The sequence below is a fragment of the Bacteroides sp. 3_2_5 genome (assembly GCF_000159855.2).
GTDB lineage: Bacteria > Bacteroidota > Bacteroidia > Bacteroidales > Bacteroidaceae > Bacteroides > Bacteroides fragilis.
On the sequence record NZ_JH636044.1, the window covers coordinates 961,184 to 1,076,526 of the forward strand.

88 protein-coding genes and 4 pseudogenes (2 of these 92 running past the window's edge) are annotated in these 115,343 nt (G+C 43.2%); 60 read left to right on the top strand and 32 right to left on the bottom strand.

What is annotated here, in order from left to right; genetic code table 11:
- The 4 genes in view from BSHG_RS13910 to BSHG_RS13895 are tightly spaced (at most 21 nt apart) and all read right to left on the bottom strand, a layout consistent with a single transcriptional unit that may run on beyond the window.
- A protein-coding gene (locus BSHG_RS13910) for a hypothetical protein (RefSeq protein WP_005784874.1) crosses the window boundary here: on the bottom strand, positions 1 to 85 show its 5' portion. Its footprint begins 1,598 nt before the window's first position; the window shows 85 of its 1,683 coding nt (coding positions 1-85); it begins with the start codon at positions 83 to 85; its stop codon lies beyond the left edge, outside the window.
- Between the two features lie 21 nt (positions 86 to 106).
- Complete coding sequence (locus BSHG_RS13905; protein WP_008658567.1) at positions 107 to 1,258, bottom strand: DUF4249 domain-containing protein; 1,152 nt, start codon at positions 1,256 to 1,258, stop codon at positions 107 to 109.
- Between the two features lie 4 nt (positions 1,259 to 1,262).
- On the bottom strand, positions 1,263 to 4,013 hold the full coding sequence (locus BSHG_RS13900) for a TonB-dependent receptor domain-containing protein (RefSeq protein ID WP_008658573.1): 2,751 nt from the start codon (positions 4,011 to 4,013) through the stop codon (positions 1,263 to 1,265).
- Positions 4,010 to 4,750, bottom strand: coding sequence for a hypothetical protein (locus BSHG_RS13895; RefSeq protein ID WP_005801398.1), 741 nt, complete (start codon positions 4,748 to 4,750; stop codon positions 4,010 to 4,012). The genes BSHG_RS13900 and BSHG_RS13895 overlap by 4 nt, the downstream gene beginning before the upstream one ends.
- Positions 4,751 to 4,972: 222 nt before the next feature.
- On the opposite strand from BSHG_RS13895, the gene BSHG_RS13890 reads away from it, so the two are divergent.
- From BSHG_RS13890 to meaB, 3 genes are all read left to right on the top strand, one after another.
- Positions 4,973 to 10,753 carry an alpha-2-macroglobulin family protein gene (locus BSHG_RS13890; RefSeq protein WP_008658576.1) on the top strand — a complete coding sequence of 1,927 codons (5,781 nt, stop codon included), beginning with the start codon at positions 4,973 to 4,975 and terminating at the stop codon, positions 10,751 to 10,753.
- Between the two features lie 266 nt (positions 10,754 to 11,019).
- Positions 11,020 to 12,108 carry a DUF1573 domain-containing protein gene (locus BSHG_RS13885; protein ID WP_005796193.1) on the top strand — a complete coding sequence of 363 codons (1,089 nt, stop codon included), beginning with the start codon at positions 11,020 to 11,022 and terminating at the stop codon, positions 12,106 to 12,108.
- Between the two features lie 8 nt (positions 12,109 to 12,116).
- Complete coding sequence (gene meaB / locus BSHG_RS13880) at positions 12,117 to 13,208, top strand: methylmalonyl Co-A mutase-associated GTPase MeaB (protein ID WP_005784891.1); 1,092 nt, start codon at positions 12,117 to 12,119, stop codon at positions 13,206 to 13,208.
- 31 nt (positions 13,209 to 13,239) lie between these two features.
- Here meaB and BSHG_RS13875 read toward each other — a convergent pair whose 3' ends face one another.
- Positions 13,240 to 14,148, bottom strand: a complete 909-nt coding sequence (locus BSHG_RS13875; protein WP_005784893.1) for a DMT family transporter — start codon at positions 14,146 to 14,148, stop codon at positions 13,240 to 13,242.
- 93 nt (positions 14,149 to 14,241) lie between these two features.
- Between BSHG_RS13875 and BSHG_RS13870 the strand changes: the two genes are divergently transcribed.
- From BSHG_RS13870 to BSHG_RS13855, 4 genes are read left to right on the top strand one after another with little or no spacing between them, the layout of a single operon-like run.
- On the top strand, positions 14,242 to 15,069 hold the full coding sequence (locus BSHG_RS13870; protein ID WP_005784896.1) for an AAA family ATPase: 828 nt from the start codon (positions 14,242 to 14,244) through the stop codon (positions 15,067 to 15,069).
- Positions 15,070 to 15,090: 21 nt separating this feature from the next.
- Complete coding sequence (locus tag BSHG_RS13865; RefSeq protein ID WP_005801388.1) at positions 15,091 to 16,107, top strand: DUF4435 domain-containing protein; 1,017 nt, start codon at positions 15,091 to 15,093, stop codon at positions 16,105 to 16,107.
- Positions 16,079 to 17,326 carry a mechanosensitive ion channel family protein gene (locus BSHG_RS13860; RefSeq protein ID WP_005784900.1) on the top strand — a complete coding sequence of 416 codons (1,248 nt, stop codon included), beginning with the start codon at positions 16,079 to 16,081 and terminating at the stop codon, positions 17,324 to 17,326. The genes BSHG_RS13865 and BSHG_RS13860 overlap by 29 nt, the downstream gene beginning before the upstream one ends.
- A 41-nt stretch (positions 17,327 to 17,367) precedes the next feature.
- Entirely contained in the window at positions 17,368 to 18,261 is an 894-nt protein-coding gene (locus tag BSHG_RS13855) for an AraC family transcriptional regulator (protein ID WP_005775503.1), read from the top strand.
- 2 nt (positions 18,262 to 18,263) lie between these two features.
- Here BSHG_RS13855 and BSHG_RS0220200 read toward each other — a convergent pair.
- The 5 genes and pseudogenes from BSHG_RS0220200 to BSHG_RS13835 all read right to left on the bottom strand — a co-directional run bounded on the left by BSHG_RS0220200 (position 18,264) and on the right by BSHG_RS13835 (position 21,553).
- A pseudogene (locus tag BSHG_RS0220200) lies at positions 18,264 to 19,170 on the bottom strand (type II toxin-antitoxin system HipA family toxin).
- Positions 19,163 to 19,492: a HipA N-terminal domain-containing protein gene (locus BSHG_RS13850; protein ID WP_005784907.1), complete on the bottom strand. Its 330-nt coding sequence runs from the start codon at positions 19,490 to 19,492 to the stop codon at positions 19,163 to 19,165. Before BSHG_RS13850 ends, BSHG_RS0220200 begins: the two are co-directional and overlap by 8 nt.
- Positions 19,489 to 19,701 (bottom strand): helix-turn-helix transcriptional regulator, encoded by a 213-nt coding sequence (locus BSHG_RS13845; protein WP_005818358.1) that lies wholly within the window; start codon positions 19,699 to 19,701, stop codon positions 19,489 to 19,491. Before BSHG_RS13845 ends, BSHG_RS13850 begins: the two co-directional genes overlap by 4 nt.
- Positions 19,702 to 20,190: 489 nt before the next feature.
- Positions 20,191 to 21,063 carry a DUF4373 domain-containing protein gene (locus tag BSHG_RS13840; RefSeq protein ID WP_008658587.1) on the bottom strand — a complete coding sequence of 291 codons (873 nt, stop codon included), beginning with the start codon at positions 21,061 to 21,063 and terminating at the stop codon, positions 20,191 to 20,193.
- Positions 21,064 to 21,205: 142 nt separating this feature from the next.
- Positions 21,206 to 21,553: an SH3 beta-barrel fold-containing protein gene (locus BSHG_RS13835; RefSeq protein ID WP_008658588.1), complete on the bottom strand. Its 348-nt coding sequence runs from the start codon at positions 21,551 to 21,553 to the stop codon at positions 21,206 to 21,208.
- A 1,047-nt stretch (positions 21,554 to 22,600) separates the two neighbouring features.
- Here BSHG_RS13835 and upgY point away from each other — a divergent pair.
- The 31 genes and pseudogenes from upgY to BSHG_RS13710 all read left to right on the top strand — a co-directional run bounded on the left by upgY (position 22,601) and on the right by BSHG_RS13710 (position 51,814).
- A complete protein-coding gene (upgY, locus tag BSHG_RS13830; protein WP_005784914.1) occupies positions 22,601 to 23,137 on the top strand; it encodes a capsular polysaccharide transcription antiterminator UpgY in 537 nt (178 codons plus the stop codon).
- A 19-nt stretch (positions 23,138 to 23,156) separates the two neighbouring features.
- Positions 23,157 to 23,645 carry a UpxZ family transcription anti-terminator antagonist gene (locus BSHG_RS13825; protein WP_008658591.1) on the top strand — a complete coding sequence of 163 codons (489 nt, stop codon included), beginning with the start codon at positions 23,157 to 23,159 and terminating at the stop codon, positions 23,643 to 23,645.
- Between the two features lie 164 nt (positions 23,646 to 23,809).
- A complete protein-coding gene (gene rfbA, locus BSHG_RS13820) occupies positions 23,810 to 24,700 on the top strand; it encodes a glucose-1-phosphate thymidylyltransferase RfbA (protein ID WP_008658594.1) in 891 nt (296 codons plus the stop codon).
- Between the two features lie 317 nt (positions 24,701 to 25,017).
- Positions 25,018 to 25,260 (top strand): annotated as a pseudogene (locus tag BSHG_RS23425) (IS66 family transposase); the annotation flags it as partial.
- A gap of 133 nt (positions 25,261 to 25,393) precedes the next feature.
- On the top strand, positions 25,394 to 26,731 hold the full coding sequence (locus BSHG_RS13815) for a nucleotide sugar dehydrogenase (protein ID WP_008658596.1): 1,338 nt from the start codon (positions 25,394 to 25,396) through the stop codon (positions 26,729 to 26,731).
- A gap of 4 nt (positions 26,732 to 26,735) precedes the next feature.
- Entirely contained in the window at positions 26,736 to 27,794 is a 1,059-nt protein-coding gene (locus BSHG_RS13810; RefSeq protein WP_008658597.1) for an NAD-dependent epimerase/dehydratase family protein, read from the top strand.
- Positions 27,795 to 28,257: 463 nt separating this feature from the next.
- Positions 28,258 to 28,782, top strand: coding sequence for a GNAT family N-acetyltransferase (locus BSHG_RS13805; RefSeq protein ID WP_005795239.1), 525 nt, complete (start codon positions 28,258 to 28,260; stop codon positions 28,780 to 28,782).
- Positions 28,782 to 29,369: a dTDP-4-dehydrorhamnose 3,5-epimerase gene (gene rfbC, locus BSHG_RS13800; protein WP_008658604.1), complete on the top strand. Its 588-nt coding sequence runs from the start codon at positions 28,782 to 28,784 to the stop codon at positions 29,367 to 29,369. Before BSHG_RS13805 ends, rfbC begins: the two co-directional genes overlap by 1 nt.
- 6 nt (positions 29,370 to 29,375) lie before the next feature.
- Positions 29,376 to 30,803: a lipopolysaccharide biosynthesis protein gene (locus BSHG_RS13795; RefSeq protein ID WP_008658606.1), complete on the top strand. Its 1,428-nt coding sequence runs from the start codon at positions 29,376 to 29,378 to the stop codon at positions 30,801 to 30,803.
- A gap of 674 nt (positions 30,804 to 31,477) precedes the next feature.
- Positions 31,478 to 32,467, top strand: a pseudogene (locus tag BSHG_RS0220210) (DegT/DnrJ/EryC1/StrS family aminotransferase).
- A gap of 132 nt (positions 32,468 to 32,599) precedes the next feature.
- The gene (locus BSHG_RS13790) at positions 32,600 to 33,730 is read left to right on the top strand and encodes a DegT/DnrJ/EryC1/StrS family aminotransferase (RefSeq protein WP_008658608.1); all 1,131 of its coding nucleotides are present in this window, start codon (positions 32,600 to 32,602) and stop codon (positions 33,728 to 33,730) included.
- 83 nt (positions 33,731 to 33,813) lie between these two features.
- A complete protein-coding gene (locus BSHG_RS13785) occupies positions 33,814 to 34,824 on the top strand; it encodes a hypothetical protein (RefSeq protein ID WP_008658609.1) in 1,011 nt (336 codons plus the stop codon).
- A gap of 50 nt (positions 34,825 to 34,874) precedes the next feature.
- A complete protein-coding gene (locus BSHG_RS13780; RefSeq protein WP_230588413.1) occupies positions 34,875 to 35,198 on the top strand; it encodes an acyltransferase in 324 nt (107 codons plus the stop codon).
- A 169-nt stretch (positions 35,199 to 35,367) separates the two neighbouring features.
- Complete coding sequence (locus tag BSHG_RS20875; protein ID WP_148334030.1) at positions 35,368 to 36,261, top strand: hypothetical protein; 894 nt, start codon at positions 35,368 to 35,370, stop codon at positions 36,259 to 36,261.
- A 74-nt stretch (positions 36,262 to 36,335) separates the two neighbouring features.
- Positions 36,336 to 36,806, top strand: a complete 471-nt coding sequence (locus BSHG_RS23705; RefSeq protein ID WP_280202829.1) for an acyltransferase — start codon at positions 36,336 to 36,338, stop codon at positions 36,804 to 36,806.
- A gap of 1 nt (position 36,807) precedes the next feature.
- Complete coding sequence (locus BSHG_RS13770; RefSeq protein ID WP_008658614.1) at positions 36,808 to 37,860, top strand: EpsG family protein; 1,053 nt, start codon at positions 36,808 to 36,810, stop codon at positions 37,858 to 37,860.
- A gap of 96 nt (positions 37,861 to 37,956) precedes the next feature.
- Positions 37,957 to 38,328 (top strand): hypothetical protein, encoded by a 372-nt coding sequence (locus BSHG_RS22990; protein WP_008658615.1) that lies wholly within the window; start codon positions 37,957 to 37,959, stop codon positions 38,326 to 38,328.
- A gap of 6 nt (positions 38,329 to 38,334) precedes the next feature.
- Positions 38,335 to 39,651, top strand: coding sequence for a UDP-glucose dehydrogenase family protein (locus BSHG_RS13765; RefSeq protein WP_008658617.1), 1,317 nt, complete (start codon positions 38,335 to 38,337; stop codon positions 39,649 to 39,651).
- Between the two features lie 11 nt (positions 39,652 to 39,662).
- Positions 39,663 to 40,736, top strand: coding sequence for a glycosyltransferase family 4 protein (locus BSHG_RS13760; RefSeq protein WP_008658620.1), 1,074 nt, complete (start codon positions 39,663 to 39,665; stop codon positions 40,734 to 40,736).
- The gene (locus BSHG_RS13755) at positions 40,733 to 41,833 is read left to right on the top strand and encodes a glycosyltransferase family 4 protein (protein ID WP_008658621.1); all 1,101 of its coding nucleotides are present in this window, start codon (positions 40,733 to 40,735) and stop codon (positions 41,831 to 41,833) included. Before BSHG_RS13760 ends, BSHG_RS13755 begins: the two co-directional genes overlap by 4 nt.
- A gap of 31 nt (positions 41,834 to 41,864) precedes the next feature.
- Positions 41,865 to 42,884 (top strand): polysaccharide biosynthesis protein, encoded by a 1,020-nt coding sequence (locus BSHG_RS13750; protein WP_008658622.1) that lies wholly within the window; start codon positions 41,865 to 41,867, stop codon positions 42,882 to 42,884.
- 44 nt (positions 42,885 to 42,928) lie between these two features.
- The gene (locus BSHG_RS13745; protein ID WP_008658624.1) at positions 42,929 to 44,080 is read left to right on the top strand and encodes a capsular polysaccharide biosynthesis protein CapF; all 1,152 of its coding nucleotides are present in this window, start codon (positions 42,929 to 42,931) and stop codon (positions 44,078 to 44,080) included.
- Between the two features lie 7 nt (positions 44,081 to 44,087).
- Positions 44,088 to 45,272 (top strand): non-hydrolyzing UDP-N-acetylglucosamine 2-epimerase, encoded by a 1,185-nt coding sequence (gene wecB / locus BSHG_RS13740; protein ID WP_008658625.1) that lies wholly within the window; start codon positions 44,088 to 44,090, stop codon positions 45,270 to 45,272.
- Positions 45,273 to 45,282: 10 nt separating this feature from the next.
- Positions 45,283 to 46,491, top strand: a complete 1,209-nt coding sequence (locus BSHG_RS13735) for a glycosyltransferase family 4 protein (protein WP_008658627.1) — start codon at positions 45,283 to 45,285, stop codon at positions 46,489 to 46,491.
- Between the two features lie 2 nt (positions 46,492 to 46,493).
- Entirely contained in the window at positions 46,494 to 47,102 is a 609-nt protein-coding gene (locus BSHG_RS13730) for a sugar transferase (protein WP_008658629.1), read from the top strand.
- A 12-nt stretch (positions 47,103 to 47,114) separates the two neighbouring features.
- Entirely contained in the window at positions 47,115 to 47,699 is a 585-nt protein-coding gene (locus tag BSHG_RS13725; RefSeq protein ID WP_008658631.1) for an acetyltransferase, read from the top strand.
- 13 nt (positions 47,700 to 47,712) lie between these two features.
- Positions 47,713 to 48,843 carry a DegT/DnrJ/EryC1/StrS family aminotransferase gene (locus BSHG_RS13720; protein ID WP_008658635.1) on the top strand — a complete coding sequence of 377 codons (1,131 nt, stop codon included), beginning with the start codon at positions 47,713 to 47,715 and terminating at the stop codon, positions 48,841 to 48,843.
- A gap of 21 nt (positions 48,844 to 48,864) precedes the next feature.
- On the top strand, positions 48,865 to 49,452 hold the full coding sequence (locus BSHG_RS13715) for an N-acetylmuramidase family protein (RefSeq protein ID WP_005809353.1): 588 nt from the start codon (positions 48,865 to 48,867) through the stop codon (positions 49,450 to 49,452).
- Positions 49,453 to 49,882: 430 nt separating this feature from the next.
- Positions 49,883 to 50,005: pseudogene (locus tag BSHG_RS21525) on the top strand (DNA-binding protein); the annotation flags it as partial.
- 21 nt (positions 50,006 to 50,026) lie between these two features.
- A complete protein-coding gene (locus tag BSHG_RS22995) occupies positions 50,027 to 50,119 on the top strand; it encodes a smalltalk protein (protein WP_005784981.1) in 93 nt (30 codons plus the stop codon).
- Between the two features lie 147 nt (positions 50,120 to 50,266).
- A complete protein-coding gene (locus BSHG_RS13710; RefSeq protein ID WP_008658644.1) occupies positions 50,267 to 51,814 on the top strand; it encodes an ATP-binding protein in 1,548 nt (515 codons plus the stop codon).
- Between the two features lie 70 nt (positions 51,815 to 51,884).
- Here BSHG_RS13710 and BSHG_RS13705 read toward each other — a convergent pair whose 3' ends face one another.
- The gene (locus tag BSHG_RS13705; protein WP_005801353.1) at positions 51,885 to 52,886 is read right to left on the bottom strand and encodes an aldo/keto reductase; all 1,002 of its coding nucleotides are present in this window, start codon (positions 52,884 to 52,886) and stop codon (positions 51,885 to 51,887) included.
- A gap of 179 nt (positions 52,887 to 53,065) precedes the next feature.
- Between BSHG_RS13705 and BSHG_RS13700 the strand changes: the two genes are divergently transcribed.
- The 20 genes from BSHG_RS13700 (at position 53,066) to BSHG_RS13605 (ending at position 84,952) form a co-directional block, all read left to right on the top strand.
- Positions 53,066 to 55,234, top strand: a complete 2,169-nt coding sequence (locus tag BSHG_RS13700) for a glycoside hydrolase family 3 C-terminal domain-containing protein (RefSeq protein ID WP_008658650.1) — start codon at positions 53,066 to 53,068, stop codon at positions 55,232 to 55,234.
- A gap of 379 nt (positions 55,235 to 55,613) precedes the next feature.
- The gene (locus tag BSHG_RS13695; protein WP_008658652.1) at positions 55,614 to 58,751 is read left to right on the top strand and encodes a SusC/RagA family TonB-linked outer membrane protein; all 3,138 of its coding nucleotides are present in this window, start codon (positions 55,614 to 55,616) and stop codon (positions 58,749 to 58,751) included.
- Positions 58,752 to 58,776: 25 nt separating this feature from the next.
- Complete coding sequence (locus tag BSHG_RS13690) at positions 58,777 to 60,444, top strand: RagB/SusD family nutrient uptake outer membrane protein (protein ID WP_008658654.1); 1,668 nt, start codon at positions 58,777 to 58,779, stop codon at positions 60,442 to 60,444.
- Positions 60,444 to 61,586, top strand: coding sequence for a glycan-binding surface protein (locus tag BSHG_RS13685; RefSeq protein WP_005796119.1), 1,143 nt, complete (start codon positions 60,444 to 60,446; stop codon positions 61,584 to 61,586). Before BSHG_RS13690 ends, BSHG_RS13685 begins: the two co-directional genes overlap by 1 nt.
- Positions 61,587 to 61,713: 127 nt before the next feature.
- Complete coding sequence (locus BSHG_RS13680; protein WP_008658657.1) at positions 61,714 to 63,501, top strand: hypothetical protein; 1,788 nt, start codon at positions 61,714 to 61,716, stop codon at positions 63,499 to 63,501.
- Positions 63,498 to 66,713 carry a carbohydrate-binding protein gene (locus BSHG_RS13675; RefSeq protein ID WP_008658658.1) on the top strand — a complete coding sequence of 1,072 codons (3,216 nt, stop codon included), beginning with the start codon at positions 63,498 to 63,500 and terminating at the stop codon, positions 66,711 to 66,713. The genes BSHG_RS13680 and BSHG_RS13675 overlap by 4 nt, the downstream gene beginning before the upstream one ends.
- Positions 66,713 to 67,828 (top strand): glycoside hydrolase family 26 protein, encoded by a 1,116-nt coding sequence (locus BSHG_RS13670; protein ID WP_005796113.1) that lies wholly within the window; start codon positions 66,713 to 66,715, stop codon positions 67,826 to 67,828. Before BSHG_RS13675 ends, BSHG_RS13670 begins: the two co-directional genes overlap by 1 nt.
- 117 nt (positions 67,829 to 67,945) lie before the next feature.
- On the top strand, positions 67,946 to 69,253 hold the full coding sequence (locus BSHG_RS13665) for a glycoside hydrolase 5 family protein (RefSeq protein ID WP_005813231.1): 1,308 nt from the start codon (positions 67,946 to 67,948) through the stop codon (positions 69,251 to 69,253).
- 23 nt (positions 69,254 to 69,276) lie between these two features.
- The gene (locus BSHG_RS13660; RefSeq protein WP_008658662.1) at positions 69,277 to 71,694 is read left to right on the top strand and encodes a glycoside hydrolase family 3 N-terminal domain-containing protein; all 2,418 of its coding nucleotides are present in this window, start codon (positions 69,277 to 69,279) and stop codon (positions 71,692 to 71,694) included.
- A gap of 5 nt (positions 71,695 to 71,699) precedes the next feature.
- Positions 71,700 to 72,953: a uroporphyrinogen decarboxylase family protein gene (locus BSHG_RS13655; RefSeq protein WP_005801343.1), complete on the top strand. Its 1,254-nt coding sequence runs from the start codon at positions 71,700 to 71,702 to the stop codon at positions 72,951 to 72,953.
- A gap of 192 nt (positions 72,954 to 73,145) precedes the next feature.
- Positions 73,146 to 73,784 carry a B12-binding domain-containing protein gene (locus BSHG_RS13650; RefSeq protein ID WP_005785010.1) on the top strand — a complete coding sequence of 213 codons (639 nt, stop codon included), beginning with the start codon at positions 73,146 to 73,148 and terminating at the stop codon, positions 73,782 to 73,784.
- Positions 73,785 to 73,786: 2 nt separating this feature from the next.
- Positions 73,787 to 74,491 carry a vitamin B12 dependent-methionine synthase activation domain-containing protein gene (locus BSHG_RS13645; RefSeq protein ID WP_008658668.1) on the top strand — a complete coding sequence of 235 codons (705 nt, stop codon included), beginning with the start codon at positions 73,787 to 73,789 and terminating at the stop codon, positions 74,489 to 74,491.
- Between the two features lie 6 nt (positions 74,492 to 74,497).
- A complete protein-coding gene (locus BSHG_RS13640; protein WP_008658670.1) occupies positions 74,498 to 75,502 on the top strand; it encodes a methylcobamide--CoM methyltransferase in 1,005 nt (334 codons plus the stop codon).
- Between the two features lie 91 nt (positions 75,503 to 75,593).
- Positions 75,594 to 76,718: a glycoside hydrolase family 26 protein gene (locus BSHG_RS13635; RefSeq protein WP_005785016.1), complete on the top strand. Its 1,125-nt coding sequence runs from the start codon at positions 75,594 to 75,596 to the stop codon at positions 76,716 to 76,718.
- Between the two features lie 36 nt (positions 76,719 to 76,754).
- Positions 76,755 to 77,927: a 4-O-beta-D-mannosyl-D-glucose phosphorylase gene (locus BSHG_RS13630; RefSeq protein WP_005785018.1), complete on the top strand. Its 1,173-nt coding sequence runs from the start codon at positions 76,755 to 76,757 to the stop codon at positions 77,925 to 77,927.
- A 25-nt stretch (positions 77,928 to 77,952) separates the two neighbouring features.
- A complete protein-coding gene (locus tag BSHG_RS13625) occupies positions 77,953 to 79,332 on the top strand; it encodes an MFS transporter (RefSeq protein ID WP_032496674.1) in 1,380 nt (459 codons plus the stop codon).
- 12 nt (positions 79,333 to 79,344) lie between these two features.
- Positions 79,345 to 80,523 carry a cellobiose 2-epimerase gene (locus BSHG_RS13620; RefSeq protein ID WP_008658675.1) on the top strand — a complete coding sequence of 393 codons (1,179 nt, stop codon included), beginning with the start codon at positions 79,345 to 79,347 and terminating at the stop codon, positions 80,521 to 80,523.
- 69 nt (positions 80,524 to 80,592) lie between these two features.
- Positions 80,593 to 82,356, top strand: a complete 1,764-nt coding sequence (locus BSHG_RS13615) for a DUF6057 family protein (RefSeq protein WP_008658676.1) — start codon at positions 80,593 to 80,595, stop codon at positions 82,354 to 82,356.
- Between the two features lie 28 nt (positions 82,357 to 82,384).
- Positions 82,385 to 83,818, top strand: a complete 1,434-nt coding sequence (locus BSHG_RS13610) for a TolB family protein (protein WP_008658678.1) — start codon at positions 82,385 to 82,387, stop codon at positions 83,816 to 83,818.
- 3 nt (positions 83,819 to 83,821) lie between these two features.
- On the top strand, positions 83,822 to 84,952 hold the full coding sequence (locus BSHG_RS13605) for a Rid family hydrolase (RefSeq protein ID WP_008658680.1): 1,131 nt from the start codon (positions 83,822 to 83,824) through the stop codon (positions 84,950 to 84,952).
- Positions 84,953 to 85,556: 604 nt separating this feature from the next.
- On the opposite strand, the gene BSHG_RS13600 is transcribed toward BSHG_RS13605, so the two are convergent.
- The 3 genes from BSHG_RS13600 to BSHG_RS13590 form a co-directional block, all read right to left on the bottom strand.
- The gene (locus tag BSHG_RS13600) at positions 85,557 to 86,705 is read right to left on the bottom strand and encodes a hypothetical protein (protein WP_008769478.1); all 1,149 of its coding nucleotides are present in this window, start codon (positions 86,703 to 86,705) and stop codon (positions 85,557 to 85,559) included.
- A gap of 72 nt (positions 86,706 to 86,777) precedes the next feature.
- Positions 86,778 to 88,052: a hypothetical protein gene (locus BSHG_RS13595; protein WP_005796088.1), complete on the bottom strand. Its 1,275-nt coding sequence runs from the start codon at positions 88,050 to 88,052 to the stop codon at positions 86,778 to 86,780.
- A 68-nt stretch (positions 88,053 to 88,120) separates the two neighbouring features.
- Complete coding sequence (locus tag BSHG_RS13590) at positions 88,121 to 90,820, bottom strand: TonB-dependent receptor (RefSeq protein WP_008658684.1); 2,700 nt, start codon at positions 90,818 to 90,820, stop codon at positions 88,121 to 88,123.
- Between the two features lie 237 nt (positions 90,821 to 91,057).
- Here BSHG_RS13590 and BSHG_RS13585 point away from each other — a divergent pair, with 237 nt between their 5' ends.
- A complete protein-coding gene (locus tag BSHG_RS13585; RefSeq protein ID WP_008658686.1) occupies positions 91,058 to 93,847 on the top strand; it encodes an ATP-binding protein in 2,790 nt (929 codons plus the stop codon).
- Between the two features lie 96 nt (positions 93,848 to 93,943).
- Here BSHG_RS13585 and BSHG_RS13580 read toward each other — a convergent pair whose 3' ends face one another.
- The 16 genes from BSHG_RS13580 to BSHG_RS13505 all read right to left on the bottom strand — a co-directional run bounded on the left by BSHG_RS13580 (position 93,944) and on the right by BSHG_RS13505 (position 111,497).
- A complete protein-coding gene (locus tag BSHG_RS13580; protein ID WP_008658687.1) occupies positions 93,944 to 95,395 on the bottom strand; it encodes an NADH-quinone oxidoreductase subunit N in 1,452 nt (483 codons plus the stop codon).
- A gap of 6 nt (positions 95,396 to 95,401) precedes the next feature.
- On the bottom strand, positions 95,402 to 96,886 hold the full coding sequence (locus BSHG_RS13575) for a NuoM family protein (protein WP_005785038.1): 1,485 nt from the start codon (positions 96,884 to 96,886) through the stop codon (positions 95,402 to 95,404).
- A gap of 12 nt (positions 96,887 to 96,898) precedes the next feature.
- Positions 96,899 to 98,809: an NADH-quinone oxidoreductase subunit L gene (nuoL, locus tag BSHG_RS13570; protein ID WP_005785040.1), complete on the bottom strand. Its 1,911-nt coding sequence runs from the start codon at positions 98,807 to 98,809 to the stop codon at positions 96,899 to 96,901.
- A 36-nt stretch (positions 98,810 to 98,845) separates the two neighbouring features.
- Positions 98,846 to 99,154: an NADH-quinone oxidoreductase subunit NuoK gene (gene nuoK, locus BSHG_RS13565; protein WP_005775579.1), complete on the bottom strand. Its 309-nt coding sequence runs from the start codon at positions 99,152 to 99,154 to the stop codon at positions 98,846 to 98,848.
- 9 nt (positions 99,155 to 99,163) lie between these two features.
- A complete protein-coding gene (locus tag BSHG_RS13560; protein ID WP_005785044.1) occupies positions 99,164 to 99,676 on the bottom strand; it encodes an NADH-quinone oxidoreductase subunit J in 513 nt (170 codons plus the stop codon).
- 6 nt (positions 99,677 to 99,682) lie between these two features.
- Positions 99,683 to 100,162 (bottom strand): 4Fe-4S dicluster domain-containing protein, encoded by a 480-nt coding sequence (locus BSHG_RS13555; protein ID WP_005785046.1) that lies wholly within the window; start codon positions 100,160 to 100,162, stop codon positions 99,683 to 99,685.
- A 16-nt stretch (positions 100,163 to 100,178) separates the two neighbouring features.
- The gene (gene nuoH / locus BSHG_RS13550) at positions 100,179 to 101,255 is read right to left on the bottom strand and encodes an NADH-quinone oxidoreductase subunit NuoH (protein ID WP_005785048.1); all 1,077 of its coding nucleotides are present in this window, start codon (positions 101,253 to 101,255) and stop codon (positions 100,179 to 100,181) included.
- A gap of 79 nt (positions 101,256 to 101,334) precedes the next feature.
- Positions 101,335 to 102,927 carry an NADH-quinone oxidoreductase subunit D gene (locus BSHG_RS13545; RefSeq protein WP_005785050.1) on the bottom strand — a complete coding sequence of 531 codons (1,593 nt, stop codon included), beginning with the start codon at positions 102,925 to 102,927 and terminating at the stop codon, positions 101,335 to 101,337.
- A 21-nt stretch (positions 102,928 to 102,948) separates the two neighbouring features.
- The gene (locus BSHG_RS13540) at positions 102,949 to 103,539 is read right to left on the bottom strand and encodes an NADH-quinone oxidoreductase subunit B (RefSeq protein WP_008769486.1); all 591 of its coding nucleotides are present in this window, start codon (positions 103,537 to 103,539) and stop codon (positions 102,949 to 102,951) included.
- Positions 103,530 to 103,880, bottom strand: a complete 351-nt coding sequence (locus tag BSHG_RS13535; protein WP_005775585.1) for an NADH-quinone oxidoreductase subunit A — start codon at positions 103,878 to 103,880, stop codon at positions 103,530 to 103,532. Before BSHG_RS13535 ends, BSHG_RS13540 begins: the two co-directional genes overlap by 10 nt.
- 143 nt (positions 103,881 to 104,023) lie before the next feature.
- On the bottom strand, positions 104,024 to 104,401 hold the full coding sequence (locus BSHG_RS13530; protein WP_005785055.1) for a hypothetical protein: 378 nt from the start codon (positions 104,399 to 104,401) through the stop codon (positions 104,024 to 104,026).
- 186 nt (positions 104,402 to 104,587) lie between these two features.
- On the bottom strand, positions 104,588 to 106,039 hold the full coding sequence (locus tag BSHG_RS13525; RefSeq protein WP_008658690.1) for a TrkH family potassium uptake protein: 1,452 nt from the start codon (positions 106,037 to 106,039) through the stop codon (positions 104,588 to 104,590).
- A 4-nt stretch (positions 106,040 to 106,043) separates the two neighbouring features.
- A complete protein-coding gene (gene trkA / locus BSHG_RS13520) occupies positions 106,044 to 107,384 on the bottom strand; it encodes a Trk system potassium transporter TrkA (protein ID WP_005785058.1) in 1,341 nt (446 codons plus the stop codon).
- 38 nt (positions 107,385 to 107,422) lie between these two features.
- Positions 107,423 to 109,369 (bottom strand): 1-deoxy-D-xylulose-5-phosphate synthase, encoded by a 1,947-nt coding sequence (gene dxs / locus BSHG_RS13515; RefSeq protein ID WP_008658691.1) that lies wholly within the window; start codon positions 109,367 to 109,369, stop codon positions 107,423 to 107,425.
- Between the two features lie 491 nt (positions 109,370 to 109,860).
- Complete coding sequence (locus tag BSHG_RS13510) at positions 109,861 to 111,204, bottom strand: alpha/beta fold hydrolase (RefSeq protein ID WP_008658692.1); 1,344 nt, start codon at positions 111,202 to 111,204, stop codon at positions 109,861 to 109,863.
- A complete protein-coding gene (locus BSHG_RS13505) occupies positions 111,201 to 111,497 on the bottom strand; it encodes a hypothetical protein (protein WP_005785065.1) in 297 nt (98 codons plus the stop codon). Before BSHG_RS13505 ends, BSHG_RS13510 begins: the two co-directional genes overlap by 4 nt.
- A gap of 205 nt (positions 111,498 to 111,702) precedes the next feature.
- Here BSHG_RS13505 and BSHG_RS13500 point away from each other — a divergent pair, with 205 nt between their 5' ends.
- Entirely contained in the window at positions 111,703 to 112,350 is a 648-nt protein-coding gene (locus BSHG_RS13500) for an HAD family hydrolase (RefSeq protein ID WP_005801322.1), read from the top strand.
- 79 nt (positions 112,351 to 112,429) lie between these two features.
- Here the strand turns inward: BSHG_RS13500 and BSHG_RS13495 are convergent, their stop codons facing one another.
- Together BSHG_RS13495 and BSHG_RS13490 are read right to left on the bottom strand one after the other, a co-directional pair.
- Positions 112,430 to 113,986 carry a sulfatase gene (locus BSHG_RS13495; protein ID WP_005785070.1) on the bottom strand — a complete coding sequence of 519 codons (1,557 nt, stop codon included), beginning with the start codon at positions 113,984 to 113,986 and terminating at the stop codon, positions 112,430 to 112,432.
- 20 nt (positions 113,987 to 114,006) lie between these two features.
- Positions 114,007 to 115,343 carry the 3' portion of a Sip1-related alpha-galactosidase gene (locus BSHG_RS13490; RefSeq protein ID WP_008658693.1) on the bottom strand. Its footprint extends 739 nt past the window's final position, so the window shows 1,337 of its 2,076 coding nt (coding positions 740-2,076); the start codon falls outside the window, past its right edge; it ends in the stop codon at positions 114,007 to 114,009.

Genomic DNA, 115,343 nt, shown 5'->3' on the forward strand with positions numbered 1-115,343 from the left:
CGTATACCCGTTCATATAATTCTTCTTGTGCTTGCAAAATCAGACAGAATAAGATAAAGAGATATAGTGTGAAAATCCGTTTCATAATTGCCTCCTTTTGTTTAAGTTATTGATGATCGTTGGGCCAGAATGAAGGCTTGTTTTTACTTCCTCCGTTGGCTTCACATTCTGTACATCTCCGTAGGGCCCAGTAGTCAATGTGAGTGCCTGTACCGACTGGACGATAACCGACAAGGTATCTTATCAGATATGTGCTATAGCCCTGTTCATCCATTTCGCTATCCGACACTTCTTCACAGCCACTGTATAGAGGAGGACGTTTAATTTCGTTGGGATGAATGTATATTCTCTTTTCAGAGATGTTTTTATAGACGCCTACATAACCGATCGTCCTTCGTCCAGGCTGACTGATACAACTAATGTTTCCTTGGATTTCAGAGGGTTGTGGAGTAAAGATTCCTCCCATTTCTTCATTCTGTTGCTGTACATTCAAGTAATATTCATATCCCTCTTTACTCAATGCCCGTTGCTGTACCTGTATGCTGTATAGTACAGTGAATCTGTCTTCATTGACCGGCACATCGAGTAGCTTATTATTTATGATCAGATGTTCTTTCAACTTTTCCGTAGAGCCAATCAATATATTTCTTGATATTTCCTTTTTCCAACAATAGAAAGTTGGATAATTGCTGTCTTCATAGATGCGGTTCATATCCGGATCAAAGTAGCAAGTTGTAATGTAGCTGGCTCTTATCTCCCAGTCTTCCCGATAGTTCCACATGTAGTATTGAGTTTTTCCGGGATCACCATGGGTCGATACCCGTATAGAAAGTGCTTGTTCAGGTTCTGGTTGTATCCACGAAACACTGTCTATTTCAGAAGATACCATCGGTGTGGAAGGAGACGAGGTATAAATCTCTCCGTCGTATTCTATCTCTATTCCGTAGGATACATCATCCTGCAATTCACCGATACTGACCTGGTATTTACCATCACCAAGAGCCGTTCCGAAATCACTTCGATAGCCGTCGCTGCCTACTACAGCAATTCTGGCATAAATGTTTCGATAATCTTCCGGCATGTCTTCGGATAGTGGAATACTTTTGCTTAATGAGAATATGGCTTCTGTATTAGCGATAATGTCGCCGGTTACTACCAGCAATTCTTCATCGGAAGAAGGTAGTTGTGCGTTGTATTCTGAAACACAACCTGTCAGGCAGAGTAGTAACAGATAGATTTTATATTTTGATTTCAGCATGGCGTTAGAATTTTATGTTATACGTAATGAAAGGAATCGGAACTCCGAAAATAGATATCTGGTATCCTTTTATTTGTCCTTCTTCCGGCATATAATAAATAGAATACACATTCTTTCTTCCGGTGACATTGTATACCCCAATCGAAATAGAACTATGTGTCAACAGGGTCAGATGATGGCTGGGTTCTATATTAAAAGAGATGTCTGTACGAAAGTAATCCGGTATGCGGTATGAGTTTCTTTCCGTATAGTAAACTCGCATCGATTGCGTTGATTCATCATAATACTGTCCGGCAGGTATGGTAGTGGGGCGTCCTGTGCTATAATCCACGTTGATTGACATACTGTATCGATGCGTAAATTTGTAATTACCTACAAACTTAAAGTCGTGAGGCTTATCGTATTCTGTAGGATACCAGTCACCGTTATTCACCGGTTTCTCAATTCGTTTATCATTCTGTCTCAAGAAGGTACGTGAATACGTGTAACTCATCCATCCGTTGAGCTTACCGACTTGTTTTTTTACCTGCAATTCTACGCCATAAGCATGTCCCTGCGTGTTGATGACGTCAGTTTCAATATGGTGGTTCATAAGTAGCTTTGCTCCTCCACGATAATCCAGGTAATCGGACATTCGTTTGTAATATCCTTCCACAGAATATTCCCAGATGCCACTCGGAGAATTTAGATAAAGTCCGGCTGCGGCTTGCCAGCCTCTTTGGGGTTTGATGTTCACATCGCTCAACTTCCATGTATCCGTTGGCGACATAATGACAGTGTTCGACAACTTATGGATATATTGCCGCATCGAGTTAAATCCGGCTTTGACCGAGAAATTATCTGTGAAGGCATACCGGGCGGATAACCGGAATTCCGGCCCATGATAAGTCTTCATGAATTTTCCTGCTCCTGCAGTGATGGTGTCCGTTATGGTCGATTCGTGTGGGAGCATGCCTGATGCATATTGATAGTACGAACGTGGACCGAGTGCACTGAACAGTGAGTAACGGATACCTGCGTTGACCGATAGTTTGGGAGTGATTTCCCATTCATCACCTAAATAAAATGCCGTTTCCAAGGCTTTATCCTTTTGTAAAACGTCCTTTTTTACAAATGATTCACTTCCTTCAGGTTCATAAGTACCCGAATTGATATGATAGAGCATGGACTTGAAACCAAAGTTGAGCGTGTGCTTATCGGCCAGTATGTTTGTGAAGTCTGCTTTGACAAAATACTGATTAATATCAAATGAAAGTTTATAAGCAGCTGATGCATTGACGGTCTCGCGGTTATTGTAATCGTAATGATCGTATCCGGCGGAGAAGTATCCTATCAGTTTTTCGTTAAATACAGCTCTCCATCGTGCGGAAACATTGAGATTATTGTAGCCGTATTTTTCGTTTGAATTGAAAGCGAAACGGTCATGACTATAGTATCCGTAGACATTAAGACTATGTTTGTCATTGAATTTATGTGCCACAATAGCAGCCAAATCATAAAAGCCGGCGGTACCGTTTTTGTATCCGCTTTTCTCCGGAAGCTGCTTCATGATCCAGTCAGAATACGTAGTACGCCCACTTAGTAATACAGACGTTCTGTCTTTGATAATCGGAATCTCCAGATTCAGTTTACTCGTTACCAGACCGATACCGGCCGAACCGGTGAATTTTTCTTTATTGGCTTCTTTACCGGTGATATCTAGAATGGATGAAATACGTCCACCATATTGTGCCGGGATGCTGCTTTTATATATCTCGGCTTCTTTTACCATATCTGAATTGAAGGCTGCAAAAAAGCCGAATAAATGGTTCGGGTTATAGATGGTTCCGTCATTTAGCAGAATTAGATTCTGGTCGGTAGCTCCACCACGTACGTTGAAGCCGCTTGAAGCTTCACCTACTGTTTTTACACCGGGTAAAGCCTGTACCATCTTTAAAATGTCTACTTCTCCCAAGGCCATCGGGATATTCTTCAATTGGGTTGGACGCAGTGTTTCTGCACCTAATTGCGTACTTTTCACATTTTGTATACGTCCGGAAGTAATGGTTACTTCGTCCAGCATATGTGTAGTTTCTTCAAGTTCGATGTCCAGTGTACCATCACTGTAAAGCATAATTTGTCGACGGGTATCTTTAATGTTAAGTCCTTTGATATCAATTTGTTTGTGTCCGGTAGGAAGTTCAAGAGTAAAGTTTCCCTTAACATCTGTTGTCGTCGCAATCCATGGGTCCTTTAAAATCAGATTGATGCCTATCATGGGCTCACCGGTTTTAAAGTTAGTAACTTGCCCTTTGAGTACCGCTTTTCGTGGTGGTTGCTTGATTCGTACATCTCCCACATTATACACTTTGTTTTCTGAAGATGCTTTTTCAGGTTCTCCGCTTAGGTAAGTATATACGTCACCATAATAACTTTCGCCTTTTTCCGGTTCTCCGGTCAGTTTAGCAGGTAATAGCGTGATGAGTTCCTGCTCTTTCAGCACGAATAAATTGTTTCCGGATACTGACAATTTATAGGGAGTCGGCTCAAGTGCTTCTTTTAATTGTTGCAGGGGTGAAGCTTTTCCTTTCACCAAAACCTTGAAAGGAGCACTAATAGTGCTGAAAACCCTATAGGGTGTATTTTTTTCTACAGTCTCCAATAAGGAGTCAATAGTTATACTGTCGGCAGGAAGTGAGAGGGGGTGTTGAGCCGTCATTTGTTGCGGCCATGCAAATAGTAGGGGCAACATCCATAAGTATGTACTTTTTTTCATCGTGTTTGTTTTTGGTCTATCAATTCTTCACAAAAGTTAGTAAGAGCGATTAATGAGGCATCAGCGTCATGGCGAAAATTAAGTTTATGTTTTCGTGCGTAACGTTTTATCAGTTTATGTTGCTCCGGAAAGATCTTGGCAAACGACTTGTTGTTACTGACGGGATAATATATCCCATTGTATTCCAGATAATATTTTACTCCGTATATGAAATATTCAGTTTGATGTTTGCGGGTTTTGGCTATTTTTTCTACGTTGATCTGAGCAACGGAGTATGTTTTTCGTGCCAGCAGTCTCAGTCGCTTTCCGTCTTGTAGTAATTCGTAAAATCCCTTATTGAGATCTGTCTTCTTTGTCGGACGGAAATAGATAAATGTAGTATTGTGCAGGTTGACTTGTTCGATTCCTTCATTATTGATAATCATGCTGTAATGGCTGTCAGGAGTCAGTGCACAAAGTTGGTCTTTGTGTAAATCCAAATGAAGATCCAGTCCCGGGTATCGGTTTCCTTTGAAGATAATCTCTCCTGTGGTAAATTCATCACCTTGAAAATAGGGAAGATTGTCGTATTGGGCAAGACTGTATGTTAATTCGATTTCACCATTGTAAATAGTAACATAGTCTCCTGCTGCTTTTAAGTAGTTTTCTATTGGATAAGTTTGCGAGTAAATGGCTTCTCCATTGAATAATAACGCAGTAATGGCCAGTATGTGCCTTAAGTAATGTCGGTTTTTCATAAAATGTTGCGCCTTAGTTTGTGATTAGATAAATGGTTCTTGTTACAAAGATACCCGAAAAAGTTTTGCTATTTTGATTTTTGTGTTAAAAGAGATTAATTAGAACCATTAATAATCGTATCACGTTTGCCCTGTTCTCTTTTTTTAAGCTAAAAAGAACAAATCTTTAAACTTTAATTTGTTTCTTTGTTAATTATGTATTGATACTTAAACTTTTAATATATGAGAATTAAACTGATTTGTATTATCGTGTTACTTTCTATGGGGATGATGTCATGGACACATGCTCAATCATACGATAGATTATGGAAGCAAGTGGAGCAGGCCCAGCAGAAAAGTTTGCCCCAAACAGTTGTCCGATTAACCGGTGAAATTTATCAAAAAGCTAAAGCAGAGAAGAATTCTCCTCAAATGCTGAAAGCTTATATTTGGCAGATGAAATTTAGGGAAGAGATTACTCCGGATAGCTTTTACGTGTCGTTGAATGGCTTAGAGCAGTGGGCGGTGACTACGGACAAGCCATTGGACCGTGCAATCCTGCATTCGCTCATCGGTAGTATGTATGCAGATTATGCTTCCCAAAACCGTTGGAAACTGAATCAACGTACGGATTTGGAAGAAGAAGCTCCCTCTGTTGATATCCGGGAGTGGAGTAAGAATCAGTTTGTAACTAAAGTAATGACAGAAATAGCCGTAACATTTCAAGACTCTTTGCTACTGCTCGATACTTCCTCCCGAAGCTACATTCCTTTTGTGGAACTTGGAGTAACCAGTGATTACTATCATCATGATATGTATCATTTGTTGGCTTCCCGTGCCATTACTTCATTGGAGAATCTGTCCGGATTTGGTCGTGATTCTTTAATAAATGTACGCATTGAAGAAATTTATCAGCACATGATGAATTCATATCGTCGGACTGATAATCACGATGCTCTGTTGCTTACTACTTTGGATTATTTGCAGTGGAAGAGGCGTACTGATATCGATTTTCGGCCTTATCGTGCTCCGGAGGGGAAACTTGGCTTGACACAGGATCCTTATTTGGCTGCACTGGACAAACTGATTGCCGAAAATAAGTCACATGATGTCTGTGCAGAAGTTTATTTGCTCAAGGCACAGGCGGCAATGGATGCAGGAGTGCCCGCTTCTGCGTTACAATTGTGCGAAGAGGCTATCTCTCGCTATCCGGACTATCGCCGCATCAATGCTCTGAAAGAACTGAAGCAAGAAATTCTGCGTCCCGATCTGACAGTGCAATCCCCGTCAACAGTTTATCCGGGTGAGGAGTTTGATTTAAAAGTCAGCTTTAAAAATTTGAAAGACTTTACGGTAGAGTTGTATGCAATTAATTTACCGGCACGTCCGAATACGGTGGAAGCACCCAATGACGTATTTCTAAAAAAACATGGACGTTTACTTTCATCGGAACATTATGTTCTCTTCCCGTCGGATGACTATAAAGTGAAAGATTCCATCTACCACATAAAGGCACCTGAAACAGGACTGTACGCCCTCCGTGTTATTCCGGGTGTTAAGGTTCGTTCCAATGTTTCAAAATTTCTCTATTCTACTTGCTTTAAAGTTCTTACCCGATCTCTACCTTCTAATCTGAGTGAGGTAGCTATTCTCGATGCTATGAGTGGCAAGCCTTTGCAGGGTGTTGTTCTTTCATTCTTCGATCGACAGAACAAACAACTTCTGACAGCCACTACCAATACCGAAGGGAAAGTACAGTTTGCTTCGTCGGAAAAATACAGGTATCTGACTGCTGCCAAAGGGAATGATACAGCTATGCCGCAGATGTATTTATGGGGAGGAGATTATAATTTTGCAGACCATTCAAAACCTGTTTCTGTGGTAACTTTGCTTACCGACCGTTCTGTTTATCGTCCGGGGCAGACTGTCTATGTAAAAGGCATTGCCTATGAACAGTATCCTGACTCTGCCCATGTGATTGCGGGACAGGAATATACGCTGACTCTTTCGGATGCCAATGGGCAAGAAATCAGTGCAAAGAAGCTGCGTACCAATGATTTTGGATCTTTCACCGCAGAATTTGTTTTACCGTCTGTTTGTTTGAACGGTACTTTTAGTTTGAATACTCAAAACGGATTTCGTTCCATTCGTGTAGAGGATTACAAACGTCCTACATTTGATATTACTTTTGAGCCGGTGACTGAAAGTTATCGGTTGGGAGATCGTGTCGAGTTGAAAGGGAGTGTAAAAACTTTCAGTGGTGTGCCGTTACAGGATATTCCTGTTACTTATACCATTACCCGCTCATTGTATACTTGGCGGATGTGGGGGATGAATCCGGTTATTTTGGCCTCTGACACTGTCCGTTTGGGAGTAGATGGAAACTTCGAAATTCCTGTGGATCTGAAACCTGACACTTCGAATCCCGATTTGGGAGACGGTGACAATACCTCTTTATATTATGACTATAAAGTGCAGCTTTCAGTAACCAATGTCGCAGGTGAAACGCAAACTTCAGAAACAAGTCTGCGGGCAGGAAAGACCTCTTTGTTATTGTTTGCTGATATATCCGGACTGATTTGCAAGGATGATTCTGTGAAAGCGACTTTTCGGGTAAATAATCTGGATCGTAAACCGGTCAGTGTCGAAGGCAGTTACCGGTTGTTTTTGATTTCCGATTATCAGAAATCAAAACCCTTGAAAGAACAGGACGTTTCCGATCAACCGGCTCTTTCCGGTTCGTTTAGGTCCAATGAAGAGATCTTGTTGTCCGATTGGAAAAAACTTCCTTCAGGTGCTTACAAACTTGTAGCTTCGGTGAAAGATGATCAAGGCCGTAAGGTAGATGCGGAAAAGGTAGTGATTCTTTTTGCTTCCGATGATAAGCGTCCTCCGGTATCTATGCCTTTGTGGTGTTATGAAGTGAATACCCGGTTTGATGCAGCACATCCTGCCCTGTTCTATTTTGGTACTTCCGAAAAAGATACTTATGTCTTAATGGATGTGTTCTGTGGTAATAAGCATCTGGAGAGTAAGCTTCTTCATTTGTCCGATTCTCTTGTTCGTTTTGAATATCCGTATCGGGAAGCCTACGGGAATGGTTTGGGTATTACCTTTGTATTTGTTCGTAAAGGTGTTGTTTACGAACAGGAGGTAAGCCTGATAAAACGTTTGCCCGATCATAACTTGAATATGCGTTGGGATGTATTCCGTGATAAATTACGTCCCGGGCAGGAAGAGGAATGGAAACTGACTATCCGTAATCCACAGAAATCACCTGTTTTGGCCGAAATGCTGGCTACTATGTATGATGCCTCTTTGGATAAAATTTGGAAGACCAACCAGTCATTGCAATTACATTATCAACTTTCTGTCCCCATTGCTCGTTGGAGGAGAGATTATGTTGGCTCAAACTATTTTTATTTTGGTTTCCGCCGGACTGATTTTAAGGTGCCTCCGTTTAGCTATGATCATTTTGACTTGCCTCCGGTTTTATATGCGGTTGCCGAAATGTTGTCGGTCACCAATGATGCTGCCCCGACTACCCGATATGCACGTCTGCGCGGAATGGGTGCTGCAAAACCACAAATGAAGAGCGCTGCCGTAGCCGATGTCGTTTTCGAATCTGAAATGGTTCCTGTTACGGAAGAGAGCGGAATGGCAATGTCAATGGACAATGCCGATATGGGTAGGACAACAGATATAGAGTTACGTACCGACTTTGCGGAAACTGCCTTCTTTTATCCGCAGCTTCACACGAACGTTCAGGGTGAGGTCAGTTTCTCTTTCCGTATGCCTCAAAGTCTCACGACCTGGAATTTCCGAGGATATGCTCATACACAAGATATGATGACAGGGCAGATGGATGCTACTGCTGTTACCAGTAAAGAGTTTATGCTTACTCCGAATCTACCTCGGTTTGTCCGGGTAGGAGATCACACTTCCATGGCTGCTTCTGTTAGTAATCTGACCGGTAAAAATCTGTCTGGTACTGTGAAACTGGTACTTTTCGATCCAATGACAGATCAGGTAATATCGACCCAACAGAAGAAATTTAATGCCGGAGCCGGACAGAGTGTCGGTGTAAGTTTCTTGTTCACAGTAACCGATAAATATGAACTTTTGGGATGCCGGATGATTGCCGAAGGAGGAAATTTCAGTGATGGAGAGCAGCATTTGCTTCCGGTTCTCAGTGATAAGGAGAACTTGACAGAGACTTTGCCCATGCCTGTTCGTGGCGAGCAAACACGTACTTTTTCTTTGGCCGATCTGTTCAATCACCATAGTAAGACTGCGACCAACCGCCGTTTAACTGTAGAGTTTACTTCCAATCCGGCTTGGTATGCAGTGCAAGCATTACCGGCACTATCACAACCTCGGAATGATGATGCTATTTCGTGGGCTACTTCCTGGTATGCCAATACAATGGCTTCTTATATCATGAATGCTCAGCCACGTATTCAGGCAATATTTGATAGTTGGAAACTCCAGGGAGGCACTAAAGAAAGCTTCTTGAGTAATTTGCAAAAAAATCAGGAAGTGAAGAATATCCTTCTTTCTGAATCTCCTTGGGTGATGGAAGCGACTTCGGAAAGCGAACAAAAAGAGCGTATTGCCACTTTATTCGATTTGAATAATATCCGTAACAGTAATACAGCAGCTTTGTTGAAATTAAAGGAACTCCAGTTACCTGATGGTTCGTGGAGCTGGTATAAAGGAATGGACGGAAGTCTTTTTGTCACCGACTTCATTGTAGAACAGAATGCACGTATAGCCCTGCTTACAGGGAAGCCGCTGGAGGGAGGAGCGCTGGATATGCAACAAGCAGCTTTCGGTTATCTCCATAAAGAAGCCTTGCAGGAATATCGTTCTATCCGTGAGGCAGAAAAGGTTGGCAATAAATCAGAGGGAATTTCACGAAGTGCATTGAAGTATCTTTATTTGATTGCTGTCTCTGGCGAAAAAGTTCCGGCATCGGTGAAAGAAGGTTATGATTACTTCCTATCCAAAGTTGCTCCATCATTGTCTCAACAATCCGTCACCGAGAAGGCCTGGTCGGCTATTGTATTACAGAAGGCAGGTAAGGTAAAAGAAGCTCAGGAGTTTATGGCATCTCTCAAAGAATATCTTACTCAAACAGACGAGCAAGGCATGTTCTTTGATAGGACTGATAGTCCGTATGCTTGGAATAACTTAAAAGTGCCTGCCCATGTTGATGTAATGGAGGCTTTTGAGATGGTAGGCAGCAATGCCACGATTGTTGAAGAAATGAAAATGTGGCTTTTAAAACAGAAGCAAACTCAACAGTGGGACTCTCCGGTAGCTACAGCCAATGCTGTTTATGCTTTGCTTTACCGGGGTACTAATTTATTGGATAATCAGGGAGACGTGCGTATTGTCCTTGGCAATGAAGTTTTAGAAACGATAAGTCCTGCCAAGACGACTGTTCCGGGATTAGGCTATATCAAAAAGACTTTTACCGATAAGAAGACCGTGAATACCGATGAGATTATCGTTGAAAAGAGAGATCCGGGTATTGCCTGGGGAGCAGTTTATGCACAGTTCGAAGAGAATCTTGATAAAGTGGTCCGCCAGGGAAGTGGGTTGAATGTTGATAAGAAATTGTATGTAGAGACGATTGTTAATAATAATCGCCTGTTACAGCCGGTTATCGGTAAAACTCAATTAAAGGTTGGTGATAAAGTAGTTGTTCGTCTGACCGTTCGTCTCGATCGTACAATGGACTTTGTACAATTGAAAGATCAACGTGCTGCTTGTCTTGAACCGGTAGAGGTCCTGTCCGGATATCGTAATGTCGGTGATGTCGGTTGTTATGTTGCAGTAAAAGATGCTTCTACCGATTTCTTCTTCGATACTTTGAATAAGGGGACTTATGTTTTAGAATACAGTTATCGTGTAGATCGTGCGGGAAGTTATGAAGCAGGAATTGCTACTATTCAAAGTGCCTATGCACCCGAATATGCTGCCCATTCAGCTTCTGCCCGTTACGAAGTTTCTCAGTAAATAGAACTCTGTCTTTTGAAAGGGGAGGATCGTCAAAACCCACCACAGAGGACACAGAGTAACACAGAGGCAATTTTAAGTTGTTGATTCTTGATGAAAAGACTCTGTGATACTCCGTGTCACTCCGTGGTAAAAAGAGTTTCGATTAGGGTATATAAGCGAAAGCCGTTCTGCCTGTGCTTAAAAATATGTAATCAATGGCAGAATCTCACTGAAAACCCCTATTTTTGTACTCTAAACAACTAATAATTATAAAACAGAGACGAATGAAACGTAGTTTACTCTTCATATTTACTTTACTTACTATTACTTTATCGGCTGTAGCTCAACCTCGTATCTCTTCTAATAAGGAGACCCATCATTTCGGACAAATCGAATGGAAACGTCCGGTTTCTGTAGAATATACTATTACCAATACAGGTGATAAACCTTTGGTACTGACTAATGTTACCACTTCTTGTGCCTGTTCGGTTGCTAACTGGACGAAAACTCCGATTGCTCCCGGAGAAAAAGGAACAGTTAGTGCTACGTTTGATGCTAAAGCGCTAGGGCATTTCAATAAGTCAATCGGCATTTACAGCAATGCACAGCCCAGTTTGGTTTATCTGAATTTTGACGGGGAGGTGGTTCAGGAAATCAAGGACTTTACTAAAACACATCCTTATGCAATCGGGCAAATCCGGATTGATCGTACAGATATTGATTTTCCGGATGCACACAGTGGAGAGAAACCGGTAATCACATTAGGAGTAGTCAATCTTTCCGATCGTCCATACGAACCTGTATTGATGCACCTTCCGCCTTATCTGAAAATGGAAACTAATCCGACCGTCCTTTTAAAGGGTAAGAAAGGAACCATTACTCTCACACTCGACACCAAACAACTAATGGATTTGGGCTTGACCCAGTCTTCTGTTTATCTGGCTCGTTTTGCCGGTGATAAAGTGGGTGAAGAGAACGAAATACCTGTGTCAGCAGTCCTTCTTCCGGACTTTTCAGGAATGACCGAACAGGATAAGGCGGTCGCTCCTGTTATTCGCCTGTCCGAATCTAAGATTGATTTAAGTCAGGTGCTGGCCAAGAAAAACAAAGCCAGACGAGACATTGTTATCACTAATACAGGTAAATCTCCTCTGCAAATTAGCAAACTGCAAGTGTTTAATCCGGCAGTGGGGGTTGCTTTGAAAAAAACTGTACTGCAACCGGGTGAAAGTACTCGGTTGAGGGTGACTGTTCTGAAAAAGAACCTTGGAAAGAAAAAGAGGCATTTACGTATCCTGATGATCACCAATGATCCGGTGCAACCGAAAGTGGAGATCGATGTAAAAGCTACGAATAACGAATCACATAATTAATATCTGCCATGGAACATCCTGAGAATAACGAAGCGTATAAAGGTTTGGTTGTGAATGCAGGCATTGAACAACCGTCATCTGTAAATCCTTATCTGAAACGGAAGGTAAAGAAGCGTCAATTGTCGGTTAGTGAGTTTGTGGAGGGAATTGTCAAGGGAGATGTGACGATCTTGAGTCAGGCTGTGACTTTGGTAGAAAGTGTGCGTCCTGAACATCAAGCTACTGCCCAGGAAGTTATTGAAAAATGTCTGCCTTATTCCGGAAATTCAATCCGTGTAGGTATCAGTGGTGTACCGGGAGCCGGTAAAAGCACCTCGATTGATGTCTTTGGATTGCACGTTCTCGAAAAGGGAGGTAAGTTAGCGGTTTTAGCCATCGACCCGAGCAGTGAACGCAGCAAAGGAAGTATTTTGGGTGATAAAACCCGTATGGAGCAGCTTTCAGTGCATCCTAAATCATTTATACGTCCCAGCCCTTCCGCCGGTTCTTTGGGAGGAGTAGCCCGTAAAACCCGTGAAACAATCATTCTGTGTGAAGCGGCCGGCTTCGATAAGATATTTGTAGAGACGGTGGGAGTGGGACAGAGTGAAACGGCTGTTCACTCGATGGTCGATTTCTTTCTGTTGATTCAGTTGGCCGGTACGGGAGACGAACTTCAAGGTATTAAACGCGGTATCATGGAAATGGCAGATGGTATTGTGATTAATAAGGCTGATGGTAGCAATATCGATAAAGCCAAGTTGGCCGCTGCTCAGTTCCGTAATGCTTTGCATCTTTTTCCCGCTCCCGATTCCGGATGGACACCGCGTGTACTCACATATTCCGGATTCTACAATCTTGGGGTAAAGGAAATATGGGATATGGTGTATGAGTATATCGATTTTGTGAAAGGTAATGGCTATTTTGAATACCGCCGTAACGAACAAAGTAAATACTGGATGTATGAAAGCATCAATGAACAGTTACGTGACAGTTTCTATCATAATGCCAAGATCGAATCGATGTTACAAGAAAAGGAGCAACAAGTGCTCAGGGGAAATCTAACCTCTTTTGTTGCTGCCAAGAGCCTACTCGATACCTATTTTGAAGATCTGAAATAATGATAAAGGTGTGTCAAAATTCTGTGGTGAGTTATGACACACCTTCCAAATCTGCTTTCGATTTACTTTGAGTCACAAAGTAGACTCCAAGAAATACCAATGCGATCGCAACCCCTTTTTCCCAGCCGAAGCTTCCGATTCCCATTAAAATAGCAGCAATAGAAGCAACAATAGGCTGTACATAATTATACATGCTTACTACTGTAGGGCGCATTAGTTTTTGCGCGGTCATGATGCAGATGTAAGCAATGAAACTTCCACATAGTACCACATAAAGTACTTGATAGATGGCGGCTGTCGAAATGCTGTCCCATTTAATGCTTGCTATATCCTGGTATGAGAAAGGAATATAACAGATGGATGCATAGATAAACATCCACTTATTAATCGTGATGGCCGAATAGCGTTGGGATAACCCTTTGAATACGGTTAAATAGATGGAGAAGCTAAGTTGCGCAATCATGCAAAGTAAATCTCCCCAAATGCTTCCTCCTCCTGCACTTACTGCCTGACTGCTTAGAATTAAGATTAACGCTCCCATTGCTCCGATAAAGATGCCCAAAACCTTTTTGTTGGTAACCGGTTCTTTCAGATAGATAGCTGCCACAATCATGGTGATGATAGGTGAAGTTGTTGTTACGATAGATGCGTCTATCGGAGAAGTGAGAGACAATCCGAATATAAATATCCCCTGATTGAAAACAAGGGCAAACAGAGAAGCAAAAAAAATCTTCACCATGTCACGGTGTCCTACCTGCTCTTGTTTGCAGAAAGCGGAAAGTATCCAGAAAGCTGCTGCGGCACCTACCATGCGGAAGGTGGTTACCGAAAGCGCTGAGAACTCTGCCAATGCCGATTTACCGATGGGGGACATCAGCCCCCACATCACGTTGGCTGTAAATGCCAATGCGTGTCCTTTCAGATTCTTATCAATCTCCATACCGAAAATGTTACCTTTATTGAAAACTGATGCAAAAGTAACCAATTTATCGTTTGAATTTTCTATATTTGTTTAATTTAAATGCAACCATTTATGGAACTATCAGCCAATTATATCAAACGAATTGAAATAGACGGATTATGGGACCGTTTCAATATAGTCTGGGACCTTCGTCCGGATGTCAATATACTATCCGGAATCAATGGAGTTGGAAAAACCACTATCCTGAATCGATCGGTCGGGTATCTCGAGCAACTGTCGGGTGAAGTGAAGAGTGATGAAAAAAACGGAGTACATATCTTTTTCGACAATCCCGAAGCTACTTACATTCCTTATGATGTTATCCGTAGTTACGATCGTCCGCTTATTATGGGGGATTTCACAGCCCGTATGGCAGATAAGAATGTAAAGTCCGAACTCGACTGGCAACTCTATCTGTTGCAGCGCCGTTATCTGGATTATCAAGTCAATATAGGCAATAAGATGATCGAGCTGTTGAGCAGCAATAACGAGGAAGAACGTAGTAAAGCAGCCACGCTTTCCATTGCTAAACGTCGTTTTCAAGACATGGTTGACGAACTATTCAGCTATACCCGTAAAAAAATAGACCGTAGACGCAATGATATTGCTTTCTATCAGGATGGTGAACTTCTGTTTCCTTATAAACTTTCTTCCGGTGAAAAGCAGATGTTAGTTATTCTGCTTACTGTACTTGTACAGGATAATGCCCATTGCGTATTGTTCATGGACGAGCCCGAAGCTTCTTTGCATATCGAATGGCAGCAAAAGCTGATATCGATGATCCGTGAACTGAATCCGAATGTGCAGATTATACTAACGACACATTCTCCTGCAGTGATCATGGAAGGATGGCTCGATGCTGTGACCGAAGTAAGTGATATTGCAACCAGCTATAAGTAGCATTTAACTAAAACACGACCTATGGCAATCAGTCTCAAAGACAATCTGACTTCTTCCTATTTCAATGCTGCTCATAAGTTATACTCTAAAAAGGCGCGCCGCCGGATTGTAGCTTATGTTGAGAGTTATGACGATGTAGCTTTCTGGCGTACACTGCTTGAGGAGTTTGAGGACGAAGAACATTATTTTCAGGTGATGCTTCCTTCGGCTACATCTTTGGCTAAAGGCAAGAAAATGGTACTGATGAATACCCTTAATACGGCCGAGTTAGGCAAAAGTCTGATTGCCTGTGTGGATAGCGATTATGACTTTTTGTTGCAAGGAGCTACTGCTACTTCACGTAAAATTAATCGTAATAGATATATTTTTCAGACCTATGCTTATGCTATTGAAAACTATCATTGTTATGCCGATAGCTTGCATGAGGTCTGTGTGCAAGCCACTTTGAACGACAGACACCTGATTGACTTCAATGAGTTTATGAAACGATACTCTCAGATTGCTTATCCGCTTTTCCTGTGGTCTGTCTGGTTTTATCGTCGTCATGATACTTATACGTTTACTATGAGTGAATTTAATGCCTGTGTTCGTTTGCACGATGTTAGCTTGAGGCATCCGGAACGTTCTTTGGAGGCAGTGAGGCGTTCGGTAACGTCTAAACTTTCTGAGTTATCCACGCGTTTTCCACAAGGTATCGAAGAGGTCGATAAGTTATCGGTCGAATTAAAAGAACTTGGAGTGCTTCCTGATACAACATATCTGTTTATTCAGGGGCATCACATCATGGACAATGTCGTGATGAAAGTATTGACTCCCGTTTGTACAGCCCTGCGACGCGAACGGGAACAAGAAATCAAAAAATTGGCGGAACATGACGAACAATTTCATAATGAACTGACTTGTTATCAAAACAGTCAGGTCAATGTCGAGGTAATGCTTCGCAAAAATAGTGCTTACAAAGATTTATACCTTTATCAATGGTTGAAAGAAGACATAAAAGAGTTTTTATATGGAACAGATAACCGAAAAAATAAATGACTTATTCGTTTCCTGGGGATTTGACTCCAGTGAAGTAGGCCCCATTATGACACTGGTACTGATTATTGGCATTGCCTTTTTAGCCGATCTTATTTGTCGTAACATTCTTTTAAGAGTAGTTGCCAAACTAGTGAAAAAGACCAAAGCAACCTGGGATGATATTGTGTTCGACCGTAAAGTTTTGATTTACCTCAGTCATCTTGTCCCTCCCATCATTATTTATGTGTTGATTCCTTTGGCAATTCCGAATGTAAGTGCCCTCGATTTTATCCGTCGTATCTGCATGATTTATATCATTGCGGTTTTTCTGCGTTTTATCAGTGCATTTCTGTCGGCTGTTTATCATGTATACAGTGAGCGAGAACAGTTTCGTGATCGACCATTGAAAGGTTTGTTGCAAACGGCACAAGTGATACTATTTTTCATTGGAGGAATTGTTGTTATCAGTGTATTGATAGATAAATCTCCGATGGTATTGCTCACCGGGCTTGGTGCTTCGGCTGCCATCCTGATGTTGGTGTTTAAAGACAGTATTATGGGATTTGTGTCCGGCATTCAACTTTCTGCAAATAATATGCTGAAAGTAGGTGACTGGATTGCTATGCCCAAATACGGAGCCGACGGTACGGTGATTGAAGTGACGCTCAATACGGTGAAAGTGCGCAATTGGGACAATACCATCACTACCATCCCTCCCTATCTGCTGGTCAGCGATTCTTTTCAGAATTGGCGGGGTATGCAAGAGTCCGGTGGACGGCGTGTGAAGCGTTCTATCAATATCGATATGAACAGTGTAAGATTCTGTACCCCCGAAATGTTGGCTAAATATAAGAAAATCCAATTGTTGACCGATTATGTGGAGCAGACCGAGCAGGTGGTGAAAGAGTATAATAAAGAACATCACATAGACAACTCTATTTTGGTCAATGGGCGACGTCAGACCAATCTCGGAGTATTCCGTGCCTATCTGACCAACTACTTGAAAAGTCTTCCCGATGTCAATAAGAACCTCACTTGTATGGTACGGTATCTTCAGCCCACCGAACAAGGTATTCCGGTCGAACTTTACTTTTTTTCTGCTGTGAAAGAGTGGGTACCTTACGAAGGAATTCAGGCCGATGTATTCGATCATCTGCTTGCCATTGTTCCGGAATTTGGTTTGCGCGTATTCCAGAATCCTACGGGAGAAGATTTTCGGGAGTGGAATAGAAGAAATTAAAAAAGTGTGTTATATTTGTGGCTAATAATACTATATTAGCTATGAATGCACTACAAAGCAACATTATTCGGGAGATCACTCCGCTGTCCGATAAGGATTGTTTCTACATTGCCGAACGGTATAAAACGGAGTTTACTTATCCCATTCACAATCATGCCGAATTTGAGCTGAACTTTACGGAGAAAGCAGCCGGTGTGCGACGGATCGTCGGTGATTCGGCAGAAGTGATCAGTGATTATGATTTGGTTCTGATTACCGGAAAAGATCTGGAACATGTATGGGAACAACATGATTGTCATTCGAAAGAGATCCGTGAAATAACGATTCAGTTCTCTTCCGATCTTTTCTTCAAAAGTTTTATCAATAAGAATCAGTTCGATTCTATTCGTGATATGCTTGAGAAAGCTCAGAAAGGTCTTTGTTTTCCGATGTCCGCCATCCTGAAAATTTATCCCCTTCTCGATACGCTGGCATCCGAGAAACAGGGGTTTTATGCTGTCATCAAGTTCTTGACCATACTTTATGAACTGTCACTTTTCAATGAAGAGGCCCGTACGTTGTCAAGTTCTTCCTTCGCGAAAATCGGCATTCATTCGGATAGCCGCCGTGTGCAGAAAGTGCAGGAATATATTAATGCCCATTATCAAGAAGAGATCCGCCTGAATCAGCTGGCCGATATGGTAGGAATGACTCCGGTATCTTTCAGTCGCTTCTTTAAATTGCGTACCGGTAAGAATCTTTCGGACTATATCATTGACATTCGTTTGGGGTTTGCTGCCCGCCTGCTGGTTGATTCTACTATGTCTATTGCTGAAATCTGTTATGAATGCGGGTTTAATAATCTTTCTAATTTCAATCGGATCTTCAAGAAAAAGAAAGAATGTTCGCCCAAAGAGTTTCGTGAAAACTACAGGAAGAAAAAGAAACTGGTATAATTTTATGTAGGAATGCCTACCGAAAGATAGGAATCTTTTCTCATTTGGTAATGGAGTAAATATTGTTTCTTTAATTGATTCGGTAAAAATGATTTTTCGACTAAATCTTGTACTTGTTCTGCCTTTTGGCAAAAGCTTATTAGCTCTTTATGAACTCTTTTGGGGGGAATGCCGATGCGGATACCAAATTCTATGAATTCTTTTCCTGTAACCGCACCGTCATTTCCGTTTAACGTATTCTCTTTAAACAAGCCACGTTGTAAAGCAAATACATGATCATCAAAAATATGCAGTCTGGTATTTAGCAAATCATATGCCGGAGCAAGTATAAAATCTCCAGAAGGAGTTTCTAACAAAGAGAAATTTTTAGCATGAGCATCTCCATTTGAAAAAAGGAAGTTGAAAATAACTAATCGAAAGAATTTTAGAACCTCTACAGATGATGCTGAGACGTACTGTTTGATAATATCCGCCATCTCTTCATAACTTAATACATCATATTTGTAGTTGGGACCTTTATTCCCCTTTGATATTCCGGCTAAAGAAGCAAAATCTTCTTTTCTGAATTTTCTTCCATTGGGTGCAATGTCAAAACGTCGTGTGATATAGGCAGGTTCATCATTTTGAAAAAAACAGAGCCCATTGGCTGCTGTAGGAATATTGTAAACTTGCGAGGCTATTTGCATGGTTAAGTGTTCATTGGCTGGACTTATTTTGTTGAGCTCCGGATATAGACATGTGTTTGTTGTTATCCTGAAATTCTTTTTGTTCCGTTTCATTATTGTCCATGCCATTGTATGGCAGTATATGGTTTACCTTTTGGCTATTGAACAGCTCTTTCAATGCAACAGGCGAATAGGTTGAGAATCCCTTTTGTAAAGTAGAAGGACAGCAAGTTAATTCAATCATAGTCGAGAGGTTTTATGGTTACAGCCCCAGCCGTGTCGGTATGTGCTGTAGCTAATAAAATACCAAAATCATCTTTTTCATCAATCTGCAATAATCTTGCCTGAACGATGCGGTTGTGCCCTTCTGACAGCATGTTGGCAAAAAAAGGAAATAGATAATGGGAAGTATATTCCTGTTGTTGTTTTGTCAATGTCAGGCTTATGGAGGGCTTTGATGGATCATTGAAATATTCGTCATCATAGCGAAATTTATATTCGTTAGAAGATAATTCCGTAATAATGCCTACCCGTTCTTTATTCAAGTATACGACTCCTTGTCTCATAGATGTCCCTCCTTATTTTTAATTTTCAGAGAAAGTTCTAATCCTAATACCTCCAATATGGCATAGAGCTTTTGAAAATTAATATTTATTTCTCCATTTTCAATTTTTGTTATAGTATTGATACTGATTTGTGCTAAATCGGCAAGTGTTTGCTGATTTATACCCAACATTTTTCTTCGTTGGCGAATCTGTATTCCAATTTGTTTCATATTCCCAATATATTGTGAATTTGAAACAAAAATACTAAGTATTTGTTTGATAAGCAAGGAAATTCCCAATATATTGTGAATTTGAGCTTTTTGTGGCTTGAGTTATGTACCTTCATCATGAAATTCCCAATATATTGTGAATTTGATTACGGCTATTTGTACTTTTGATTTTAGAATGACAGAGATTTCTTTTTGTTTGTAGAGTGTTTCTCAATTAACATTGTTAACGCCATTTCTCCGTTATTTTATTCTTGTGTGCAAATAACAAGCCTTTTGCATTGAAAACACTTGCTATTTGCATTTAAAGAACAAGCTTTAACGTAGCGTTAAAACAAAGCTTTGGGCGAGAGAAATCTTGTGCTTTAAAAACACTGTGTTTTAGTTCGTTAAGCACACTTTTTACTTCTTTGTTTCGCTGAATCCCTTTCTGGTCAAAAGCCTGTATATTTGCTTTTTTGTCAACTACAAATAGGGGACTGACACTCTCTGCTACCTTCTTTTCGTCTTGTTTAGCGCCGCTATCAGGTATCTTCCTTTGGCTCCGATGTCGCTCCAGCAAGTGTTGGCAATCAGTTTCCATACCGTCGTTCCCTTCCTCCCATAGTCCGACAGCCTGAGTATGGAGTTTACTTCCCCGGTGTCGGTAATGCTCAATCTCTTTAGCGTGTCCATCAGTCCCGAGTAATTGTGCGTCATTGTATTGAAGGCGTATCCCGGTATCGGGAGATAAGCAGAATCCCCCTTCCGCTCTTCTTCCTCCCCTTTGGGGGGAGCTGAGGGGGGAAATTCTTTATTTTCCTCTGCTTTCTTTTCTTTTACTTTACTTTGTCCGGAATTGCATGCATTTTTTGCGTCAACGACTACATGATGTACTACATTTTTCGGGTTAACAGGTGTTTTTTCCTTTTTGAACAGCTCTGGTTGCTGAATTTCTTGTAGTGCCGGGGGAGTGTCGGCTTTTCCATTTTCTTTTTCCGGTTTCACCATCAGGTAAGGGAGCTCCGACAACTCTCTTTTCCTTCGCTTTGTCGCTTCCATCCATACTTTCTGTATACTTTCCGAAGTCAGTATTCCGTTTTCCTGATAACTGTTTCTGTCCAGTATTCCTTTGGTGAACAGAATCTCGATGATCCCCTGCACCTCTTCTGCCTGCACCTCTCTTCCTGCTTTGTTTGCGAAAATCAGGCATTGTTCTTCATCCCATCGTATGTAGTATCCCTCCTTGTAAATCTTACACATCAGTTTCAGCACAATTGCCGACCCTTTTATTCCATATTTTGCTTCTATCACTTCCATTGCGTTCTCTTCCATGAAGTTTACGCCCACCGGAAAATAATTGATCCCGTCGTATGCTATTGCCATATTTGTTTTTTTAGATTAGTTGTTTGTACTTTCAATAATACATTTACCACAAATTACTCCGGATTTCCAAAGACGTTTTCACTTGATTCCTCAAAGTATAAATAATTCATCCGTGAAAATCCGTGTAATCTGTGGTGGCACCCTATACGATCGGTCTCCACTCCATGAAGTTCTCCACCTGGAATGTCATCCATCGTTGTTCGTCCACATTCCAGTAGACTACTGCGCCTTCTATTTTTGTGGGATCATACTTCTTACGGAACTCCGCTTCGTAGTAAATCAATGTTGCTTTTACCAGTTGGAAACTCCCGTTTTGTTTTCGGTAAGCTACCGTCGCATGTCCATATTGCATATGGTCCAGGAGTGCTTCAAGTCGTTCTGCCATCCATTCGGCGCACGACTCGGTGTATCCTTTCTCGAAGACGATCCGTTTTTTCCATCTCAGTTTCATGGCTTCACTTTGTGACGCCGGGCTTTTCAACTTCTTCATATTATAATGATTTTAAAGTTTATAAATTGTTTGTCGGCCCGAAGGTAGAGTGTTTGCCGATTAGGTTGGAGTATAATAATTCATGGTGTGTTTTCTTGTCTATTTTATGCCAATGGATTTATCTCGTAGCATTTCGTTCCAGATGGTGTTTGTTTCCTTTAGAATAGTGCTGAACTTCAATGGAATGAATATTCCATTTCGAATATTCCCTAATAGTTTTTTGTCGTCTATATATCGTGCTAATGCAACTTGTGATGTCTCCTTTTTTATACCCATTGCCCCATCTTGATAGAGTGTGATTAGTAGCTTTAAGCATTCGTAGTGTTTCAAAACAATCCCTTGTATGGGTTTCTCCTTTTTTCGTCCTCTGTTTGACTTAAGGTCTCTATTGTCAGAGATTTGCTTGTTGCCCGTTTTGTTTTTTTTGAATTCTTTTTTTTTCTTCTTGTTGTTTGTTTTCGTAGTTCATAATCTTTTTAATTTTAGTGATTTTTATTTGTATAAAATGTTGCAAAGGTATGGACGAAAAATTTAGTAAACTTACAAATATAAGATAAATTGTGGAATTTAATTTCTTTTTAGAGGTAAGCTGTTGGCTTATAGTGAGATAATTTGTTTAAGGAGAGATGTTTCAAAAAACGTTCGTCTATTTGAACGCAAAGATAAGGGGTATTTTCATAATAGCAAAATGTTTAATTAAAAAAAAGATTTGCACTCTTGCCTTTCTACCTTAATATATTAATTTCTAGATAGATATCTATGGATAAAAATCTCTTTTTTATCTGTCTGCTTTTATGTTTCGATAATGAAAAAATGAATACAAAAATAGTGTTCAAATAGACGAACGTTTAAAAACACGTTTTTTTAGTATAATTCGTTTGTTTATAGTTTCTTACCAGATAGGTAATGAGTAACTACAAGAAACCGTGGCAAGAGAGTACAAAGCTTGCCGTATATTACATAAAGTACTCGCAAGTGATTGAATTTCAAGTGTATGTAAGAAGTTCAAAGCCCCGGGAGAATGTCCTTTTATGAAATAATCGTATAATGGAAGTGGAAAAAGAGACCGAAATATGGTTCGCTATGCGTGCCACTTATCGTCGAGAGACTGACGCTATGCGGTTGCTTGCGAAAGAGAACTTGGGCTGTTTTGTTCCTATGCAATATAAGATAAGTATAAAGAAAGGGAAAAAAGTCCGTGTTTTGGTTCCTATCATTCACAATCTGATTTTTATTCATGCTTGTCCTTCCGAAGTGAAGCGTGTCAAGTCTATGGTTGCTTATTTGCAATATATCACCGATACCCGTAGCGGCAAGAAGATCATTATCCCCGACAATGAAATGCAGCGTTTCATTGCTGTAGCCGGTACTTACAGTGACCATCTTTTATACTTTCAACCCGATGAACTCAACTTGTCCAAAGGAACCAAAGTCCGTATTACAGGTGGTGACTTCGAGGGCCAAGAAGGTGTTTTCCTGAAAGTGAAAGGTGCCCGGGATCGTCGCGTAGTCATTGCTATACAAGGTGTCATAGCCGTTGCCATGGCCACTATTCACCCTGATCTTATAGAAGTAATCAAATAATTCATAATTCAAATTTATTATGACTCTTTCCGAAGAAGTAGCTTCCCTTCAGCGTGCCGCGCACGACCTGATGTATTTGGGCATGGACGGGAGTCCCATTTACAGCGATGACTTGTCCCGCCGCAACAATGAAGTTTACCGCTTGACCACAACATTGTATAATTCCGGTGTCCAAGGTTCCACGGTTGAAGAACAGGCCTCTGTCTGTCTCGCTCTCCTAATGGGTTACAACGCATCGTTCATCGACCACGGAGAAAAGCGCGAACATGTCCAGAAGATATTAGATCGTTGCTGGGATATCCTCGATACTCTTCCCGCTTCACTATTGAAGCTTCGTCTGCTTACCGCCTGCTATGGTGAGGTATTCGACGAGCCTTTGGCTGACGAAGCCCGTGCAATCATCGCTTCTTGGGATTCGGTGTCACTTACTAGTGAACAGCAAGAGGCTATCAACGAGTTTCAGACTGTGGTGGATAATCCTTATCCGTGGGAGTATGTTGAAGAATAAATTTGGATGAACGAAAGATAATGATTTTTAAGTAAGATACTTATCTGTAAGCACTCAAATTAGGGCTCAAAAATGATATATATCTTTGCTGCCAATCGACAACCAACTGTTATGGCTGTATGCCAATAGTTAAAAATCAATCGAATTCCCTTTAAGTTTTAATTATGAAAGGTATTGTTTTGGCCGGTGGTTCCGGCACTCGCTTATATCCGATTACCAAAGGAGTCAGTAAGCAGTTACTTCCGATATTCGATAAACCGATGATCTATTATCCTATCTCTGTACTCATGTTGGCAGGGATTCGTGAGATTTTAATTATCTCCACTCCTTATGATTTACCCGGCTTTCAACGTTTGCTGGGTGACGGTTCTGATTATGGAGTGCGATTTGAATATGCGGAACAACCTTCTCCTGATGGTTTAGCACAAGCTTTTATTATTGGTGAGAAATTTATCGGTGATGATTCAGTATGTTTGGTTTTGGGTGATAATATTTTTCATGGTAATGGCTTTTCGGCTATGTTAAAAGAGGCAGTCCGTGTTGCTGATGAAAAGCAAAAAGCCACTGTGTTTGGTTATTGGGTGAATGATCCGGAACGTTATGGGGTTGCGGAGTTTGATAAAAGAGGTAATTGTCTTTCCATTGAAGAAAAGCCGAAAGTGCCTAAAAGCAATTATGCCGTTGTTGGACTTTATTTTTATCCTAATAAGGTTGTGGAAGTTGCTAAGAACATAAAACCTTCTGCCCGTGGTGAGTTGGAAATAACAACTGTCAATCAACATTTTCTCAATGATAAAGAGTTGAAGGTGCAGACTTTGGGACGTGGCTTTGCTTGGCTGGATACAGGTACGCACGACTCTTTGAGTGAAGCAAGTACCTTTATCGAAGTGATTGAGAAACGTCAAGGGTTGAAAATAGCATGTTTGGAAGGCATTGCACTTCGTCAAGGGTGGATTAATTCTGATAAAATGAAGAAATTGGCTCAGCCTATGTCGAAAAACCAATATGGGCAGTACCTTTTAAAAGTAATTGATGAATTAGCTGCTGACCAATAATGAATATAATAGAAGCCGTCATAAAGGGTGTTGTGATTATTGAACCTCACTTTTATTGATTCTTAACTCGTTTTGAGTGTCAAGTAACTACTCATCTATACGAATACGTAAGTAAGGGTACGATTTATCGATTGGCCTATCGGACCAATGCTAAAACGGCATCCTAACGTGAATATTGATTCTTTTTTGCCGTATAGGTGACTGAATGTATCGCCATAAAGTCCTTGGCGTCTTTGTCGCTACGGAAGCCACCGCTTCTTTTTTGTTTTACCTTTAAGATTCTGATTCCACATTCCACCAGATTATCAAGAAGTTTGGATAACGAAGTTGAGCGAACCATTCGAAAGCTGACTACTCAACGAAACAGTTCGCTTCATTACGATAGTGACGCAGGAGCTGAAATGGCTGCAACTTATCATAGTGTGATTGGAATAGTGAAGCTTCATGGTATTTCTATTTGTAATTTCATCGAAATTATTTTCAAAAATATCTTTAACGGGTGCAGGGATTATGTTTACATGGTCCTTGACAAAATCGCTTTGGCTACATGCCAATGTTAAATTTAAAACCAATTAATTAACAAAACTCTGTTTAGGGCACACTTGTGTGCCCTTTCAAAGGGGGATGCCCTAAATTGAATGCTTACAGTTGTTGTAACACCAACTAATTAATTGTGAAAAAAATCAATATGATATGCAAGAATACAAAGATTTGAAAATCGCCGTTGCCGGTACAGGCTATGTCGGTCTCAGTATGGCAGTACTATTGTCACAACATCATAATGTGGTGGCTGTGGATGTGATACCCGAAAAGGTAGAGAAGATAAACCGTCGTGTGTCACCGATACAGGATGAGTATATCGAAAAATACTTTGCGGAAAAGGATTTGAAATTGACCGCAACCCTTGACGGGAAAGCAGCCTATAAGGATGTGGATTTTGTTATCATAGCTGCCCCCACTAACTACGATCCTGTCAAGAATTTCTTCGATACTCATCATATTGAGGATGTAATAGACTTGGTGTTGGAGGTGAACCCTGATGCCATTATGGTTATCAAGAGCACTATTCCTGTTGGGTATACACGGTCGCTTTATAAGAAATATGCCCATCTGTTTCAGTTGGAACCAGAATTGAAAGGTAAGCATTTCAACCTGCTCTTCTCGCCTGAGTTCCTTCGCGAAAGCAAGGCACTCTACGACAACCTCTATCCCAGTCGTATCATCGTAGGCTATCCAAAGATCATCGATGGAAAAGAGTTCGATGAGGAGAATACAGCCATTAAATCTATCGGCAATTCCGATGCAGAGGAATATGCGAAGATATTTGCAAAACTTTTGCAAGAGGGAGCGATAAAGGAAGAAATTGATACCTTGTTCATGGGTATGAAGGAGGCAGAAGCTGTGAAGCTATTTGCCAACACCTACCTTGCCCTGCGTGTCAGCTACTTCAACGAATTGGACACTTACGCTGAAATGAAGGGCTTGGATTCACAAGCCATTATCAGCGGTGTGGGGCTTGATCCACGTATTGGTACGCACTACAATAATCCCAGCTTCGGCTATGGCGGCTACTGCCTACCAAAAGACACAAAGCAGTTGTTGGCCAACTATGCAGATGTTCCCCAGAACATGATGTCTGCCATTGTGGAATCAAATAGAACCCGTAAAGACTTCATTGCCAACCAAGTGCTGAACAAGGCCGGCTATTACCATGAAAGTGCGAATTGGGAAGCTGAAAAGGAGAAGGTGGTGGTTATTGGCGTGTATCGCTTGACGATGAAGTCCAACTCCGATAACTTCCGTCAGTCGGCCATTCAGGGCATCATGAAGCGCATCAAAGCCAAAGGGGCCACGACCATTATCTACGAGCCCACCCTGGTGGACGGGGAATCTTTCTTCGGTAGTAAGGTAGTCAACGACCTTGATGCCTTCAAGCGGCAGTCGCAAGCCATCATTGCCAACCGCTACGATGCGTGCCTGGACGATGTGAGGGAGAAAGTGTATACGCGTGACATTTTTAAAAGGGATTAGTTTCATGTTGGAATACAATATAGATTTGAAAGGCAAGACTATTCTTGTCACAGGTGCCGCAGGTTTCATCGGCAGCAATCTGGTGAAACGGTTACTAACAGACTTTGACAATATCAAAGTTATCGGCATCGACTCTATTACTGATTACTACGACGTCAATCTCAAATACGAACGTCTGACGGAAATAGACAGTCTGTCTAAGGATTGGACGTTCCTCAAAGGCAGCATCGCCGACAAAGCACTCATTGAGAACGTTTTCACCGAAAACAAAATAGATGTAGTAGTCAACCTCGCCGCACAGGCAGGTGTACGTTACAGCATTACTAACCCCGGCAGCTATATCGAGAGCAACCTCATCGGTTTCTACAACATATTGGAAGTCTGCCGTCACCATGAGGTAGCACATTTGGTCTATGCCAGCAGTTCCTCTGTCTATGGTAGCAACAAGAAGATACCCTATTCCACCGATGATAAGGTGGACAATCCTGTCAGCCTCTATGCCGCCACCAAGAAAAGTAACGAACTGATGGCGCACGCTTACAGCAAACTATATAATATCCCATCTACAGGTCTTCGTTTTTTCACTGTCTATGGTCCTGCCGGTCGTCCAGACATGGCATACTTCGGTTTCACGAACAAACTCGTGAAAGGCGAGACCATTAAAATATTCAACTACGGCAACTGCAAGCGTGACTTCACCTACGTTGATGATATAGTAGAAGGAGTAGTCAGAGTGATGCGACACGCTCCTGAAAGACGAACAGGTGAGGACGGTCTGCCCGTTCCTCCCTATATCATATATAATATAGGCAATAACCAACCCGAGAACCTGTTGGATTTTGTCACCATCCTGCAAGAAGAACTCGTTCGCGCTGGTGTGCTTCCAGCTGAATACGACTTTGAGGCACACAAAGAACTCGTCCCTATGCAGCCCGGTGATGTTCCTGTCACTTACGCAGACACAACACCCTTGGTGCAAGATTTCGACTTCAAACCATCGACCCCTTTGCGTGAAGGACTGTGTAAGTTTGCGGAGTGGTACAATGGGTATTATAACAAATGAATGTAAAGTTAAAATGTTCTTATTTTTTTAGTTCTTGACGGTTTGTTTCATAATAGTTTAGAGAAATTTTGAGGAGAAATGGACGCTTAGTGTGTCACGAGAATTATAATATAAATCTATATATGGATATAATTTGTAACTTTAAAAGAGATGAAGGTAGGTCTTCCACATTCGGTGTGCAGGCATTGATTGCAAACCACTTTGTGCTGCCTTTCAAGACTCATCAAAACCAAGATGTTAAGCAAATTTTGGGATAAGGACTGATAAATCAAGTGTCTATCTCTATGCCCCATGATAAAAACAAAACACGATGAATCAATCTATCAAATAACTCCAATGGTAATCGCAAATTTTGCGAGAAGACTTAAAAAAATGGAAGCATAGCATTTGTGCAGTTGATAAAGTACTCCTATTGAGGACAAGTGTCATCGTTCTTTTGAAGATGAAATATGATAATTGAAATATGAAAATAGTATTAAGACCAATCACATTGCAAGATGGAGTTCATCTTGTAAAGTGGCGTAATGATGAAAGAGTGATTAACCATTGTCTCAGTCGAGCAACAATTACTGAAGAATCAAATAAAGAGTTCTACGAGAATTTTGTGAAAACTGGCAAATATAAGCAGTTCATGGTGGAACGCTTGAATGAGGATTTCCCTATCGTAGCATACCCTATTGCAACTGTATATCTGAAGGATATGGACTACGCCAACAAGCGTTGTGAGCTGTGTATTTTCACCAGTACAGATACAGAGTGGACACCAGATAGCCAGAGTATGGCTATTCGTATGCTTGTTGATAAAGCTTTCACGGAATATGGTATGCATAAGGTGTATTCGTACGTATTCTATAAGTATCCCGACGAAGTAGAATTGCTTAAGAACGCAGGATTCTCTGCAGAAGCTATTCTTAAAGATGAGGCTCTCAATGCCGAAGGGAAGTATGAAGACATCGTTAGATTAAGTATTATTAATACTGAAAAGTAATGAACGTAATCAAAACTACCATTGAAGGCGTAGTTGTCATTGAACCCAAAGTGTTTAAGGATTCAAGAGGATATTTCGTCGAATCCTTCTCACAACGAGAGTTTGATGAAAAAGTTGCTATACCCCAATATGGTAAACCAATACTATTCGTACAGGACAACGAAAGTATGTCCAGCTATGGGGTAATGAGAGGCCTTCATTTTCAGTTACCTCCGTTCACTCAATCTAAATTAGTCCGTTGTGTCAGAGGTAAAGTTCTTGACGTAGCTGTTGACATCCGCAAAGGCTCACCCACCTACGGACATCACGTTGCTGTGGAGCTGACGGAAGATAATCATCGCCAGTTATTTGTACCAAGAGGCTTTGCGCATGGCTTTGCTGTTCTCAGTGAAACCGCTGTCTTCCAGTATAAATGCGATAACTTCTATGCACCACAGGCAGATGGAGGCATCTCCATTAAGGACGAGAGCCTTGGTATTGATTGGTGTATACCGATGGACAAAGTAATTCTATCCGAGAAAGACACACAACACGAATGTTTAAAAGACTTTACCCCCCCCTTTGATATTGAGGTTTCTTTGTATTAATGATATATGGCAAAGGCTAATGGAATAATAGGTTCATTATTGTGGAAATCAGGTGAACGGATAATGGTGCAAGGAATAGGTTTGTTGGTTCAGATAATCCTCGCCCGTCTCCTTATGCCTGAAGATTTTGCGAGCCTTGCGATTATTACCGCTATAGTTAACTATCTTGGTATCTTTGTGCAATGTGGTCTGTCAGCCGCAGTCGTCCAGAAGAAAGACCTATCAGAGATAGATGTATCCACATTGACTACGCTTAGTCTTTTGGTGGCATTAATTCTGTATGTAGGCTTGTTTCTTATGGCACCCGTGATTAATTCGTGGTACAATATGGAAGAACTTGTGTGGCCAATCAGAGTAATGGGTATAGCATTGTTCTTATACTCCTTCAATTCCATACAGAGCGGATTATTGCAGAGAAAAATGATGTTCCAAACTATGTTTGTCCGTAGTTTGCTTGCCACTCCTATATCAGCGGTCATAGGTATAACTATGGCCTATTTAGGGTGTGGAGTATGGGCACTTATTTGTTACGTCTTGTCGAATATTCTGGCAATAGTCATATTTATGAATATGCTTCCAGAAATACGTTTGAGGCTTGGATTCTCAAAACAAAGCGCAAAAGCATTGTACTCTTTCAGCCTTAAGATATTAGGAACTAATCTTGTAAGTGCAGGAGGCGACACTATCCGTACGATGACCATAGGAAAGGTTTACAAGCCTGCTACACTTGCGTATTATGACCGGGCATATACTTACTCTGGTCTTGTTACTCAAGTAGTAAATACTTCAATATCATCAGTCCTATTGCCTGTCTTTTCCAGATCACAAGACGATAAAAGTCACATTAAGGAGATGGCTCGCCGTTCCGTCAGTATGTCGGCATTTGTGATGATACCTGTTCTGCTTCTTGTGGCGCTTGTATCAAAGCCATTGATTTTAATTGTCCTAACAGATAAATGGCTACCGTGTGCCCCATTCTTAAGTCTGTTCTGTTTGCTTAGAATTCCAGGTATCATAACATCTGTAGATAAACAAGTGTATCTCTCTTTATGGAAAAGCCAGATAGGGTTGTATTATGAGATGATTCTTTTGGCAATCAACTTACTATCCCTCGTCTTGATGATTCCATACGGAGTGTTCGCTATTGCAATAGGCTATGTTGTAGTCGAGTTTGCTGGCAATTTTATGCTATGTGTTATCAGTGATAAAGTCTATAACTACTCTTTGATTGAGAGAACTAAAGATTTGATTAAACCCGTTTTCTCTTCCATAATAATGTTAGCTTGTGGCTATCTTCTGTCTCTCATAGAACTCCCTCTGTGGATGACTTTGATATGTCAAGTATTGGTATGTTCAGTTATATATCTGTTCATGCAATACATCCTAAGAGATAGCAGTTTAGCATTTATTATAAACAAGTTCAGAAAGAAATAAAATAGGACAACAAAGACAATCTGGAATAGAACTGTTGCGCTTGTTGGCAATGTTTGGAATGGTATTAAGTCACTGGGGAGGACACGGTTCGTGGAAACTAACACCAGACAATACGAATCTTATCAACAAAGTTTTCATTCAGCTACGCAATATTTTGGAGAGGTAGGCAATTGCATATTTGTGATGATTACGGGATTCTTTTTGGCCTCCATTTCATTGGAAGGTTTGCAATCCTGCCGATTATAGGCTCATTAGGCTTGTTCTTGTTCTTCAGCAAGATGAATATCACATCTACTATTATCAACTTACTTGCTCAAAGTGCGTTTGTAGTATATTTGATTTCAGAAAATCCAAATGTCTATCCATGGTTTTGGAAACGAGTGTTTGACAATATCGATTATTTCAACACTCCTTATATGATTGGAGTAGCACTCCTGCAATGTACCATTGTATTCGTTACCTGTATTACCATAGATGTGTTGTACAAGAGATTACAGAAATTGATTGAATTTCGACATCGATAAAGATTTTAAGATGTTCAAAGTCAATACATAGATATATGTAAATATTAAATTTTATTTATTATGATTGACGTTTTTTGCCTACTTTAGGGGGAGGCATTAGCCCGCATCAAAGAGGTTTTCGATTCTAATTGGATTGGAAAAGGTAAACTCATCAACGAGTTTGAGAAGAAATGGGCTGAACACGTCGGTTCGACTGCAAATAGAGTGCTGACAACAAACTGTTGTAGCGAAGGGTTATTCTCTTCTATGCACCTTTGCGACATCAAACCAGGTGATGAGGTCATCCTTCCTACCATCAGTTTTGTCGGAGCTGGCAATGCAGTTTGTGCCAACGGCTCAAAGATGGTTCTTTGTGATGTTGACCCACGCACACTTAATGCTCGTGCTGAAGACATCGAAAAGCGCATTACATCCAAAACAAAAGCAATACTTCTTCTTCACTTCGGAGGCATTGCCTGCGGGATGGACGAGATTATGGCATTGGCTGATGCCCACAATCTGAAGGTTATAGAGGATTGTGTAGCAGGAGTATGTTCTTCCTACAAAGGAAAGGTATTAGGAACATTCGGAGACATCGGCATGTGGTCATTTGATGCCATGAAAATTCTTGTTTGTGGCGATGGTGCAGCTTTATATTTCAGAGACCCTGAATTACGAGAGCGAGCTGAGAAGTGGCTCTATTTCGGACTTGAAGCCAAAAGCGGATATGAGAACAGTGTAGCTCAGAAGTGGTGGGAGTTGGCCATCAGTTCATTCGGTCATCGTGCCATCATGAATGATGTGACAGCAGCCATGGTTCTTGAGTAATTCAAGAGACTGCCGTCCTTTATGGAAGCACGTTCAAAAGTTCACGAGTTCTATAACGAAAACCTTAAAAATGTCAATTGGTTAGACCTTCCTCTACCTATAGCAGAAGGTTGCACTACGTTATATTATTTCTATCACATTCAGGTTAAGAACGGCAAGCGAGATGAGCTGGCAAAATATCTGCGCGACCGCGGAATTTACACTACTTATCGCTACTTCCCGCTTCACAGAGTCCCAGGCTATGGTGTTCATGTATTTTGTCCTAATGCAGATATGCGGTCGACAACACTCTTTGCATGCCGATGCATCAAAGCCTCTCGCTCGATGACTTAACCTTGATTGTCGATACAATCAAGGAGTTTGGCTCTAAGTATTGTTAATACTTGATGATTTAAAACTCCTTGGATAGTATGAAAAAGTTTATCAACATAAAATTCTTATTATTCAAATCTGGAGTTTTAAATTATGAGTATTCAAGTATTAAAACCAAAGTTCGAGATAGAAGAATGTCTCGAAGCAGTTCGTGAATGCCTTGAAAAAGGCTGGACAGGTATGGGGTTCAAGACCATACAATTTGAGGAAGCATGGAAAGAATATACAGGTCACAAACATGCTTACTATCTTAATTCAAACACTGTAGGTCTTCACCTTGCTGTCAAGATTCTCAAGATGCAGAATGGTTGGGCGGACGGAGATGAGATTATCACTACGCCTATCACCTTTATCTCCACCAATCATGCAATTATGTATGAGAACCTTCATCCCACATTTGCCGATGTAGATGACTATCTCTGTCTTGATCCTGTAAGCGTTGAGTCGCGAATCAACGACAAGACGCGAGCTGTCATTTTCGTAGGATATGGTGGTCGTGTCGGTCAGTTAGATAAGATTGTTGAAATTTGCAAGAAGTACAACCTCAAGCTCATCCTCGATGCAGCTCACATGTCAGGCACTCGTGTCAATGGCATCACCCCTGGTACTTGGGAAGGAATTGATGTAGCGGTATATTCTTTTCAAGCAGTCAAGAACCTGCCTACAGGCGATAGCGGTATGATTTGTTTCTTGAATGCAGAGTACGATAGACTTGCCCGTCAGCTGGCTTGGTTGGGTATTAATAAAGATACATACGCACGTTCTAACAAGGGAACATACGCTTGGAAGTATGATGTGGATTACGTCGGCTACAAGTATAACGGTAATGCCATTATGGCTGCCATTGCGCTTGTACAGTTGAAATATCTCGATCGTGACAATGCACGTCGTCGTGATATAGTCGAGATGTACGACAATGCATTCGCTAACAATCCAAAGATACAAATAGTTGGAGCTCCTTATCATGAAGAGTGCTCGTACCACATCTATGAAATTGTAGTGCCGGATCGTGAGGCTCTTCTTGGTAAGCTTGCCGAGAATGACATCTACGGAGGTGTGCACTATCGCGACAACATCGAGTACAGTATGTATCGTTATGCAGAAGGAACGTGTCCTAAAGCCCGTGAACTTAGCGAGCATATCATCACGCTTCCTATGCACATGTGGCTAACTGATGAGGATGTACAAAAGATAGCTACTATAGTAAACGTCTTTGTAAAATAACCCAAATGGCAACTGGTAATATAGGTAGTTCCTTTGGAATGTGGTTCAATACCACCCGCCAATTCAAAACGTAATTTTTAAATATGGAATATAAATACAATTATGTCATCTTTAATTCACCTGATAACAAGTTAAGAGTGGACAATGACGGTTACTATACAATTTGTACAAAAGATTTAGAAAATTTAGAGCAGACAAGAGTCGTTTCGTATCCGTTGGATAAACACCCTTATTGGATACGGCTGCTTTTTGCTTTACACACATCTGAAAAAATTTCAAAACATATAAAGTTGCCTTTTCAGAATCTTTGGTATCCACTATATTTTAAAAATAACTTTTCTGTACAACTACCTATGTGCTTTATAATAATAAGTCGTAGCCTACCGTTAGGTTATTTACATTATCTCAAGAAGAAGTATCCTAATTGTAAAATTGTACACATGCACAGGGACTTTCTTTCAGTCGGGAAAAGAATGAGACCGGATTTGCATTTTAATCCAATTTTTGATTTAGAAATGACTTATGATGAGGCTGAATCAAAAGAATATAATATCCCACATTTTGACGAATTTGAGTCTGCAATAGAAATAACAAGAGAGAGGGAGTTTGAGTCCGATGTTTTTTTTGCAGGAAAAGCAAAAGATCGACTCCCATTATTGTCAAAAGCATATGATCAGTTAACAAAAGCTGGTCTTAAAGTATTCTTTTACCTTACACAAGTGCCAAAAAAAGAGAGGACAGAATTACCAGGAATAGTGTATTCTGATACTTTTATGTCATACAGGGAAATGCTTTATCATTCTGTAAACACAAGGTGTATGCTTGATATTACGCAGAATAATCAACAAGGCTATACATCTCGTTTTTTAGAAGCTGTTATTTATGGAAAGAAGTTAATAACGAGTTGTAACTATGTACAGAAATCTAAGTTTTATGATAGAAATAAAATTCAAGTCCTTGAAGATATGAATAATATAAACATTGATTTCATTACGGAAGGAACTGGTTTCGTTGATTATGGCTATCATGGTGAATTTTCTCCTTTGAATATGGTAGAAAGAGTTGAAGAAGAGTTAAATGAATTGTTTGGGTAATTATGTTAAATTCGTTTGTAAGATTAGTTAACTTATACTGGCGTTTTCTTGTGTCTCCAGAAAAATATGCTTTACATATTGGCATAAAAATAGGTAAGAATTGTTTTATTGCTACAAGAGAGTGGAGTAGTGAACCTTATTTGATATCGATAGGTTATAATTGTCAAATAATAAAAAACGTCTATATACACACGCATGGTGGAGGTCAAGCAGTACGCAATATTTGTCCTGAGTTTGATACATACGGAAAAGTAACAATTAACGACTGGACTTATGTAGGAGCAAATTCTCATATAATGCCAGGAGTAACAATAGGTGAATACTGTTTGATAGCAGCGGGAAGTGTGGTTACAAAATTCCTCTCCCCAAATTAAGGTATGGTCGTTTTAGATTCAAGGGAATTTAAATATCCATATATTGCTCCCTTTTTGTTGAGAATTTCTAAAGTTGTTAGGTTTATTTTAAAAGGAAAGTACTGTGCTATTTAACTTATTGTGTATTAATCATAGTTTTAGATGTTTATCACTGATGATTCGGCAATGTGTGAGAAATATCATTTATTATATTTATTCTTATCAATTATTTAGAGACTTTGTTCCGTTTGATAATACAGTTTTTTTCATTATAGATGAGTCAAGAAAACATCCGGGGTTTGCGGATAGATTAAAAGCTATTGTTTGTGTATATTATATAGCTAAAATTAATGGATATAAGTTTAAACTAATATTTTCTTACCCCTTTAAACTTCATAAATATTTAGAACCCAATGAAGTTGACTGGTTATCAGTTGATGGAACAATGAGTTATTCGTTGATGAATACTCGATTACTTAGTTATAGAGGATATGGACATATCCCTATTTTGAATAAAAAAGTGAAACAATATCATGTTTATAATTATGTTGGTAAAAATATTCTAGAAAATAACGGTATAGAGAATTGGGAGTTAATTTGGGGTAATTGTTTTAAGGAATTATTTGAACCAACAAATTTGATGAAAAAGATTATAGAGGATCAAGAGTGGAAGGAGAATGCGTATATTGCCGTTCATATACGATTTGTGAATGCGCTTGGACATTTTGAAAGTGGAGAAAATGTAACTTTGAATAGTGCTGAAAAGAAAAAACTTATAAATAGATGTCTTTGTAAACTACTTGAAATTAAGAAAATCAATTCATTGCCCATTTTAATATTTTCTGATAGTAATTTATTCTTAAATATTGCTAAGGAAAATGGCTATTCGATCCTTGATGGTGAGGTTATTCATATTTCTAATACAATAGGGGAAGAAGATGTGCAGAAAACATTGTTGGATTTTTTTATGATTTCTCGTGCTAAGAAGGTTTACTCAATTATTGGAGATAATCTATATACATCAGCATTTTCTAAATACGCGGCTTTAGCTGGGGTGAAAATATTTAAATCAGTGAAACTATGAATTTGTATAAGGTAATTACATTATTGAAGGATAGGTTATTTTATTCTCCTATAAAATGTTATAGGAGACGGGGTATGAAAATTGGAACGAATTGTTCAATAACAACGTGGAATCTTTATTCTGAAGCTTTTTTGATTAGTATAGGTAATAATGTCCAGATAACTTCTGGAGTTAAGATATTTACACATGGGGCAGGTTGGGTCTTACGTAATAAATATGCAAATTATGATGCTTTTGGGAAGGTTATAATAGGTAATAATGTCTATATTGGAAATAATGCTATGATTATGCCAGGTATTACGATAGGTAGTAATGTTGTTATAGCTGCAGGAGCCGTTGTAACAAAAAATATTCCAGATGGAGTTGTTGTAGGAGGCAATCCTGCTAAAATTATAGAAACAATAGAGAATTTTGAGAAGAAATATATTAAATATAATATGGGATGTAAGTTCTTATCTCATGATCAAAAACTTGACTTTTTGAAAAAGCAACCAGAGGAACTTTTTATTAAAGTTGTTGGAGTTATGTCTTTCAAAGATAAATGAGATGATTTATTTATTAAATATTGGGAGTCTATTTTTATATTATTTTATTTTGAAATTGGTAAAGCTAAAAGATGCTTATCGAAATAATATTTTTTTATTTATATTTTTCTTTCAGCTATTTATAATTCATGGACTGAAAAATCCATATTGTTTTCCTGATACTCCTGAATACGCCCAAGGATTTAGAGAGATTTGTGAGATGGATTTTTCTGATTATTTACTTGTAGGTGCTATAAAGGCTGAAATAGGATATAGTTTTTTTATGAAATTGGTATCATATGTATCTAATCATGAACAAGCTATTTTCATTGCTACTAGTTTAGTAATTATAGGATGCTATATAAAAACAATAAAAAATTATTCTATGATGCCTTGGATGTCTCTCTTTCTTTTTCTAATAGGGGGATTTAATCAATCAATGTATGTACTTCGACAACATTTGGCAATGGCAATTCTGTTGGTTTCATTACCTTATATTATAAAGCGAAAATTTGGTAAATTCTTATTGTTAAATGGGTTAGCTTGTTCTATACATTTAACAGCCATTGTTTTTTTTCCTATATATTTTATATATGAAAGAACTTTATCTAAAAAGAATATATTTTTATTGATATTATTGGGAGCTATTTTAGGCTGCATTCTTAATCAACTAATTTTATTGGTAAGTAGTAACTATCAGTTATATACTGCATATATTGACTCTGATGCTCCTGGAACTAATCTGAAAATGTTTCTTTTTTTGTTTGTTATTTTTTGTTTTTGTTTGATGTATATGAAAAAAGAGTACTCTGTTGGTGGCATTAATAAACTTCTAATAATGATTTTGATTATTGGTATGATTATTCAGGCTATCGGTACTGGTAATCCGATAACAGGTAGATTGAATATGTATTATTCAAATTTTATTTTTTTGCTTATACCTAATATGCTTTCTTCTATATCGTCTAAAACTACTAGGTATATATTATCATTTATTTTACTTTTATTTTTGACATGTATTTATTTAGTGAATTTACAGTCGATGGAGACTTATAAATTTTTTTGGGAATTATGAAATATTTATGGTTGTGTTTTTTGACTGATATTTAATGAAATGTAAAATACTTATTGTTTTTTCTATTGATCATAATTATTTTATGCAATTAGGAATTTGCGTGACTTTACCTATATAGATGATGTGGTTGAGGATATAATGTGTGTTTTGAACTGTATTACACAAACTAATTCAAGTTGGAATTCTCAGTATCCAGAGGCTGACACATCCTTAGCGCCTTATCGTATTTTTGATATAGGCAATTCATCGCCAGTAAAATTAATGGATTTTATTCATGCAATAGAGGAGGCGTGTGGAAAGTTAGCAAAGAAGATATATTTACTGATGCAATCAGGAGATGTATATCAGACAAATGCTGATGTTTGTAGTTTAGAAAAAGCAACTGGATTTAAACTTAATACATCTATCAAGGATGGCGTTAAACAGACTGTAGATTGGTATAAATCTTTTTATGAATTTTATAAATAGTGCGTTATGAAAATAGCAATTGTTGGTACTGGTTATGTTGGACTTGTAACAGGTACTTGTTTTTCAGAAATGGGAATAGATGTTACCTGTGTAGATGTGATGGAATCTAAAATAGAAAATTTAAAGAAAGGTATTATTCCAATTTATGAGCCCGGTTTGGAGGATATGGTGTACCGTAATTATAATGCTGGCAGATTGCGGTTTACAACTTCATTAATTTCATGTCTAAATGAGGTGGAAGTAGTGTTTTGCGCTGTAGGTACCCCTCCTGATGAAGATGGTAGTGCGGATTTAAAATATGTTTTGGAAGTGGCTTCTACCATTGGAAGAAACATGAATAAATATATTCTAATTGTAACTAAAAGTACAGTACCTGTTGGTACTGCACAAAAAGTTAGAATTACTATTCAATCAGAGCTAGATAAAAGAGGAGTTAAATTGGATTTTGATGTTGCTTCTAATCCGGAATTTTTAAAAGAGGGAGATGCTATTGCTGATTTTATGAGTCCAGATCGCGTTGTTGTTGGCGTTGGTTCTGATAAGGCTAGGGGGATTATGGAACGGTTATATAAACCGTTTATGATGAATAATTATCGACTCATTTTTACGGATATTTCATCTGCGGAGATGATTAAGTATGCTGCTAACTCAATGTTGGCTACTCGTATAAGTTTTATGAATGAGATAGCAAATCTTTGTGAGTTAGTGGGGGCCGATGTCAATATGGTGCGCAAAGGTATTGGTTCTGATTCTCGTATTGGACATAAATTTCTATATGCAGGTTGTGGATATGGTGGCTCTTGTTTTCCGAAAGATGTAAAGGCATTAATTAAGACTGCTGAAAAAGAAGGCTATAATATGCGCGTTTTAAAGTCTGTGGAAGAGGTTAATGAAGCTCAGAAAATTATTTTATTTAATAAGCTATTGAGTTTTTATGATGGGAATATTGAAAATAAATTGATAGCCTTATGGGGATTATCATTTAAGCCAGAAACTGATGATGTCCGTGAGGCACCTGCTTTGGTATTGATTGATAAATTAATAGCAGTAGGGGCAAAAGTTAAAGTCTTTGATCCTATTGCATTGGATATAGTACGACGTCAATATGGTGATAAAATTGAATATGCACAAGATATGTATGATGCTGTGCTTGATTCAGATGCTCTATTGTTGGTCACTGAATGGAAAGAGTTTCGTATACCAAGTTGGGGTGTAGTAAAAAAAACGATGAAATATCCTTTAATAATAGATGGGCGAAATATATACGATAAAGCTGAAATGGAAACGCAAGGATTTGTTTATACATGTATTGGTAGGAATTAATATTACTATGTATGAAAAATATTGTATGTTTTATTGATAGTCTCACTTCTGGTGGTGCTCAAAAGCAAATAGTACAATTAGCTATCTTATTGTCGGAGCATAAATATAATGTGAAACTTGTTTGTTATTGGGATAAAGCTTTTTTTTTACCTGTTATTGAACAACACAATATTGAATATATTTGTATAGGCGGGGCGTCTAATAAATACAAACGTTTAATAAAGGTCTATAAATATTTTCATGCAGAAAAACCGGATTGTGTTATCTCTTATTTGAGTACTCCTAATATTATAGCCTGTATATGTAAAATTTTAGGTTGTTGTTATAATTTAATAGTGTCGGAGCGGAACACCTCTCAAAAGTATGACTTGAGAACTCGATTTAGGTTTTTCTTGTATCATAAAAGTGCGAATTCTGTAATATCTAATTCAAGAGCTCAGTGGAATTTTATAAAAAGAAATAAACCGCATTTGATTGAGAAAAGTTATATTATAACAAATTATATTGATACTTCTTATTTTGTACCAGATGTCGTAAAATCAGGAGATGTAATTAATGCTATAGTAGTGGGGAGAATTACGGAACAAAAGAATGTACTGCGCTTTATAGAAGCAATACATAGAGCTTGTATTAGTGGAGTTAATATTCGAGTAAAGTGGTATGGGAGATGTGATTCTGAACGTTATTATAAAACTTGTATTGAAGCTATTGTCAATTTCGAATTGGGAGATATATTTGAATTTCTTCCTAATACTCAAGAAATTTTAAGGGCTTATCAAGAGGCCGACTTATTTATTTTGCCATCTCTTTTTGAGGGATATCCAAATGTTATTTGTGAAGCTATGTCCTGTGGGTTACCAGTATTATGTAGTGATGTTTGTGATAATTTGGATTTAATAAAAGATGGTATAAATGGATTTTTATTTAATCCTCGCTCCATAGAATCTATAGTAAATGCCATTTTTAAATATTCTCAATTATCTATAGAAGAGATAGAATATATAAGAAAAAGTAATAGAAAATATGCAATCGAGACTTTTAATAAAAATGATTTTATTTTAAAATATTCAATTCTATTTCAATGAATAAAAAGAAGATTTTACTGATTTCTCCGACAGGAGGTAATGGTGGTATAAATTCATGGACTAATAAATATCTGAAGACATTTATAGATGATCGATTTGAATTGATTTCCATTGATAGCTCATTAAAGCATAGAAAATTTTCTGAGCAATCGCTATTGAAAAGAGTTTATGCTGGTCTTTTGGGTTTAAGATTTATTCGGCAACAGCTTATAAAAGAGATACAGAAAAATAATATAAGTATAATGCATATAACTACGAGTGGTAGTTTAGGAACTGTGAGAGACTATTGTTTGGCTAAAATATGTATAAAACATGGTATAAAGACTATCATGCATTGTCGGTATGGTTGTATTTCTCAAGATTTAAAAGCTAAATTTATTTGGGGATATTTTTTCAGAAAGACTCTTATGTTGTATAACCAAATTTGGGTTCTGGATTCTTATTCTGAAAAATCATTGAAGAATATTGAAATCTTGAAAGATCGGGTATTTCTTACTCCTAATTCTATTGATGTACCGGATACATTCTGTTTATCGACAAAAAAAATTAATAGGGTTGCATTTGTGGGAAATCTTGAACCAACTAAGGGGCTTTTTGAATTGATACAGGCAGTTCTAAAAATAGATTATGATATCAAATTATTTATAGTTGGTCCTGGAGCTAGTAATGTTATTGATAAAATAAAAATATTAGCAGGGGTAGATCTAGGCCATAAAATAATACTGATGGGAGGAATGGCTAATGAGGATGTTATTAATTTTATGAAAACAATTGATATTCTAGTACTTCCTACTTACTATAAAGCAGAAGCTTTTCCCATTTCTATTTTAGAGGCAATGAGTTTAGGCAAAATTGTAATATCTACAGAACGTGCTGCTATAAAAGATATGCTAACAGGGAAGAATGGAAATAATTGTGGATTATTTGTGAAAGAGAAATCGGTAGATGATATAGTTGATAAAATCAAGTATTGTATTGAAAATCATAACGAAGCAGAACTTTTGATGAAAAATGCATATAATAAAGTTTGGGAATCATATAGAAAAGAAGTCGTGTATGATATTTATAGACTTCATTATTCTTCATTAATACAATGATTAAGAAATAAAATATATGTAATATAAATTTATGTTCAAGGATAAAATTTTATTGATTACCGGTGGAACAGGTTCTTTCGGCAATGCAGTTTTACGTCGTTTTCTTGATTCTGATATCAGGGAGATTCGTATATTCTCTCGTGATGAAAAGAAACAAGATGATATGCGTCACCATCTTCAGAATCCCAAAGTAAAATTTTACATTGGCGATGTCCGTGACAAGCGCTCTGTAGATGGAGTTATGAATGGAGTGGATTATATCTTCCATGCCGCTGCGCTGAAGCAAGTCCCTTCCTGTGAGTTTTTTCCCACACAAGCGGTTAGGACAAATGTTCTCGGTACAGAAAATGTGTTGGATTCCGCCATAGCTCACGGTGTTAAAAATGTGGTGGTACTTTCTACCGATAAAGCTGCCTATCCTATAAATGCAATGGGTATCAGCAAAGCCATGATGGAGAAAGTTGCTATCGCCAAAGGTCGTCAGTTGGGTAATTGTGGAGGAACAACGATTTGCTGTACCCGTTATGGGAATGTTATGGCCAGTCGTGGTTCTGTGATACCTTTGTGGGTAGAGCAAATTAAGAAATGTAATCCAATAACAATAACAGATCCCAACATGACCCGCTTCATGATGACTTTGGATGATGCTGTCGACTTGGTGATTTATGCCTTTCAGCATGGAAAAAATGGTGATTTGTTTGTTCAGAAGGCGCCCGCTGCTACTCTGAATGTATTAGCCGATGCATTAAAGTCTCTTTACCATAGTAACGCGGATGTCAAAGTGATTGGTACCCGTCACGGTGAGAAACTCTATGAAACTCTTGTTACCCGTGAAGAGATGTCTAAAGCAGAGGATATGGGTGATTATTATCGTATCCCATGTGATACGCGTGATTTAAATTATGATAAGTTTTTTGTGGAAGGAAGTGAGGAGGTCTCCAAAATAGAAGATTACCATTCTCATAATACCCGTCGTCTTGATGTTGAGGGGATGAAAGAACTTCTCTTGAAACTTGATTTTATTCGCGAAGATCTTGGCCTTGAAAAATAGAATTGATAGCAATCAAGGTCAAATAAATTAATTCCTCTTTATTTATGAAAGTTTTAGTAACCGGTGCGAAAGGTTTTGTCGGGCGGAATCTTGTATCCCAATTGCGCAATATTCAAAGTGGCAAAGCAAAAAATTACGCTTTGTCCGGAAACGAGTTGATCATTTTTGAATATGATGTAGATAGTGCCCCTTCTGAATTGGATGACTATTGCCGACAGGCTGATTTCATTTTTAATCTGGCCGGTGTAAACCGTCCATTGGATCAGTCTGAATTTATGAAAGGGAACTTTGGTTTTGCTTCTACGCTTCTTGCTTCATTGAAGAGACATGGAAATACTTGCCCTATCATGATATCCTCTTCTACACAAGCCGCTTTGGATAATCCTTATGGAGCCTCTAAACGGGCGGGTGAACAATTGTTGTTTGAGTATTCCCGGGAAACGGGATCGAAAGTGTTGGTATACCGTTTTCCCAATGTCTTTGGTAAATGGTGCCGCCCTAATTATAATAGTGCAATAGCTACTTTTTGCTATAACATAGCACATGATCTTCCCATTCAGGTCAATGATCCGAATGTGGAGATGAATCTTGTATATATAGATGATGTTGTGGATGAATTAATCTCTGCTTTGACGGGCAATGAACATCGGGAAGGAGCTTATTGTAAAGTATCTGCTGTATACACTGTTACTTTGGGAGCAATTGTGGAATTGCTATATTCTTTCCGTGAGAACCGTAACAATTTGGGAGTTCCCCATGTGGGAGATGCTTTTACTAAGAAACTTTACTCCACCTATCTCTCTTATCTGCCGAAAGATGGATTTGGCTATCCTTTGAAGATGAATGTGGATGCCCGTGGCAGTTTCACGGAGATTATCCGCAGTACGGACCGGGGACAGTTCTCGGTTAATATTTCCAAGCCACATATTACAAAAGGTAACCATTGGCATCATACCAAAAACGAAAAGTTTGTGGTTGTAAGTGGCCAAGGTGTCATCCGTTTTCGTAACGTGTATGATTCATCCTCTGAGATTCTAGAATATTTTGTTTCAGGTGATAAACTTGAAATAATTGATATTCCTACCGGTTATACCCATAATATTGAGAACCTGGGTGATACGGATATGATAACTTTTATGTGGTGTAACGAGTGTTTTGATCCCGGTAGGCCGGATACTTATTTTGAAGAAGTTTAATAGCATTATGGAAATCAAACTGGATTATTCAGATATCAAGTTTCGGTATAATGGCAAACTGAGACTGTTGATTATAGTCGGTACCCGTCCGGAGATTATCCGGTTGGCTGCCGTAATAAATAAATGCCGTCGATATTTTGATTGTATTTTGGCTCATACCGGACAGAATTATGATTATAATCTGAACGGAGTCTTTTTTCATGACCTGGGCTTACAGGCTCCGGATGTCTATATGGATGCTGTAGGGGATGATTTGGGTTCGACAATGGGTAATATTTTGAATGCGAGCTATAAACTGATGTCACACTTACGCCCTGATGCCGTTTTGGTTCTCGGTGATACCAATTCTTGCCTAAGTGTAATCAGCGCTAAACGCTTGCATATTCCTATTTTTCATATGGAAGCCGGTAACCGTTGCTTTGATGAGTGCCTTCCTGAAGAGACAAACCGGCGTATTGTAGACATTATTTCTGATATGAATCTTTGCTATTCGGAGCATGCCAGACGGTATCTGAATGCTTCGGGTGTGGCAAAGGAACGTACTTATGTAACCGGTTCTCCGATGGCCGAGGTTCTGTCTGAGAACCTTTCTGCTATAGAATCTTCGGATATCCACGCCAGATTGGGTTTGAGGAAAGGACAATATATCCTGCTGTCTGCACATCGGGAAGAGAATATTGATACTGACAAGAACTTCGCTTCATTGTTTGAAGGCATAAATGCGATGGCTGAAAAGTATGACATGCCTGTACTTTACAGTTGCCATCCTCGTAGCCGTAACCGCCTGGAATCAAGTGGATTTAAACTGGATAGCCGGGTGATTCGGCATGCCCCTCTGGGGTTCCATGACTATAACTGCTTGCAGATGCATGCTTATGCCGTGGTCAGTGATAGCGGGACATTACCGGAGGAAAGTTCTTTTTTCACTTCTGTCGGTCACTCTTTTCCGGCTGTTTGTATTCGCACAAGTACCGAACGTCCCGAAGCTTTGGATAAGGGATGTTTTATCCTTGCGGGGATTGATAAAGCCTCTTTGCTTCAAGCTGTAGATACTGCTGTGGAAATGAATAGGAATGGTGATAATGGTGTCCCTGTTCCGGATTATATGGATCGAAATGTATCGACAAAGGTGGTGAAGTTGATTCAAAGTTATACAGGAATAGTAAACAAAATTGTCTGGAGAAAATCCTGATAATATCGAAATGAATATTTTGTTTCTGACCCTTAACCGTGTTTCAGATCTTTCTGAACGGGGGATATACACGGATTTGATGCGGGAATTTATTTGTCATGGGCATAGGGTCTATATGGTTGTTCCCGCCGAACGTCGCTTTCATGAATCTACTTCAATAAAAGAGAGTTGTGGCGCTCAAATATTGAGGGTGAAGACATTGAATATCCAAAAGAGCAATGTGGTGGAGAAAGGCATCGGTACATTGTTATTGGAGATGCAGTATCAATGTGCCATAAAAAGATATTGGAAGGATATCCGGTTTGATTTGATACTTTATTCAACTCCTCCCATTACTTTCAATAGGGTCATCAGTTCACAAAAGAAACGCTGTAAGGCGAAAAGTTATCTTTTATTGAAAGATATTTTTCCTCAAAATGCAGTTGATTTGGGAATGTTTTCAAAGAGAAGCTTAATTTATAGACTTTTCCGTAAAAAAGAGAAAGTTTTATATCAGATATCGGACTTTATAGGCTGTATGTCTCCTGCCAATGTGGATTATGTGTTGACACATAATCCGGAAATAAAGGCTGATAGAGTAGAGATATGCCCCAATAGTATTAAATTGTTAGAGAAGCCATTAATGGCTTCAACTGCAAGAAAAAACATATTGCAGAAATTGCATATTCCAATTAATAAGACTCTTTTTATATATGGTGGCAATTTGGGGCGTCCACAAGGTCTGATTTTCTTGTTGGACGTGATAGCCGCAAATGAGGAACGTAATGACAGTTATTTCATCATTGTAGGCAGTGGCACTGAATATGGCAAGATAAAGTCTTGGTTTGAGGCGAATCATCCGGATAATTCAATGCTGCTTTCTTCACTTCCAAAGAAAGAGTATGATGATTTGGTAAAGGCTTGTGATGTCGGTTTGATTTTCCTTGATAAACGTTTTACCATCCCTAATTACCCTTCCCGTTTACTCTCTTATTTAGAAAACCGGATGCCCGTTTTATTGGCTACAGACCTGAATACGGATATCGGACGGATTGCTGAACGGAATGGTTATGGCTTTTGGACAGAAAATGGGAATTTGGATACATTTATGGAAATGGTGGATTCCTTATCTGCAGACAGAGAAAAAATAAAAGTGATGGGCGAGAAAGGGTATGAATACTTGAAGTCTAATTATACAGTAGAAAGAGGGTACCGGATGATAATGAAACATTTTGAGTAGGTATGTATCAGTATGTTATTAAACGATTAATCGATTTTGTAGTCGTGTTTTTTGTCCTGATTATTATCTGGCCTGTATTGCTTCTCGTAACTCTTTGGCTTCATTTTGCCAATAAAGGTGCCGGTGCTTTTTTTCTTCAGGAGAGGCCCGGAAGGCATGGTAAAATCTTTAAAGTCATCAAATTTAAAACTATGACAGATGAACGTGATGCAGAAGGGAACTTACTTCCGGATGATAAACGATTAACGAAGGTTGGTAAGTTTGTTCGTTCTACTTCGATTGACGAACTCCCACAATTAATCAATATTCTGAAAGGAGATATGTCCTTTATTGGCCCCCGTCCGTTATTACCTCAATATCTTCCTTTATACAATAAAGAACAGGCTCGTCGGCATGAAGTCCGTCCCGGGATAACCGGTTGGGCTCAGGTGAATGGACGAAATGCCATTTCGTGGGTAAGGAAGTTTGAGTTGGATGTCTGGTATGTAGATCATTGTTCTTTTTTTCTGGATTTGAAGATCTTTTTTTTGACTATAAAAAAAGTTTTTGTGCGAGAGGGTATCAGTTCTGATACTTCAGTAACAATGGAACCTTTTACAGGGAATAATTAATCAGTAACAATCATGTTTTTATATGGTGCCAGTGGTCATGCCAAAGTGATCATTGATATTTTACGAGCCGGTCATGAATCGATTGAAGCGTTGTTTGATGATAATGTGGAGGTTACTTCTCTTCTTGGTCATCCCGTATTACGTCCGTCGGAAGTGCGGGGACCACTGATCGTCAGTATTGGAAATAATCGGATACGGAAGAGGATTGTGGATACTTTGTCCGTGGAGTTTGGATGTGCTATTCATCCTTTGTCCATTGTATCTGAATTTGCTGATATTGGAGAGGGGAGTGTCGTGATGCAAGGGAGTATTATACAGGTGTGTGCTCAGGTAGGCAGGCATTGTATTATTAATACGGGGGCCTCTGTGGATCATGAATGTGTCATTGAGGATTATGTGCATATTTCTCCGCATTCCACTCTTTGCGGAAATGTATTGGTCGGAGAGGGAACTTGGATTGGTGCCGGTACTACCGTTATTCCCGGTGTGAAGATAGGAAAGTGGAGTGTGGTCGGTGCCGGTTCCGTGGTGACTAAGGATATTCCCGATCATGTTTTGGCGGTGGGAAACAAATGTAAAATTATTAAGAGTATATAAAATTATATTATTGATGAACAAACGAATCTGGCTTTCGCTTGCTCACATGGGTGGCCGTGAGCAAGACTTTATAAAAGAGGCCTTTGATACGAACTGGGTTGTCCCTTTGGGACCTAACGTGGATGCTTTTGAGCAATCTTTGGTTGAATATTTGCATGAAGATCGTCGTGTAGTGGCTTTGAGTGCTGGAACGGCTGCACTTCACTTGGGCTTGATTCTTCTGGATGTGGAGTCCGGTGATGAAGTGATCTGCCAAAGCTTTACTTTTGCCGCCTCTGCCAATCCGATTTCTTATCTGGAGGCCAAACCTGTTTTTGTGGACAGTGAGAAGGATACCTGGAATATGGATCCGGTATTGCTTGAGGAGGCTATAAAGGACCGTTTGCGCAAGACGGGTAAGCTCCCGAAGGCTATTATCCCTGTCCACCTTTACGGTATGCCTGCCAAGATGGACGAGATCATGGATATTGCGGGTCGTTATGGTATCCCCGTATTGGAGGATGCCGCGGAGGCTTTGGGTTCGGAACTGAACGGACGGAAGTGTGGCACATTCGGTGAACTGGCCGCTCTCTCTTTCAATGGCAACAAGATGATCACGACTTCCGGGGGAGGTGCTCTGATCTGTCGTACGGAGGAAGAGGCGAAGCAAACAAAGTTCTACGCTACGCAGGCTCGTGATGCCGCTCCGCATTACCAGCATACCCATATCGGTTACAATTACCGTATGAGCAACATCTGTGCGGGTATCGGTCGTGGGCAGATGTTTGTCCTCGATGAACATATTGCCCGTCGCCGTGCCATTCACTCTTTGTATGTTGATTTGCTGAAAGATGTGGCGGGTATTACGGTCATGGAGAACCCTGATTCGCGGTTTGCTTCCAACTTTTGGCTTACTTGTATTCTGGTTGATCCGAAGCTTGCGGGTAAGAGTCGTGAGGATATCCGTTTGAGGCTGGACTCCGAGAACATAGAGACGCGTCCTCTGTGGAAGCCGATGCATCTTCAGCCTGTGTTCACGGATGCTCCGTTCTATGGGAATGGTACGAGTGAGAGGTTGTTCGATATCGGCTTGTGTCTGCCTTCGGGACCTACACTGACAGATGAGGATATCAGGAGAGTGGTGGATACGATCAGAGCGATATAAATAAAATAAATCTAATTACTCATGGAAAACTTAACAGAAAATGATTTTCAGCGTGTGGCGGATTTACTTGGCATTGAGGTAGCAGTGGTAAAAGCTGTACAGGCAGTTGAGACCGGTGGGCATGGGGGCTTTGTGGCTCCGGGGCGACCGATGATCTTATTCGAAGGTCACATCTTTTGGCGTGAACTCAAGAAGCGGGGACTTGATCCGGATAGGTATGTTGCGGGCAATGAAAATATTCTTTATCCTAAATGGGAGAAGGGTCATTATTATGGCGGGATGAAAGAGTATGAACGTCTGGAAAAGGCCCGGGAAATACATAAAGAAGCTGCTGACGCTTCCACTTCATGGGGAATGTTCCAAGTGATGGGCTTTAACTATGCGATGTGCGGGTATGGCAGTGTGGAGGAAATGGTGAAAGATATGTGTGTCGGAGAAGATAAGCAACTGGAAGCTTTTGCGAGGTTTGTGAAACTTGCTAAGTTGCAGTCCTATCTGGAGCAGAAAGACTGGGTCGGGTTTGCCAGGAGGTATAATGGACCCGGATATGCCCAAAATCAGTACGATAAAAAACTGGAAGAGGCTTATCGGAAGTTTACGAAGGAATAGAAATGTAATAGATAGGAGAAAATAGGTTTTACTGAAAATATCAGGAAAGTCATAGATGTAATCAGATATAATGAGTGAAAATATACCCAAATGGGTATAGATTCCTGTCTTGCTCCCACTTTTATACCATATCGGGTATAAAAGTGGGAGTCTTTTTATTGTATTTGTACCTAAACGGGTATAATATGGGAAATCAAACAATAGTAAAGTATGTGACGCAGATGCGTAGGGAAGAGGGTGTCCAGAAAAGGATACTCTCTTTTTTATTTCCTGAGAATGTGATACTTATAACTTTTTATGAGTGATCGGTTCCAGATGCCCTGTTTTCCTTTGTCATCTTCCTGTTAATGTCCACCTTTGCAATGTTGATCAACGAAATGTGAATAAAATTAGTAGTAATAACATGAATAAAAGGAGATTAGGAATATGACTTGGCACTACCCGTGCATTGCTTCAGGGTGTTGAGTTTCAGAAGATAGGTAGTATCGGCACTTCGGGCGGTCATGATTCCGGTAATGGTGATGGAGACATTGTGGATGATCCGACTGCATAATAACTTTAATCAGATAAATACATGAAGAAGAATAGCTGGAATATCCTTTTAAAGGTGATTATAGCTGTGGCAAGCGCCATTGCAGGAGTGATAGGAGGGCAGGGATTGCTCTGATAACTGACCGATCGTTTCGGTTGAAAAAATAAATGCCGGTATCTGTTCGGAAGAATGGGTACCGGCATTTATTATTATGGTTAGCAAAACCGATAATTAAGAATAATCTTGTATATTTGTGAGTGAAACGATTAATAGAAATGTGTTATGGCTAAACTTTACCCGATTGGGATACAGAACTTTGAGAAAATACGTAGGGAAGGCTATCTTTATATAGATAAGACTGCATTAGTCTGTAGATTGGTAAAAACGGGTTCATATTATTTCCTGAGCCGTCCCCGTCGCTTTGGCAAGAGTCTGCTGATATCTACTCTTGAAGCTTATTTTCAAGGGAAAAAGGACTTGTTTCGTGGTTTGGCTATGGAGGAGTTGGAAAAAGATTGGATAAAATATTCGATTTTACATCTGGATCTGAACACCGAAAAGTATGATACGCCCGAAAGCTTGGATCGAATATTGAACGATACGTTGGCTAAATGGGAAATGGTGTACGGGACTGCTCCTTCTGAAACTTCTATTCCTTTGCGTTTCAAGGGTATTGTACAGCGTGCCTGTGAACAGTCGGGGCAGCGGGTGGTGATTTTGATTGATGAATATGATAAACCGATGTTGCAGGCTATCGGTAATGAGGAGTTGGGAGAGAAGTATCGTGATACACTGAAAGGTTTTTATTCTGTGCTGAAAACGATGGACGGGTATATCCGCTTTGCCCTTTTGACGGGAGTTACCAAGTTTGGTAAGGTAAGTGTGTTTAGTGACCTGAATAATCTGAACGATATCTCTATGGACGAACCTTATGTGGAGTTGTGTGGAATTACAGAAAAGGAAATCCATCATTATCTGGAACCGGAAATTCGTCAGTTGGCGAAATATCAAAAGATGTCGTACGAAGATGCTTGCCGGGAGCTGAAGGAACGGTATGATGGTTATCATTTCACGGAAAATTCTATCGGTTTATATAATCCGTTCAGTATACTGAATACTTTTTATAAGATGAAGTTTGGCAGTTACTGGTTCGAAACAGGTACTCCGTCTTATTTGGTAAAACTTTTACTGCGTGATAAATATGACTTGCAACAGCTGGCACACGATGAGGCGACATCAGATATGCTGAATTGCATAGATTCTACTTCGAAGAATCCTCTGCCGGTGATTTATCAGAGTGGCTATCTGACGATAAAAGGGTATGATGAACGTTTTGATATCTACCGCCTGGGATTTCCCAATCGGGAAGTAGAGGAAGGATTTATCAGGTATTTACTTCCTTTTTATGCAAATATTGATAAAGGACAAACAGGGTTTCATATAACCAGGTTCGTTTCTGAAGTGGAACAGGGAGATTGTGATGCTTTCTTTCGTCGTCTGCAAAGTTTCTTCGCCGATACTCCTTATGAACTGGTACGTGACTTGGAGTTGCATTATCAGAATGTTCTTTTTATTGTTTATAAATTACTTGGTTTTTATGTCCAGGCGGAGTATCATACTTCTAACGGGCGCATCGATATGGTTTTGAAGACAGACCGATACATTTATGTGATGGAGTTCAAATTTGACGGGAGTGCGGAAGAGGCTTTGAAACAGATAGAAGAAAAGGGATATGCCGCTCCGTTTGCCAATGATCCCCGTCAACTGCTAAAGGCAGGAGTGAACTTTAGCTCGAAAACAAGGAATATTGATTGTTGGGTCGTGGATTGACTCTAAATTCCATATGATAATCTGAATATTACACATCTGTGTGATCTGTTAATCTGTGGTGAAAAAGAGTTCATTGAAGAATGTTCCCGATACGTTGAATCTCGTCTGTACTGAACTTACAGTTTTCCGTCACTTTCAGATTGTCTTCCAGTTGCTTGACGGAGCTCGCGCCGACGATAACAGAGGTTACCAGATCATCTTTCAAGACCCAGGCCAATGCCATTTCGGCTAAGGTCTGTCCCCGATTACCTGCCACTTCATTCAATGCTTTGATTTTATTGAATACTTGCTCGGTCAATTGCTCTTTCTTCAGGAAACCTCCGCGGGCTATTCTTGAGTCCTCCGGAATTCCATTTAGATACCGGTTGGTGAGCAGACCTTGAGCCAGAGGAGAAAAGGCGATAAAGCCCGTACCATTTTCTTTGGCTTGTTGCAGAATGCCTTGTTCTTCCGGTTCACGGTTAAACAGGTTGTATCGTCCCTGATAGAGTAGACAATGCACGTCTCGTTCTTCCAGATATCGGTAGGCGAACTCTGCCTTTTCTTTGGGGTATTTGGATATACCGATGTAGAGGGCTTTACCTTGCCGGACAATATCGACGAGCGCCTGAAGAGTTTCTTCAAGTGGAGTTTCGGGGTCGTAACGATGGGTATAGAAAATATCGACATACTCCAGATTCATGCGTTTTAAACTCTGGTTGAGACTGCTCATCAGGTATTTCCGGGAGCCCCAGTTTCCGTAAGGACCTTCCCACATATCATGGCCGGCTTTGGTGGATATGAATAGTTCATCCCGATAGGGCATAAAGGATTTCTTCATGATGAGTCCGAACGTTTCTTCGGCTGAGCCGTAAGAGGGACCGTAGTTATTAGCCAGGTCGAAATGTGTGATACCTTTGTCGAATGCAAAGTGAGCCATCCGGAGGCTGTTGGCTAATGTGTCAACATCACCAAAATTATGCCAGAGGCCCAGAGAAACTTCCGGTAACAGTATACCGCTTTTACCGCAACGACGGTACTTCATCCCACCGGAGTATCTTGCTTTATCGGCTGAATAAATAGGATTGATCATATGCTGAGATCTTTTGAAGATTAACTATGATGCAAAGATAATCGATTTATGGAGCAACATAGGTTATCAAAATAATAATTGTATTATGAATGGATAAAATAATACTGGATGGTTTGATGGAATCCCGATAATTTTGCATTATTGAAAAGCGTATGAACTAAAAACAGTGGAGACAGAATATGAAAGACATGCAAACAAAAATAGTAATGATAGGGATTCTACTTTCTACAGGTATAATGTTGAGGGCTCAGGACAATGGAGGGTGTGAGGATTGTCCGGCTTTTAATGCAGGAGGAAAAGTGGAAGTCCGTGGTGTAAAAGAGAGGATTATCGGAGATTTGTCGCAACCGGTCGCGGTTCGTGTAAGGACGTTGATTCAACAGATGACATTGGCAGAGAAGGTAGCTCAGTTGGTGAGCGAAAGTGATAGCATTCCGCGGTTGAATCTTCCTGCTTATAATTATTGGAATGAATGTCTTCACGGAGTGGCTCGTGCCGGTGAAGTGACAGTCTTTCCGCAAGCCATTAATCTGGCTTCTACCTGGGATACGGTGTTAGTCAAACGGGTAGCTTCTGCTATTTCTACGGAGGCACGGTTGAAATATCTGGAGATAGGAAAAGGGCTCACTTACTGGTCGCCTACTATAAACATGGCGCGTGATCCACGCTGGGGAAGAAATGAAGAGACTTATGGTGAAGATCCGCATCTGACTTCGCGACTTGGAGTGGCTTTTGTTAAAGGCTTACAGGGGGATCATCCTACTTATCTGAAAACTGTCGCAACAATCAAACATTTTGTGGCCAATAACGAAGAGAACAATCGTTTCTCCAGTTCTTCACAAATACCGACGAAACAGCTATATGAATATTATTTCCCCGCTTACGAGGCTTGCGTGAAAGAGGCAAACGCACAATCGGTGATGACGGCTTATAATGCTTTTAACGGAGTACCACCCAGCGGTTCGCATTGGTTACTCGATGATGTGCTGAGAAAAGAATGGGGATTCGATGGATTTGTAGTTTCTGATTGCGGGGCTATTGGGGTGATGAATTGGCAGCACCGGGTGGTAAACTCGCTGGAGGAGGCAGCTGCTTTAGGAGTAAACAGTGGTTGTGATCTGGAATGTGGTACTACTTATAAGGAAAAACTTGTTCAAGCGGTAGAACAAGGATTAATTTCAGAAGTTGCTATTGACCGGGCTTTGACAAGAGTATTAACGGCACGGTTTAAGTTGGGAGAGTTTGATCCGATGGAACTTGTCCCATATAATCATTATGATAAGAAACTATTGGCAGGAAAGAAATTTGCAGAACTTGCTTATGAGGCTGCTGTTAAGTCGGTCGTGCTATTGAAAAACGATGCTTTGTTACCTTTAAATAAAGAAAAGATTAAATCTGTAGCCGTAGTAGGACCGTTTGCCGATTACAATTATTTGGGGGGATATAGCGGACAGCCTCCTTATTCGGTTAGCCTTTTGAAAGGAGTGAAGGAGCTGATAGGTAAAAAAGGGAAAGTCACTTATCTGAACGGAATGGGAACCTCTGCGGATTCTATAGCGCAAGTGGTAAAAGGGGCAGATATAGTACTTGTAGCTTTGGGTAGTGATGAAAAAATGGCACGAGAAAACCATGATATGCCTTCTATTTATTTACCGGAGGAACAAGAGAAGCTTCTAAAAAAGATTTATCAGGTGAATCCGAGAATTGTATTGGTTTTCCACACGGGAAATCCGTTGACTTCCGAATGGGCGGATACACATATACCGGCTATTATGCAGGCTTGGTATCCGGGACAGGAAGCGGGTAGGGCTTTGGCCAATTTGCTGTTTGGAAATGAAAATCCGTCGGGTAAGTTGCCTATGACTATCTACAAAACCGAAGAACAGTTACCGGATATACTGGATTTTGATATGTGGAAAGGGCGTACTTATCGTTATATGAAAGGGGAACCTTTATATGGTTTCGGCCATGGATTGAGTTATACATCTTTTGAGTTCGATAATATACAAGGGAATGATACTTTGCAGCCGGATGCGATTTTACAATGTTCGGTCGAGTTATCCAATTCAGGTCAGTTAGCAGGAGAAGAAGTGGTCCAAGTCTATGTTTCGAGGGAGAATACTCCTGTTTACACATATCCGTTGAAAAAATTAGTGGCATTTAAAAAAGTAAAACTTGCTTCAGGTGAGAAAAAGAAAGTGGATTTTACTATAGCTCCCCGGGAGTTATCAGTTTGGGAAGATGGGAAATGGAGGATGCTTTCCGGAAAGTATACTTTGTTTATCGGTTCCGGACAACCGGGGTTGGCGAAAGGTATTACGAAAGGTTTTGAGGTTAAGATAAGGTAAAGTTAGTTTTTACAGGTTCTGGGGTAGTAGTTGTTTTTTAAGGAAAGATTGTTTGAAGGTGATTTCTGTATGTACTTGTTCTCTGATGTAGAGGGTGTGCTGATTGTATCAGTATCAGATAAAATAATACTGGATTGTTAATAATAACTGCACTAATTTTACATTTGAGAAAGTTCCCCGATATTGGGATGAAATAAGTCTCAATTTCGTCTTTTAGATAAACTATGGTGGAATAACGGATGCATTAAAGGCAAAAAACGAATAAAGAGTGTTTGTTTGAATTGCATAAGTGAATGATAAAATCATATTTGTTTGTTCTGCCGGTTGACTCTATTTTTGCATTATCACAAAATTAATCATTTAAAATCAGTGTAATAGTATGAAGAACATGATGTTGTTTCTGATGGCACTCTTAATGAGTGGCCATATGATGGCTCAGCAAACCATTGTTACAGGTGTAATTACCGATGCTAACGATGGATCTCCATTGATCGGAGCCAATGTTCTGGTTAAAGGTGCCGGAACCGGTTCTATTGCCAATGTGGACGGTAAGTATAGTGTTAACGTCCCAAATGGTAAGAATGTATTGGTCTTTTCGTGTGTAGGTTATAAAGAACAGGAGATCACTTTAAAACCCGGACAAAAAGTGCTCAATGTGACCATGAAAGAGGATACTGAACTACTGGATGAAGTAGTAGTTATAGGCTATGGCTCCATGAAGAAGAGTGACTTGACTGGTTCGGTCACCAGCATCAAAAGTGAAGATTTAATGAAAACAAACCCGATTAGTATTAATCAGGGACTCCAAGGGCGTATTGCAGGTGTGCAGGTTAACCAGAATGATGGTGCTCCCGGAGCCGGGGTAAGTATTCAGATTCGTGGTGCTAATTCATTCTCCACCTCTACCGAACCGCTTTATATCGTGGATGGTATTCCTTTTACCAGTAGTGGAATGCCGGGAACAGGCAAAGACGGTATGATGCAGACAGCCAATCCGCTTTCGACAATTAATCCGTCGGATATCGAATCTATTGAGATCTTGAAAGATGCCTCTGCCACAGCCATCTATGGATCGCGTGGTGCAAATGGTGTGGTATTGATTACTACCAAACGTGGTGCAAAAGGAAAAGATAATATCAGCTTCAGTGCTAATTTCGGAATATCGAAAGTAGTGAAGAAATTGGATATGTTGGATGGATATGCATATGCGATGTATAGGAATGAAGCAGCGCAGATGTTTAATGAATACGAGAATGCGAATGAAGCAATTCCATATCCGGGTACTTCCAAAGTAGATCCCAGTACCGGTGAATCTGTTTATTCTCCTGGACCGGAGGACTATCGGAATGGTACATATCCTAGCGTAAATTGGCAGGATGAAGTATTTGAAACAGCATTTTCCCAGGAATACAATCTGAGCGTGAACGGTTCGAATGATAAAGGATATTATGCAATCTCCGGTAATATTTTGGATCAGAGTGGTATCATTCATAACTCCGGATACAAACGTTATTCATTCCGTGCGAACTTGGCTCGTAAAGTACATGAATGGATTGAAATAGGTACGAATATGAGTTTTACCAATTCGCTGAATAAACTTGCTAAAACGAATTCTGTCAGTGACGGTATTATTCGTGGTGCTTTATTTTATCCGGCTACCGCTCCGCTGGATGATGAAACGAATAATGCCCAGTTGAACTGGTTCTCTTCTAATCCTTATGTATATACACGTGCTGCTAAAGATGAACTGACAACGAACAGTTTCTTTTCTTCTTCATTTGTAGAGATCACTCCGTACAAAGATTTGAAGGTTTGTCAGAATGTTGGTTTCTCCTACAATATCAATGAACGTGATGTGTATTACAACAGGGAAACAGTAGAAGGTAAAGATCCGACAAACGGATATGCTTCCAAGGCAGATAACTGGTCGAAAAACCTGGTACTTGAAACGATGGCAACTTATAATAAGACCTTTAATAGGAATCATTCGCTAAATGTAGTCGCAGCTTTCTCTTATGAAAGAGGGGATTATGGTAATAAGGCAATGGTAGCTACCGGATTTCCGCAAGACTTGACAGAAGATTTTGATATGAGTGCTGCTGTGAATCCTCAGAAACCGACTAGCGGGCGAGGAATGACTTCTTTGGTTTCCTTTTTGGGACGTGCCAACTATAATCTGATGAATAAATATCTGTTTACTGCCTCTTTCCGCCGAGATGGTTCCAGTAAGTTTGCGCCTGGTAATAAATGGTCGAACTTTGCTTCAGGGGCTATTGCCTGGAGAGCATCAGAAGAACAGTTTATTAAAGATCTGAATGTGTTTAGTAACCTGAAATTCCGTGCAAGTTATGGACAAACAGGTAATCAGGCGATTGGGGCATATGCTACCCGTGACTATCTGACTGTGGCCAATTATCCAATTAATGGTGCACTTGCCAGTGGATTTGCCAATCTGACTTGGAGAGGACCGGCCAATCCGGACCTGAAGTGGGAAACTACCAGCCAGTATAATGTAGGAGTGGATATGGGTTTCTTCCAGAATAGAATTAATCTGACTATTGATCTGTATTATAAGAAAACATCTGATTTGTTACAGAATATACAGATACCCCAAAGTACAGGTTTTTCAAATATGACGACAAATTTTGGTAACGTAACCAATAAAGGACTTGAAATTACGGGAAAATTTTATGCAATCACCGGAAAGAATCTCAATTGGGACTTTGATGCTAATATTTCTTTTAATCGTAATAAAATCAGTGGTCTTCCGGGCGATCAGTTTGCTCAAGGATGGAGTAAGGCTGATAATGTGTTCTTACAGCGTAACGGAATGCCGATCGGAACCATTTATGGATTTGTGGAAGACGGCTTTTATGATAATATAGCTGAGGTGAGAGCTGATCCGTTCTATGCAAAAGAGTCGGAGGCTGTATGTAAAGCAATGGTAGGTGAGGTAAAATATAAGGATTTTGATGGGGTAGCCGGTATTACGAATGCCGATCGTCAGGTAATTGGTGACACGAATCCGGACTTTACGTTTGGTATGACTCACAATTTTACTTATAAGAATTTCTCTTTGAGTTTTTTCCTGCAAGGCTGTGTCGGAGGTGATATTTTTAATGCAAACTTGCTTGAAGTGACTATGAGTGGTATTGGTAATATTCCTCAGAATATATATGAATCCCGTTGGACACCCGAAAATCGGGAGAATGCCAAATGGCCGAAAGCTTATGCCGGCTATGGGAGAACAATGAAGTTGTCCGACCGCTATGTAGAAGATGGATCTTATCTGAGAATGAAGAATATTAATCTGGGCTATAAGTTTATTTCTCCATTCAAAGGAATCGAATCTATCAATCTGTTTGCTTCCGTTAGTAATGTATTTACCATTTCGGGATATAGTTGGTATGATCCGGATGTAAATTCTTTCGGAAGTGATGCTTCCCGTCGTGGTGTAGACTTATTCTCATATCCAAGCAGTCGCACCTTCTCATTTGGTTTACAATGTACATTCTGATGTTTAACTCAAATCAAGAAAAGTCATGAAAAAAATAATATTCAAATCGTTTTTATTGTTATGGACGGTCTTGTTGGCATGTTCATGCAATGATTTACTGGATGAAAAGGCCTATGATTTTGTGTCGCCTGAGCAGTTGGGTGACAGTGAAAGTGCAGCTTCTCAGCTCGTGACAGGAGCCTATAATACGGTGATCACCAGCTTTATTGCTCCGGGATCTTATCTTTACCTGACCAATATGGACTGTGACTACGCATCAGGAGCTTCATGGGCATTCGGTAATGTGGGAGCGGGAAACCCACAAGGTTTTTGGGGGATAGACCACATGTGGCAAGGTAGTTATACGTTAATCCACCGGGCAAATCTGGGTATATCCAAGATTTCGGCAATGAGTAATCTGAGCCAGGAGAGTAAACAGGATGCTTTAGCTCAACTCTGTTTCCTTAAAGCATGGGCTTATTTTAATTTGGTGAGAAATTACGGTCCTGTACCTATTTTCCGGAAATCCATTTCGGAAGGAGAAGCTATGAGTCAACCTCGTGCATCGGTTTCGGATGTATATGCACATATTATCGAATTGTTGGAACAGGCTGAAGGTATGTACTCAAAAGATGATGCAGGTTTCGTAGTGGGGCATGCTTCAAATGGAGCTGCTAAAGCATTGTTGGCGAAGGTATATGTTACTATGGCTTCCGGGGCGATGTCCGGTGTGCCTATCGTGGTCAAGGGAGGAGATCCGAATATATTTGAACCACAATCTATCACGCACATTGCAAAGACTGTTGCAGGTTATGAGTCTTTTGATCCGGCCAAGTATTATGCGTTGGCACGTGACAAAGCTTGGGAGGTGATAAACGAATATACCCTGTTTGATAATTATATGGACGTATGGGCCATAGGAAACCGTAATAAGGGAGAACACATCTGGATGGCACAGGCCATCAGCGGTGATAAGGACTTTGGAAACACGATCTGTCAGGATTATGTGGGCATTTTCAAAGAAGACGGTACGATGGAAGGTAACTGGTATGGTATGCGCGATCACTGGTATCTGCTTTTCGAAGAACAGGATAAGCGTATTGTCGATGGAGTTATTCATCGATATGCGTCGGATGGTATATCCAATGGTAAGGTTATCTATAACTATTATCCCCGTTGGTATGCAGATAAAGTGGAGAATAAGGAGGTATATGACAGTCAGGGCAATGCTTTTGATGGTACGGAAGTCTATCATGAAGGTCAGGGGTGGACATTGGCGAAGTTGACAAAATTTACTTTTGTTACAGACCGGAAACAAAAAAACAGTGATTTTCACTTTCCGTTACTCCGTTTGCCGGATATCATGTTGATTTATGCTGAGGCTGTCAATGAATTGAATGGTGGGCCGGACGCTGAGGCCTATAATCAGGTGAACCGCATTCGTACGCGTGCACATGCCACTCCGTTCTCCGGAATGAATCAGGATGAATTCCGTTCGGCTGTACTGGAAGAGCGTGCCCGCGAATTGGCCTATGAAGCTGACCGCCGTTATGATCTTTTCCGTTGGGGTATCTATCTGGATGTGATGAATGCCATCGATATGGATGAGCATAATGTGACTAAACGTCGTTTGGAACGAAATCTTCTTTATCCGATACCTACCAGTGAAGTGAACTCTAATGATAAGATTGATTCTAATAATCCGGGATGGTAATGAATACATTCGTAACATTTAAAATTGAAGATGCAATGAAAACATTTAGATATATTTTATTCGTGTGGGTGATGCTGGGCTGTGGGCTTTTTGCATCATGTGAGGACGATGAAGTGGAATATGCTCCTTTGGCGGTTACAAGGGTATCTACCGTACTTGACCGTGAGCAGGGCATTGATCAGGCTAATCTTGCACAGTACATCATAGTGCAAGGTACGGGACTGAATGCTGTTAATTCAATTCTGGTGAATGATGTGCAGGTTGATTTGAAAGACGCATACATCACTTCCGGAGAAATTACTTTTCCGATTCCAAGAGTGATTCCGGGGGAAATAAATAATCTGATAACTTTAGGGAGTGGAAATTCTACAGTGACAGCTCCGATATCAGTGTTTATCCCCGAATTGGAAGTGAATGGAATGTTCAATGAATTTACACCGGCCGGTGATACAATGAAAGTAGTCGGCGATTATTTCGATCTTTATGAGATAACGACCGAATCGGGACAACTGTTCTTTGGTGGTAAAGAAGTGAAAATTACAAAATCAACGGGCAACAGCTTGAGTTTTGTATTGCCGGAAGATGCTGTAATGGGATCAAAAATTAAATTAGTCAGTCCGGTTTGTGGAGAGGTAACGGTTCCAGGTAAATATATGGAAAAAGGCAACATGCTGTGTGACTTTGATCCGTTTACCGGTTGGGGAGGTAGTAAATATGTGATAGATGGTCCTGTGCCTGCTCCGTACAGTGGATACTTCTCCCGTTTCAAGATCAATAAAGGGGATGCGAACGATTGGGACTGGAACGAGGTGACTACTATTGCACAGTGTGCTGTCGAATATTCTCCGGAGGTTATTGCCGATCAAAATAAATATTTGCTGAAGTTTGAAGTAAATACAATCAAACCATTGACTAAAAGGCAGATTCGTTTCTATTTTTCACAGATCAATTACGATTGGGAACCTTTTGCATCGGGACTTGCTCTGAATACAAATGGAGAATGGAAAACCGTTTCTATTGATCTGGGAGAGATGTGGAAAGGAGATATTCCTAATGATGGAGTCCTGCAGATTATGGGTAATAGTTGGGCGGAAGATACGGATATCTGTTTTGATAATTTCCGTATCGTTCCCAAAGATTAAGGTGTGCTTAGCAAAAAGCAGATTATAATCTGCTTGATGTAGGGTAGAGTTGGTAAAAGAGGGAAGTTTTTATGGAACTATCCCTCTTTTTAACTCAGCTTGCAATATAAATCTAACAAAAATGATAATGCGAAAAATTCAATATCTGTTTATTGCTTTGTTTATCTGCCTGGAAATCCAGGCACAAGACAAATTTAATATCAGGGGAGTGTTGCCCTGGCATAATTTTCTATCGGGACCTACTTCCTGGAATCTGTCGGATTACCGGATTTATCTGGATGAATGCCGGAAGAATGGTATCAATTTTATTGGTTTTCATAATTATACTGGTGGTGGAGAACGCTATGCCACCTATGTGGAACCTATGATAAAAATAGAATATAAAAATATTCTTCCGCAAGCTTGTTTTGATAATTCGATGACAGCCCGTTGGGGATATCTTCCGATGGCTGTGAAAGACTTTGCTTTTGATACGGGAAAGATATTTCAATTGCCTGTTGGTGCAGAAGCTTTTGGCAATAATGGTTCGATAACATCACATTCTTCTCGGGAACATTATGAAAAAGCTCAGTCCTTGATGAGGGATGTTCTGAAGATGGCACATGAACGGGGAATCCGAATGGCTATGGGATTTGAATTTGGAGTGATCCCTCCCGAATATTTTTCTTTGAATGTAGCCGGAGATTGTTTTTATTGGGCAGGTGAATCGAATATGATCCCCAATCCGAAAAGTCAGATAGCTGCCGAGATACATTATGCGGCAATTGATGATATCCTAAACACTTATCCGGATATCGATTATATCTGGATGTGGCTGAATGAACATTCATTTATGGGTGTCGATGTTCAGAAAGCACTTAGAGATAAACCCTTTGCCCGGGCTTATCAAGAGAATCAGGCACTCTTTAAAGAGGCTGCCGATTCATCGGCTCGTTTTGTCGGGGTATGGGCATTGGAATACATGAAATTGACTTATAAACATTTGAAATCAAAAGGCTCTCGTGCAAAGTTAATCCTTGGTGGTTGGGGAGGGGGACATCAGTTGCCTTCTTTATTGAAAGGACTGGATAGGGCCTTACCACAAGATATTATTTTCAGTTGCCTTAATCCGGATTTAGGAAAAAGTCCGCAACCTGATTTCTTGGAAGAGATTGCCCGAAACCGTAGTGTTTGGGCTGTACCCTGGTTGGAGGGGGATCATCAACTCTGGCATTTTCAGCCGAGGGTCAATATGATGCGTGAACAGGTAAAGCTTGCTGCCGAACAAAATCTGGACGGAGTAATTGCTATTCACTGGCGTACAGAGGAACCCCGTTTTAATTTTCGAACGTTTGCTCGTTTTGCTTCGGATAAGGGTGCTGACGAGAGTGTAGATCAATTGTATGACCGATATCTGACAGAGGAATTTGGGGAAGAAGTCGCAAAAGAAATGACTCCTTTACTTGCCAGAATGGATCGTGAACAGATTCAATGGAATGTACCGTCACCGGAATTTTATGCATATACTCCGGAATGGGGATTATTAGATGAAAATAATGTGCGAATACGACAAGAGTTGGTGTCTTCGGGAGAATCGTTATTGAAAAAGTTAAGAGGAGAGAAACGGGAGAATCTGAAACGTTTCATAGCAATGTTCCGTTTTGAGCTGTTGTTGGGTGAGGTAGATCGGGCTATGATGCCTGCTTTTATCTTAAAAAAGAAGGAAGTGCAAGGTGAGAAAATAAATGATTCGCAGGAGTATATGGACGCATATCGGCTGTTAGTTTCAGCCCCTGTTAAAGAAATGTTTGATACTTATATGGAACGTGTTCATTCTCGTGGAGAATTGGGAGTACTTAGCTCTTTGAATCAACGTGTGTGGCGCGAATATAATGATCTTAAAATTTATCTGGAAAATAAAATAAAAGAAAAATGAAACGAATGGCATATCACCTGCTGGCTATCTTAATTTTGGGGATGGCAGCATCGGCTGTCAAAGCACAGATTTTGTTAACAGCTTCTGCTACGCCGATTGAAGAATATGCGGCGGTAGAACTTCAGCGGTATTATTATCAGCTGTCCGGACGCTTGTTGTCCATCGATCATGAAGAAGTACCGGACAGGAAAACGGAATTTGTTCTGACAAGACTGGATCATCCGTTAGTGAAGTCTTGGAGAGACAAAGGAGTATTACCTCTGAAGTCCATGCCGGGAGAGCAGGGATATGTCATTCGGACAGTAAAAGAAAAAGGCAGGGAATTGGTTGTCATTGCAGGTGTTGATGCCAATGGATTGCTTTATGGTGTATATGGGTTGCTGGAAGATCACTTAGGAATGCGTTTCTATATGAATGGAGATGTATATCCTGATAAGAAAGAGGTTCAGACGAGAATACCGTTGATTCAAGATGAACGAACTCCGACAGTGGCTATCCGTGGATTCCTTCCCTGGACTAATTTTCCGCAATCGGCTACCATTTATTCTTGGGATGATTGGCGTTACATCATAGATCAGGCAGCACGGATGCGTATGAACTTCATTATGATTCATAACTATAACGGGTTTTGCGGACATAATGAACTGTTTCATAATTTTGAATACAAAGGGCATTTATCGCGTGGATGGATGCCTACCATAAAGACAGGACACGGATGGGGCTGTCCCGGATGGAATATCAACGAATATCTTTTCGGGGCATCTGAAGTTTATGATGATTATGATTTTGGGGCAGACTATGGCTTGCATAATGAAACGTTGACGAATGGTCAGATCAAAGAGAAAGGAGCAACTATATTCCGTAAGGTGATTGCCTATGCACACTTACGTGGTGTAAAAATAGGTTTAGGGTTAGATATTGATGTCGTTTTGCCGGAATATCAGTCTGAACCGGATAACAAAGACTTGATAAAGGTACAGGTCGCAGAAATAGCTCGTGAGTATCCGGAATTGGACTATCTGCTTTGTTTTCAATCCGAAGGTCAGAAAAATGAGGCTTTTTATGCCCGTTGGCGAAGAGTCTTTGATGGATTTTATGAAGAGATGAAGCGGAAGTCGCCTTTTACCCGTATAGCTGTATCGGGCTGGGGGCTAACTGCGGAATCGGTGAATAGTCTGCCTGAAGATGTCATTTGTGCCCCTATATCTTACTATTCGGCCGCTTTTGAGCCGGGAAGTGTTTATGGAAATCGTGAATACTGGGGATGTCCCTGGCTGGAACGTGATTTTAACAGTTCTGAGTATTACTATCCTTATAATGTAGATCTTTCGGAAACAATCCGGGCCTTTGGAGATGCTTCTGCCAATATGAACGGATTTTATGCGCTGACATGGAGATTGGCGGATGCTATTTCTCCAAAGATGTGGTATATCAGTAAGGCTCCTTGGTATAATCATGAAGTGCTGGATTCTTCGGAGAAAGTGTATCGGGACTTTGCACTTGCCAATTATGGAGAAAATGCAGTGGATGCCATTACTGACATTATCGATCAAAACGAACCTTTTGCTACCGATTTCGGTGAGTGTCAGGAAACACCCGGATTTAATCAGATGGTACATACTTATCCGTTGATGAATCTTTATTCGATGACTTTTGGGGGAAAGAATGGAAAGGATGTGGAGATAAAGGCCACCGGATATGCAGAGAAAAAAGGTACAAAAAATGCTCCTTGTGATGAAGGAGGAGAGTGCGTGGGATATATTATGGCTGATGACTGGTTGCAGTATCCGGCAGTTGATTTTAGTAATAGTCCCGAACGAATGTCCATACGGATTGCTTCTGCATCTTCGGGTGGTGTTGCTACTGTTTATCTGGATCGATTGGGAGGACCTGTTATCGCTCGGTTTGAAGTAAAGAACACGGAAGGTTGGCAATCCTGGAAATCATTGACCGTTCCGGTGAAAGGGTTAAAAGGTGTTCATACGCTTTATGTTCGTTTTCAACCTTTTAATGTAATAGCCAAAGCTGGGAAATTAGCTGATAAACAGCTGAAAACAATTGATAGTTGTATGGCCGTTACTTCGGATGTACTTCAACAATTGCGTCTCTCCCGATTACGAGCACGTATTCATGGAGCAGCATGCCATATAGCTTTGAATACTGATTTTGAAAATTATCAATGGAATGATTTACCGGGGAAAATGGATGAATGGGCGCGTAGCTTTTTGTATCGTATTGAAGATATTTCTTCCTATGGAAACATTATGAGTACTCAGAATCGATTTGTGAAACAGAACTATGTAGAGAAGATCAACCAGCTACGTAAACAGCAACGGGTACAGGCTCCTTCGCATATTATAGCTAAAGGTACTCTTGAGGGAGCACAGATTAGTTGGCGTAATGAAGAGCCGGCAGTAAGTTCCTTCGTGGTTTGTCGTAATGGAGAAGAGATTGATACATTGGCGTCTGATGTGAATTGTTATCAGGATAAGTTTCATGGAGCAGCTTCGTATACGGTATATGCAGTGGATATTGAAGGGCATAAAAGCCCTTTGGGAATACCTGCCGATTGTCTGGCCGGGAGTGCTGACCGGGAAGCTCCGGTTATTGTGATTAATTCCCCGTTGGCTTCAATAATGGAGGGAACTCCGTTGCACATTCGGTTTTCAGTCGTTGAGAATCGGTTACCGGAATTTGTATCCGGGATATTTCACTATCGGAGAACAGGAGAGAAAGTGTGGAAAAAAATACCATTTAAGCACCGGACCAGAGGTGTCTTCACATTAACCTTACCCGCTTCTGAGATTACGTGTCAGGGAATAGAATACTACATTTCGGTTTCAGATTCTGACAATGTATTTTGCTATCCGGGTTCGGCTCCGGCTCGGAATCATACGGTGGTAGTAACTGAGGTACCGGGAGATGATAAACCCGAAGTTCCGATGATAAAACCAATTTGTGGTAAACGTATGTTTTGGAGTCGTGTGCCAAATGTGGAAATGTATCGCATCTATCGTAGCAGAACTCCTGATTTTAAAATCGGAGCAGATACGTTTGTGACGTTTGTAGCGGGAAATACACAGAGTTTTGCCGATAATGGATTTGATTTCGACGGGACTTCTCTGAAAGGAACTTATTATTATTGCGTGACTTCCGTATCCTTTTGGGATCATGAAAGTGAGGCATCAGAAATCATTCAAATAGATTATTAATGAAAAGAATTGGAATATATATTGTTATTGTAGTATGCATCCTGTCTTGCATATCTTCGCGAAGGAACCTCTTGACAGAAACCAGATTGATGTTGGTTGATACGAGAGCAACTGAACATACGGCGGCATTGTTCTATAACTTGCGGCAACTGACCGGAAAACGGGTGGTTTATGGACAACATAATTATGAAATGGATGGGTTCGATTCGGATAGTACACGCTGGAGGGATGAGGCAAACCGATGTGATGCGTATGATGTGACGGGGGCTTATCCTGCTTTGGCTAGTTTTGATTTCCTTCATTTTACGAATCCTCGCAGTTGGGAAACAAAAGAATTGAATTACATACAGGAAAAATTCCATGTTGCATATAATCGGGGAAATGTTATTACGTTCTGTTGGCATTATTATAATCCGGTGACCGGAGGAAATTTTTATGATACAACACAAGTGGTTCGTCATATCTTGCCGGGAGGTTCTTATCATGCTACCTTCAAAGCCGATTTGAAGATCATTGCTGATTTTGCACACAATGCAAAGGGCGATGACGGAGAGTTGATTCCGATCATATTCCGTCCTTGGCATGAGTTTGATGGTAATTGGTTTTGGTGGGGAAAAAATCATTGTTCGGTTGAAGAATTTAAAAAGTTGTATCGGTTTACAGTCACTTATCTCAGAGATTCTTTAGAGGTGCATAACTTTTTATATGCATTTTCTCCGGACTGTGGTTTCACTACTGAGGCCGAATATCTGGAACGTTATCCGGGAGACAAATATGTAGATGTTGTAGGTATGGATAATTATTGGGATTTTCGTCCGGATGGGGGAGATACCTCCCTGGTAGTTCTGAAAGCCCGTATCCTTACACAATATGCGCAAAAGCATGGAAAACTTTCTGCCATTACTGAGACAGGTACACAGACACGTGATTCATTGTGGTATACACAATTGTTATCTATTCTGCGTTCGGAAGGGGTAGCCTTGAATTATGTATGCACTTGGTCGGGGTTTTCTCCTTATAAAGGACATCCGGCAGCAGCCGATTTTTGTCGGTTTAAGAGGGACACTTTGGTGCTCTTCGCTGATGAAATTCCTAATTTTTATACTTGGCACTGAACCTGCTTATAAATAATATCATGGAATGCTAAGATAGTATTAGGTATACATCCATCCAACGCCTATCTTTGCAATATCACTTTCAGGGTGGAAAGAATCTTATAAATAAAATATCTGATGATTATGAAAATCCTATCGACTATCCTATTAACCTTGTTGATTGTGCTTGGGGCGTGCACTTCTCCTCAGGTTTCTCCTGATCCCTTTGTCCGTGTGTCAAACGGACGTCTGACGGTGAATGGAAAACCCTATTATTATATAGGAACTAATTTTTGGTATGGAGCTATTTTGGGGTCACAGGGACAGGGAGGTAACCGGGAGAGATTACTTCGTGAACTGGATTATTTGAAGGCTCTTGGTATTAACAATTTGCGTGTTCTTGTTGGAGCAGACGGAAAAGATGGGATTCCGACGAAAGCTGAGCCTGCACTTCAGGTGGAAGCCGGTGTGTATAATGATACTATTTTTGACGGGCTCGATTTCTTCCTGTCGGAGTTGGATAAACGGGATATGTATGCCGTACTTTTCCTGAATAACAGCTGGGAGTGGTCGGGCGGATATTCCCAGTATCTTTATTGGGCGGGACATGGTGAAGTGCCTATGCCGAATGTAGCCGGATGGGATGCTTTTTCGAATTATGTGGCACAATATGCTAAGTCGGAAAAAGCACACCATTTGTTCCGGGATCATATTACTCACGTTGTAAATCGTGTCAATCGGTATACTGGAAAAAAATATAGTGAAGATCCTGCAATTATGTCTTGGCAGATAGGTAATGAACCCCGTCCGTTCGGTGAGGACAATAAAAAGAGTTTTGCAGCCTGGATTGCCGATTGCGCTGCTCTTATTAAATCTATGGATTCTAACCATCTGGTTTCTATTGGATCGGAAGGAATGGCCGGTTGTGAGGGGGATTTGTCACTTTGGACTTCTATCCATGCCGATGCGAATGTTGATTATACTACGATTCATATTTGGCCGAATAATTGGGGATGGATCGATAAGAAAGATATTCCGGGTACCATCGGGCAGGCAATAGAAAACACCTGCTCTTATATCGATATGCATGTGCAGGAAGCTTTTAAGATAAACAAGCCGCTGGTACTTGAAGAGTTTGGTTTACCGAGAGACAGTGTGAAGTTTACTTCGAATACTTCCACTGTTCAGCGGGACCGGTATTACAGAGCTGTGTTTGATATCGTCGAAAAGCATGCTGCCGAAAAGGGTGTTTTCCAAGGATGTAACTTCTGGGCATGGGGTGGATTTGCGGAACCTCAACATCTCTTTTGGCAAAGGGGAGATGACTATATGGGAGATCCCGGGCAGGAGGAACAAGGGCTGAATTCGGTTTATGCAACTGATTCGACGATAAATATGATAAAGGAGGCGGTAAGTGATATTAACCAGATAATTCAGAAACAATGAAAATGAAATTAATATGCTTTTTGATGTTGAGTGTGTTTTTTATTTTTCCGGTTCGGGCTAAAAACACATTCGGGAAGAAAAAAGACAAAGTGACGCGCTTGCATTTTTATGACCTGAATAAGAATGGGCGGATGGACACTTATGAAAACCCTTCTGCTCCTGTGGAGTATCGTGTGGAGCATCTTTTGTCACAGATGACTTTGGAGGAAAAGGTAGGACAGATGCTTACTTCATTGGGGTGGCCCATGTACGAACGGGTGGGAGAGGACATCCGCCTGACCCCTCAGTTGGAGAAAGAAATCGGAGAGTACCATATCGGATCGCTCTGGGGTTTTATGCGGGCTGATCCGTGGACGCAACGTACGTTGCATACCGGACTCAATCCTTCGCTGGCTGCCCGAGCGTCCAATCGTCTTCAATCTTACGTCATAGAACATAGCCGTTTGGGTATTCCGCTGTTTCTGGCGGAAGAATGTCCGCATGGCCACATGGCGATTGGTACAACAGTATTTCCGACTTCCATCGGTCAGGCAAGTACCTGGAATCCGGAACTGATCCGGCAGATGGGACGTGTCATTGCTATTGAAGCAAGTGCTCAGGGAGCACACATCGGCTATGGACCGGTACTCGACTTGGCCCGTGATCCGCGTTGGTCGCGTGTAGAGGAAACTTATGGAGAAGATCCTTATCTGAATGGGGTGATGGGAACTGCTCTGGTACGTGGTTTTCAGGGAGAGACATTAAACGACGGTAAAAGCGTGATAGCGACCCTCAAACATTTTGCTTCGTATGGCTGGACGGAAGGCGGACATAACGGAGGTACTGCCCATATAGGCGAGCGCGAACTGGAAGAGGCTATCTTTCCTCCTTTTCGTGAGGCGGTAGGTGCCGGGGCATTGTCTGTGATGAGTTCATACAATGAAATAGACGGAAATCCATGTACTGGAAGTCGTTATTTGTTAACGGATATCCTGAAAGATCGTTGGCAATTCAAAGGTTTTGTCGTGTCCGATTTGTATGCTGTCGGAGGATTACGGGAACATGGTGTTGCCGGCAATGACTATGAGGCGGCCATAAAGGCCGTGAATGCCGGAGTGGATAGTGATTTGGGAACGAATGTCTATGCTGAGCAGTTGGTTGCTGCGGTCAAAAGAGGGGATGTTGCTGTAGCAACGATAGATAAGGCGGTACGTCGCATTTTATCTCTCAAATTCCAAATGGGATTGTTTGATGATCCATTTGTAGATGAAAAGCAGGCAGTACAACTTGTTGCCTCTTCCGAACATACCGGACTGGCTCGTGAAGTAGCCCGTCAGTCAATCGTTCTGCTTAAGAATAAGGACAAGCTGTTGCCGTTGAAGAAGGATATTCGTACCCTTGCTGTTATAGGTCCCAATGCCGATAATGTGTATAATATGCTTGGAGACTATACTGCTCCTCAAGCCGATGGGACTGTAGTGACAGTCTTGGATGGAATTCGACAAAAGGTCTCTAAAGAAACTCGTGTGCTGTATGCCAAGGGGTGTGCAGTGCGTGATTCTTCCCGTACCGGATTTAAAGATGCTATAGAAACAGCCCGTAATGCCGATACCGTAGTAATGGTGATGGGAGGATCGAGTGCCCGGGATTTTTCCTCGGAATATGAAGAAACCGGTGCGGCAAAAGTCACTATAAATCAGATCAGTGATATGGAAAGTGGCGAAGGCTATGATCGAGCCACACTTCATCTTATGGGAAGACAACTGGAGTTGTTGGAAGAAATCTCCAGGTTGGGTAAACCGGTGGTATTGGTATTGATTAAAGGGCGTCCGTTATTGATGGAGGGAGCTATTCAAGAGGCAGAGGCAATTGTGGATGCCTGGTATCCGGGCATGCAGGGAGGGAATGCTGTGGCCGATGTGCTTTTCGGTGATTACAATCCCGCAGGACGTCTCACTCTTTCTGTGCCACGTTCGGTCGGTCAGTTGCCGGTATACTACAATACAAGACGGAAAGGAAATCGTAGCCGATATGTTGAAGAACCGGGTACTCCTCGTTATCCTTTCGGTTATGGTCTTAGTTATACAACTTTTTCCTATACGGATATGAAAGTGCAGGTAACTGAAGGAAGTGATGATTGCTGGGTAGATGTAACAGTAACCATACAAAATCAGGGTACTGCAGATGGTGATGAAGTGGCACAACTCTATTTCCGGGATGACGTAAGCAGTTTTACGACTCCTGCCAAGCAGTTACGGGCGTTCAGCCGTATTCACCTGAAGGCTGGTGAATCCCGAGAAGTAACTTTTACTCTTGATAAGAAGTCATTGGCTCTGTATATGCAAGAGGGGGAATGGGTGGTCGAACCGGGACGCTTTACAATAATGGTGGGAGGCTCTTCCGAGGATATTACCTGCCGACAAGCATTTGAGATAAACCGAAAATATACTTTTAAAATGTAAACGTCATGAACAGATCAAGAGATAAAGTGCGTTGTGCACTCAATCATCAGAATGCAGGTAGTATACCGGTTGATTTCGGGTCTACAGCAGTCACGGGTATCCATTGCCGTATTGTGGAAGCGCTAAGAAACTATTATGGACTGGCACCCCGTCCGGTGAAGATTGTAGATGCTTTTCAGATGTTAGGAGAGATAGATGCGGAACTAGCCGAAAAGATCGGAGTAGACTGTATAGGTATAGGTGGACCCAAAGATATCTTCGATTTGGATACGACTCGTATGCACGAACAGACGACCCCTTGGGGGCAACGGGTGTTGGTGCCTGAAGCAATGGATTTAACTCCTGATATGCGGGGAGATGTATATGTGTATGCCGGTGGGGATCAAAATTATCCCCCCAGTGCCGTGATGCCCAAAGGATGTTATTTCATTAATGCTATTGAGCGTCAGCAGCCCATTGAAGAAGATCGTTTGGACCCGGAAGACAATGTAGAAGAGTTCGGGCTATTGACAGAGAATGATCTGGCTTATTACTGTGCTGAGGCAGACAAGGCATATCAGACCGGCAGAGCTGTTGTTGCCAGTTTCGGGGGAACGGCTCTGGGGGATGTTGCTTTTGTTCCCGGTATGGGATTGAAGCAGCCCAAGGGGATTCGTAGTGTGGTAGAATGGTATATGTCTACTGCTATGCGGCAGGACTATTTGCATCAGGTATTTGAGAAAGAGATCGACATTGCCATTGCCAATTATGAAAAACTCTGGGCTGCATTAGGAGATAAGATAGATGTGGTGTTGACATGTGGGACCGATTTCGGTTCCCAGGAATCACAGTTTTGCTCTATAGATACCTTCCGTGAGCTTTGGTTACCACACTATCGACGGATGAATGATTGGATACATCAACATACTACCTGGAAAATCTTTAAGCATTCCTGTGGAGCTATTATCCCGATTCTACCCGGATTGATCGAAGCCGGATTTGATATTATCAATCCGGTTCAGATTAATGCCAAAGACATGGATTCCAGAAGATTGAAAGAGGAATTCGGCAGTCAATTGACCTTTTGGGGCGGTGGGGTAGATACGCAAAAGATACTGCCTTTCGGTACTCCCGATGAGATACGTCGCCATGTAATGGGGCAGTGTGAGATATTGGGCCGTGACGGAGGTTTTGTTTTCAATGCTGTCCATAATGTTCAGGCCAATGTTCCGGTAGACAATGTAGTTGCGATGTTCGATGCTCTAAAGGATATCTCTTGATAATCTTCAGAAAATACTATTCCTACCATGTTTTGCCTGTATTGATCATCAGATGGCTTTGAAATTCTCTTAAAGTCCCCTGATAGATCGGTTGGCAAATCGTAAAATCATCTCGCTGTACAATAAATTTATGTTAGGTAATCTTTAAGAAAGAGTATCTATATATTATTAATCTTATAAATGATAAAAGCTATGAACAACCTCAATGAATTATATGAAGCCATTTTGGCCGGTAAATTGGAACAGGCAGTCAGTGTTACCCGGGAAGCTGTTGCCGGAGGAGCAGCACCCCAGGAAATCATTAATGAATATATGATTAAAGCCATGGAAGCCATTGGAGCACGTTTTGAATCGGGACAAGTGTTTGTTCCGAACCTCTTGATGAGCGCCCGTGCCATGCGTGGTGCCCTCGATATACTCAAACCACTGATGCAAGGGCAGGTCAATTCGTATATCGGTCGGATTGTGATTGGTACGGTAAAAGGGGATTTGCATGATATAGGTAAAAACTTGGTTGCTTCGATGTTTGAAGGATGTGGGTTTGAAGTCATCAATCTGGGAGTGGATGTATCGAGTGATAAATTCATTTCTGCGGCATTGGAAAATAAGGCAGATATTATTTGCATGTCCGCACTGCTCACCACTACCATGAATTACATGAAGGAAGTGATCGATGCCCTTGAAACCTCTGGGTTGAGGGGAAAAGTAAAAGTAATGGTAGGAGGAGCACCTGTCAGCGATGCCTTTGCCAAATCTATCGGTGCCGATGCCTATACCAGTAATGCCAATGCAGCCGTAATAATGGCCAAGAAGTTGATAAACGCCTGTTGAATATGCCACTGGTGAATTCCCATATTGTTGAAGAGTGTCTGCCTTTCACTTCGTTGAGACTCGATCCGGAGGATATTAATCTTTCAATGGGAGCCGGTTACGTGCCTGATGCGGAGATACAGGCAATATCTGATGCATTGGAAACAGAGATTGCCGGAATTTGTACACCCCGCTTTCTGTATGCTCTGTTCGATGCCGAGCCGGCCGGTACTTGTGAGGTGGGAGTAAACGGTATTTCTCTGAAAACAGGATCTGTTATAACTCCTTATCTTAAAGATGCTGCGGGCTATGTACTCTTTGTTGCTACTGCGGGGTACGAGTTTGAGGCTTTTCAGCATAAGATAGGCAGTCAGGGAGACATCTTACGCGAATTTCTTCTGGATGCTTACGGTTCGGCAATTGCTGAAGCAGTTGTCCGTGAAGTATGCCGGAAAGTGGAATCCCGAATGTTTCCTTTGGGATACGGAGTCAGTCATCCTTACAGTCCCGGTTATTGCGGATGGCACGTCACGCAACAGCAGTTGCTTTTCAGCTGCTTGCCTGAATTTCCTTGCGGGGTCCGATTGAGTGATTCTTCGCTGATGTCGCCTATTAAATCGGTCAGTGGTATTATTGCTTATGGTCCATGTATTGTCAAACGGAAATATGGATGCGAACTATGCGGCAAAGCCGATTGCTATAAAAACAGAAATAAACTAAACAGATAGAATGTTATGGAACTATCATTATATATAAAAGATAAATTAGTATCAGGAAAACGGGTAGCCATCCCCATTATGACCCATCCGGGTATTGAATTGTTAGAGAAACGGGTATTGGATGCCGTAACGAACGGTGAAATTCATTATCACGCTATCCGTGCCTTGAACGAATGTTTTCCGCAATCGGCGGCTTGTACCACTATTATGGATCTTACCGTGGAAGCAGAAGCTTTTGGAGCTCGACTTAGTATGTCCCCCAATGAAGTACCCAGTGTTTGCGGACGTTTGCTCACTGGATATGCAGATGTTGAGGCTTTGCAGATTCCTTCGGTCGAATCGGGACGCATGCCTCAGTATTTGCTGGCCGACCGCCTAGCAGCAGAAGGAATAGACAAGCCCGTGCTGGCCGGTTGTATCGGTCCCTATTCTCTGGCAGGTCGTCTATACGATATGACGGAAATTATGATGGCTATCTATACCGAGCCCGATACTGTTCTGCTTTTACTGGAGAAATGCACGGAATTCATTCTCCGTTATTGTCTGGCTATCAAAGAGACCGGAGTGGCCGGTGTTATTATGGCGGAACCGGCTGCCGGACTTCTTTCGAATGAAGATTGTCAACGCTATTCTTCGGTCTATGTGAAACGTATTATCGATGCTGTCCAGGATGATTCGTTTGCAGTTATTCTGCATAATTGCGGTAACACCGGACATTGCACTGCTGCTATGCTGGCTACCGGTGCTAAAGGGTATCATTTCGGAAATAAAGCGGATATGATAACTGCTCTCCGGGAATGCCCTTCGGATGTATGGGTGATGGGTAATCTGGACCCTGTAGGAGTGTTCAGGGTACTGACGCCTGAAGATGTTTTTGCACGGACAGAAGAACTTCTGACCTGTACCGGAGAATACGCTAACTTTATTATATCCACCGGTTGCGATACTCCGCCCGAAGTACCTTTTGACAATATTCAGGCCTTTTATCTGGCTGTAGAGAAGTACAATAAGGGTAGGTGAATGATAATACCAGTATTGGATAATATTGTACTTGTTTTCAAGGGGGAACCCTCGTACTTTTGCATAGTATTCATCGTTAAATAAACGAATTATGATAAAGAGAATAAAGATATTAGCTACAGGTGCACTGCTATTGGCAGGATTGGGTGCTTGTTCACCTTCCGGAAAGAAAACAGGAGCGGATTCGACTGTCGACACTCTGCGAACGGCGGAAACAGTGAATTTACTGAATAATCTACGGAAGGTTCCCACACAGGGGATTATGTTTGGTCATCATGACGATCCGCTTTACGGTGTCGGCTGGGAAGGTGACGAAGATCGCAGTGACGTGAAAAGTGTGTGTGGTGATTATCCGGCTGTCATGTCGTTTGATCTGGGCCACATTGAACTGGAAAGAGAGAAAAGTCTGGATAACGTGCCGTTTCGCAAAATACGTCAGGAGACGATTAATCAATATAAAAGGGGAGGAGTGGTTTCTTTTAGCTGGCATCTCGATAACCCCTTGACCGGTAAAGATGCGTGGGATGTGAGTGATACGACGGTTGTAGCTTCCATACTGCCCGGTGGTGTACATCATGCGAAATTTATAAGTTGGCTCGATGCTGTTGCAGCCTTTATGAATACTTTGGAGACGGAAGAAGGTACAAAAATACCGGTTATTTTCCGTCCCTGGCACGAGCATACCGGCAGTTGGTTCTGGTGGGGACAAAATCTTTGCACGGCCGACCAGTATAAGGCTCTTTGGCGGATGACGCATGATCGTATGCATGCCCGGGGAGTAAAGAACCTGCTTTATGCTTATTCACCGGGATCGGAACCCAAAGATTCGACTGCTTATCTGGAGCGTTATCCGGGAGATGATATCATCGACCTGGTGGGCTTTGACACCTATCAGTTCGACCGGACACAATATATGGAGCAATTGGATAAGTCGCTTGCTATCCTGACTGAAGTAGGTAAGGCGCACGATAAGCCTATAGCCATTACCGAAACCGGTTTCGAGGCTATTCCCGATTCTGTCTGGTGGACACAGACTCTCTATCCGGTAATCAGCAAGTATCCTATCAGTTATGTGTTGGTGTGGCGCAATGCACGTGAAAGGGTAAACCACTATTATGCTCCTTATCCCGGACAGGTGTCCGCCGATGACTTTGTGAAGTTCTACCGTGAACCGAAAACTCTGTTTGTGTCGGACGTGAAGAACCTTTATAAATAGAAAATCAAATAAATAACGATAAAAACACTGTCCATTATGAGTCTGTTTAATGATAAAGTTGCTAAATTGCTTGCCGGGCATGAAGCACTGCTGATGCGTAAGAATGAACCGGTAGAAGAGGGAAACGGAGTGATTACGCGTTACCGTTACCCTGTACTGACTGCAGCGCATACTCCTGTCTTTTGGCGATACGACCTGAACGAGGAGACGAATCCTTTTTTGATGGAACGTATCGGTATGAATGCGACGTTGAATGCCGGAGCCATTAAGTGGGATGGGAAGTACCTGATGTTGGTGAGAGTGGAGGGAGCAGACCGCAAATCTTTTTTTGCTGTTGCCGAAAGCCCGAACGGTATTGATAATTTCCGCTTCTGGGAGTATCCGGTGACCTTACCCGAAGATGTGGTTCCTGCAACCAATGTATACGATATGCGTCTCACTGCCCATGAAGATGGGTGGATATATGGCATCTTTTGTGCCGAACGGCACGATGACAATGCTCCCATAGGTGATTTATCGTCAGCTACAGCCACTGCCGGCATTGCCCGTACCAAAGACCTGAAAAATTGGGAACGTCTGCCGGATCTGAAAACAAAGAGTCAGCAACGTAATGTGGTGCTGCACCCCGAGTTTGTGGATGGAAAGTATGCACTTTATACCCGTCCGCAAGACGGATTTATCGATACCGGTAGCGGAGGTGGTATCGGATGGGCATTGATTGACGATATAACCCATGCCGAGGTTGGAGAAGAGAAGATCATCGACAAACGATATTATCATACCATCAAGGAGGTGAAGAACGGTGAAGGGCCGCATCCTATCAAGACTCCTCAGGGATGGCTTCATCTGGCACACGGAGTACGCAATTGTGCTGCCGGGCTCAGGTATGTATTGTATATGTATATGACATCGTTGGATGATCCCACCCGGCTGATAGCTTCTCCGGCGGGGTACTTTATGGCTCCGGTAGGAGAAGAGCGCATTGGGGATGTGTCGAATGTGCTTTTTTCGAATGGTTGGATAGCCGACGATGACGGAAAAGTATTTATCTACTATGCTTCGTCGGACACCCGTATGCATGTAGCTACCTCAACTATCGAACGGTTGGTGGATTACTGCCTGCACACTCCTCAGGACGGCTTTTCTTCCTCAGCTTCGGTAGAGATACTGAAAAACCTGATTGAACGAAATCTGAGATTGATGAAATAAGAAAACCAAGAATAGAATGACTGCCATGATTACACTGAAAGAGAAGATCGGTTACGGACTGGGCGATATGGCTTCGTCCATGTTCTGGAAACTGTTCGGGTCCTATCTGATGATTTTTTATACCGATGTATTCGGCTTGCCTGCTGCTGTGGTAGGAACCATGTTTCTGATTACCCGGGTATGGGATTCGGCTTTCGATCCGATCGTGGGAGTGATTGCCGATCGCACACAGACCCGCTGGGGGAAATTTCGTCCTTATCTGCTGTATCTTGCCGTTCCTTTTGCACTGATTGGTATTTTTACTTTCACCACTCCGGAGTTGAATGATACCGGAAAACTGGTCTATGCCTACATCACCTATTCTTTGATGATGATGGTATATTCGGCTATCAATGTGCCTTATGCTTCACTGCTGGGAGTGATGAGTCCTGACCCGAAAGAACGGAATACCCTGTCCACTTACCGTATGACTTTTGCCTATATCGGCAGTTTTATTGCTTTGCTGCTCTTCATGCCGATGGTCAACCTGTTTGGTGGTGCAGAAGACGAGCAACGGGGATGGATGTTGAGTGTGGTGGTGATTGCTGTGATGTGTGCGGCTCTGTTTTATCTTTGTTTCGCCTTGACACGTGAACGGGTAAAACCGATCAGGGAAGTACAAAACTCCCTGAAAGACGATTTGAAAGATTTGCTTCACAACCGTCCGTGGTGGATTCTGCTCGGAGCCGGAGTGGCAGCTTTGGTATTCAATTCTATTCGTGACGGAGCTACGGTTTATTACTTCAAGTACTTTGTTGTGGAAGAGGATTACTCCACGGTTTCCTTCTTTGGCGTTTCTTTTGTGCTGAGCGGCCTTTATCTGGCAGTGGGACAGGCTGCCAATATTGTGGGAGTGATTCTTGCAGCTCCGGTCAGTAACCGTATTGGCAAAAAAAACACATACATGGGAGCCATGAGTCTGGCTACTCTCCTTTCCGTTATCTTTTATTGGTTTGGGAAAGGAGACATCACCCTGATTTTTGTTTTTCAGGTGCTGATCAGTATCTGTGCCGGAAGTATTTTCCCTTTGCTCTGGTCCATGTATGCCGACTGTGCTGACTATTCGGAACTGAAGACCGGCAACCGGGCTACAGGTCTGATCTTTTCGTCTTCGTCCATGAGCCAGAAGTTCGGTTGGGCTATCGGAAGTGCACTGACCGGTTGGTTGTTGGCTTACTTCGGCTTTCGTGCCAACGAAGTGCAGAGTGTAGAGGCTATTCATGGGATTAAGATGTTTCTCAGCTGGTTGCCCGCTGTCGGAACAGTTCTGTCCGTCGTTTTTATCAGTATGTATCCGCTGTCGGAGAAGAAGATGAGAGAGGTGACTTCAGAGTTGGAGAAGAGAAGAAAGGCTATTCAATCATAATTCAGACATCATATGGACGAGATTCTTAAACAAGAAATGCAGAAAGAGCTTACTACCCGTATTCTTCCTTACTGGATGGAACGGATGGTAGATCAGGAGAACGGTGGATTTTACGGACGCATCACCGGACAGGAGGAATTAATGCCCCGGGCCGATAAAGGGGCTATTCTGAATGCGCGTATTTTATGGACCTATTCTGCTGCCTATCGTCTGCTGGGTAGAGAGGAGTACAAAGAGATGGCAAACCGTGCCAAACGATACCTTATCGACCACTTTTATGATTCCGAGTTCGGAGGGGTCTACTGGTCACTCAACTATAGAGGTGAGCCGCTGGATACCAAGAAACAGATTTATGCCATCGGCTTTGCCATTTACGGACTGAGCGAGTTCCATCGGGCTACCGGAGATCCGGAAGCATTGATGTATGCCGTCCGTTTATTCAATGATATAGAGTCCCACAGCTTTGATGGGCTGAAGAATGGTTATTGTGAAGCGCTTACCCGTGAATGGAACGAAATAGCCGATATGCGCCTCAGCGAGAAAGATGCGAATGAACGCAAGACTATGAATACCCATCTGCATATCCTCGAACCTTACACCAACCTGTACCGGGTCTGGAAAGATGCACGGCTGGAACGTCAGCTCTACAACCTGATAGGACTTTTTACAGAGAAGATACTGGATAAGGACACATCCCATTTACAACTCTTTTTCGATAACGACTGGCAAAGCAAATACCCGGTCGTCTCTTATGGACATGATATCGAAGCCTCATGGTTGTTGCATGAAGCCGCCCGGGTATTGGGAGACGCCGGACTCATTGCGGAGATAGAACCTGTTGTAAAGAAGATAGCTGCGGCTGCATCCGAAGGACTTACTTCCGACGGAGGAATGATATATGAAAAGAATCTCACTACCGGACACATCGACGGCGACTACCATTGGTGGGTGCAAGCCGAAACCGTAGTCGGATACTATAACCTGTTCCGATATTTCGGTGATCGCGGGGCTTTGCAACATTCCATCGACTGCTGGGAGTTTATTAAACGACATTTGACTGACGATGTGCATGGCGAATGGTTCTGGAGCCTTCGTGCCGACGGTAGCCTGAACCGGGATGATGATAAGGCCGGCTTCTGGAAATGTCCTTATCATAACGGACGTATGTGCATCGAGCTGTTGGGCGAATAACTGTATTGTTTCCTGTTTCGTTAGATTGTTTTCCAAACTTTTTGTACTTTTGGGCACAATTTACCGAATATGAAAAACAAGCACGTCAAAAGAATAAACCTGCTTTTGTCCATCTTATTGGGAGCAGGTGTCTTCATTTTCTTCGGAGTATACTACTCCTACCATCTGCATTATCAGGAACAGTTCCAGATGTTTCTCTTTACATCCGACTATTTTGTCGAACAAGTATCCCATCCCGGGGGAATGGCGGACTATCTGGGAGGCTTTCTCACCCAATTCTATTATTATTCGTGGGCGGGAGCCGCTATCTTGACCGGTGCAATAGGGGGTATTCACAGGTTGATGGTTTGGATTGCAAACCGCCTGGGCGGACACCCGGCATGGTATCCGCTTACTCTGCTACCTTCTTTATGTTTCTTTATTCTGTTCTGCGACGAAAATTTTCTTCTTTCCGGAGCCATCTCTGTGGGAATGGTGCTGGGAGCACTCATCGGATATACATTTATTGAGAGTAGGCGGATACGCCTGATTTATTGGGGAGTCGGCATTCCGCTGCTTTATCTGCTGGCGGGAGGATGTGCATGGCTTTTCATTCCATTGATATGGATAACTGAGTTTTGCCGGTTTGCCGGTAGGCGTCTGCCTTGGTGGATTCTGGTGGGAGGTACATTGGGAATTGCCGGAGTGACCTATTGGATATCCTTGGCTGTATTTCCATATCCGGCCGACCGCCTGTTGTGGGCGATCGGAAGTTATCGTTTTCCATTAGTCTTTCCACAAATGCAGGTGATAGCCTGGCTGGCTGTGATTCTGGTACCGTTATTGGTAGCCTGTTTGCCTGAGAAGATGACTTGGAGATACTACTCGGGAGCATGGGTTCTGCAATTTATCCTGATGTTGTTTGTTTTGAATCTGTATGGCAAATACGGTATCGGGTTGAATAAAGAGGAAGTGATGGGGTATGATTATCATGTGCGCATGCAAGAATGGGATGAAGTGATTGCGATGGCGGAAAAGAAAGCACCCGATACACCGATGTCGGTTTCTTGTCTCAATTTGGCTTTAGCAATGAAAGGGCAGCTGCCGGAACGTATGTTTAGTTTTTACCAGCGGGGGAAGGAAGGACTACTGATGTCATTTGTCAACGACTTCACCATTCCTTTGGTAGCCGGTGAACCTTATTATTACCTGGGATTGGTCAATGTGGCGCAGCAGTTTGTCTTCGAGGCTATGGAGGCCGTTCCGGATTACCGGAAGAGTGTGCGTTGTTTTAAAAGGCTTGCTGAGACCAATTTGATTAATGGCAGGTACGAAGTGGCCCGGAAGTATCTGCGTATCTTGCAGCATACCCTCTTTTATAAAGATTGGGCTACTGAAACTCTGGCTTGCCTGAATGATGAAGACCGGGTCAATGCACATCCGGAATACGGGAGATTGAGGAGGCTTACTCCGCGAACCGATTTCTTCTTTAACCCTGACCTGCCGGAGATGACATTGGAGTTCCTGCTTCATGCAAATCCCCGCAACCGGATGGCGTATGAGTATTTGATGGCTTGTACACTCTTGAAGAAGGATGTGGGACGTTTTGTGCATTATTATCCTTTGGGAGCCGATCTGGGATATTCTTCCGTTCCCAAGGGCTATCAGGAAGCGTTGTTGTTCTATTGGCTTATGAGCAAACACACTGCAACAGATACAATTCCCTGGAAGATAGACCCGCAGACAGAGAATAGATTGAGAGAATACGCACAGATTTTCACATCTGCCCGTTCGGCAGATGCATTGTCTGCCCGATTCGGAGATACATATTGGTTTTATGCAGACTTTAGATAAGATGGAAAAGATAAAATACTGTTTTAGCATGATAGGGCTGCTCTTCTTGTTTGCAGCTTGTCAAGAGAAGGTGACATCCCCTGCCAGGGTGGATACATTGCCATCGATATTCCCCGATTATGTCGGGGTTACCATTCCCTCTACCATTGCCCCGCTTAACTTCCGGGTGACGGACGATGGGGTAGAGGCGGTTGATGTCGTGATTGCCGGTACGAAAGGAAAGCCTGTACGGCTGAATGGAAGATCGGTAGACATTCCCGCCAAGCAATGGCACGAACTTCTTGAAAGTAATAAGGGAGACAGCATCGAGGTGAAAGTCTCTGTCCGCCAGGGGAAGAAGTGGAAAGAGTATCGTCCGTTTCCGATATATGTCAGTCCTTTCCCGATCGATTACGGGTTGGTATACCGTTTGCTCGCACCCGGATATGAAGTGTACAGCAAGATGGGGATCTACGAACGTGAACTTTCAACATTCCGCCAGACTCCTTTATTTGAGAATACGCAGGTGACGGCCGCCTGCATCAATTGCCATGCTTTCAACCGGACGGAGCCCACACCGTCGAGCGTACATGTAAGAGGCGGGCATGGAGCCACTGTAATCGACACAGGAGATCGGTTGGAATTTCTCGATACCAAAGCCGACGGGCAATTGTCGGCCTGTGTCTATCCGTACTGGCATCCTTCGGGCGAATACATCGCTTATTCGGTGAACAAAACCAATCAGGCCTTTCATCTGGGAGGAAAGAAGCCGATAGAGGTATTCGACCAGGCTTCGGATGTGGTGGTTTATCATCCCCGGTCCCATCGGATACTGACTACTCCTTTGCTGAGTACGGCTTCGTTTGAAACTTTTCCGGCATTCTCGCCCGACGGACGGACGCTTTATTTCTGTTCGGCCGGGCAGAAAGAGATGCCTGTCCGATACAAAGACGTGAAATACAGCTTGTGCAGCATTGCTTTCCATCCCGAAGACGGAACGTTCGGCGACCGGATCGATACGTTGATCTCAGCCCGCACGCTGGACAAAAGTATCTCTTTCCCCAAACCTTCGTTCGACGGAAAATACCTGATGTTTACGCTTTCCGATTATGGGAACTTCTCCATCTGGCACAAAGAGGCCGATCTCTGGCTGCTGGACTTGAAGACCGGAACCTATCGCAACTTGGAGGAAGTGAACAGTGACGACACGGAAAGCTATCACAACTGGAGCAGCAATTCACATTGGTTTGTGTTCAGCAGCCGGAGAGGTGACGGGTTGTACACCCGCCTTTATATCTCCTCGGTGGACGGACAAGGGCGTATAGGGAAACCTTTCCTGCTGCCTCAGCAAGATCCGTATACGTTCTACGATCAGTTGATCTATTCGTATAATGTTCCCGAGTTTGTGTCTGCTCCGGTGCAATGGGACAAGCGGGAGATGGCCAAAGGGCTGATGTCGAAAGAGCGAGTTAAAGTGAAATAAAAGATGAGTAAGAATATGGAATACAGAAAACATAGAATAGAGTATTTAAGGACTACTGTTGAATATTCCCTTTTTGGGGGTGAGGGAGGAACGAGAGAGGCACATTTGATGTTTCATGTCGATCCGGAAGCGGGGAGTTATGAAGAGCAGCTGACGGCCATTCGTAAAGCATACCATAGGATACTGAGCAGGAAGGTGAAAATCAGGGGAATGGTACCCGTGTTTTGCCGTTACTTCCTGAGTGATGCCGCCAATCAGTGGGAGGCTTTGCAGGCTGTCTTGCAGAAAGAGCCGTCGTGCGCTGTCTCTGTCGTGCAACAGCCCCCGTTGGATGGAAGTAAGATTGCTTTGTGGGTCTATCTGACTTCCGAACCGAATGCCGCTTACAAGCATTACTGGACAGCCGGTGCGGGTGTGTCTTGCGGCAAATCGGAGCGGCAGATGAAAACCTTGTTGAAATCTTATGAAACCGATCTGGTAGGAAAAGGCTGTACGCTGGCTTCCGATTGCATCCGTACCTGGATCTTTGTGCAGAACGTGGATGTGAATTATGCCGGCATTGTCAAGGCACGCCGTGAAAACTTTCTGGGGCAGGGACTGACCGAATCGACCCATTATATAGCCAGTACCGGCATAGAGGGACGGCATGCCGATCCGAAGATACATGTGCTGTTTGATGCCTATGCGGTAAAAGGATTGCAGCCGGGACAGGTGACTTACCTGCATGCGCTGTCTCATCTCAGCCCGACAGCCTTGTATGGAGTGACTTTCGAACGGGGAACTTCCGTGGAGTATGGCGACCGTCGTCATCTCTTTATCAGCGGTACGGCGAGTATCGATCATCGCGGTGAAGTGGTTCATGTAGGTGATGTCCGGGAACAGACCCGGCGGATGTGGGAAAATGTAGAGAAGTTGCTCGAAGAGGGCAAAGCCGGTTTTGAGGATGTGGCGCAGATGATTGTTTATCTGCGGGACGCTTCGGATTATCCGGTTGTGCGCGCTTTGTTTGCCAAACGCTTTCCTGATACACCGATACAGTTTGTTGTTGCTGCTGTATGCCGGCCTGCTTGGCTGATCGAGATGGAGTGTATAGCGATCGTCGCTAACAGTAACTCCTCTTATGAATCATTCTGATAGATTATATTCGATTCTTCTTTCAAAAAGATATGAAATGCGCTGTTTGACACACATCGCATTTCTTTTTTCAGGTCCGTCTGGGAGAAGAAAAGCCCGACAAAAGGACTTTCTGCTCCGGAAAGCCAAGGTCCGGGGCTCCGAAAGCCGGGATTTGATGAGAATAGGCCGGAGTTTCGGAGAAAAGAAGCAAGCATTTGCTCCGAAAGAAGTAAGCGTTTCCCGAAAATGCTTACTTCTTTTCGAAATATCTCCTAATGTTTTTCCGGATTACTCCTATTGTTTCCGATCGGAGGCTCAAAAGTGGACGGAATCTTTCCGGTTACTACTCTGAGATGAACAAAGCGGAAGTGATAAAAAGTTGTGTTTAGAGGGGTATCACTGTCTATCGGTTGCCTGTCCTCTGGAAAGTAGTGCGGTTTTGTTTGTCTTTGGCTTGTTTGGCCTACGAAAGCAATCATATCGGATTGCCATAGGAGGCGTTTTTCGCAGAGTGCCTTTCCCTCGGGCCGAAAGAAAGCAATCTGAGAGGATTGAAATATCATTTGGACAGAATGTCAAAACCGCTCTGTTAAGCGGCAATGAATAAGACTCTGTGGTGAATTCAATACTCTGTCTCTTGCGGGTTGAAGTTGCACCATCCTTGGGTCCACTCCGGATAACCGGTTTCTTCCCTTTCGCTGAATACTACGTTATCTGCTGAGGCCGGTGTGCCCTCCATGTCCGACGGATATCCGCTGATCCGGCAGTTCCGGAAAGTCACCGATGTGTTGTTGCCCATATACAGTGCCGCGCCGAATAGCCCGAGCATGCTTTCATTCTCCGGCCGGAGGCCGCCGCCATTGATAAAGTCGGGATGATTTACGAACGAGGCATCCCCTGAGGCAGGGCCATAGATCGTGACATCTTCAAAGGTGGCGGCTGTGGTAGGTGTCGCAGGAGTGTTCGTGCCATTATTGCTGCATTCGAAGGCATGAGAACCTGTGATGTCCGCTATTCGCGGATGGCGGATGCCCAGCAGATGCCGGCATGTGCCACTATAGCCGTTGTCTATGTCGAAATCGTCGTCCCAGCAGTGATAGGCCACCAGATATTCCGCATGAACCGTTCCGCCGAACCATTCGAAGGCATCGTCGTTGGCATACGATACTTGCAGGTGGTCTATTTGTGTGCCGTTTCCTACCGAACCGAAGGTGATGCCGTTGATCTCCTGGTTTTTCTTGAACGGATATCCCGCAAACTCTACACGGACGTAGCTCAGGACGCCCGAATTATCCGCGTTGTTCGGACCTCCGTGCATGGTACGCGGGCCTCCCTCTATCTGCATGATGTCTTCATTGTTCCGGGCATAACCACATAAAATCAATCCTCCCCAGTCACCCGGTTTCCGTTTCCCGGCGGGCATTTCGGAGGTGAATACGATGGGAGCATCTACCGTTCCCCTGGCAATCAGTTTCCCGCCCGGTTCTACAATCAGGGCGGCGCGGGTTTCCTTGTCTCCTTTGATAACGGTGCCCGCTTCAATGGTCAGCGTCGAACCGTAAGTGACGTAACACCATCCCTTCATCAGGTAAGTGCCCCGTTTCAGGTATTGATGATCTTTTATCTCGAAGGTCTGTTCTCCGTTTCCGATGATATTCTCACCATAAATAATGTTATTGCCCTGTCCGTTGTTCTCGTCGTCCGTACAGCTGCTGCCGGTCAGGCACACCAGTGCTGTCAATGCGATAATCTTTAGTCTGTATCTGTCCATAGTTTGAAAAACAGGTAAAGCACCGGGCCAGCAGGACTGTCCGGTGCTTCATTCTGTGAGTGTATACGTGATTTATAACTTGGTCCAACCTTTGGTCCATTCATTGTCTGCTTTCACTGCACCTTTATAAGCCGCTTTTTCAAAGAAGCTGTCTGCTGACAGGTCGGCTCCTCCGTCCTGTGTTCCGATAAAGATATTGCTGAAGCTCAAAGTCTGGTTGATGGCATTGTGATTGCCTTCGGCTGTGAACAGGGCAGAAGAGTAACCGCCGTCACCGCTTGCCTTGATATCTCCCGCGATAGCGATGTAGTTCAGTACCGAAGGACCGTCGATCAGGAATTTCTCGGTCTGTTCTGTTTCGGTAGTCAGGTTGTTGGCCTTGCCTGTAACGAGTGCATTGTAGATCTTGGCCTGAGTTCCGGCACGCAGGCGGATGCCTCTTTTGCCTTCGTCGTTGTTGGCGCCTATCAGTGTCAGGTTGGCCAGTGTCGGGCATGAGATCGGAGCGGCATCCATATTCTTGTCATAGTTGTCGGCCTCGATCAGGCAGTCGCATGTATATCCCAAAGTGGCGGGATCTTCCTGGTAGGCGACAAAGAATTGCCCTTTTCCGCTCCATCCCTCTGTCCAGTCGAATGAATCGTCGCTGTTGCTCACCGATACCAGATATTTGGCATTGACCGTACCTCCGAACCATTCGAAGCCGTCGTCGGTACCTTTGTATGCTTCGAGGTATTCGAGGGTCGTACCGTTTCCTACACCATAGAAGGTGAAGCCGTTACACTCCTTTTCCGTAGTGAACTTGTATCCGGCGTATTCCAGGCGAATGTACTTCAGGATACCCGAGTTGTCCGCCGGATCGGAACCACCGTAAGCGGCATCTCCGACTTCCGATTTACCGGTCGATCCGATATTGATCGGGGCTTTGCCGCAAATGTGGATGCCGCCCCATGCTCCCGGTTCTTTGGTATCGGCAGTCATGACAATCGGTGCGGAGGCAGTACCTACCGCTTCGATCTTGGCTCCCTGTTCCACGAGGATGTAGTCGATGGTGGCATCATCGCTTTTGGCGCTGATTGTCACACCTTCGCCGATCTTCAGGGTGGAACCGGCTTTGACGATATATTCTCCGTCGAGGGAGAAGTTGTAGCCTTTGGTCAGGATGACGGTTTTCGATCCGTCTACGCTTCCTTTCAGTGTTCCGTTGTTGGCGATCACCTCTTCGCTGTCGCCGTTTCCGCCGCCTTCGCCGCTGTTGTCGTCACTACAAGCTGCAAGTGAACACATTCCCATCAGGGCTGCTACGGCCCAAGAGTTGAGTTTTAGATAATTCGTTTTCATATTCATACTGTTTTAGGTTTATACTATCTGTTTGATTATTCATATAAATATTCTGTGTGACCCTGTGGCGAGCCTTAGAATCTGTACGAGACTCCTATTTCTGCACTGGTTCCCGGACGGAATGATTCTACTTCCACCTTTTGTCCCGTTGCCGGCAGCTCCTGCTTGAAGCGGATGGTACTGTTCAGCAAGTCTTTCATCTGCAGGCGCAGGCTCAGGTGTTTGTTGATGGCATAGCTTGCTATGAAGTCCATCGTGTGCAGGGTCTGTTGCTTGATGTTACCTGTTCCGTAGATACCTACTGTCTCGATGCGCGGGCCTTGCACATTGTAAACCAGTGCCAGTGTCAGGTCGCTTTCTCTTCTCAGTTGAGGAGTGTAGCTGAGATCTGCATTGATCAGGAACGGAGAGGCTCCTTGCAGAGCGCGTTCCGAGTCGGTATATACCCCGCCTTCGGGCAATACGACGTTTGTGTACATGTACGAACCGTTGGCTCCGATACGGAAGTTCTTGAACAGTTCTTTGCGGAATTCTATTTCCACTCCTGTGGCTATTCCATCTTCGGCGTTGCGGAAAGAGCGGATCACTGTGCCGCCCGAAGACTCCTGAGTCTGTTCAATCGGCGATTTCAGTTTTTTGAAATAACCCGTGACAGAGAACATATCCCCGTTGTTGCGTTTCGGAAAGAAATCATAGCGCAGGTCGATGTTATAATTATAAGCGTTTTTCAGTTCGTTGTTACCGCGGATATAGGCACTTCCGTAAGATTCCTGGTAGAGGAACGGAGCCATTTCGATAAATGAAGGGCGGGTGACAGTGCGTGATACGGAGAGGCGCAGGCTGTTGGTTTCGTTCAGGCTGTACTTCAGGTTCAGTGCCGGGAAGAAGTCGCCTTTGTCCAGGTTCGTTTTCTTCTCCTGTCCGCCGTCCGTCCAATAGCGTACCCATTGTTTGGCCTGCTCGTAGCGCAGTCCCACGTTGACCAGCAGAGATTCCATCGGGTAGTACTCTATTTCTGCAAACCCTGCCCACACATCCATTCCGGCGTAGTAGTTGTAACGGGGCTGTGCATCGATGTTGGCTTTTATCGTCCCGTTGGCTATGTTTTCCTGATTCAGATATCCGTTGGTATCATAAATGTTGGTGACGTCAGCGTTCAAAGCATTGATATCGTAGTAGAAGTTCACGCTTTCAAAGTCGCGTTTTTTGCTTTTGTAAGTACCTCCCACACGAATCAGGTTCGCATCTCCCCATTTGTACGAGGTGCGCAGATCTCCTACAATCTCTTTCTCTTGCAGTTCTCCGAAGTAGCGGTTGGTAGTCTGGTTGAGTTTAAAGAGGTTCAGCTTATCGCTGCCTTCGTTACGGAAGAAGACCACCTGCCGGCGATCCGGTTCGTCACTGTTGGTCAGTCCGTATGAAGCGCTCCAGTTTACATCCCACTGAGAAGTCAGTTCGTGGTGTCCCAGCAACTGGTTGTTCAGTAGTGAGTAGGCATGGAAAACGCTGTTGCTCGATGTGATGTTGTTCTTTTCGGCATCGATCCCCTCGCGGGACATGTAGTCGTTGATGGCATTGCGTGCATAGAACACGGTGAAGTTGATGTGGTCCGCCTGCCGGAACGAGTAGCCGATGTTGCCCAATCCGGCTATTTTCAGTGCGCTGGAATAACTGTCATAATTGAACTTGTCGAGGTGTGTGCCCTGAGCGGTCATAGTGGTCACGTAGGCGTCTTTCAAGATTTGGTTTTCGTTGCTGACACCTACCGAGGCAAGCACGCTCAGACGGTTTCCGTTGGGGAGTGTCCAGCTCTTGCCTCCTCCCAGGTTACCACCGAATTCGGGTAGTGAACGGTGCTTGCTGATAGCGAAGTTTGTGCCGAACGGGTCATTGTTGCGGGCGTAATCGCGGAACTCGCTTTTACCCATAGCCAGAATCCGGTCTTTATTCCTGAGGTTTCCCGTACTGAAGAGTCCGCCTTTCCGGTCGCTATAATAGAAATCTTTTCCGACAGTGTTGAAGCGTCCGCCCACGTTGAAGCCGATGGAGAAAAAGTCACTTCCCGTGTTCTCCTTGGTGCTGATGTCGATATGTGCGCCCGAATAGTCGGCAAAGGCTCCGGCGGCATATACTTTACTGACGGTGATGTTCTTTACGGTAGAGGCCGGGAAGAGGTCGAGCGGAATCAACTTGTTGTCCGGGTTGGGCGAGGCGATGGGCAAACCGTTCAGGGTGGTCGTGCTGTACCGGTCACCCAGTCCGCGTACTATCAGTTGTCCGGCGCTTGCAATGGAGATACCGGTTATTTTCTTGACTCCGTCCTGTACGTTCGATATACCTTTCAGGGTCATCTCTTTGGCTCCCATGTTTTCGATGGCAAGCGTTGCTTTCTGTCTCTCTTGCAGTAAAGCCTTTTCGCCTTCCAGGTTTTTCCGGGCCACTACGGTGACGGCGTCCAGCGTTTGTGCGTCTACTTCCAGTTCAAAGTTCAGTGTCGCATTGGCTTTCACTTTCACTTCATTCATCCGGAGTGTTTTATATCCTATATATTTCACTTCAATGGTATAGGTGCCGTTGCTTAGCGTCAGTGTGTAGTTACCTTCTACATCGGCTACGGTTCCGGTCGTGGTTCCGGCAATCTGTACGGTAGCTCCGGTCAGGGGTTCTTTGGTCTGTTTATCAATGATGGTTCCCTGGATGACCCCTGCTGTGATTCCTAAGGAAAATGTTGCGAGAAGAAGAGTGGAGAGAAGTCTCCCGATTTGTTGTTTCATGTCTTTTTATCTACGTTTTTCTGTCGGTGCAAAGTTGCACGATTCAGGTTACGGGGGTGATACATGCCCTATACGATTCGTTAACATCTGTGTTACATTCCTGTGTACCCTTTTTGCAGTGCTGCTCTCAGCGTCTGCTTGCCACAAATATTTAATCCATTCTCTTGGTGTGAATGGATAATTTCCTAAATTTGCGTACTAACAGCAAACAAACATATACTCCTGTAAACTACTTTTATGGATAACGATATTGAACGATTTCGGCAAATGGCGTCCATGGCGCAACTCGGATGGTGGGAAGCTGATTTCACAGCCGGGCATTATGTATGCTCAGAATACCTCTGCGATTTATTGGGACTTGAAGGAAATACCATATCTTTTACGGACTTCAGGAAACGGGTGCGTGAGGATTATCAGGAACAGATAGTCCGGGAGTTCAATGCTTCCATCCATAGGGAGTTTTATGAACAGACTTTCCCCATTCACTCCAAAGAGGGAATTGTGTGGTTGCACACCCGTTTGGGAGAACGTGAAGAAATACTGGGCAGGGGAGTCGTTTCATTCGGCATCATACAGCGGGTAGAAGCTCCCAATGATACTTCCGAACGGGTTCTGGAACGTGTCAACGACTTGCTGTACAGGCAGAACTCCATTTCCCATTCACTCTTACGCTTTCTTAAAGATGATAGTGTGGACCTCTGTATCATGGAAATATTGAAGGATATCCTCGATCTTTTTCATGGGGGACGCGTGTATATCTTTGAATATGATGAATATTACCGCTATCAGGACTGTACCTACGAGGTGGTGGCCGAAGGAGTGTTGCCGGAGATCGATAGCCTGCAACGTATCCCGACTGACAGTTTGCCTTGGTGGAGGCAGCAGACCCTGTCGGGCAAACCGGTGATATTGGATTCATTGGACCAGCTTCCGAAACATGCAAAAGCGGAATATGCCATCTTGAGCCGCCAGAACATCAAGTCACTGATGATCACTCCGCTGATAGCCGGCGAACATGTATGGGGGTATATGGGGATCGATCTGGTGAAGAATTATCGCAACTGGAATAATGAAGACTTCCAATGGTTATCGTCTCTTGCCAATATCATCAGCATCTGTATCGAGCTGCGTAAAACGAAAGACGAAGCTGTGCGCGAACGTTCTTTTTTGCGTAATCTGTTCCGCTTCATGCCGATGGGGTATATACGTATGACTATGGTCCGGGATGCTGCCGGACTACCTTGTGATTACCGGATAGCCGATGCCAATGATTTGAGTTCGGAACTCATAGGAATGTCTCTTTCCGATTACGTGGGATGCCTTGCCAGCGAGTTGCATGCGGACTTTAAGGCCAAGGTGGATTATCTTCTCGATGTGATGGAGGGCAGTGTGCACAAAGAGACTGATGTCTACTTCCATCGCACCCAGCGCAGTTCCCATTGCATCGTGTATTCTCCGGAAAAGGACGAGGTGGTCGCTCTGTTTCTGGACTCTACGGAGACGATTCGTGCCCATAGGGCTTTAGATCGCAGTGAGAAGCTTTTCAAGAATATCTTTGCCAATATTCCCGCGGGAGTGGAGATTTACGATAAGGATGGCAATTTGCTCGACTTGAACAACTGGGATATGGAAACCTTTGGTGTAAAAGATAAAGCCGATGTAATGGGAGTCAACTTCTTTGAGAATCCGAATGTGCCTCTTGAAATCAGAGAACGGGTACGGAACGAAGACCTGGTCGATTTCAGACTGAACTACTCTTTTAATAAGGCTTCCGATTACTACCATTCCGATAAAAGTAATATAATCGAGCTGTATACAAAGGTCAGTAAACTCTTTGACAGCCAAGGGAACTTCAACGGCTATGTGCTGATCAACATCGATAATACGGAGCGTATCGATGCCATTAACCGTATCCGTGATTTTGAGAACTTCTTCCTTTTGATATCGGACTATGCAAAAGTAGGTTATGCCAAACTGAACCTGCTGAGTAAACGTGGCTATGCCATCAAACAGTGGTTTAAGAATATGGGTGAGACGGAGGATATTCCGCTTTCATCCGTTGTGGGCGTTTATGATAAGATGCATCCTGAAGACCGGCAGAAGGTCTTTGACTTTTACGAGAAGGTATTGGCGGGTGAAGAGAAGGACTTCCGTAGCGAAATGCGTATCCTGAAACCCGGCGCTACCAACGAGTGGAACTGGGTACGGATGAATGTGGTAGTGACCAAGTTTGAATCGGAGCATGGGGAGGTGGAGATTATCGGCATTAATTATGATATTACGGAACTGAAAGAGACGGAAGCCATGCTTATCGAGGCGAAAGAGAAAGCGGAAACCATGGACCGGCTGAAGAGCGCTTTCCTGGCGAATATGAGTCACGAGATACGTACACCACTCAATGCGATTGTCGGTTTCTCGGGCCTCTTGGTCGATACGGAAGACATGGAGGAACGCTGCGAATACATCAAGATCGTACAAGAGAATAATGACTTGCTGCTGCAGCTGATCTCGGACATCCTGGACTTATCGAAGATTGAGGCCGGTACGTTTGAGTTCACCTACGGGGAGACGGATGTGAATATGCTTTGTGAAGATATCGTTCGCAGCTCTCAGATAAAGGTTCCCCAGGGAGTTGAATTAGTATTCGATCCGCATCCTTCGGATTGCACTGTGATAAGTGACCGGAACCGGTTGCATCAGGTCATCTCCAATTTCGTGAACAATGCCCTGAAGTTTACCTCCTCGGGCAGCATCCATGTGGGATATGAAAAGAAGGAAGAGGGTGTGGAGTTTTATGTAAGCGACACGGGAATCGGAATCTCTAAAGAGCAACTGACGCATATCTTTGAACGCTTTGTGAAGCTGAACAGCTTTATCCACGGAACCGGGCTCGGACTCTCCATCTGTAAAAGTATTGTGGAGCAGCTGGGCGGCGTCATAGGAGTGGACTCGGAAGAAGGGAAAGGGTCCCGTTTCTGGTTCACCATTCCCTATATTAACAGCGAACAGTCAATCGTTAACGATTGATAGACGGTCCGGCTATAAACAACAAACGGTGAACAACACATACTATATTGTATGCCTGTTCACCGTTTGTTGTTTATAGCTGATCGTTTACCGTTTTTACATTCCCATTCCGAATGAGAACTTGTCAATTCCCTGATAGATGCAACTTGCAATACCCAGAGCTATGATACCCAAAGTACAAAGTGCGAGACTCACTTTGGTGTAGTTATCACTGCGGAAAGTGGGGATCGGTTCTTCATTGGGATTGATATACATGGCCTTTACAATCAGTAAGTAGTAGTAAAGCGATACGACTGTATTGATCAGGGCAATGAATACCAATAGATGGAATCCGCTGTTGAATGCAGCCATGAAAATGAAGAACTTTGAGAAGAAACCCGCAAACGGAGGGATACCGGCCAGTGAGAACAGGGCAAGGGTCATGATAAAAGCCAGTTTGGGATTGGTCTTGTACAGTCCGTTATAGTCGTCTATCTCCACTTTGTTGCTACGTTGTTCCACAATTGAGATGACTGCAAATACGCCTAAGTTTGCTGCCAGATAAACCAGTACATAATAAACCAGGGCAGTCATTCCCATTTCACTGCCTCCGATGACACCCAGCATGATGTATCCCGCCTGGGAGATAGCGGAGAATGCCATGAAACGTTTCAGGTTCTGTTGGCGGATAGCAAAGAGGTTGGCAATGGTGATGGAAGCAATGGTTACCCAGAACAACACTTCCTGCCATTGTGCCACCATCGGTGCGAACACTTTCATCAGGATGGTCATCAGCACGAAAGCTGCCGATCCTTTGGAAATCACACTTAAATAAGAGGTTACGGCTGTAGGCGCTCCTTCGTATACGTCGGCTGTCCAGAGGTGGAAAGGAACCAATGAGATTTTGAATCCCATGCCGGCAAAAAAGAACACGAATGCCATAATCTGAAGCATATTGCCTGTGATGTGTCCGGGGAGGTCATTGAAATAGAGCGTACCGGACGTACCGTATATCATTGAAAGACCGAATAGCAGCAATGCACTTGAGAACAGTGCGGTCAGGATGTACTTGGCACCTGCTTCTGCGGAGTGATGACGATATTTATCGAATGCCACCAGTGCGGCCATCGGGATACTTGCCATTTCCAATCCGATGAAGAACATCAGGAAATGTCCCGCAGAAATCATAAAGTACATACCCAGCAGGGTAGAGAGTGTCAGTACATAGAACTCTCCCTGCTTGATGCGGGTGTCTTCGCGTTTCAACCATTCATGGGCCATCAGTAGCACGATGATGGTACCTACGTTGAGCACTGCCTTGATGATGGTTTGCATCGGTGTGTACTGATACATTCCGCCGAAAGCCTCTGCCGGAGTTCCGGGAAAGAGGTTGATTACGGTGTGGAGGGTCATCAGGATCACAGCCGGCAAGGTGAGCGACCTGACGTTCACCTTAGGAGTGGCACCTTTTTGGTCCGGACAGGTAAACAGGTCGACAACAAACAGGATGAGGATAACTGCTATCAGTGACAGCTCCTCTTTCATATATAGAAATTGTGAATAATCCATCTTCTTTTAGGGTATTAAGTGTGAAACAACGGGCAATACACTCTCGCCAATCATGTGGCTGACCCAGAAAGGAGCCATACCCAGTCCGGCGACACAAATGATGAGACAGATGACGGCAAAGCGCTCGTCCCAGGTTGCATCCGTCAGTGCCAGATGATGTTTGTTGGTACACGTTCCATATAGAATCTTACCTACCAGTCGGAGGATATAGACTGCCGTGATCACGATGGACGAGCAAGCGATGATGGTCAGTGTACGATGGAATACATCGAAGTTCTGGAATGAACCGACGAAGATAGTCATCTCGGCTACGAAGCCGCTAAGTCCCGGAAGACCCAGGTTGGCAAGTCCGGCAATCACATAGCAGACACTGAGAAACGGCATCACTTTCATCAGTCCGTTCAGCTCGCGTACGTCACGGGTATGGGTACGTCCGTATATCATACCGATGAGGGCGAAGAACAGAGCTGTCATTAATCCGTGGCTGAGCATCTGAAGCACCGCTCCGGTAGCTGCTGTCTGGTTCATCATCAGGATAGCGAAGAGCACAAGGCCGCAGTGGCTTACGGAAGAGTATGCGTTGATGTACTTCAGGTCTGTCTGTACGCAAGCACTGAAAGCACCGTATACAACGGAGATACCTGTCAGGATCAGGAAGATCCAGCCCAGTTCGTTTGCAGCTTCCGGCATCAGGTACATGGCGATGCGGAAACAACCGTAGCCTCCGAGCTTCATCAATACGCCGGCATGCAGCATAGAGACAGCAGTCGGTGCCGAGGCATGACCGTCAGGACTCCAGGTATGGAAGGGAAAGAGTGCTCCCAGCACACCGAATCCCAGGAAAGTGAGCGGAAACCAGATGCATTGCTGCGCAAACGGAATGTTATGCAGTTGAGCTATTTCAAGAATGTTCATGGTTGTTCCGCCGGCACCGAAGAAGATACCCAGAATACCGATCAGCAAGAATGCTGAACCACCCATTAGCATCAGGGTCAGCTTCATGGCTGCATATTCTTTGCGTCCCGAACCCCATACGCCGATGAGTAAGTACATCGGTATCAATGCGATTTCGTAGAACATGAACATGGTGAATAAGTCGATGGAGATAAAGAAACCGAATACTCCCATCGACAGGAGGGTGAACCACAGGAAATATTCTTTTGTCAGCGGCTGCAACTTCCAGGAGGCAAAGGTGCCGGTGAACACGATGACAGCGCTAAGCAGCAGCATCGCTACCGATATTCCGTCTACTCCCACCGAGTAGGCTATGTGAAGCGGTGCATACCATACCGTATCGGCACGGAACAACATCTCGGCTGTAGCTCCTGCCTGGCGCTCGCCCAAATAAAGGAACGTCAGCACAACACTCAGGATCAGCAACGCCGTACTTCCCGCTACCATCACTCCGCGGATGGCCTTAATGCTTTTGGCAAGGTATAACCCGCCAAGCATCAGCAGAGGAATGAGTACGAATAAGGATAAAAAGTTCATATCTTTTGTGCTTTATAAGATTAATATTAAGATAAGTATCAGCGCTCCGAGCAGGAATACATAAGCGTATTGCTGTACACGTCCGCTTTGCAATCCCCGTATCTCATCGCTTGTAGCATGGGTACCCCAGGCTATGAAGTTGAAGAATCCGTCTACCACGTGGCGGTCGAACCAGGCGATCGGTGTAGAGATACAACGGAAGATAATCCGGTGTGTGATGAACTGATACACCTCGTCGATGTAGAAACGATGATAGGCTGCACGGTGCAGTCCGGCAAAACGTTTGGCAAGTTTATCTGCCAGAGGTTGCTGCTGACGCAGGTACATGCAAGTGGCCAGGACGATGGACGCCACAGCAATCACTACACTTGTGACGGCTACTGATGTCTCAAGATGGATGGTATACGATTCACCGTTGGAGCTGATGAAATGTCCGAAAGGAATGAAACCGGCCACGCAAGTGACGGCGGCCAGGAAGATTAACGGAACAGTCATGGTCAGGGGAGATTCGTGGGGAGTATGTACGTGGCTTGTACCATCGCTTGTCGACTTTTGTCCCGGTGCTGTGCCACCCCAGAAGATGCCGTAGTAGAGACGGAACATATAAAAGGCGGTCATAGCTGCGATGACGGTCATCACCCAACCCATCGTCGGGCTATACTGGAAGCAAGCTGCCAGAATTTCATCTTTGGAGAAGAACCCCGAGAACGGAGGAATACCTGCAATGGCGAGACAAGCTATCAGGAAGGTGATATGCGTGATCGGCATGTATTTGCGTAATCCTCCCATAGCCGACATCTCGTTGGAGTGAACGGCGTGGATAATGCTGCCTGCACCCAGGAAGAGCAAGGCCTTGAACATGGCGTGTGTGAAAAGGTGGAACATGCCGGCCATGTATCCCAACCCTCCGTGATGCGGATCGGAAGAGGTACAAACACCCAGTGCCACGATCATAAATCCGATTTGTGAGATGGTCGAGAAAGCAAGTACACGCTTGATGTCACTCTGTACGCAAGCCACGCTGGCAGCATAAAAAGCGGTGAAAGCACCTACCCAACCAATCAGGTGGAGTACGTCCGGAGCATATTCGATGAAAAGCGGGAACATGCGTGCCACCAGGTAAACGCCGGCTACTACCATGGTGGCGGCATGAATCAGTGCACTGACGGGAGTCGGACCTTCCATGGCGTCCGGTAACCAGATATGCAACGGGAACATGGCACTCTTGCCGGCACCGCCGACAAACATCAGCCCGAGTGCCAGAGGCAACATACCGGCGCCACCGCTCAACATTGAAACTGTGTCGGGAGTAAATCCGAAAGTACCTCCGTAGTATCCGTATATCAGGATACCGATCAGGAAGCCCAGGTCGGCAAAGCGAGTCACGATGAATGCTTTTTTACTGGCGGCAATAGCAGCCGGACGGGTATAGTAGAAACCGATCAGGAGGTAAGAAGATACACCTACCAACTCCCAGAATAAGTACATCTGGAAAATGTTGGTTGCCACTACCAGTCCGAGCATAGACATGGTGAATAAGGATAAGAATGCGTAGTAGCGCTGGAATCCCCGTTCGCCTTTCATATAGCCGAAAGAGTAGATATGTACCATCAGGCTGACTGTAGAAATTACGATCAGCATCATCACCGAGATGGGGTCGAGCAAAATGCCCAGGTTGAACGTTAGTGTTTCCGTGAACGGAAGCCATTCAAAGTTATAAGGAATGAGTGTGGCAAACGTTCCGTCTGCCAGACGGGGTGCCGAGAAGTAATGTACGGCCGTGACGTACGAGAGTACTGTCACTGCTGCCAATACCAGCGTGCCTATGGTGCCCGCTGTTCGGTGGCTCATCCACTTGCCTCCTATCCCTAATGCCAGGAAGGAGAGGAAGGGGAGAAGAAGGATCAGAATTGTATATTCCATAATTTAGTTATTATTTCTATGATCATAATGACGTATTTACCACTTTAATTCATCCAGATTCTTTACCTGAATACTACGTATATTCCGGTAAATATTAATCATGATGGCGATAGCGATAGCCGTTTCCGCTGCCGAGATGGCAATGGAGAACAGGGCAAAGAAATACCCTTCGAGCTCTCCGGGAAAAAGGAAACGGTTAAATACGGCAAAGTTGATATCTGTAGCATTCAGCATCAGTTCTACAGAGATGAGGATAGCAAGTGTGTTGCGGCGGGTGAAGAACCCATATATTCCCGCAAACATCATGATGGTAGAAACCACCAGGTAATATTCCATGTGTATCATCATATCGTCCTATCTTTTACGTGCAATTAATAATCCGCCCACGATACAGGCCAGCAACAGAATGCTGACTGCTTCAAAAGGCAATACATATCCATATTTACCACTGCTTAACAAAGCATGTCCGATGGTCTTGATACTGATTTCTACAGGTTCCGGATCGCTTGTCGGCACAAATTTGTGTGTCAGTGTAATGAAGAGCACCAGGATTGCACCTATAATCGTAGTGACAAGCCCTGCCAGGAATTTACTCCGTTTCAGGTGAGCGGCCCGGTCGCCTTCTCCACTCGTCAGCAGGATGGAGAATACATAGAGCACCACGATACCTCCGGCATAGACCATGATCTGTACCGATCCGAGGAAAGTGTATCCTAACAGAAAGTAGATACCTGCTGTGCCGAAAAGCACGAACAGCAGGTAAGTGGCCGAACGCACGATACGCTGCGTGGTCACTGTCAGTATGGACATGGCAATGATGAACACTGCCAGAAAGTAGAATACTACTGTTTCAAGTGTAAGTCCCATATTCTTTTATTCTTTTTTCTTTTCGATTACTTTACTTCCTTCGCGGTTGAGTTGCAGGACAAGTTTGGTCCGGTCGAATACGGCATGCTCAAATACCTGGTCGAAGGTGATTGCGTCGTGTGGGCAAGCGTTGACACAGAGCTGGCAGAAGATACACGAACCAAGGTCGTATTCATACTTTGCCAGTATTTTCTTCTTTTTGCCCTCTTCGGTTTCAATGGTTTCGCTGGTCACTTTAATGGTATCATTGGGGCATGCCATCTGACACAACCCACAGGCTACACAACGGTGCTCATTGTTTTCGTTGTGAGGCATGTTCAATGTACCGCGAAAGCGGTCGAACATTTTGAGTTCGGCGCGGTTCTCCGGGTATTGTTCGGTCACTTTCTTTCGAAAATATACCTTGATGGTGGTTTTCATACCCGTCAGCAGGGAGCCGATGCCTTGCATCAGGCCGCCTAGATATGTATATTCTTCATTTTTCATCTTTCAGCCCTCCGGGTTAGAAGTGCAGTCCGAAGACTACGATTAATACCATGATTACCAGATTGACCATTGAAATAGGTACCAAATATTTCCATTCCAGGTTTAGTATCTGGTCAATACGCAGACGCGGGAAAGTCCATTTGATCCACATCAGCAGGAACACTACGAAGAATGCCTTTCCGAAAAACCAGATGAATCCCGGAATATAATCCATCACTGCATTGAATCCGTCCAGCCCGACAATGTGCAGCGGCATCCAGCCTCCCAGGAAGATGGTGGCGGCTACGGCAGCTACGATGAACATATTCAGATATTCGGCCAGATAAAAGAAGCCGAAGTGCATACCCGAATACTCGGTATGGTATCCTGCCGTCAGTTCACTTTCTGCTTCGGGAAGGTCGAACGGACCACGGTTACATTCTGCGTTGCCGGCTATCAGATAGATAACGAAAGCGATCAGGGCCGGGATGTGTCCTTTGAAGATAAACCATCCGTTAGCCTGACTTTCCACAATCTCAGAGAACTGCATGGTACCCATCAGGACCACCATTGTGAGAATACTAAGTCCGACAGACAATTCATAACTGATGATTTGTGCACCGCTTCGCATAGCACCGATCAGTGAGAACTTATTGTTCGAACCCCAGCCGGCCAGCAGGATACCCACTACGCCTATGCTCGAAGCTGCCAACAGGAAGAAGACACCTACGTTGAAGTCCAGCACTTCCAGCCCTTTACTGATAGGCAGGCACGAAAAGGTGAGAAATGAGGCGATAATCACCATGAACGGAGCCAGGTTATAAAGGAATTTGTCCGAATGCTTCAGTTCGATGATCTCTTTGGTCAGCATCTTGAGCACATCGCAGAGCACCTGGATGCTTCCCCACTTTCCTACGCGGTTCGGACCCAGTCGGCACTGGAAGAAACCGCACACCTTGCGTTCCATATAAATAAGGAGAATGGCAAGTATGGCGTACAAAGCCACAATGCACACCCCGATAACGACACATTCTATGAATACAGCCAATCCCTCCGGCATGACGGAGGTTAATGTCTGGTGTATCCAACTTGTTATTATACTAAAGTCAAACATATACTATATTTACGATTAGACGATTTACTATTTACGATTGGAGTGATCCGGATTTAGGATAAGAGCCGTCAGGGCTTCCTTATCTGTCGATGTCCGGTACCACATAATCCAGCGTTCCGCCGATAGCGATCAGGTCGGCAATCTTAGCTCCCCGGCAGATGGTATCGACAGCCGAAACCAGTGGCAACCCCGTCGAACGGTAGTGCAAACGGTAAGGTGTCTTGTCGCCATGACTCTCGAGGAACACTCCGAATTCACCGCGGCTGCCTTCAACGGCGGTATAGTAACTTCCTTCCGGTACCCGGATGATGGGTTTCATTTTCTCCTGTATCGGTCCTTCCGGAATATTGTCAATCAATTGCTCGATAATGTTCAGGCTCTCCATGATTTCGTCCATACGCACCATGTAACGGGCAAAAGAGTCGCCTTCGGTATAAACGATTTCTTTAAAATCCACCTTATCGTATACGCCGTAAGGCATACGTTTGCGTACATCACATGCCCAGCCGCTGGCACGGCCTGTTCCACCGGTACATCCGAAAGAAATGGCATCTTCGCGACTCAGCACCCCTACACCTTTCAGACGTTGCCGGGCAATGACATTGCCGGTGAATACGTCGTGATATTCGTGGATGATTCCACGCAGGTAAGGGATGAACTTCTTTACTCTCGGGATGAAGTTCGGGTGCAGGTCTGCCTGTACGCCTCCAATGGTATTGTAGTTCATTATCAAACGTCCGCCGCAAGTTTCTTCGAACATATCCAGAATCATTTCACGGTCACGGAATCCGTAAAAGAAGGCTGTCAATGCGCCCAGGTCCATGGCAAGACAGGAGTAGAATAGGAGGTGAGAGTCGATACGCTGAAGTTCGTCCATGATGGTACGGATGTATTTCACGCGTTCGCTGACCTCGATACCCATTGCTTTCTCGATGCACATGCAAAGTGCATGGCGGTTCTGGTGTGCTCCCAGATAATCGAGCCGGTCGGTCAGTGCCAAAGTCTGCGGATAGGTGAGGCTTTCGTTCATCTTCTCGATCCCACGGTGTATATATCCGCAGTTGGCGTCGAGCTTTTTGATGGTTTCGCCTTCAAGTGAGACGCGGAAGCGCATCACTCCGTGGGTTGCCGGGTGCTGTGGCCCGATGTTGACTACATATTCACGGTCATCGAAGATCACATTCTCCTGAGTTTGATACGTTCCGTCCGGATTCAGCTCTATTTCCCGGGTTGTATCATACGTCTCTTCATTGTCCATACGTAGCGGATTGTCTTTCTCCGGGTTGTTATCTTTACGCATCGGATGGCCTACCCAGTCATTACGCAGATAAAGACGTCGCATGTCGGGATGTCCGATGAATACAATGCCGTAATAGTCGAAAACTTCACGCTCGTTGAAGTCGGCCGCTTTCCAGATGTCACTGACGGAAGGTATTTCCGGAGTTTCGCGGTTATTTGTGGATGTTTTTATCGCGATGCGTTCGCCGGTTACGGTCGATTCCAGATGATAGACTACTCCAAGTCCCCGGGTTACGTTCGGTGCGTCACCTTCGTCTGCCACTCCCCAGTCCATACCCGTTAGGCTTTCGAGGAAGTCCATCTGTTTTTCGTTACGCAGACGCAGCATTTCGTCGTGTAGTGCTGCGGGTTCTATGTATTTTATTTCTTCCATATTTTACTAATTAAAGCAGATTCATTTCCCTTCAGGTTTTTTCTCTTTCCGGTTTACTCCTCCGAAGAATTTCTCTATCTTCACTTTCCGTTGCAGTTGCATCATACCGTAATAAAATGCTTCCGGGCGGGGAGGGCATCCGGGAATATATACATCGACCGGGAGAATCTTGTCTACTCCGTTCACCACATGATAGGATTTGCGAAACGGGCCTCCGCTTACTGCACATCCTCCTACGGCAATTACATATTTGGGATCTGCCATCTGATCATACAGACGTTTCAGTACCGGAGCCATTTTGTTGGTAATGGTGCCGCATACCATGATCATGTCGGCTTGGCGCGGACTGGCACGGGCTACTTCAAACCCGAAGCGGGCCATGTCGTAACGCGCGGCACCCAGTGCCATGAATTCGATACCGCAACAGCTGGTTGCGAAAGTAAGTGGCCACAGCGAGTTGCTGCGTCCCCAGTTGATAAGATCGTCAAGTACTCCCACAAAGACGTTTGCACCGCCTTCATTGAGTTCTTTGACCATCTTTTCCAACGATTCGTTGTCGATGAAGTCTTCATACGGGATAGACTTTATTTTAGGCTTTTTCATTATTTCCATTCCAGTGCTCCTTTCTTCCAGGCATAGGCAAGGCCCAGAACCAACACAACTAAAAAGAAGAGAATACTAATCAATCCCTGAGGTCCCAGGTCACGGGCTATGACGGCCCAGGGAAACAGAAATACTGTTTCGACATCGAACATCAGAAACAGAATGGCAAACAGGTAGTACCCTACACGGAACTGCATCCATGATTTACCGCGCGTAGGGATACCACATTCATACGCTTCGAACTTTTGTGCATTATACGACCGCGGCGAGATAGCGTTTGAAAGGGCTATCACCACACCGACAAAGGCAATTGCGGTCAGCAGAACGACAACTAACAATGTAAAATTCATAATCCAATAGTATGTTTAGATTGAATAATCTGAAGTAAGCAATAAGTTGACACACCTCTGAGTGACAACTGATTGAAAGAGTATTGACAGCTATCAGTGAAACAGCTTACATGATAGCATGGCTACTCGTGGCTTGTGACTCTTTAAATGATGATTTTCCTTAATCCGTAGACATAGTAGGTCAGTGGATCAGACGGATTGTATGTATGTGAGTGATTTGAATGGACAGAAAAAGGATTATTTCTCATTCTGTATTTATGAAAGATCATTTCAGGACGGATAAAACTTTTGTCCGTTGGTACATGAGAAATATCTGCATGCCCCATTTCACAGGGCATAATGGTGCAATAGAAATGAAAGCGTTCCAGGATATTCCGGCTTGCAGGAGTAGCTTGCGAAATGAAACATTCTTCCTGGTCCGGATCTTCTATTATATAAGAGGTGTTTGCCGCTTTCATCGTTACCGAATGAAGCAGCACGGCAAGCACTATTATTATATAATATTTTAAGTTTTGTTTCATTCCTATTTCTTAAACGGTTGCAAATATAGAATTTAATTTTATCTCTTTTGCAAACTCCACGTGACAAAAAAGGTTTTTTAATAAATCAAGGGAGTCAGAAGTTGGAGGGATTATCAACCGATCTCTGCCCCCCCTCTACTATATATTATCTTGTATGATACAACAATGAAGCTTCTTTACTTGTTTCTAATTCCTTTTCCAAAAGTCAGAACTGAATAAAAGTAAGACGGTGAATAGTTCCAGACGTCCCAGTAACATCAGGAACGACAATAACCATTTGGCCAGATCAGGGAGTCCGTCCCATGAATAGGCCGGACCGCAGCTCCCCAATCCCGGTCCCATATTTCCGATACTTGAAATCACCGTCCCGATAGATTCTGTGAAACCTACGCCCATTGCCAGCATCAACAGTACACTGACAATGATGATGACGGCATAGATGAATGAGAATGCCAGTACCGTCGACAGGATGGCAGGAGAAATGACCTGTTTGTTCACCCGCACCGGAAGTACGGCGTTCGGATGTACGATGTGTTTAAATTCATTTCGTGACACTTTGGCCAGAATCACCATTCGGATGCATTTCATACCTCCTGTGGTGCTTCCGGCACAGGCACCTATCAGCATGATGACAGTCAGGGTACCCCAAAGTACCGGTACCCATTGCATGTAGTCGGCTGTTACAAATCCGGTGGAAGTATGCAGCGAAGCTACTTGAAAAAAGGCTTTGCGGAAAGATTCCTCAGCTCCCATCGGGGTGGTGCGGTAGAGCACTGCCGCAATGAATGCGGTAAAGAGAATCACTGACATCACGTACCACTTTAACTCGGCATTTTGAGATACTTTCTTCAGTTTACCGGTAAATAGCAGGAGAAGTAGCGTAAAGTTGATTCCGGAGAGAAACATAAAAACACCTATCACATATTCTATATAAGGTGAATTGTAATAGGCTATGCTGTCTTGCTTGGTAGAATAACCTCCTGTACCGGTCGTGGCAAACGAGTGGCAGATACTGTCGAACAGTCCCATGCCTCCGAATAACAAAAGAATCACTTCAATGGCTGTCAGTCCGGCATAGATAGTCCATATCCATTTGGCCGTCACACCGATACGGGGATGTACTTTATCGTAGGTAGGCCCGCTGGCTTCGGCGGCAAAGAGTTGTACGCCGCTCACACCGAAAATGGGCAGTACGGCAATGGTAAAAAAGACAATGCCCAATCCGCCTATCCACTGTGTCATGCTTCGCCAGAAGAGAAGTCCGTGGGGCAGTGCTTCGATATCGTCGAGAATGGTGGCTCCGGTACTACTGAATCCGGACATCGTTTCGAAGAAGGCATTGGTTATGCTTGGTATATAATGGCTGAGGTAGAACGGGAGCATTCCAAATAAGGAAAACACGACCCATGCTACACTGACAATGACATATCCGTCTCGGCGGTTAAGTTGTTTTTCGGCTCCTTTGCCAAGAGCCAGCAGAAGGATGGCGACTAAAGTAGTCAATCCTGCCGACAACAGGAAACTGCTCAGGTCATCCTCGCGGTATATCAGCGAAACACCTGCACAGCAAAGTAACAGGCCTGTCTCTATCAGTAAGAGGAAACCTGTGATGCGATATATCATTTTAGAGTTTATCATACCATCAATTAAAGTACTTTTCTATCTTCTTGATCATCATGCTGAGGCAGAATACGACGACGTGGTCACCTGCCTGAATAAGGGTATCACCCGTAACCAGTATACCTTCTCCGTTGCGGATCAGGCCACCGATAGTGGTCCCTTTGGGCAGTCCCAGGTCTTTCACTTTGTTTTTGGTAATTTTGGCGTTTTCGGGTACTGTGAATTCTGCTACGTCCGCATTGGCAAAGGTCAGGCACTTCACATTCGAAACGTCTGCATCGAGCATCATCTGGTAGATGTGGCTGGCGGCAATCATTTTTTTATTGATTACCGTACCGATGTCCAGGCTTTCCGCCATACCGATGTAATCGATATTTTCCACTTCCGCCACTGTTTTGCTCACTCCCATGCGTTTGGCGGCAAGGCAGGCCAGGATATTGGTCTCAGAGTTACCGGTCAAGGCTACGAAAGCTTCCGTGTTCTTCAGTCCCTCTTCAATCAACAGGTCCATATCCCGTCCGTCTCCGTTGATAATCATGGTCTTATCATCGAGCAACTCTGTCAGGCGGTTACAGCGGTTTATGTCGTTATCCACAATTTTTACCTGCATGTAATCCGGTACATATTGTGCTGTACGGACTGCGATGCGGCTGCCGCCCATAATCATCACATTGCGTACGTCGGCATATTCTTCCTTTCCGGCAATTTTTCGGATGTAAGGGATGTATTTCCGGGTAGTGGTGAAGTATACGATATCGTGCAGTTTGATGGTATCGTCTCCACGGGGGATAATGGTTTCGGTACCCCGTTTGATGGCTACTACGTGATAGGGAATATCCGGCGCACCTAGTTCGGCCAGCGTGACATTCAGTATTTCGGCTTTTTCACGCATCTTTGTACCGATCAGGATAAGTGATCCTCCGCAAAATTCCCACCATTGGCGCACCCAACTCATACGCATGGACGATACGATCTCCTTGGCAGCCAGCATTTCCGGGTAAATAAGGGAGTCGACACCCAGTTTCTGGAAGAACTCTTTGTTCTTTGGCAGCAGGTATTCGTAATTGTCGATGCGGGCTACTGTCTTTTCGGCTCCCAGATTGGTGGCAAGCATGCACGCGGTCATATTCCGGCTTTCATCGGGAGTGACGGCGATAAAGAGGTCTGCCTCTTTGATGCCTACCTCTTTCAGTCCTGATATGGACGAAGGAGAGGCCGTAACAGTCATCAGGTCGAAGTTAGAACTAAGCGTACTTAGTTTCTCTTCGTCATCGTCCATCAGGATGATGTCCTGTTTCTCGCGTGAGAGTAATTTAGCCAAATGGGTGCCTACAGCTCCGGCACCAGCAATAATTATCTTCATTGTGATTGCAAATTGCGGTTCTATTGCGTATTGGGGGATTAAGAATGGGTAGCCATGCAGCTTTCCACAGGAGCATCCATTCGTAATTCGTTTTTAGTAATTACCTTGTAAATTCCTTCTTCATCCATCCCGCACAAGTGGTAGAGTTGCTGCACCGATCCGTGTTCAATGAACTGATCCGGTACACCGATGCGCCTGATTTCGGGATAATATCCGTTATCGGCCATAAATTCGAGTATGGCGCATCCCATACCTCCTTTAATGATTCCATCTTCTATCGTTACGATATGGCGGAACTTTTTGCCGACTTCGTGCAGTAGCTCTTCATCGAGCGGCTTGAGGAAACGAAGGTCATAATGCGCTACGGAAATGCCGGTATCTGCTTCAGCACGTTCGATGGCACGGGCAGCCAACTTGCCGATAGGGCCGATTGTAATTACTGCCAGATCGTTTCCGTCCTTTAGTTTCCGTCCTTTTCCCACCAGAATCTCTTCCAACGGACATTCCCAGTCCACCAACGAACCCCGCCCGCGCGGATAACGGATGGCAAAAGGTCCTTTGTCGGGCAATTGGGCAGTATACATCAAGCGCCGCAACTCATGTTCGTCCATCGGTGACGAGATAGTCAGGTTGGGGATCGGGCGTAGATAAGCCATGTCGAACACACCGTGGTGCGTAGGACCGTCTTCACCTACCAGTCCGGCGCGGTCAAGACAGAATACTACATTTAGTTTTTGTATCGCTACGTCATGGATAATGTTATCGTAAGCCCGCTGCATAAACGAGGAATAGATGTTGCAGAAGGGCAGTAATCCGTCTTTTGCCATACCTCCGGAGAAAGTCACGGCATGTCCTTCGGCAATGCCTACGTCAAAGGCGCGATCCGGCATACGATCCATCAGCATGTTCATGGAGCAGCCGCTCGGCATGGCGGGGGTGACTCCCATGATCCGTTTGTTCTTTTCCGCCAGTTCTACCAGCGTATGCCCGAATACATCCTGAAACAGGGGAGGCATCCCGTCCGTATTGGCTACAATACGTTTTCCTGTTACCGGATCGAACTTACCCGGGGCATGCCATATAGTAGCCTGTTTTTCTGCCGGACCAAATCCCTTTCCTTTGATGGTGTGGAGGTGTAGAATCTTTGGTCCCTGCATATCTTTAATATCATGCAGGATACGGGCTATGTTTTTTACATCGTGTCCGTCGATGGGACCGAAGTATCGGATATTCATTCCTTCGAAGATATTCTGCTGTTGGGCTGCCAGAGATTTCAGGCTGTTTCCCAATCTTATCAAGGCCTTCCGACGTTCTTCATTGAGCAATCCCATTTTGAATAACAGGCGGGATGTCTTGAAACGCAGTTGGTTGTATCGGTTCGAAGTAGTGAGATTGAACAGATATTGTTTCATGCCGCCTACGCTGCGGTCGATGGCCATGTCATTATCATTGAGTATGATCAGCAGGTTGTTCGCAGTCGATGAAGCATTGTTCAATCCTTCGAAAGCAAGTCCTCCGCTCATGGATCCGTCACCGATAACGGCTACTACATGGCGGTCTTTTTCTCCTTTTCTCTCGGCTGCCACTGCCATACCCAACGCTGCCGAGATGGAGTTGGAGGCATGACCGCAAGTGAATGTGTCATATTCACTCTCTTCCGGTGAGGGAAAAGGACGGATACCGCCTAGTTTACGGTTGGTAGAGAAAGCTTCACGCCGTCCGGTCAGTATCTTGTGTCCGTAGGCCTGATGTCCCACATCCCAGACAATACGATCATAAGGAGTGTTGTACACATAGTGCAGTGCTACAGTCAGTTCTACCACACCGAGGCTGGCAGCGAAGTGTCCCGGGTTGCACGATAGTTCCTTAATGATGTCCTGCCTTAATTCCTCGCATACCTCCGGCAATTGATCTACGCTCAGTTGGCGCAGGTCTTTGGGATAATTGATGGCGTTTAGCAAGCTATATGTTGGTTCATTCTTCATGATTCGGGCAAATTTAAATGCAAATTTAGTAAAAGAAAGCGGAAGGAGCATCTTTTTGATTGGAAATTTAATAAGTAAGAGTGGAAAGGGAGGCGGACTGACAACCTTATGGACTTATAAATGTGGTCTCCTCTTTCGTTAACATTGTTAATGCGGTTTTCCGGGTGTTTTCTTTTTGTTGGCAAAGAAGAAGTGTTTTGTGTTTAAAAGACTTGTTCTTTGCAAACAAAACGCTTGTTTTAACACTCTGTTAAATCAAGCATTTTATATACTGAAAGTGAAGTCGTTTAAGTTGTTGATACAGAGTGGATCGTTGTTGTTTTTAGTTTTTCTGCTATCCTGCTTGTCGGGGTGTGATGATAGATGGTATTTATCAAAACCACAGTGATACCGATGCCGATTTTCAAGAAAGGAAGGGGCGATTGAGAAGGATGGGTGATCTTGTACGGATAAATAACGCTTGTTTGTTGGAACTGTTGTTTCCGTTGTCATCAGTTACCGGGCTTGGATCGGTTGATGAAAGCTGCGATGTCATCCGTCACGTAAGAAGGAATAGAGGAGGGACGGCTGTATTCAAGAGGGGTTGACTTCCCTTCTCCTTCCTGAAACAGATGATTGAGTCGGGGATAAGATTTAAATATCGCATTCGGATGCTTTGCCAGGGCGGATTTCCATAATTCGAAATCTTGCATGGTGACCTGATAATCACGTTCGCCTTGAAGGACAAGTATGGGGAGAGTCAGTTTTCGGACCACTTCCAAAGGTTTATATTGATTGGCAAGCATCCAGTAAGCTTGAGAGAGATTCATGGGCAAAGGAGTTGTAATGTCGAATGTGTCTGTACCCAGCCTTTTCACGTTGTCCACTTGTTTCTGTAGTTCGGCTATTTCCTTTTCAATATCTTTAGTCGATGGGAGTGCAGAGGCGAGAAACTTCACCTGACTTATAAACAGATCTTCGAGTGGACGGGCTGCACCGGCAAGCAGAATAATCCCTGCCGGAACTTTATCGCTACGTTGGGCGATGCGGGGAGCCAAGGTGCCTCCCAGGCTATGTCCGAGAATGTAGATCCGTTCGGGATTTATTGTCGGTATGGAACGGGCAAGTTTAATTGCCGAAAGGGCGTCATCCACTGATTCTTCATCGAAAGTAATTTCTTTGCCTGCAGGTGCGCTGTCGGCTCCATATACTTTGGTGCGCTTGTCATAACGGATTACGGCTATTCCACGCTCGGCTAGTCCATACGCGAGGTCCCGAAAAGGTTTATTGGCACCTACCGTTTCGTCCCGGTCGCTGGCCCCCGAACCGTGTACCAAAATGACTACCGGCAGATCTTTGCCGTTTTTAGGAAGAGTCAGTGTGCCGGGAAGCTTGAAATTCCCCGTACAAACCTGTATGTCTGTCTCTTTTATTTTGTCTTGTACCGATGTCGTCGGGGGAGTGGTCTTTTCAGCCGGAACAGGTACGAAACGAATGGTATTCACCTTTCCGTCCGGATTGAACGCTGTGAGAAAACGCAATGGTAAGCGTTCGAACTTAACGTCGCAATAATAAATAGTCATTCCGTTTATTGGTTCGGTTTTCCACTCTCCGTGCGACTGATACTTACCTGCTTGTTGTTCCAATTGCTTGAACAGTCCGTTCAACATCTCTACGGAAAGCATTTTCCGGATGTTATCGTCCAGATGTACATACACACTGTCTCCTTGGCCTGCAATCAGTCGGTCGAGAAGTTCGAATGCCTGTTGCGCACGATCCTGGGCTTGCAATACAGGAGTTACTGCCAGCAATAGCCATAGCAGGCAGATTCCTTTGAGTAGATTTTTCTTTATCATAACTTGTTTATTAAGAAATCTCCGATAAAAAATAGAGTTCCGAGGAAAAAGATTCCGTAAATCAGCAGGGAGATAGAAGTCAGCCAACGGGGCTGTTTTTGCTCTCCGACCGCACGGATACGTGCAAATGTACTGAACAGACATTCGGCTGCGGCAAACAGGACTATCAGATAGATGATCAGGTCGGTCCACGATTGTAGCCAAAGGTCTTTGAGATTACCTATCAGACATACCAATATCACGATGGCTACAAAATATGAAATACGCATTAAGTCTGTTTTCTTTGATCCCATAAGCGTCTCCTTTTCAGTTTTTAAGTTCAAATTCTTCCCTTTTTGTTGCTATTTCACAAACTTAAAATATTTTCTTTGAAAAAGGAGCTTTTCGGACTGATTCTGTTTTTCCGTTAACAATTATTATAAAGCTTGTAGGTGGGATGGCAGTAAAGTTACCGCTGAATTATCCGTATCTTTGTCGTAAACATAGAGGTATAAAGATATGAAGAAACTGATAATATTCGATTTGGATGGTACTTTATTGAATACCATTGCCGATTTGGCACATAGTACGAATCATGCTCTGCAAACTTTGGGATATCCGACTCATGAAGTCGCTTCCTATAACTTTATGGTGGGTAACGGCATCAACAAATTGTTTGAGCGTGCATTGCCCGAAGGAGAGAAAACCGAGGAGAATGTGCTCCGCGTTCGTAAAGAATTTCTTTTGCATTATGACCGGCATAATGCCGACGAGAGTCGCCCTTATCCGGGAATTCCGGAATTGTTGGAAACATTGCAGCATAAAGGTTATAAATTGGCCGTGGCTTCCAATAAATATCAGGCAGCCACCGAGAAGCTGATAGCACATTATTTCCCAGGAATCCGGTTTGTTGCTGTATTTGGGCAGCGTGAGGGAGTGAAGGTGAAGCCGGATCCTGCTGTGGTGCATGATATTTTACAGATTGCCGGTGTTTCGAAAGACGAAGTGCTGTATGTCGGCGATTCGGGAGTGGATATGCAGACGGCTATCAATAGCGGAGTTACTTCCTGTGGAGTCACGTGGGGATTCCGCCCCCGTACGGAGCTTGAATCATTCTGTCCGGATTATATAGTAGACAAGGCGGAAACTATTTTGTCTATTGTTTGATAGAAAACAGAAAGGAGAACCGAAAGATGCGTAATGTCTTAGGTTCTCCTCTCTATAAAAAGTAATTATATTCGCTCGGTTATTTGATTTCGTCCGGCCATGGGCATGGCTTTCCGGTTGCTTTGAATGAAGGGCGTTGGCCGCCTACTTTGCGCAAATAGTCACCCAGCTCTTTAGATAAACTTTTCACAATGTCCGGATGTAGGGCTGCCAGGTCATTCTTTTCTCCTATATCTTCCGGAATATTGAACAACTCTTTTTTACCGCTGTCATAGTAGTAAATCAACTTCCAGTCACCTTTGCGTACGGTACAAGTCGGGCCGATGCCGGGACCGTCGTTTCCCCAATGATTAGGGAAGTTCCAGTGCAGACTGCGTCCTTTGGACGGATCACCGGTATGTGTCAGCAGAGGCATAAAACTAATTCCATCGATCGGCTGTACCGTCTTATAATGTTTGATTTGTGCCATCTCGAGTATGGTCGGATAGAAGTCCTCGATAATTAAATATTTATCACATTTGGTATCCGGTTTTACAACTCCCGGCCAGCGGACGATCATCGGTTCGCGTACACCGCCTTCGTAAGCCGATCCTTTCCCACTGTTGAGAGGAGAGTTCTGCGTGTGCAGTTTTCCGTCACGCCATTCCGGTTCGCTGGACAGACCGCCGTTGTCGCTCATAAAGATGACGATGGTATTGTCTGCTTCTCCGTTTTTATCCAGCCAGTCCATCAGGTCACCCAGACTTTTGTCCATACCTTCGATCAGGGCCGCATAAGCAGCTTCTTTGGGAGTCAATCCTTTATTGATATATTTTTGATAGAAGCGTTTGTCTTTATCGATCGGAACATGGATAGCGTAGTGAGCCATGTAGAGGAAGAAAGGCTGATTGTATTCTTTGGCATGATCGAGTGCTTTGATAGCTTCGAGCGTCAGAGCTTCACTGACGAAAGTATCGGTTCCCCAGTATTTCTCTAATCCCGGAACGGCAAACCAGGGATTCGGTTTACCGTCCGTCCGGTTTCCGTAATTATTTTCACCCAGGTAGCTTGCCAATCCGCCTCCTGCATGTCCGGCTATGTTGACTTCAAAGCCCATGTGATAAGGACTTTCTCCCGGAGTGTTGACGGCGCCGAAATGTGCTTTCCCACAATGAATCGTGTGGTAGCCATTGTCTTTCAGGATTTCTGCCAGTGAGGTTGCCTGAAACGTGTGGTCGATATTGGGAACCTGGCAAACCCCGTTTACATTCCAGTCCGCTACATTGAATACATCGCTCGGGCGGTCTGTTTGCTGGCCTTTGGGATATGTCCAGTTGGTTACCCGGTGACGCGCGGCGTTAGTTCCTGTAATCAGGCTACAACGGGTGGGCGAACTGATGCTGCTGGCATAGGCTTGGGTGAACATCATACCTTGTTTGGCAAGGCGCTCCATATTAGGAGTTTCGTATACCTCGTTGTAGTGTGTCTTTTGGGTCCAGAAAGGCAGGGATGTATCTTGCCAGCCCATGTCGTCTACCATGAAGAGAATGATGTTGGGGCGTGTGTCCGTACGTCCGTTCGGCTGCTGGTGCTGGGCTTGCAGAGCCGGGGCAGCCAATGGAGCCAGTGCGAGGGGGATAATTATTTTCTTATTCATCGTAATTATATATTAGAGGATTATTTTCTGATGGTCATTTTTCCGGTTTCCTTTACCTGAATGTTTCTCAGTTCTTGTTTTCCGGAGTTCTCTGTCCATATTTTCAGAGTTCCCGGAGACAATACATTGAGAACCAATTTGTCCGGTGTCGAAGATAGAATCCGGACGGCCGCAGGTGACAGATATTTTTCCTGTATCCCGATAACCGCCCATCCGTCATGGATCGGACAGAGATGGAATAGACGGTCGGTAAAGCCATCCAATTCTACAGTCTGTTTACCGGTCAGTTCAGTGGCTGTCTGATTATTCCAGTCGAATAGAATCACTCGTTTTTGTTGAGGTGTTGGTTTGCCGGTTAGTGTTTCGCGTAACAGATAATCTTTCGGGTCTATTTCGGCGGTTACTTTCTGGTGTTTGGGTGAGGTGTTGAGGTTATAACAAATGACGGATACAGCCTCGTCACCGGTAGGAGCGAATACCCGGTATGCCTTTCCGTCTTGCAGTGGATTGGTCAGTACCGATTCCGGGGTCGGAATGGCAGGGGCTTCCGGGCGGAATATTTTGCCCTCTTTATCGATCAGTGGGAAAATATTCTCTTTTACAAATTCTTTCGGAGAATCGGACAGGTAGACCGGGCCGCCTGAAATAGCCTTGGAACGAGCCATCAAACTGCCACAGATCGTATCGCTGGAATGAAACATATCGTGATCCGGCCATACGGTTTGCCCTTGCAGTAATGTGTTGGTGTATGACTGGAAGAGATGCGACTTTGCCATGTTCTCATTGTATTTCTTATAGTCAATGCTGACACGGGCAACTCCGCTATGCAGGGTGTGGTCCGTGTTAAGTACGTTTTGAGCCATGCAGTTCATCAGTCCCACCTGCTGTGCGTGAGTTTGCTTTTCCAATGCCAGATTACACTCTTTCGCCTGACGTACGACTTCAGTAGAGCCCATGTAAAGCGGTAAGGTGAATGCCTGATTGTCTACTTTAAGAAAATCGAATCCATGGGTTTTCAGAGAGTGAACGTAATACTGGTAGAACGTGTCGATATTCGGGGTGCTTTTACCGGGCAAAAGACTTCCATTGAAAGAATAGAGGCTGTTTTTTACATGGGTTGGAAAATCATTATCGGGGGAGATTCCCATCCAATATCCGGAGAGGGCATACCACAATCCTATCCAACGTATTTTATCTTTGTTTTTGTGTGCCATGATCGGAGCCCATCCGTTCGGGAAACGTTGAGGATCGGGGGTAAAACTTGTCAGTTGACGATTCTTGTTGGCCAGGTGACCATCGTCGATCAGTACGTAACGTACAGGAACTCCGGAGGTTTCGATGGCATCCAGGTCATTCA

Excerpts from the sequence above, each read along its gene's own strand:
- BSHG_RS13795 (WP_008658606.1), top strand. The coding sequence starts at position 29,376 with ATGGCAAAGGCTAATGGAATAATAGGTTCATTATTGTGGAAATCAGGT.
- BSHG_RS13865 (WP_005801388.1), top strand. The coding sequence starts at position 15,091 with ATGGCAATCAGTCTCAAAGACAATCTGACTTCTTCCTATTTCAATGCT.
- BSHG_RS13585 (WP_008658686.1), top strand. The coding sequence starts at position 91,058 with ATGGATAACGATATTGAACGATTTCGGCAAATGGCGTCCATGGCGCAA.
- BSHG_RS13710 (WP_008658644.1), top strand. The coding sequence starts at position 50,267 with ATGGCTAAACTTTACCCGATTGGGATACAGAACTTTGAGAAAATACGT.
- BSHG_RS13715 (WP_005809353.1), top strand. The coding sequence starts at position 48,865 with ATGGAAAACTTAACAGAAAATGATTTTCAGCGTGTGGCGGATTTACTT.
- BSHG_RS13850 (WP_005784907.1), bottom strand. The coding sequence starts at position 19,492 with ATGAGACAAGGAGTCGTATACTTGAATAAAGAACGGGTAGGCATTATT.
- BSHG_RS13730 (WP_008658629.1), top strand. The coding sequence starts at position 46,494 with ATGTATCAGTATGTTATTAAACGATTAATCGATTTTGTAGTCGTGTTT.
- BSHG_RS13660 (WP_008658662.1), top strand. The coding sequence starts at position 69,277 with ATGTTGAGTGTGTTTTTTATTTTTCCGGTTCGGGCTAAAAACACATTC.
- BSHG_RS13825 (WP_008658591.1), top strand. The coding sequence starts at position 23,157 with ATGACTCTTTCCGAAGAAGTAGCTTCCCTTCAGCGTGCCGCGCACGAC.
- BSHG_RS13790 (WP_008658608.1), top strand. The coding sequence starts at position 32,600 with ATGAGTATTCAAGTATTAAAACCAAAGTTCGAGATAGAAGAATGTCTC.
- BSHG_RS13770 (WP_008658614.1), top strand. The coding sequence starts at position 36,808 with ATGATTTATTTATTAAATATTGGGAGTCTATTTTTATATTATTTTATT.
- BSHG_RS13745 (WP_008658624.1), top strand. The coding sequence starts at position 42,929 with ATGAAAGTTTTAGTAACCGGTGCGAAAGGTTTTGTCGGGCGGAATCTT.
- BSHG_RS13845 (WP_005818358.1), bottom strand. The coding sequence starts at position 19,701 with ATGAAACAAATTGGAATACAGATTCGCCAACGAAGAAAAATGTTGGGT.
- BSHG_RS13765 (WP_008658617.1), top strand. The coding sequence starts at position 38,335 with ATGAAAATAGCAATTGTTGGTACTGGTTATGTTGGACTTGTAACAGGT.
- BSHG_RS13650 (WP_005785010.1), top strand. The coding sequence starts at position 73,146 with ATGAACAACCTCAATGAATTATATGAAGCCATTTTGGCCGGTAAATTG.
- rfbC (WP_008658604.1), top strand. The coding sequence starts at position 28,782 with ATGAACGTAATCAAAACTACCATTGAAGGCGTAGTTGTCATTGAACCC.
- BSHG_RS13810 (WP_008658597.1), top strand. The coding sequence starts at position 26,736 with ATGTTGGAATACAATATAGATTTGAAAGGCAAGACTATTCTTGTCACA.
- BSHG_RS13560 (WP_005785044.1), bottom strand. The coding sequence starts at position 99,676 with ATGGGACTTACACTTGAAACAGTAGTATTCTACTTTCTGGCAGTGTTC.
- BSHG_RS13545 (WP_005785050.1), bottom strand. The coding sequence starts at position 102,927 with ATGGAAGAAATAAAATACATAGAACCCGCAGCACTACACGACGAAATG.
- BSHG_RS13590 (WP_008658684.1), bottom strand. The coding sequence starts at position 90,820 with ATGAAACAACAAATCGGGAGACTTCTCTCCACTCTTCTTCTCGCAACA.
- BSHG_RS13735 (WP_008658627.1), top strand. The coding sequence starts at position 45,283 with ATGAATATTTTGTTTCTGACCCTTAACCGTGTTTCAGATCTTTCTGAA.
- BSHG_RS13785 (WP_008658609.1), top strand. The coding sequence starts at position 33,814 with ATGGAATATAAATACAATTATGTCATCTTTAATTCACCTGATAACAAG.
- BSHG_RS13720 (WP_008658635.1), top strand. The coding sequence starts at position 47,713 with ATGAACAAACGAATCTGGCTTTCGCTTGCTCACATGGGTGGCCGTGAG.
- BSHG_RS13905 (WP_008658567.1), bottom strand. The coding sequence starts at position 1,258 with ATGCTGAAATCAAAATATAAAATCTATCTGTTACTACTCTGCCTGACA.
- upgY (WP_005784914.1), top strand. The coding sequence starts at position 22,601 with ATGGAAGTGGAAAAAGAGACCGAAATATGGTTCGCTATGCGTGCCACT.
- BSHG_RS13890 (WP_008658576.1), top strand. The coding sequence starts at position 4,973 with ATGAGAATTAAACTGATTTGTATTATCGTGTTACTTTCTATGGGGATG.
- BSHG_RS13690 (WP_008658654.1), top strand. The coding sequence starts at position 58,777 with ATGAAAAAAATAATATTCAAATCGTTTTTATTGTTATGGACGGTCTTG.
- BSHG_RS13505 (WP_005785065.1), bottom strand. The coding sequence starts at position 111,497 with ATGGGATCAAAGAAAACAGACTTAATGCGTATTTCATATTTTGTAGCC.
- BSHG_RS13580 (WP_008658687.1), bottom strand. The coding sequence starts at position 95,395 with ATGGATTATTCACAATTTCTATATATGAAAGAGGAGCTGTCACTGATA.
- nuoK (WP_005775579.1), bottom strand. The coding sequence starts at position 99,154 with ATGATACACATGGAATATTACCTGGTGGTTTCTACCATCATGATGTTT.
- BSHG_RS13610 (WP_008658678.1), top strand. The coding sequence starts at position 82,385 with ATGATAGGGCTGCTCTTCTTGTTTGCAGCTTGTCAAGAGAAGGTGACA.
- BSHG_RS13815 (WP_008658596.1), top strand. The coding sequence starts at position 25,394 with ATGCAAGAATACAAAGATTTGAAAATCGCCGTTGCCGGTACAGGCTAT.
- BSHG_RS13700 (WP_008658650.1), top strand. The coding sequence starts at position 53,066 with ATGAAAGACATGCAAACAAAAATAGTAATGATAGGGATTCTACTTTCT.
- BSHG_RS13840 (WP_008658587.1), bottom strand. The coding sequence starts at position 21,063 with ATGGCAATAGCATACGACGGGATCAATTATTTTCCGGTGGGCGTAAAC.
- BSHG_RS13750 (WP_008658622.1), top strand. The coding sequence starts at position 41,865 with ATGTTCAAGGATAAAATTTTATTGATTACCGGTGGAACAGGTTCTTTC.
- BSHG_RS13855 (WP_005775503.1), top strand. The coding sequence starts at position 17,368 with ATGAATGCACTACAAAGCAACATTATTCGGGAGATCACTCCGCTGTCC.
- BSHG_RS13675 (WP_008658658.1), top strand. The coding sequence starts at position 63,498 with ATGAAACGAATGGCATATCACCTGCTGGCTATCTTAATTTTGGGGATG.
- BSHG_RS13575 (WP_005785038.1), bottom strand. The coding sequence starts at position 96,886 with ATGAACTTTTTATCCTTATTCGTACTCATTCCTCTGCTGATGCTTGGC.
- BSHG_RS13555 (WP_005785046.1), bottom strand. The coding sequence starts at position 100,162 with ATGAAAAATGAAGAATATACATATCTAGGCGGCCTGATGCAAGGCATC.
- BSHG_RS13870 (WP_005784896.1), top strand. The coding sequence starts at position 14,242 with ATGGAACTATCAGCCAATTATATCAAACGAATTGAAATAGACGGATTA.
- BSHG_RS13860 (WP_005784900.1), top strand. The coding sequence starts at position 16,079 with ATGGAACAGATAACCGAAAAAATAAATGACTTATTCGTTTCCTGGGGA.
- BSHG_RS13510 (WP_008658692.1), bottom strand. The coding sequence starts at position 111,204 with ATGATAAAGAAAAATCTACTCAAAGGAATCTGCCTGCTATGGCTATTG.
- BSHG_RS13540 (WP_008769486.1), bottom strand. The coding sequence starts at position 103,539 with ATGGAAATAATGAAAAAGCCTAAAATAAAGTCTATCCCGTATGAAGAC.
- BSHG_RS13755 (WP_008658621.1), top strand. The coding sequence starts at position 40,733 with ATGAATAAAAAGAAGATTTTACTGATTTCTCCGACAGGAGGTAATGGT.
- BSHG_RS13885 (WP_005796193.1), top strand. The coding sequence starts at position 11,020 with ATGAAACGTAGTTTACTCTTCATATTTACTTTACTTACTATTACTTTA.
- meaB (WP_005784891.1), top strand. The coding sequence starts at position 12,117 with ATGGAACATCCTGAGAATAACGAAGCGTATAAAGGTTTGGTTGTGAAT.
- BSHG_RS13500 (WP_005801322.1), top strand. The coding sequence starts at position 111,703 with ATGAAGAAACTGATAATATTCGATTTGGATGGTACTTTATTGAATACC.
- BSHG_RS22995 (WP_005784981.1), top strand. The coding sequence starts at position 50,027 with ATGAAGAAGAATAGCTGGAATATCCTTTTAAAGGTGATTATAGCTGTG.
- BSHG_RS13625 (WP_032496674.1), top strand. The coding sequence starts at position 77,953 with ATGATTACACTGAAAGAGAAGATCGGTTACGGACTGGGCGATATGGCT.
- BSHG_RS13805 (WP_005795239.1), top strand. The coding sequence starts at position 28,258 with ATGAAAATAGTATTAAGACCAATCACATTGCAAGATGGAGTTCATCTT.
- dxs (WP_008658691.1), bottom strand. The coding sequence starts at position 109,369 with ATGAAGAATGAACCAACATATAGCTTGCTAAACGCCATCAATTATCCC.
- nuoH (WP_005785048.1), bottom strand. The coding sequence starts at position 101,255 with ATGTTTGACTTTAGTATAATAACAAGTTGGATACACCAGACATTAACC.
- BSHG_RS13620 (WP_008658675.1), top strand. The coding sequence starts at position 79,345 with ATGGACGAGATTCTTAAACAAGAAATGCAGAAAGAGCTTACTACCCGT.
- BSHG_RS13595 (WP_005796088.1), bottom strand. The coding sequence starts at position 88,052 with ATGAATATGAAAACGAATTATCTAAAACTCAACTCTTGGGCCGTAGCA.
- BSHG_RS13640 (WP_008658670.1), top strand. The coding sequence starts at position 74,498 with ATGGAACTATCATTATATATAAAAGATAAATTAGTATCAGGAAAACGG.
- BSHG_RS13695 (WP_008658652.1), top strand. The coding sequence starts at position 55,614 with ATGAAGAACATGATGTTGTTTCTGATGGCACTCTTAATGAGTGGCCAT.
- BSHG_RS13600 (WP_008769478.1), bottom strand. The coding sequence starts at position 86,705 with ATGGACAGATACAGACTAAAGATTATCGCATTGACAGCACTGGTGTGC.
- BSHG_RS13645 (WP_008658668.1), top strand. The coding sequence starts at position 73,787 with ATGCCACTGGTGAATTCCCATATTGTTGAAGAGTGTCTGCCTTTCACT.
- BSHG_RS13670 (WP_005796113.1), top strand. The coding sequence starts at position 66,713 with ATGAAAAGAATTGGAATATATATTGTTATTGTAGTATGCATCCTGTCT.
- BSHG_RS13835 (WP_008658588.1), bottom strand. The coding sequence starts at position 21,553 with ATGAAGAAGTTGAAAAGCCCGGCGTCACAAAGTGAAGCCATGAAACTG.
- BSHG_RS13680 (WP_008658657.1), top strand. The coding sequence starts at position 61,714 with ATGCGAAAAATTCAATATCTGTTTATTGCTTTGTTTATCTGCCTGGAA.
- BSHG_RS13635 (WP_005785016.1), top strand. The coding sequence starts at position 75,594 with ATGATAAAGAGAATAAAGATATTAGCTACAGGTGCACTGCTATTGGCA.
- BSHG_RS23705 (WP_280202829.1), top strand. The coding sequence starts at position 36,336 with ATGAAAATTGGAACGAATTGTTCAATAACAACGTGGAATCTTTATTCT.
- BSHG_RS13895 (WP_005801398.1), bottom strand. The coding sequence starts at position 4,750 with ATGAAAAACCGACATTACTTAAGGCACATACTGGCCATTACTGCGTTA.
- rfbA (WP_008658594.1), top strand. The coding sequence starts at position 23,810 with ATGAAAGGTATTGTTTTGGCCGGTGGTTCCGGCACTCGCTTATATCCG.
- BSHG_RS13655 (WP_005801343.1), top strand. The coding sequence starts at position 71,700 with ATGAACAGATCAAGAGATAAAGTGCGTTGTGCACTCAATCATCAGAAT.
- BSHG_RS13605 (WP_008658680.1), top strand. The coding sequence starts at position 83,822 with ATGAGTAAGAATATGGAATACAGAAAACATAGAATAGAGTATTTAAGG.
- BSHG_RS13685 (WP_005796119.1), top strand. The coding sequence starts at position 60,444 with ATGAATACATTCGTAACATTTAAAATTGAAGATGCAATGAAAACATTT.
- BSHG_RS13665 (WP_005813231.1), top strand. The coding sequence starts at position 67,946 with ATGATTATGAAAATCCTATCGACTATCCTATTAACCTTGTTGATTGTG.
- BSHG_RS13875 (WP_005784893.1), bottom strand. The coding sequence starts at position 14,148 with ATGGAGATTGATAAGAATCTGAAAGGACACGCATTGGCATTTACAGCC.
- trkA (WP_005785058.1), bottom strand. The coding sequence starts at position 107,384 with ATGAAGATAATTATTGCTGGTGCCGGAGCTGTAGGCACCCATTTGGCT.
- wecB (WP_008658625.1), top strand. The coding sequence starts at position 44,088 with ATGGAAATCAAACTGGATTATTCAGATATCAAGTTTCGGTATAATGGC.
- BSHG_RS13760 (WP_008658620.1), top strand. The coding sequence starts at position 39,663 with ATGAAAAATATTGTATGTTTTATTGATAGTCTCACTTCTGGTGGTGCT.
- BSHG_RS13705 (WP_005801353.1), bottom strand. The coding sequence starts at position 52,886 with ATGATCAATCCTATTTATTCAGCCGATAAAGCAAGATACTCCGGTGGG.
- BSHG_RS13495 (WP_005785070.1), bottom strand. The coding sequence starts at position 113,986 with ATGAATAAGAAAATAATTATCCCCCTCGCACTGGCTCCATTGGCTGCC.
- BSHG_RS13900 (WP_008658573.1), bottom strand. The coding sequence starts at position 4,013 with ATGAAAAAAAGTACATACTTATGGATGTTGCCCCTACTATTTGCATGG.
- BSHG_RS13525 (WP_008658690.1), bottom strand. The coding sequence starts at position 106,039 with ATGATAAACTCTAAAATGATATATCGCATCACAGGTTTCCTCTTACTG.
- BSHG_RS13630 (WP_005785018.1), top strand. The coding sequence starts at position 76,755 with ATGAGTCTGTTTAATGATAAAGTTGCTAAATTGCTTGCCGGGCATGAA.
- BSHG_RS13530 (WP_005785055.1), bottom strand. The coding sequence starts at position 104,401 with ATGAAACAAAACTTAAAATATTATATAATAATAGTGCTTGCCGTGCTG.
- BSHG_RS13615 (WP_008658676.1), top strand. The coding sequence starts at position 80,593 with ATGAAAAACAAGCACGTCAAAAGAATAAACCTGCTTTTGTCCATCTTA.
- BSHG_RS13725 (WP_008658631.1), top strand. The coding sequence starts at position 47,115 with ATGTTTTTATATGGTGCCAGTGGTCATGCCAAAGTGATCATTGATATT.
- BSHG_RS13535 (WP_005775585.1), bottom strand. The coding sequence starts at position 103,880 with ATGAATTTTACATTGTTAGTTGTCGTTCTGCTGACCGCAATTGCCTTT.
- nuoL (WP_005785040.1), bottom strand. The coding sequence starts at position 98,809 with ATGGAATATACAATTCTGATCCTTCTTCTCCCCTTCCTCTCCTTCCTG.